General features: G+C 53.2%; 108 protein-coding genes and 1 other RNA gene (2 of these 109 running past the window's edge). 68 read left to right on the top strand and 41 right to left on the bottom strand.

From position 1 onward, the window contains the following. The 4 genes from phoA to MRY16398_RS22775 form a co-directional block, all read left to right on the top strand. On the top strand, positions 1-990 hold the 3' portion of the coding sequence (gene phoA, locus MRY16398_RS22790; RefSeq protein ID WP_125125233.1) for an alkaline phosphatase. Its footprint begins 429 nt before the window's first position; only the last 990 of its 1,419 coding nucleotides appear in the window; the start codon falls outside the window, past its left edge; the stop codon is at positions 988-990. 92 nt (positions 991-1,082) lie between these two features. Further along, positions 1,083-1,403, top strand: a complete 321-nt coding sequence (gene psiF, locus MRY16398_RS22785; protein WP_041852558.1) for a phosphate starvation-inducible protein PsiF — start codon at positions 1,083-1,085, stop codon at positions 1,401-1,403. Positions 1,404-1,493: 90 nt separating this feature from the next. Next, the gene (gene adrA / locus MRY16398_RS22780) at positions 1,494-2,606 is read left to right on the top strand and encodes a diguanylate cyclase AdrA (RefSeq protein ID WP_079497579.1); all 1,113 of its coding nucleotides are present in this window, start codon (positions 1,494-1,496) and stop codon (positions 2,604-2,606) included. 140 nt (positions 2,607-2,746) lie between these two features. Next, on the top strand, positions 2,747-4,270 hold the full coding sequence (locus MRY16398_RS22775) for an FAD-dependent oxidoreductase (protein WP_041852556.1): 1,524 nt from the start codon (positions 2,747-2,749) through the stop codon (positions 4,268-4,270). A gap of 43 nt (positions 4,271-4,313) precedes the next feature. Here the strand turns inward: MRY16398_RS22775 and proC are convergent, their stop codons facing one another. Continuing rightward, complete coding sequence (gene proC / locus MRY16398_RS22770; protein ID WP_071195854.1) at positions 4,314-5,120, bottom strand: pyrroline-5-carboxylate reductase; 807 nt, start codon at positions 5,118-5,120, stop codon at positions 4,314-4,316. A gap of 138 nt (positions 5,121-5,258) precedes the next feature. Between proC and MRY16398_RS22765 the strand changes: the two genes are divergently transcribed. From MRY16398_RS22765 to ppnP, 5 genes are all read left to right on the top strand, one after another. Then, positions 5,259-5,723, top strand: a complete 465-nt coding sequence (locus MRY16398_RS22765; protein WP_041852554.1) for a YaiI/YqxD family protein — start codon at positions 5,259-5,261, stop codon at positions 5,721-5,723. 269 nt (positions 5,724-5,992) lie between these two features. Next, on the top strand, positions 5,993-6,517 hold the full coding sequence (gene aroL / locus MRY16398_RS22760; RefSeq protein ID WP_041852553.1) for a shikimate kinase AroL: 525 nt from the start codon (positions 5,993-5,995) through the stop codon (positions 6,515-6,517). 50 nt (positions 6,518-6,567) lie between these two features. Next, positions 6,568-6,759: a protein YaiA gene (gene yaiA, locus MRY16398_RS22755; protein WP_041852552.1), complete on the top strand. Its 192-nt coding sequence runs from the start codon at positions 6,568-6,570 to the stop codon at positions 6,757-6,759. Positions 6,760-6,956: 197 nt separating this feature from the next. Continuing rightward, on the top strand, positions 6,957-7,634 hold the full coding sequence (locus tag MRY16398_RS22750; protein WP_041852551.1) for an AroM family protein: 678 nt from the start codon (positions 6,957-6,959) through the stop codon (positions 7,632-7,634). Positions 7,635-7,722: 88 nt separating this feature from the next. After that, positions 7,723-8,007: a pyrimidine/purine nucleoside phosphorylase gene (ppnP, locus tag MRY16398_RS22745; protein WP_041852550.1), complete on the top strand. Its 285-nt coding sequence runs from the start codon at positions 7,723-7,725 to the stop codon at positions 8,005-8,007. Between the two features lie 53 nt (positions 8,008-8,060). On the opposite strand, the gene rdgC is transcribed toward ppnP, so the two are convergent. Continuing rightward, positions 8,061-8,972, bottom strand: a complete 912-nt coding sequence (rdgC, locus tag MRY16398_RS22740) for a recombination-associated protein RdgC (RefSeq protein ID WP_079497577.1) — start codon at positions 8,970-8,972, stop codon at positions 8,061-8,063. A 99-nt stretch (positions 8,973-9,071) separates the two neighbouring features. Between rdgC and mak the strand changes: the two genes are divergently transcribed. Further along, positions 9,072-9,977, top strand: a complete 906-nt coding sequence (gene mak, locus MRY16398_RS22735; RefSeq protein ID WP_071195852.1) for a fructokinase — start codon at positions 9,072-9,074, stop codon at positions 9,975-9,977. Between the two features lie 123 nt (positions 9,978-10,100). Here mak and sbcC read toward each other — a convergent pair whose 3' ends face one another. Both sbcC and sbcD read right to left on the bottom strand, forming a co-directional pair. Next, the gene (gene sbcC / locus MRY16398_RS22730; protein WP_125125232.1) at positions 10,101-13,247 is read right to left on the bottom strand and encodes an exonuclease subunit SbcC; all 3,147 of its coding nucleotides are present in this window, start codon (positions 13,245-13,247) and stop codon (positions 10,101-10,103) included. Then, positions 13,244-14,446 carry an exonuclease subunit SbcD gene (gene sbcD, locus MRY16398_RS22725; protein ID WP_125125231.1) on the bottom strand — a complete coding sequence of 401 codons (1,203 nt, stop codon included), beginning with the start codon at positions 14,444-14,446 and terminating at the stop codon, positions 13,244-13,246. The genes sbcC and sbcD overlap by 4 nt, the downstream gene beginning before the upstream one ends. 195 nt (positions 14,447-14,641) lie before the next feature. On the opposite strand from sbcD, the gene phoB reads away from it, so the two are divergent. From phoB to proY, 4 genes are all read left to right on the top strand, one after another. Next, on the top strand, positions 14,642-15,331 hold the full coding sequence (gene phoB, locus MRY16398_RS22720) for a phosphate response regulator transcription factor PhoB (RefSeq protein ID WP_041852545.1): 690 nt from the start codon (positions 14,642-14,644) through the stop codon (positions 15,329-15,331). Positions 15,332-15,352: 21 nt separating this feature from the next. Then, positions 15,353-16,648 carry a phosphate regulon sensor histidine kinase PhoR gene (gene phoR, locus MRY16398_RS22715; protein ID WP_125125230.1) on the top strand — a complete coding sequence of 432 codons (1,296 nt, stop codon included), beginning with the start codon at positions 15,353-15,355 and terminating at the stop codon, positions 16,646-16,648. Positions 16,649-17,056: 408 nt separating this feature from the next. After that, positions 17,057-18,376, top strand: a complete 1,320-nt coding sequence (brnQ, locus tag MRY16398_RS22710) for a branched-chain amino acid transporter carrier protein BrnQ (RefSeq protein ID WP_125125229.1) — start codon at positions 17,057-17,059, stop codon at positions 18,374-18,376. A 79-nt stretch (positions 18,377-18,455) separates the two neighbouring features. After that, entirely contained in the window at positions 18,456-19,817 is a 1,362-nt protein-coding gene (proY, locus tag MRY16398_RS22705) for a proline-specific permease ProY (RefSeq protein WP_041852542.1), read from the top strand. Between the two features lie 44 nt (positions 19,818-19,861). Here proY and MRY16398_RS22700 read toward each other — a convergent pair whose 3' ends face one another. Both MRY16398_RS22700 and MRY16398_RS30700 read right to left on the bottom strand, forming a co-directional pair. After that, the gene (locus MRY16398_RS22700; RefSeq protein WP_125125228.1) at positions 19,862-22,102 is read right to left on the bottom strand and encodes a hypothetical protein; all 2,241 of its coding nucleotides are present in this window, start codon (positions 22,100-22,102) and stop codon (positions 19,862-19,864) included. A 97-nt stretch (positions 22,103-22,199) separates the two neighbouring features. After that, a complete protein-coding gene (locus MRY16398_RS30700) occupies positions 22,200-22,337 on the bottom strand; it encodes a hypothetical protein (protein WP_172600612.1) in 138 nt (45 codons plus the stop codon). 168 nt (positions 22,338-22,505) lie between these two features. On the opposite strand from MRY16398_RS30700, the gene malZ reads away from it, so the two are divergent. From malZ to MRY16398_RS22680, 3 genes are all read left to right on the top strand, one after another. Beyond that, on the top strand, positions 22,506-24,323 hold the full coding sequence (gene malZ, locus MRY16398_RS22690) for a maltodextrin glucosidase (protein WP_125125226.1): 1,818 nt from the start codon (positions 22,506-22,508) through the stop codon (positions 24,321-24,323). Positions 24,324-24,408: 85 nt separating this feature from the next. After that, entirely contained in the window at positions 24,409-27,114 is a 2,706-nt protein-coding gene (locus MRY16398_RS22685; protein WP_125125225.1) for a DUF2339 domain-containing protein, read from the top strand. Continuing rightward, entirely contained in the window at positions 27,111-28,487 is a 1,377-nt protein-coding gene (locus MRY16398_RS22680) for a DUF3999 family protein (protein ID WP_041852537.1), read from the top strand. The genes MRY16398_RS22685 and MRY16398_RS22680 overlap by 4 nt, the downstream gene beginning before the upstream one ends. On the opposite strand, the gene acpH is transcribed toward MRY16398_RS22680, so the two are convergent. Beyond that, positions 28,488-29,069, bottom strand: coding sequence for an ACP phosphodiesterase (acpH, locus tag MRY16398_RS22675; RefSeq protein WP_071195845.1), 582 nt, complete (start codon positions 29,067-29,069; stop codon positions 28,488-28,490). Between the two features lie 199 nt (positions 29,070-29,268). Between acpH and queA the strand changes: the two genes are divergently transcribed. The 7 genes from queA (at position 29,269) to MRY16398_RS22640 (ending at position 36,604) form a co-directional block, all read left to right on the top strand. Continuing rightward, positions 29,269-30,339 (top strand): tRNA preQ1(34) S-adenosylmethionine ribosyltransferase-isomerase QueA, encoded by a 1,071-nt coding sequence (gene queA / locus MRY16398_RS22670; RefSeq protein WP_041852535.1) that lies wholly within the window; start codon positions 29,269-29,271, stop codon positions 30,337-30,339. 123 nt (positions 30,340-30,462) lie between these two features. Further along, entirely contained in the window at positions 30,463-31,590 is a 1,128-nt protein-coding gene (gene tgt, locus MRY16398_RS22665) for a tRNA guanosine(34) transglycosylase Tgt (RefSeq protein ID WP_041852534.1), read from the top strand. A 22-nt stretch (positions 31,591-31,612) separates the two neighbouring features. After that, positions 31,613-31,963, top strand: coding sequence for a preprotein translocase subunit YajC (gene yajC / locus MRY16398_RS22660; RefSeq protein ID WP_125125224.1), 351 nt, complete (start codon positions 31,613-31,615; stop codon positions 31,961-31,963). Positions 31,964-31,990: 27 nt separating this feature from the next. Next, positions 31,991-33,838, top strand: a complete 1,848-nt coding sequence (secD, locus tag MRY16398_RS22655) for a protein translocase subunit SecD (RefSeq protein ID WP_072039800.1) — start codon at positions 31,991-31,993, stop codon at positions 33,836-33,838. A gap of 10 nt (positions 33,839-33,848) precedes the next feature. Continuing rightward, on the top strand, positions 33,849-34,820 hold the full coding sequence (gene secF / locus MRY16398_RS22650) for a protein translocase subunit SecF (RefSeq protein ID WP_041852531.1): 972 nt from the start codon (positions 33,849-33,851) through the stop codon (positions 34,818-34,820). Between the two features lie 171 nt (positions 34,821-34,991). Continuing rightward, a complete protein-coding gene (gene yajD / locus MRY16398_RS22645) occupies positions 34,992-35,339 on the top strand; it encodes an HNH nuclease YajD (protein ID WP_125125223.1) in 348 nt (115 codons plus the stop codon). 50 nt (positions 35,340-35,389) lie between these two features. After that, positions 35,390-36,604, top strand: coding sequence for a hypothetical protein (locus MRY16398_RS22640; RefSeq protein ID WP_125125222.1), 1,215 nt, complete (start codon positions 35,390-35,392; stop codon positions 36,602-36,604). 141 nt (positions 36,605-36,745) lie between these two features. Here the strand turns inward: MRY16398_RS22640 and MRY16398_RS22635 are convergent, their stop codons facing one another. Next, complete coding sequence (locus MRY16398_RS22635) at positions 36,746-37,624, bottom strand: nucleoside-specific channel-forming protein Tsx (RefSeq protein ID WP_041852528.1); 879 nt, start codon at positions 37,622-37,624, stop codon at positions 36,746-36,748. Positions 37,625-37,920: 296 nt separating this feature from the next. Beyond that, positions 37,921-38,463, bottom strand: a complete 543-nt coding sequence (locus tag MRY16398_RS22630) for a SadB/YajI family lipoprotein (protein WP_041852527.1) — start codon at positions 38,461-38,463, stop codon at positions 37,921-37,923. Positions 38,464-38,616: 153 nt separating this feature from the next. Here MRY16398_RS22630 and nrdR point away from each other — a divergent pair, with 153 nt between their 5' ends. The 6 genes from nrdR (at position 38,617) to pgpA (ending at position 42,716) form a co-directional block, all read left to right on the top strand. Continuing rightward, positions 38,617-39,066 carry a transcriptional regulator NrdR gene (gene nrdR / locus MRY16398_RS22625; protein WP_041852526.1) on the top strand — a complete coding sequence of 150 codons (450 nt, stop codon included), beginning with the start codon at positions 38,617-38,619 and terminating at the stop codon, positions 39,064-39,066. Between the two features lie 2 nt (positions 39,067-39,068). Next, positions 39,069-40,172 carry a bifunctional diaminohydroxyphosphoribosylaminopyrimidine deaminase/5-amino-6-(5-phosphoribosylamino)uracil reductase RibD gene (gene ribD / locus MRY16398_RS22620; RefSeq protein ID WP_125125221.1) on the top strand — a complete coding sequence of 368 codons (1,104 nt, stop codon included), beginning with the start codon at positions 39,069-39,071 and terminating at the stop codon, positions 40,170-40,172. Positions 40,173-40,261: 89 nt separating this feature from the next. After that, entirely contained in the window at positions 40,262-40,732 is a 471-nt protein-coding gene (ribH, locus tag MRY16398_RS22615; RefSeq protein ID WP_041852524.1) for a 6,7-dimethyl-8-ribityllumazine synthase, read from the top strand. A 19-nt stretch (positions 40,733-40,751) separates the two neighbouring features. Then, entirely contained in the window at positions 40,752-41,171 is a 420-nt protein-coding gene (nusB, locus tag MRY16398_RS22610) for a transcription antitermination factor NusB (protein ID WP_041852523.1), read from the top strand. 74 nt (positions 41,172-41,245) lie between these two features. Continuing rightward, the gene (thiL, locus tag MRY16398_RS22605; RefSeq protein WP_041852522.1) at positions 41,246-42,223 is read left to right on the top strand and encodes a thiamine-phosphate kinase; all 978 of its coding nucleotides are present in this window, start codon (positions 41,246-41,248) and stop codon (positions 42,221-42,223) included. Then, positions 42,201-42,716, top strand: coding sequence for a phosphatidylglycerophosphatase A (gene pgpA, locus MRY16398_RS22600; protein WP_041852521.1), 516 nt, complete (start codon positions 42,201-42,203; stop codon positions 42,714-42,716). Before thiL ends, pgpA begins: the two co-directional genes overlap by 23 nt. An 86-nt stretch (positions 42,717-42,802) precedes the next feature. Here pgpA and MRY16398_RS22595 read toward each other — a convergent pair whose 3' ends face one another. The 4 genes from MRY16398_RS22595 to xseB all read right to left on the bottom strand — a co-directional run bounded on the left by MRY16398_RS22595 (position 42,803) and on the right by xseB (position 47,049). After that, positions 42,803-43,777 carry an aldo/keto reductase gene (locus MRY16398_RS22595; protein ID WP_041852520.1) on the bottom strand — a complete coding sequence of 325 codons (975 nt, stop codon included), beginning with the start codon at positions 43,775-43,777 and terminating at the stop codon, positions 42,803-42,805. A 186-nt stretch (positions 43,778-43,963) separates the two neighbouring features. Beyond that, complete coding sequence (gene dxs, locus MRY16398_RS22590; protein WP_107223691.1) at positions 43,964-45,826, bottom strand: 1-deoxy-D-xylulose-5-phosphate synthase; 1,863 nt, start codon at positions 45,824-45,826, stop codon at positions 43,964-43,966. Positions 45,827-45,906: 80 nt separating this feature from the next. Next, positions 45,907-46,806, bottom strand: coding sequence for a (2E,6E)-farnesyl diphosphate synthase (gene ispA / locus MRY16398_RS22585; protein WP_041852519.1), 900 nt, complete (start codon positions 46,804-46,806; stop codon positions 45,907-45,909). Beyond that, entirely contained in the window at positions 46,807-47,049 is a 243-nt protein-coding gene (gene xseB, locus MRY16398_RS22580; RefSeq protein ID WP_041852518.1) for an exodeoxyribonuclease VII small subunit, read from the bottom strand. A 329-nt stretch (positions 47,050-47,378) separates the two neighbouring features. Between xseB and thiI the strand changes: the two genes are divergently transcribed. Both thiI and MRY16398_RS22570 read left to right on the top strand, forming a co-directional pair. Beyond that, positions 47,379-48,827, top strand: coding sequence for a tRNA uracil 4-sulfurtransferase ThiI (gene thiI, locus MRY16398_RS22575; protein ID WP_125125220.1), 1,449 nt, complete (start codon positions 47,379-47,381; stop codon positions 48,825-48,827). A gap of 29 nt (positions 48,828-48,856) precedes the next feature. Further along, on the top strand, positions 48,857-49,492 hold the full coding sequence (locus tag MRY16398_RS22570; protein ID WP_110295625.1) for a hypothetical protein: 636 nt from the start codon (positions 48,857-48,859) through the stop codon (positions 49,490-49,492). Between the two features lie 35 nt (positions 49,493-49,527). Here MRY16398_RS22570 and yajL read toward each other — a convergent pair whose 3' ends face one another. After that, positions 49,528-50,121 (bottom strand): protein deglycase YajL, encoded by a 594-nt coding sequence (gene yajL, locus MRY16398_RS22565; protein ID WP_041852515.1) that lies wholly within the window; start codon positions 50,119-50,121, stop codon positions 49,528-49,530. Then, positions 50,084-50,995 carry a 2-dehydropantoate 2-reductase gene (panE, locus tag MRY16398_RS22560; protein ID WP_041852514.1) on the bottom strand — a complete coding sequence of 304 codons (912 nt, stop codon included), beginning with the start codon at positions 50,993-50,995 and terminating at the stop codon, positions 50,084-50,086. Before panE ends, yajL begins: the two co-directional genes overlap by 38 nt. 140 nt (positions 50,996-51,135) lie before the next feature. Between panE and MRY16398_RS22555 the strand changes: the two genes are divergently transcribed. Continuing rightward, positions 51,136-51,627 carry a YajQ family cyclic di-GMP-binding protein gene (locus MRY16398_RS22555; protein WP_125125219.1) on the top strand — a complete coding sequence of 164 codons (492 nt, stop codon included), beginning with the start codon at positions 51,136-51,138 and terminating at the stop codon, positions 51,625-51,627. Positions 51,628-51,654: 27 nt separating this feature from the next. Here the strand turns inward: MRY16398_RS22555 and MRY16398_RS22550 are convergent, their stop codons facing one another. The 6 genes from MRY16398_RS22550 to cyoA form a co-directional block, all read right to left on the bottom strand. Beyond that, complete coding sequence (locus MRY16398_RS22550) at positions 51,655-53,019, bottom strand: MFS transporter (protein WP_071195947.1); 1,365 nt, start codon at positions 53,017-53,019, stop codon at positions 51,655-51,657. Between the two features lie 291 nt (positions 53,020-53,310). Next, entirely contained in the window at positions 53,311-54,198 is an 888-nt protein-coding gene (cyoE, locus tag MRY16398_RS22545) for a heme o synthase (RefSeq protein WP_041852512.1), read from the bottom strand. Between the two features lie 11 nt (positions 54,199-54,209). Next, positions 54,210-54,536 carry a cytochrome o ubiquinol oxidase subunit IV gene (locus tag MRY16398_RS22540; RefSeq protein ID WP_041852511.1) on the bottom strand — a complete coding sequence of 109 codons (327 nt, stop codon included), beginning with the start codon at positions 54,534-54,536 and terminating at the stop codon, positions 54,210-54,212. Beyond that, positions 54,536-55,150, bottom strand: a complete 615-nt coding sequence (locus tag MRY16398_RS22535; protein WP_041852510.1) for a cytochrome o ubiquinol oxidase subunit III — start codon at positions 55,148-55,150, stop codon at positions 54,536-54,538. Before MRY16398_RS22535 ends, MRY16398_RS22540 begins: the two co-directional genes overlap by 1 nt. Then, positions 55,140-57,131: a cytochrome o ubiquinol oxidase subunit I gene (gene cyoB, locus MRY16398_RS22530; protein WP_071195838.1), complete on the bottom strand. Its 1,992-nt coding sequence runs from the start codon at positions 57,129-57,131 to the stop codon at positions 55,140-55,142. Before cyoB ends, MRY16398_RS22535 begins: the two co-directional genes overlap by 11 nt. A gap of 20 nt (positions 57,132-57,151) precedes the next feature. After that, the gene (gene cyoA, locus MRY16398_RS22525; RefSeq protein WP_041852508.1) at positions 57,152-58,099 is read right to left on the bottom strand and encodes a cytochrome o ubiquinol oxidase subunit II; all 948 of its coding nucleotides are present in this window, start codon (positions 58,097-58,099) and stop codon (positions 57,152-57,154) included. 535 nt (positions 58,100-58,634) lie between these two features. Here cyoA and MRY16398_RS22520 point away from each other — a divergent pair. Beyond that, on the top strand, positions 58,635-60,341 hold the full coding sequence (locus MRY16398_RS22520; RefSeq protein WP_125125218.1) for a molecular chaperone HscC: 1,707 nt from the start codon (positions 58,635-58,637) through the stop codon (positions 60,339-60,341). 3 nt (positions 60,342-60,344) lie between these two features. After that, positions 60,345-61,673, top strand: a complete 1,329-nt coding sequence (locus MRY16398_RS22515; protein WP_125125217.1) for a J domain-containing protein — start codon at positions 60,345-60,347, stop codon at positions 61,671-61,673. Between the two features lie 32 nt (positions 61,674-61,705). Here the strand turns inward: MRY16398_RS22515 and ampG are convergent, their stop codons facing one another. After that, positions 61,706-63,181, bottom strand: coding sequence for a muropeptide MFS transporter AmpG (ampG, locus tag MRY16398_RS22510; protein WP_071195834.1), 1,476 nt, complete (start codon positions 63,179-63,181; stop codon positions 61,706-61,708). A gap of 41 nt (positions 63,182-63,222) precedes the next feature. Then, complete coding sequence (locus tag MRY16398_RS22505; RefSeq protein ID WP_041852504.1) at positions 63,223-63,801, bottom strand: lipoprotein; 579 nt, start codon at positions 63,799-63,801, stop codon at positions 63,223-63,225. A 303-nt stretch (positions 63,802-64,104) separates the two neighbouring features. On the opposite strand from MRY16398_RS22505, the gene bolA reads away from it, so the two are divergent. The 9 genes from bolA to MRY16398_RS22455 all read left to right on the top strand — a co-directional run bounded on the left by bolA (position 64,105) and on the right by MRY16398_RS22455 (position 74,510). Beyond that, positions 64,105-64,422 (top strand): transcriptional regulator BolA, encoded by a 318-nt coding sequence (gene bolA, locus MRY16398_RS22500; protein WP_041852503.1) that lies wholly within the window; start codon positions 64,105-64,107, stop codon positions 64,420-64,422. Positions 64,423-64,767: 345 nt separating this feature from the next. Beyond that, a complete protein-coding gene (gene tig / locus MRY16398_RS22490; protein WP_041852502.1) occupies positions 64,768-66,066 on the top strand; it encodes a trigger factor in 1,299 nt (432 codons plus the stop codon). Positions 66,067-66,352: 286 nt separating this feature from the next. Continuing rightward, a complete protein-coding gene (gene clpP, locus MRY16398_RS22485) occupies positions 66,353-66,976 on the top strand; it encodes an ATP-dependent Clp endopeptidase proteolytic subunit ClpP (protein ID WP_041852501.1) in 624 nt (207 codons plus the stop codon). 126 nt (positions 66,977-67,102) lie between these two features. Then, a complete protein-coding gene (clpX, locus tag MRY16398_RS22480; RefSeq protein WP_041852500.1) occupies positions 67,103-68,377 on the top strand; it encodes an ATP-dependent protease ATP-binding subunit ClpX in 1,275 nt (424 codons plus the stop codon). Between the two features lie 183 nt (positions 68,378-68,560). After that, positions 68,561-70,915: an endopeptidase La gene (gene lon, locus MRY16398_RS22475; protein ID WP_071195832.1), complete on the top strand. Its 2,355-nt coding sequence runs from the start codon at positions 68,561-68,563 to the stop codon at positions 70,913-70,915. A 210-nt stretch (positions 70,916-71,125) separates the two neighbouring features. Beyond that, a complete protein-coding gene (gene hupB, locus MRY16398_RS22470) occupies positions 71,126-71,398 on the top strand; it encodes a nucleoid-associated protein HU-beta (protein ID WP_041852498.1) in 273 nt (90 codons plus the stop codon). A 207-nt stretch (positions 71,399-71,605) separates the two neighbouring features. Further along, complete coding sequence (gene ppiD, locus MRY16398_RS22465; RefSeq protein WP_071195831.1) at positions 71,606-73,480, top strand: peptidylprolyl isomerase; 1,875 nt, start codon at positions 71,606-71,608, stop codon at positions 73,478-73,480. 144 nt (positions 73,481-73,624) lie between these two features. Next, positions 73,625-74,005, top strand: coding sequence for a helix-hairpin-helix domain-containing protein (locus MRY16398_RS22460; RefSeq protein WP_125125215.1), 381 nt, complete (start codon positions 73,625-73,627; stop codon positions 74,003-74,005). Between the two features lie 97 nt (positions 74,006-74,102). Next, on the top strand, positions 74,103-74,510 hold the full coding sequence (locus tag MRY16398_RS22455) for a YbgC/FadM family acyl-CoA thioesterase (protein ID WP_041852495.1): 408 nt from the start codon (positions 74,103-74,105) through the stop codon (positions 74,508-74,510). 570 nt (positions 74,511-75,080) lie between these two features. Here the strand turns inward: MRY16398_RS22455 and queC are convergent. Together queC and MRY16398_RS22445 are read right to left on the bottom strand one after the other, a co-directional pair. Then, positions 75,081-75,776 carry a 7-cyano-7-deazaguanine synthase QueC gene (queC, locus tag MRY16398_RS22450; protein ID WP_041852494.1) on the bottom strand — a complete coding sequence of 232 codons (696 nt, stop codon included), beginning with the start codon at positions 75,774-75,776 and terminating at the stop codon, positions 75,081-75,083. A 67-nt stretch (positions 75,777-75,843) separates the two neighbouring features. Continuing rightward, positions 75,844-77,544, bottom strand: a complete 1,701-nt coding sequence (locus tag MRY16398_RS22445) for an SgrR family transcriptional regulator (RefSeq protein WP_125125214.1) — start codon at positions 77,542-77,544, stop codon at positions 75,844-75,846. A gap of 98 nt (positions 77,545-77,642) precedes the next feature. Between MRY16398_RS22445 and cof the strand changes: the two genes are divergently transcribed. Beyond that, on the top strand, positions 77,643-78,461 hold the full coding sequence (gene cof, locus MRY16398_RS22440; protein WP_041852492.1) for an HMP-PP phosphatase: 819 nt from the start codon (positions 77,643-77,645) through the stop codon (positions 78,459-78,461). A 41-nt stretch (positions 78,462-78,502) separates the two neighbouring features. On the opposite strand, the gene MRY16398_RS22435 is transcribed toward cof, so the two are convergent. Next, complete coding sequence (locus MRY16398_RS22435) at positions 78,503-79,549, bottom strand: PLP-dependent cysteine synthase family protein (protein ID WP_041852491.1); 1,047 nt, start codon at positions 79,547-79,549, stop codon at positions 78,503-78,505. A 115-nt stretch (positions 79,550-79,664) separates the two neighbouring features. Between MRY16398_RS22435 and MRY16398_RS22430 the strand changes: the two genes are divergently transcribed. The 5 genes from MRY16398_RS22430 (at position 79,665) to amtB (ending at position 85,617) form a co-directional block, all read left to right on the top strand. Beyond that, positions 79,665-80,123 carry an Lrp/AsnC family transcriptional regulator gene (locus tag MRY16398_RS22430; RefSeq protein WP_041852490.1) on the top strand — a complete coding sequence of 153 codons (459 nt, stop codon included), beginning with the start codon at positions 79,665-79,667 and terminating at the stop codon, positions 80,121-80,123. A gap of 45 nt (positions 80,124-80,168) precedes the next feature. Further along, the gene (locus MRY16398_RS22425; RefSeq protein WP_041852489.1) at positions 80,169-81,932 is read left to right on the top strand and encodes a SmdA family multidrug ABC transporter permease/ATP-binding protein; all 1,764 of its coding nucleotides are present in this window, start codon (positions 80,169-80,171) and stop codon (positions 81,930-81,932) included. Continuing rightward, positions 81,925-83,703: a SmdB family multidrug efflux ABC transporter permease/ATP-binding protein gene (locus tag MRY16398_RS22420; RefSeq protein WP_125125213.1), complete on the top strand. Its 1,779-nt coding sequence runs from the start codon at positions 81,925-81,927 to the stop codon at positions 83,701-83,703. The genes MRY16398_RS22425 and MRY16398_RS22420 overlap by 8 nt, the downstream gene beginning before the upstream one ends. Before the next feature lie 255 nt (positions 83,704-83,958). After that, positions 83,959-84,297: a P-II family nitrogen regulator gene (glnK, locus tag MRY16398_RS22415; protein ID WP_002891893.1), complete on the top strand. Its 339-nt coding sequence runs from the start codon at positions 83,959-83,961 to the stop codon at positions 84,295-84,297. Between the two features lie 30 nt (positions 84,298-84,327). Continuing rightward, positions 84,328-85,617: an ammonium transporter AmtB gene (gene amtB / locus MRY16398_RS22410; RefSeq protein ID WP_041852487.1), complete on the top strand. Its 1,290-nt coding sequence runs from the start codon at positions 84,328-84,330 to the stop codon at positions 85,615-85,617. Positions 85,618-85,684: 67 nt separating this feature from the next. On the opposite strand, the gene tesB is transcribed toward amtB, so the two are convergent. After that, the gene (tesB, locus tag MRY16398_RS22405; RefSeq protein WP_041852486.1) at positions 85,685-86,554 is read right to left on the bottom strand and encodes an acyl-CoA thioesterase II; all 870 of its coding nucleotides are present in this window, start codon (positions 86,552-86,554) and stop codon (positions 85,685-85,687) included. A gap of 214 nt (positions 86,555-86,768) precedes the next feature. On the opposite strand from tesB, the gene MRY16398_RS22400 reads away from it, so the two are divergent. Next, on the top strand, positions 86,769-87,335 hold the full coding sequence (locus tag MRY16398_RS22400; RefSeq protein ID WP_071195825.1) for a YbaY family lipoprotein: 567 nt from the start codon (positions 86,769-86,771) through the stop codon (positions 87,333-87,335). Positions 87,336-87,369: 34 nt separating this feature from the next. Here the strand turns inward: MRY16398_RS22400 and MRY16398_RS22395 are convergent, their stop codons facing one another. Further along, the gene (locus MRY16398_RS22395) at positions 87,370-87,681 is read right to left on the bottom strand and encodes an MGMT family protein (protein WP_041852484.1); all 312 of its coding nucleotides are present in this window, start codon (positions 87,679-87,681) and stop codon (positions 87,370-87,372) included. Between the two features lie 165 nt (positions 87,682-87,846). Between MRY16398_RS22395 and ffs the strand changes: the two genes are divergently transcribed. From ffs to MRY16398_RS22370, 5 genes are all read left to right on the top strand, one after another. Further along, an RNA gene (gene ffs, locus MRY16398_RS22390) (signal recognition particle sRNA small type) lies at positions 87,847-87,943 on the top strand. A 108-nt stretch (positions 87,944-88,051) separates the two neighbouring features. Further along, positions 88,052-89,140 (top strand): site-specific integrase, encoded by a 1,089-nt coding sequence (locus MRY16398_RS22385; RefSeq protein WP_125125212.1) that lies wholly within the window; start codon positions 88,052-88,054, stop codon positions 89,138-89,140. Between the two features lie 183 nt (positions 89,141-89,323). Next, positions 89,324-90,277 (top strand): hypothetical protein, encoded by a 954-nt coding sequence (locus tag MRY16398_RS22380; RefSeq protein WP_003021675.1) that lies wholly within the window; start codon positions 89,324-89,326, stop codon positions 90,275-90,277. Positions 90,278-90,740: 463 nt separating this feature from the next. Beyond that, positions 90,741-91,412 carry a hypothetical protein gene (locus MRY16398_RS22375; protein ID WP_125125211.1) on the top strand — a complete coding sequence of 224 codons (672 nt, stop codon included), beginning with the start codon at positions 90,741-90,743 and terminating at the stop codon, positions 91,410-91,412. After that, on the top strand, positions 91,409-92,521 hold the full coding sequence (locus tag MRY16398_RS22370; RefSeq protein WP_125125210.1) for a helix-turn-helix domain-containing protein: 1,113 nt from the start codon (positions 91,409-91,411) through the stop codon (positions 92,519-92,521). Before MRY16398_RS22375 ends, MRY16398_RS22370 begins: the two co-directional genes overlap by 4 nt. A gap of 123 nt (positions 92,522-92,644) precedes the next feature. Here MRY16398_RS22370 and MRY16398_RS31050 read toward each other — a convergent pair whose 3' ends face one another. Continuing rightward, on the bottom strand, positions 92,645-92,854 hold the full coding sequence (locus MRY16398_RS31050; RefSeq protein WP_049086740.1) for a hypothetical protein: 210 nt from the start codon (positions 92,852-92,854) through the stop codon (positions 92,645-92,647). Between the two features lie 160 nt (positions 92,855-93,014). On the opposite strand from MRY16398_RS31050, the gene MRY16398_RS22360 reads away from it, so the two are divergent. The 7 genes from MRY16398_RS22360 (at position 93,015) to MRY16398_RS22325 (ending at position 100,884) form a co-directional block, all read left to right on the top strand. After that, complete coding sequence (locus MRY16398_RS22360; RefSeq protein ID WP_075808736.1) at positions 93,015-93,797, top strand: OB-fold protein; 783 nt, start codon at positions 93,015-93,017, stop codon at positions 93,795-93,797. Between the two features lie 691 nt (positions 93,798-94,488). Beyond that, entirely contained in the window at positions 94,489-95,040 is a 552-nt protein-coding gene (locus MRY16398_RS22350) for a GNAT family N-acetyltransferase (protein ID WP_108702368.1), read from the top strand. Positions 95,041-95,490: 450 nt separating this feature from the next. Further along, positions 95,491-95,742 (top strand): hypothetical protein, encoded by a 252-nt coding sequence (locus tag MRY16398_RS22345; RefSeq protein WP_041852482.1) that lies wholly within the window; start codon positions 95,491-95,493, stop codon positions 95,740-95,742. Beyond that, a complete protein-coding gene (locus MRY16398_RS22340; RefSeq protein ID WP_041852481.1) occupies positions 95,739-95,957 on the top strand; it encodes a hypothetical protein in 219 nt (72 codons plus the stop codon). The genes MRY16398_RS22345 and MRY16398_RS22340 overlap by 4 nt, the downstream gene beginning before the upstream one ends. A gap of 248 nt (positions 95,958-96,205) precedes the next feature. Beyond that, entirely contained in the window at positions 96,206-97,288 is a 1,083-nt protein-coding gene (locus tag MRY16398_RS22335) for a LacI family DNA-binding transcriptional regulator (RefSeq protein ID WP_125125209.1), read from the top strand. A 105-nt stretch (positions 97,289-97,393) separates the two neighbouring features. Then, positions 97,394-100,468: a beta-galactosidase gene (locus tag MRY16398_RS22330; RefSeq protein ID WP_125125208.1), complete on the top strand. Its 3,075-nt coding sequence runs from the start codon at positions 97,394-97,396 to the stop codon at positions 100,466-100,468. A 62-nt stretch (positions 100,469-100,530) separates the two neighbouring features. Further along, a complete protein-coding gene (locus MRY16398_RS22325; RefSeq protein WP_041852478.1) occupies positions 100,531-100,884 on the top strand; it encodes a DUF1428 domain-containing protein in 354 nt (117 codons plus the stop codon). A 235-nt stretch (positions 100,885-101,119) separates the two neighbouring features. Here MRY16398_RS22325 and MRY16398_RS22320 read toward each other — a convergent pair whose 3' ends face one another. Then, the gene (locus MRY16398_RS22320; RefSeq protein WP_071195823.1) at positions 101,120-102,679 is read right to left on the bottom strand and encodes an EAL domain-containing protein; all 1,560 of its coding nucleotides are present in this window, start codon (positions 102,677-102,679) and stop codon (positions 101,120-101,122) included. Positions 102,680-102,778: 99 nt separating this feature from the next. Here MRY16398_RS22320 and MRY16398_RS22315 point away from each other — a divergent pair, with 99 nt between their 5' ends. Beyond that, on the top strand, positions 102,779-103,495 hold the full coding sequence (locus tag MRY16398_RS22315) for a GntR family transcriptional regulator (protein ID WP_041852476.1): 717 nt from the start codon (positions 102,779-102,781) through the stop codon (positions 103,493-103,495). Position 103,496: 1 nt separating this feature from the next. Here MRY16398_RS22315 and MRY16398_RS22310 read toward each other — a convergent pair whose 3' ends face one another. Continuing rightward, positions 103,497-104,696 (bottom strand): enolase C-terminal domain-like protein, encoded by a 1,200-nt coding sequence (locus tag MRY16398_RS22310; protein ID WP_125125207.1) that lies wholly within the window; start codon positions 104,694-104,696, stop codon positions 103,497-103,499. A gap of 277 nt (positions 104,697-104,973) precedes the next feature. Between MRY16398_RS22310 and MRY16398_RS22305 the strand changes: the two genes are divergently transcribed. Further along, complete coding sequence (locus tag MRY16398_RS22305) at positions 104,974-106,341, top strand: PTS transporter subunit EIIC (RefSeq protein ID WP_125125206.1); 1,368 nt, start codon at positions 104,974-104,976, stop codon at positions 106,339-106,341. A gap of 1 nt (position 106,342) precedes the next feature. On the opposite strand, the gene MRY16398_RS22300 is transcribed toward MRY16398_RS22305, so the two are convergent. The 4 genes from MRY16398_RS22300 to MRY16398_RS22285 are packed head-to-tail and all read right to left on the bottom strand — an operon-like array spanning position 106,343 to position 109,647. After that, positions 106,343-107,002 (bottom strand): methionine ABC transporter permease, encoded by a 660-nt coding sequence (locus MRY16398_RS22300; protein ID WP_162303311.1) that lies wholly within the window; start codon positions 107,000-107,002, stop codon positions 106,343-106,345. Next, positions 106,999-107,790, bottom strand: coding sequence for a methionine ABC transporter ATP-binding protein (locus MRY16398_RS22295; RefSeq protein WP_125125205.1), 792 nt, complete (start codon positions 107,788-107,790; stop codon positions 106,999-107,001). The genes MRY16398_RS22300 and MRY16398_RS22295 overlap by 4 nt, the downstream gene beginning before the upstream one ends. Further along, entirely contained in the window at positions 107,787-108,593 is an 807-nt protein-coding gene (locus MRY16398_RS22290) for a MetQ/NlpA family ABC transporter substrate-binding protein (protein WP_041852472.1), read from the bottom strand. Before MRY16398_RS22290 ends, MRY16398_RS22295 begins: the two co-directional genes overlap by 4 nt. A 25-nt stretch (positions 108,594-108,618) precedes the next feature. After that, positions 108,619-109,647 (bottom strand): isopenicillin N synthase family dioxygenase, encoded by a 1,029-nt coding sequence (locus MRY16398_RS22285; protein ID WP_041852471.1) that lies wholly within the window; start codon positions 109,645-109,647, stop codon positions 108,619-108,621. A 265-nt stretch (positions 109,648-109,912) separates the two neighbouring features. On the opposite strand from MRY16398_RS22285, the gene MRY16398_RS22280 reads away from it, so the two are divergent. Both MRY16398_RS22280 and ykgO read left to right on the top strand, forming a co-directional pair. After that, complete coding sequence (locus MRY16398_RS22280) at positions 109,913-110,173, top strand: type B 50S ribosomal protein L31 (protein ID WP_041852470.1); 261 nt, start codon at positions 109,913-109,915, stop codon at positions 110,171-110,173. A gap of 3 nt (positions 110,174-110,176) precedes the next feature. Continuing rightward, positions 110,177-110,317 (top strand): type B 50S ribosomal protein L36, encoded by a 141-nt coding sequence (gene ykgO, locus MRY16398_RS22275; protein ID WP_006818844.1) that lies wholly within the window; start codon positions 110,177-110,179, stop codon positions 110,315-110,317. Here the strand turns inward: ykgO and MRY16398_RS22270 are convergent. Next, positions 110,314-111,015 (bottom strand): GNAT family N-acetyltransferase, encoded by a 702-nt coding sequence (locus MRY16398_RS22270; RefSeq protein WP_041852469.1) that lies wholly within the window; start codon positions 111,013-111,015, stop codon positions 110,314-110,316. The genes ykgO and MRY16398_RS22270 overlap by 4 nt on opposite strands. A 99-nt stretch (positions 111,016-111,114) precedes the next feature. Between MRY16398_RS22270 and pdxR the strand changes: the two genes are divergently transcribed. Further along, a complete protein-coding gene (gene pdxR / locus MRY16398_RS22265; protein WP_125125204.1) occupies positions 111,115-112,560 on the top strand; it encodes a MocR-like pyridoxine biosynthesis transcription factor PdxR in 1,446 nt (481 codons plus the stop codon). Here pdxR and MRY16398_RS22260 read toward each other — a convergent pair. From MRY16398_RS22260 to acrB, 5 genes are all read right to left on the bottom strand, one after another. Beyond that, complete coding sequence (locus MRY16398_RS22260; RefSeq protein WP_041852467.1) at positions 112,538-113,005, bottom strand: YlaC family protein; 468 nt, start codon at positions 113,003-113,005, stop codon at positions 112,538-112,540. The genes pdxR and MRY16398_RS22260 overlap by 23 nt on opposite strands. A 99-nt stretch (positions 113,006-113,104) precedes the next feature. After that, entirely contained in the window at positions 113,105-113,671 is a 567-nt protein-coding gene (gene maa, locus MRY16398_RS22255; protein WP_125125203.1) for a maltose O-acetyltransferase, read from the bottom strand. A 68-nt stretch (positions 113,672-113,739) separates the two neighbouring features. Further along, positions 113,740-113,958, bottom strand: a complete 219-nt coding sequence (locus MRY16398_RS22250) for an HHA domain-containing protein (RefSeq protein ID WP_041852465.1) — start codon at positions 113,956-113,958, stop codon at positions 113,740-113,742. Positions 113,959-113,984: 26 nt separating this feature from the next. Beyond that, positions 113,985-114,359: an Hha toxicity modulator TomB gene (tomB, locus tag MRY16398_RS22245; protein ID WP_041852464.1), complete on the bottom strand. Its 375-nt coding sequence runs from the start codon at positions 114,357-114,359 to the stop codon at positions 113,985-113,987. 520 nt (positions 114,360-114,879) lie between these two features. After that, positions 114,880-114,967 carry the 3' portion of a multidrug efflux RND transporter permease subunit AcrB gene (gene acrB / locus MRY16398_RS22240; protein WP_125125202.1) on the bottom strand. The gene runs 3,062 nt beyond the window's last position, so only the last 88 of its 3,150 coding nucleotides appear in the window; the start codon falls outside the window, past its right edge — the gene reads right to left on this strand; the stop codon is at positions 114,880-114,882.

The following is a 114,967-nucleotide window of genomic DNA, read 5'->3' as shown; positions in this document are numbered from 1 at the left end:
GGTGTCGATATCCACGAAAAAGATCATATGACGATCCTGGAGATGGCAAAGGCCGCGGGTCTTGCTACCGGTAACGTCTCTACCGCTGAATTGCAGGACGCTACGCCTGCCGCGCTTGTTTCCCACGTGACGTCGCGTAAATGCTACGGCCCGAGCGTTACTAGTGAAAAATGTGCCAGCAATGCGCTGGAAAAAGGCGGCAAAGGCTCCATCACCGAGCAGTTGTTGAATGCGCGTGCCGATGTCACCCTCGGCGGCGGTGCGAAGACCTTCAGTGAAACGGCAACCGCCGGTGAGTGGAAAGGCAAAACGTTGCGTGAGCAGGCACAGGCGCGTGGCTACCAGTTAGTGGGGGACGCCTCGACGCTGGCGGCTATCACCGAAGCGAATCAGGATAAACCGCTACTGGGACTGTTCTCCGATGGCAACATGCCGGTTCGTTGGGAAGGCCCGAAAGCCACATTGCACGGTAATCTCGATAAACCTGCGGTGACCTGTACGCCAAATGCTAAACGTACCGATAGCGTACCGACGCTGGCGCAGATGACCGAAAAAGCGATCGACCTGCTGAGCAAAAACGAGAAAGGTTTCTTCCTGCAGGTGGAAGGCGCATCGATCGATAAACAAGATCATGCTGCCAACCCGTGCGGCCAGATTGGTGAAACTGTCGACCTCGACGAAGCCGTGCAAAAAGCGCTAGCCTTCGCCAAAAAAGATGGCAATACGCTGGTCATCGTTACCGCTGATCATGCTCACGCCAGCCAGATTATCCCGCCTGACACCAAAGCGCCTGGCTTGAGCCAGTTGCTGAACACCAAAGACGGTGCGGTGATGGCGATAACCTATGGTAACTCTGAGGAAGAGTCGATGGAGCATACCGGTACACAGGTTCGTCTGGCAGCCTATGGTCCACATGCGGCTAACGTTGTGGGCCTGACCGATCAGACCGACCTGTTCTTCACCATGAAAAACGCGCTTGGGCTGAAATAAGTTGCTGCCCGGTGGGAAATCTCTCCTGCCGGGTGGTTTTTTCTCCATGACAGACCATCCTTAAGGGGCAAGGCTTACAGAAGGATGGTGCTATGAAAATAACATTACTTGTTACGCTCCTGTTCGGCCTGGTGTTTGTTACTGCACTGAGTGCCGCTGAGAAGACTCTTACCCCTCAACAACAACGTATGACCCTCTGCAATCAGCAGGCTACGGCGCAGACTCTTTCCGGTGATGCCCGCAAGCGGTATATGAGCGATTGCCTGAAAAACACCAAAACCGAGCCCGGACAAAAAAGTCTGAGTCCCCAACAGCAAAAAATGCGCGAATGCAACGCACAGGCGACGCAGCAGTCGCTTAAAGGCGAAGATCGCAGCAAATTTATGAGCGCCTGCCTGAAAAAAACAGGCTAATCCAAACGGGTGAGCTCGCCACGCGACTCACCCGAAATTTCATACTTTCCCCGCATGACCCCTCTCTATAATTTGGGAAAATGTTTCAGAATGTTCCCAATAATGATGAATGATAATAACTTTTATACAACAGAGAGTGGCAAGGAGAGACGTAGCGCTCTGCACGATGACGATCCCCATTCAATGGGGCTCCAGTTCGCGCAGCGGGAACGGCTGCCACGGGCGGTAGGGCTGGCCTGCCTGTTTATGCCGCTCGCTGGGGTACTGGTATTACAGCCGGTTGCGGGAGGCTGGTGGATTTTATTGGTTTTATGGACTTTCGTCTGGCCGCATCTCGCCTGGCAACTGGCGGCCCGCTCAAGCGATCCCTACGCCAGTGAAACCCATAATTTGAAGGCAGATGCCCTGCTCGCCGGAATGTGGATGGGGCTCATCGGTGTGAACCTGCTCCCCTCTATCGCCATGGCAATGGTGGTTTTTATCACCACGATGGGGGCAGGCGGGCCGCGACTGTGCCTTGCCGGGGTTATTTTGATGGTGGTTGCCTGCCTGGTTACCCTCCAGCTTACGGGGATTGCCATTACCCCCGACAGCCCGTCACTGATTATCTGCCTGACGGTGCCGGTACTTCTGCTGTATCCACTCCTCTTTTCCTGGATGACTTTCCGTAACGCCGCGAGGCTTGAGGAGCATAAACGCCGCCTGCAGGTGATGAGTATCCGTGACGGTATGACTGGCGTTTACAATCGTCGCCATTGGGAGAGTCTGTTGCGTGATGAATTTGACGATTGTCGCCGTCATCAACGGATCGCGACGCTGTTGCTGATCGATGTCGATCATTTCAAAACCATTAACGATACCTGGGGACATGACGTGGGGGATGAGGCGATCATTGCCATCACCCGTCACCTGCAACTCACTTTGCGCGGTAGCGATCTGATTGGGCGTTTCGGTGGTGATGAATTCGCCGTCATCATGTGCGGCACGCCGCCTGAAAACGCGATTGCAGCCATGGAGCGTGTTCATGACCGCCTTACCGCCTTCCGCCTGCCTTCTGCTCCGCAACTGGCGCTGCAAATCAGCGTCGGTGTTGCCCCTCTGACCGATGAAATGACCCACTACCGGGAGTGGCTAAAATCTGCCGACCTGGCGTTATACAAAGCGAAAAAAGCCGGGCGCAATCGCACCGAAGTGGCTGCCTGACTCCTCGCCTGGTTGCTATAGGCCTATTCTCTGCCAGGCTTAACAGGTCATCATTACAGATTGAGTGCTTTTTATTTCCTCGTGGTGTGCGCTGTCTGGCGTTACGTCCGTATCTCCAACACTGACACGAGAGCAATGTTATGAGCTACCAATACGTCTTAGATATCAATTCACTACCGGAGAGCAAGCCGGTAAAAGTCGAAGTGGCGGGTACCGCCATGATCCTCATTCGCACCTTAACGCAGGTGCGCGCATTCCAGAGCAAATGCCCCCATGCGGGAGCTCCCCTTGAGAAAGGGGCTGTCTGCGAAGGGCGGCTGGTTTGTCCGTGGCACAAAGCTGAATTCGACATTAAGAATGGACAGTGGCTTGAGCCGCTAGCGCTGACCAGCCTTAAACAATATCCGGTACTGCTGGAACAAAACCGCGTTCTGGTTAATCCACGTCCGATGTCCCCTGCCAGCAGGCCGCTGATCCGCGGTGAACAGGAACAGACCACGGTTATTTTGGGTACCGGGGCCGCGGGGAGTTCCGCCGCCATAACGCTGCGCGACTCGGGTTACTCCGGGCGTTTAGTGCTTATCGATAAAGAGAACGATGCTCCCTATGACCGTACGGCACTGAGCAAATTTGTCCCCGCAGGCAAAATGAAAATCAGTGAAGTGCCGCATGTGCTGGATGATGCGTTTTACCAGCAGCCGGGTGTTGAAAGCCTGCGAGAAGAGGTGACCGACCTCAACAGCCGCGAGCGCTTTCTTACCCTGGCCAGCGGGCAAAGGCTCCATTTTGACAAACTGTTGTTGGCGACCGGTGGGCAGCCGCTGTGTCCTGATATTGAAGGTAACCACCTGCAAGGCGTTCATGTCCTGCGGGAACTCCATCAGGCACAACAGTTGCTCAACGATGTGGAGCAGGAACATCAATTAGTGATCATCGGCAACAGCTTTATTGCCATGGAGCTGGCGGCAGCCTTACGCAACCAGGATATTGACGTGACGGTGGTGTCGCGCCACGAATTGCCTTTTGTTCCGCAGTTTGGTGAAGAGATGGGCCAACACTTTCTCAATATGCATAAGCAGAATGGCGTGAAATTTGTGACCGGTGAGCCGGCGGCACTGGAGGGGACCGGGCATGTGCAGGGGGTACGCCTGAAAAATGGCCTGACGCTGCCTGCACATGTGGTGGTGTTTGCCACCGGGGTTCGTCCGTTTACCGATCTGGCCCATGATCTTCACCATGAAGAAGACGGTAGCCTGACGGTGGATGAAACCTTATGCGCCGCGCCGGGAGTGTGGGCGGTGGGCGATATCGCCAGTTATCCGGCGCCGGAAGGCAGACGGCGAATTGAACACTGGCGCGTGGCGCAGCAGCAGGGGCGACTGGCGGCTAAAAATATGCTGGGTGAGCACCATGCGTTTGATCGGGTACCGTTTTTCTGGACCACCCATTTCGGTACACGCTTCGAATATCTGGGTTATGCGCGGGAATGGGACAGTGTGAAAATGCTTGGTTCGTTTGAGGATAAGCGTTTTGCGGTGCTTTATGGCGAAGAGGGGATGCTGAAAGCGGTGCTAAGCTGCGGTGAAAATACCGCAACGGCAGAACTGTTGGTGAAAATGCAGCAGCCGATGCCTCTGCGTCAGGCCAGTGAGATGCTGGCCTAGCACATGACTGCGCCGCAGGTGGCCCGGCGGCGCAGTCACGGTCTTATTTACTCATCTGTTCGGATTTCGCCATACAGGCCTGAATGGCGTCGATAACGGCCGCGCGGAAGCCTTTCTCTTCCAGTACCTTGACCGCTTCGATGGTCGTACCGCCAGGGGAGCAGACCATGTCTTTCAACTCGCCCGGGTGTTTGCCGGTTTCCAGCACCATTTTCGCCGATCCCATCACCGCCTGCGCGGCAAACTTGTAAGCCTGCGCGCGTGGCATTCCGCCCAGCACGGCGGCATCGGCCATGGCTTCGATAAACATAAACACATACGCCGGGGCGGAACCACTGACGCCCACCACCGGGTGAATCATCGGTTCGGCAATAACCTCAGCGGCACCAAAGCAGCGGAAGATGTTAAGTACGTCGGCGATATCTTCCGGTGTCACCAGGGCGTTCGGCGTGATGGAGGTCATACCGGCATTTACCAGCGACGGTGTGTTAGGCATGGTGCGGACGATTTTCCGATCGTGGCCCAACGCCCGCGCCAGTTGATCGAGGGTGACGCCTGCGGCAATCGACACGACCAGAGACTCTTTATTCAGGCTGGATGCGACGTCGCTAAGCACCTTGACCATAATATTCGGTTTTACGGCGCCAAAGACAATGTCGGCTATCTGGGCGACTTCCTGCGCGCTCTGTGCGGCGTTAATGCCGTACTGGTCATGCAGTGCGGCGACTTTTTCTGGCGATGGGGTATAGACCCAGACCTGTCCAGGTTGTACCTGGCCGCTGGCGATCAGACCGCCGAGAATGGCTTTGCCCATGTTGCCGCAGCCGATAAAACCGATTTTTTTCTCCATTACGTCTGTCTCTCTGCTGTTACGTGTTGTGAGGTATAGCTTAACGTGGAAAGGCTTACAGGGCGAAAGCTTAACGTCATGCTTTGCGAAGCGGGGCATTTAACGCGACAATGCCCGAAATGAGAGTGAGGAGCGATGATGGCGATTTGGGTTGATGCGGACGCCTGTCCGAATGTGATTAAAGAGATTCTATTTCGTGCAGCCGAGCGCACACAAACGCCAGTGACGCTGGTGGCGAACCAAAATATCCGTGTGCCCCCCTCGCGCTTTATCCGTTCCGTGCGCGTTGCCGCGGGGTTTGATGTCGCCGATAACGAAATTGTGCGTCTGTGTGAGGCGGGCGACCTGGTGATCACGGCAGACATCCCATTGGCGGCGGAAGTTTTAGCGAAAGGCGCGGCAGCCGTTAACCCGCGCGGTGAGCGCTACACCGAAGCGACGATTCGCGAACGTCTGACGATGCGAGATTTTATGGATACGCTGCGCGCCAGCGGGATTCAGACCGGTGGTCCGGATAGCCTGTCCCAGCGTGACCGCCAGCAATTTGCCGCCCAACTGGATAAATGGCTGCTCGAGCGCCAACGCCGCAAGGCTGACGAGTAGTATCATCAACGGTTATGTGAATATGTTACGCTAAACGAGCCTGTGGGCTTGTCAACAGACAATCTTTTAAAGTAAGGTTATCGCTACATAGGTTGCATTAAAATCTTTACACTCAAATGTGGCGTCGTCTCTGGGTTCTAATGAGCAAAGATGCAAGTTGTTTTTGAAGCGTAACGATTTGTTTACGATCACTCAACGCCCGGCAGGGTGATTTACCATTATCTTATTTTCTTTTTTTCACCTTGCGATATCAGAGGGAACACCCGTTCATGACGTTACCCATTTTTTTAGTTGGCGCACGTGGTTGCGGTAAGACTACCGTTGGTCATGCGTTATCACAGTTACACCTTTGTCAGTTTGTCGATACAGACCACTGGTTGCAGGAGCAGGCGCAGATGACCGTTGCCCAGCTCGTAAGCAAAGAAGGCTGGCATGGTTTTCGTGCGCGTGAAACCGAAGCTCTGGAAGCTGTTACCGCGCCTGCGCGTGTTGTTGCCACTGGCGGCGGTATCATTCTGAGCGAGTACAATCGCAAATTTATGCGCGAGCAGGGCGTGGTGATTTATCTCTCTGCGCCTGTCCCGGTACTGGTTGATCGTCTGGAGGCGTACCCGAAAGAGAGCCAGCGTCCGACCCTGACCGGTAAGCCTGTTCGCGAAGAGGTGGGCGAAATTCTTGCGGTCCGTGATGCCCTCTACCGCGAAGCTGCACATCATGTTGTGAATGCCGCGCAAGATCTTGATTTGGTGATCGCTGAAATTCAGACTGCTCTGCGTCTGGCGCGCGCCAGCTAGCGAAACGATTGTCTATACTTAAGGCCTGACCCCGTAACTGAGGTAACGTCATGCCTGGTAAACCACCTTATCCTCGTGAAGCCCGTGTTGTTGCTGTCGAAAAAGGCACAGCCGGGCAGACCGTCACCTGGTACGAATTACGTGCCGACCATCCTAAACCTGACTCTTTAATCAGTGAGCACCCCACTGAGCAAGAAGCCCTGGATGCTAAAAAGCGGTATGAGGATCCAGATAAAAACTGATTGCCTTGAAAAAGTTCTGAAACATGAAATAAGCGGGGCCTCATCACATTTTTCACTCTGGCAAGATGGATGAGGACCGTCAATAATCAGACATTACTGGCGTATTTGGGAATCTTTAAGAACCTGGAAGTTGCCTGTGCATTTAGGCTGCGTCAAAGCATTAACGAAAAAGCAGTGTTGCAAGGTGGATGAACAAGATGAGTTCAACGATGGCGATCCTCACCGTGGGGGTGGTGCCTGTTCAAACGATATTACCGTTGCTGACCGAGCATATTTCTGAACAGCAGATAACCCATTTCAGCCTGCTGGGTAAAATGGATCCCCAGGACGTCCTGACAGATTACAAAGTTGATCCGGGCGAAACGCCGCTGCCTACGCGTCTGTGCGATGGCAGTATTGCGATGGTCTCGCGAGAGAAAGTGGAGCGTGATCTGCAAAGCGTTATCGAAGTGATGGACAACCAGGGCTACGACGTTATTTTGCTGATGAGTACGGCAGATATCCGTGGGCTGAATGCGCGTAATGCCATTTTGATCGAACCACAGCGTATTATTCCGCCCCTTGTTGCCTCGATTGTTGATGGTCATCAGGTAGGGGTGATTGTGCCGATCCCTGAACTGATGGAACCGCAGCAGCGAAAATGGAGCGTGCTGGAAAAGACGCCATTTTATACGCTTGCACACCCGTACGAGGCGACTGAGTATCAACTGGTTTCGGCGGGAAAAGAGCTTATTGAGCAGGGTGCGGACGTATTAATGCTTGATTGCCTCGGTTTTCATCAATGGCACAGGGATTTACTTCAAAAATCATTGGATGTACCAGTATTACTTTCTAATGTTCTGGTGGCGCGGCTCGCCTCGGAACTGCTGGTATAAGCCGTGTTACCCTGCAATTTCGCGTGACAGAAGCGAAGTCTGGCCTCTATAGTGTTTTTCCAGACATTTTCTTTATAAGGGCCAGTTCATGCTTCAAAGTAACGAATACTTTTCCGGTAAAGTGAAATCCATTGGTTTTACCAGCAGCAGTACTGGCCGCGCCAGTGTGGGCGTGATGGTGGAAGGTGAGTACACCTTTGGTACCGCGCAGCCGGAAGAGATGACGGTCATTAGCGGTGCGCTTCATGTTCTGCTGCCTGGTGAAACCGAGTGGAAGACTTACTCTGCGGGTGAAGTGTTCAATGTTGCCGGCCAAAGTGAATTTCATCTGCAGGTAGCCGAGCCGACTTCTTACCTCTGCCGTTATCTGTAAAAAAACGCCCGGCTTAACCGGGCGTTCTGCTTTTTAGCGTCTGATTTTTTGTCTTAGCGCTGAGCTTCGCCGCCGAGCCCTTCTACCAGGCTGTGGATCAGCGTCGCCAGTTCACCGGTCATCAGAATAAAATCGGCATCAAAGCGCTGGGCGACATCATCGCGGTCAATATCTTCGTTCTGGTCGCGTAGCTCGTCACCAAATTTCAGGCGTTTAATCGAGCCATCATCACACACCACAAACTGAACGCGTTGCTGCCAGTCGAGCGCCAGTTTGGTTACCACTTTACCCGCTTCGATATGCACGGCGATTTCATCGCTGACCAGTTCCTGTTTTTTACAGCGAATTACGCCGCCATCTTCCAGAATAGCTTTCAGTTCGGCCTCGTCGAGAAGCTGGAAGCCTTGTGCCACCGTACCGGAACGTACCCATTCCGTCAGCGTCAGTTCAATAGGGGTTTCCAGCGTCAGCGGGACAACCGGCAGAGAACCCAGGCTTTTACGCAGCAGCGCCAGCGTGTCTTCCGCTTTTTTCGCGCTGGCGCAGTCCACCATAATGAGACCATTAACGGTATCAATCCACATCATGGTCTGGCTAAAACGACTGAAGGCGCGCGGCAGCAATGAGTGCAGCACTTCGTCTTTCAGAGAATCTTTTTCGGTTTTTTTCAGCTTGCGGCCCTGGTCGGCCTCAAGACGGGAAATTTTGGCTTCCAGCGCCTGTTTGATCACCGGCGCAGGCAGGATTTTCTCTTCTTTGCGCGCGCAGATAATAATCTGACCGTTCGCAGTGTGGGTCAGCGCATCACTGTGTGAACCCATCGGTGGAACCCAGCCGGTTTTCGCCATATCCTGACTACCGCACGGGGTAAACGATAGTGGGGCAAGCTGTTTTTCCATCTCTTCCGCCCGCAGCGCTACATCGCGGCTGAGACGGTATACCATTAAATTTTTGAACCACAGCATGATATTTTCCACGGTCTAGTCGTTAATTGCAGCGGGCATGATAACCAATTGTCGCCGCGCTTGCATGTGAATGCGTTGTCCAACTATGAGGAGCATTATGTGCGTATTGGTATCGATTTAGGCGGCACAAAGACGGAAATCATTGCGCTCAGCGATAGCGGCGACGAGCTGTTTCGCCATCGTCAGCCGACACCGCGTGATTACCATCAAACCCTTGATCTGCTGGTCTCTCTGGTGGCGTTGACTGAGAAAGAAACCGGGCAAACGGGCACCGTCGGTATGGGGATCCCCGGCTCTATTTCTCCCTATACGGGCGTGGTAAAAAATGCCAACTCAACCTGGCTCAACGGTAAGCCGTTCGATAAAGATTTAAGCCAACGTTTAAACCGGGAAGTTCGTCTGGCGAATGACGCTAACTGCCTGGCCGTTTCTGAGGCGGTGGATGGCGCAGCGGCCGGTGCGCAGACCGTGTTTGCGGTGATTATCGGTACAGGCTGCGGAGCGGGTCTGGCGTTTAATGGCCGCTCGCATATCGGCGGCAACGGGACGGCGGGTGAGTGGGGGCATAATCCGCTGCCGTGGATGGATGCAGATGAATTGCGTTATCGGGAAGAGGTGCCGTGCTATTGCGGCAAGCAAGGGTGCATCGAAACCTTTATCTCCGGCACGGGCTTTGGCACCGATTATCAGCGCTTAAGCGGGCACACGCTTAAAGGCAATGAAATCATCCGCCTGGTGGACGCGCAGGATCCGCTTGCCGAGCTGGCGTTAAGCCGTTATGAGCTGCGTCTGGCGAAGTCGCTGGCCCACGTGGTGAATATTCTCGATCCGGATGTGATTGTGCTTGGCGGCGGGATGAGCAATGTCGAACGGTTGTATAAAACCGTGCCAAATCTGGTGAAAAACTGGGTTTTCGGCGGTGAGTGTGAAACCCCGATCCGTAAAGCGCTGCACGGTGATTCCAGTGGTGTGCGTGGTGCGGCATGGCTGTGGCCACAGGCGTAAATTAACGACGCCCCGGCGGCGCTGTGCCAGCCGGGGCGACTAAATTGTGGTCTGGTTACTCTCAAAAACGAAACGTTCGCTAGCCCGGATAAGGTGCTTGCGCCGCATCCGGGTATTCACTGGTTACGTGTGTGGCACCGAAAATGCGCTATCCAGCTTGCTGTAACCCAGCCCGTTAATTTTCCTGACTTTAATCTGCACCGGAATACGCTCCTTCATCGCCTCAACGTGACTGATAACGCCTATGTTTTTTCCACTGGCGTTCAGTGCGTCTAGCGCATCCAGGGCAGTATCCAGTGTTTCGCTGTCGAGCGTACCGAAACCTTCATCGAGGAAGAGTGAGTCGATGCGGGTTTTATGGCTCACCAGGTCCGACAGCGCCAGTGCCAGCGCCAGGCTCACAAGAAAACTTTCGCCGCCGGAAAGGGTGCGGGTATCGCGTATCGCATCGGCCTGCCAGGTATCGACGACCTCCAGCTCCAGCGCTTCGCTGACTTTGCGTTTAAGCAGATAGCGCCCGTGCAGGCGGTTCAATTGATTGTTGGCCAGCCACACCAGGTTATCAAGAGTTAATCCCTGGGCGAATTTACGGAATTTATCCCCTTCTTTTGAGCCAATCAGCGCGTTGAGATGCCCCCAGTCGTCACAGCGCAGCGCCGCGCGTTCAATATCCAGCATCAGCGCCTGCTGGCGCTGGCGATTGTCTGCATCCTGTTTTAGTTGCTGTCGGCACTCCCCCTGGCGGGTGGTGTTTTCACGCAACTGGCGGGCCAGCAACTCCAGCGCTTCACGGGATTTTTCGGCGTCCGTATCGTCAGTCAGGGCGGCAGGAGGCTGCGCGCTATGCGCCGCGAGAGCCTGTTCAGCGTTGGCGACCAGTACCTGTGCCTGTTGTTCGTCACGGTCGAGACGCTGACGAAGCTGCTCCAGGCGCGCGCGCTCGTCATCGCTCAACAGCGCAGCAAGAAAGTCTTCCCGATCGGCAAACTCACTGTTTGCCAGCGCATCGGCAAACTGTTTCTCCAGTTCAGCCAGGCGCTCCGTCTCATGTCGCAGTTGCTGTTGTAGCGTTTGCCACTGACTGTGCAACGACACGCAATCGTTATGTACCTGCCGCCAGTTGTCCAGGGCAACGGTTTTTATCGCGTCCGGAACAGCTTCTTCCGGCAGCGTGTCGAGAAGCGGTGTTAGTTGTGCAATCTGCTCGTGCAATGCGCTAAATGCGCTCTGTTTTTCCTGCCAGAGTTCCGCTTCGGAGGTGCGTGCTGCCAGCCATTGTGCCTCTTCACCTTCTGGCGGCAGTGTTAGCCCCAGTGGTTCCAGCATCGCGGCCAGACTGGTCCGGCGCGCCTCTGCCGCCTGCTGGTATTGCTGAACCTGCAGGCGCAACTCGTTGATCTGGCTTTGTAATGTCAAACGCTGGCTCAACTGGTAGAGCTGATGTTCGTAGGCATCCTGCGCGCTTAACCAACTGGAGATGTCTTGCTGCGGCCGCAGGGTGACATTCAACGTCAGGCACAATTCCTGCCACTCGTTGGTAAGCGTTTGCTCCTGCTCGCGAAGTGATTTCGCTTCGCGGTCGTCTTTTTCAATGCGCTCACTTATCCCCTTCAGACGCTCGCTGAGTGCCACGCCATCCTCTTTTACCTGACGGACTTCGAGATCCAGCGCATCGCGGCGGGCATGATTCACGCCGGGGACGATGGCCTGATATTCAGCAATCGCAGGGTGCGATGTCGAACCACAAAGCGGGCAGGGATGACCCGGTTGCAGACGGGCACGTTCGCTTTCCAGGCTGTGGATGCGGTCTTCCAGCTCGCAAAGGGTGCGAACATCCGTCAGCAACTGGTTTTTTTCTTTATAAAGCTCACGCTTACGCGCCAGCTCGGCCGTCAGTTTTTCCTGCTCAGCTTTCAATTCGGTCAGGCTTTGCTGCCGCTGGGCGAGATGTTTTTGTAGCGGGGCAAAACGTGCATGCAGGGCGGTCAGGCGTTGACGCAGCGGGCGGTTCTGCGCACAGAGCGTCATCGCTGCGTTAACCTCATCGGTGGTCATCTCCAGCGAGACGGTCATCAGATTACGTAATTTGTACTCGTTTTGCTGAATGCGTTCCTGCAGGGCATGCCACGGCTTTTTGTCATCTTCCTGCTGGCTTAGCATCGCCCGCCAGCCGGTTAACTCGGTCTGCCAGCGCTGGAAGCGTTTGTTGTCTTCAAGCCAGAGCGACAGTGTTTTTTGCGACGCCATCAATTCCTGATGCTGGCGTGCGGCGCTGGCGCGGATCTGGGCCCGCAGCGCGAGGCTCGCCTGTAAGCGAGTATTTACTTCTTCATTCTGGCGACGACTGCTGTCCTGTGCTTTTCGCTGCTCCAGTAACCTCTCCCAGACGGGCCGCAGCAGCAGGGCCGGTTGAACCCGCGCAAGCCGCGCCAACTGAGGCTCGGCGGCAGTGCGTGCCTGTTGTGCCTGCTGCCGGGTTTTGTGTGCCTGGTCGCAGGCGGCTTGCAGTTCACCGCTGCGAATAAGCCAGTTCAGTTGTGCCTGCACACTCCGCTGCCCGTCTAACAGACGCTGTTCTTCGTCAGTGAGTGCCTGCACACTTGCATTCAGGGATTCCCGCTGCTCATCGGTAAGCAGAACCACGCCTTCGGCCTGCGCCTGCAGTTTCTCCAGCTCGATTTTGGCGACTTTATGTTTTTCAAACACGTCGGCAGAAATCTGCCCGTAGATTTCGGTGCCGGTCAGTTCTTCGAGCAGTTCTGCGCGCTCTTTCGGTTTGGCGTTGAGAAACGCGGCGAATTGCCCCTGGGAGAGCAACATGGAGCGGGTGAAACGGCCATAATCGAGCCCGGTTAAGGCGGCGGTTAGCTCCAGTTTGTCTTTTACTTTGTCGGCGAGGATCTTGCCGTCTGCACAGCGGGCCAGCTCTACACGCGGAACCTGCAAATTACCGTCCGGCTGATTACGCGCACGGCTCTGGCTCCAGAATGCGCGATAAGCGACCTCTTTAACTTCAAATTCGACCTCTGCCAGGCAGTCGGCGGTGTCACGGGTCATCAGATCATTCTGCGACTGTGAAACGGTATTCAGACGCGGTGTCTCGTGATAGAGCGCCAGGCAGATGGCATCCAGCAGGGTCGTTTTCCCGGCGCCGGTTGGCCCGGTGATGGCAAACAGGCCGTTACTGGCAAACGGCTCGGCGGTGAAATCAATCTTCCATTCGCCTTTTAATGAGTTAAGGTTTTTCAGGCGTAGGCTGAGGATTTTCATACGTCATGCTCCTGATTGAGCGAGTGGAGCGTTTCGGAAAAGAGCGACTGCAGGCGGGCAATCTGAATGTCATCGAGCTCCTCCTGCGCCAGGCGACGCGCGAAAACCTCTTCCACTTTTAACTCGCTTAAGGTTTCGCGGCGCTCACCTGCGAGGATGCGCTCCCGCTGTTCGCGGCTGCGGCGAACCAATAACACCTCGACCGGCAGATCGGCGGTGAGTGCCTGAATTTTTCGCTGCATGTTGCTCAGATAATCCTCGGTCGCGATCTCGATATCCAGCCACACGGGAGCGTCGGTTGGGCTGCCACGCCACTGCTCAAGTTGCTGACGAATCGACTCAAGATCACCCTTGATGACCGCCAGTTGCTGTGTAACAGGGACTTCCAGCGCTGTCACATCCGCCAGTTTTCCTGCTGAAAATGTCACCAGATTGACATACTTGCTGTTACCGGTTTCGTCAAAGCTCAGAGCGATAGGCGAGCCGCAGTAGCGGATATGCTCTTGCCCACCTGGCTTTTGCGGGCGGTGAATATGCCCAAGCGCGATGTAATCCGCAGGCGGAAAGTTTTGCGCGGGGAAGGCATCCAGCGTACCGATATAGATGTCACGTACGGCGTCACTCTTACTGGCACCGACGGTGGTCAGATGCCCGCTGGCGATTATCGGCAGCACGCTGTCGCCGCGTAATTCGCAGGCGGCCTGATACTGTTGCTGGTAGTAATCGGTGATGGCTTGCAGCAAATGTAGCTGTTTTTCTTGCCCGGAAAGTCCCGCCTGGCTGGTCATGATGTCGCGTGGACGCAAAAAAGGCACCGGGCAGAAAACCGCGCCGGGCGAGCCGTCACGCAACGGTAAATAAAAAGGCGCGCTGCCTGCGCTGGCAACAACGGTTGTCTTCAGCCACGCAAGAATATCTTTCGATTCATTAAGGGTGGCTACTGAATCATGATTACCTGCCAGCACAACCAGATGACAACCCGTCTGCTGTAATTTCACCACAAAACGGTTGTACAGCTCGCGCGCATAGCTGGGCGGGGAGCCGGTATCAAAGATGTCGCCCGCGACAATAATGGCGTCGACCAGGTGCTCTTCAGCGGTGGCCAGCAGCCAGGTGAGGAAAGCGTCGTGTTCGGCGGCGCGGCTTTTACTGTAGAAGTTCTGACCCAGGTGCCAGTCCGAAGTATGAAGGATGCGCATAGCGGTTCCGTGGCAAAAAAGCGTAAACGCGATTATAACATTCAGGGGCACACGAGCCGCCAGTGAAAGAATTTCCCACTGTCATAAAACAAAGGCTTGGGTCACCTGTTGGTCATTTGTTTCATAAATCTGTCACAAAAGTGACGCATAATGGCGCCGCACTTAGCTGATGACTTAATTTAAACAGGGCAAATTATGGCAAGACGCATTCTGGTCGTAGAAGACGAAGCGCCAATCCGTGAGATGGTGTGTTTCGTGCTCGAACAAAACGGCTTTCAACCTGTCGAAGCGGAAGACTATGACAGCGCGGTGAACCAACTTAATGAACCCTGGCCCGATCTGATTTTGCTCGACTGGATGCTGCCAGGTGGCTCAGGTATTCAGTTCATTAAACATCTCAAGCGTGAAGCGATGACCCGTGATATCCCGGTGATGATGTTGACCGCCCGTGGTGAAGAAGAAGACCGCGTGCGCGGACTTGAGACGGGCGCGGACGATTACATTACTAAGCCGTTTTCGCCCAAGGAACTGGTGGCACGTATTAAGGCTGTCATGCGTCGTATCTCGCCGATGGCGGTAGAAGAAGTCATTGAAATGCAGGGCCTGAGCCTTGATCCGAGCTCTCACCGTGTAATGACCGGTGAAAATCCTCTGGACATGGGGCCGACGGAGTTTAAGCTACTGCATTTCTTTATGACGCATCCTGAGCGTGTGTATAGCCGCGAACAACTGCTGAACCATGTCTGGGGAACGAATGTGTATGTTGAAGACCGCACGGTGGATGTTCATATTCGCCGGTTGCGTAAAGCGCTGGAACACAGCGGCCACGATCGTATGGTTCAAACCGTTCGCGGCACGGGTTATCGTTTCTCGACCCGTTTCTAAAATCTGAAAGGAGTGTGACGCGTGCTGGAACGGCTGTCATGGAAAAGGCTGGTACTCGAACTCATCCTTTGTTGTCTACCCGCTGCACTGCTCGGCGCTTTCTTTGGTTATCTGCCCTGGTTTTTACTGGTGGCAGTCACCGGGTTACTGGCCTGGCATTTCTGGAATTTAATGCGTCTTTCCTGGTGGTTGTGGGTCGATAAAAGTATGACGCCGCCGCCGGGCACGGGAAGCTGGGAACCCCTGCTTTATGGTCTGCACCAGATGCAGATGCGTAATAAAAAACGCCGTCGTGAGCTGGGTAATCTGATCAAACGTTTTCGTAGTGGCGCGGAGTCGCTACCTGATGCGTTAGTGATGATCACCGAAGAGGGGACGATGTTTTGGTGTAATGGCCTGGCACAGCAATTGCTGAATCTACGCTGGCCGGACGATAACGGACAAAACATCCTCAACCTGCTGCGTTATCCGGAATTTACCCGCTATCTTAAAACGAAAGATTTCACCCGCCCGCTTAATCTGGTGCTTAACAATGGTCGCCATCTGGAGATCCGCGTGATGCCCTACAGCGAGCAGCAGTTATTGATGGTGGCGCGTGACGTCACGCAAATGCATCAGCTTGAAGGGGCCCGGCGTAACTTTTTTGCCAACGTCAGCCATGAGCTACGCACACCGCTGACGGTATTGCAGGGCTATCTGGAAATGATGCAGGAGCAGACGCTGGAAGGGCCGCCGCGTGACAAGGCGCTGCACACCATGCGTGAGCAGACATCGCGAATGGAAGGTCTGGTTAAACAGTTACTGACATTATCCAAAATAGAAGCGGCGCCGACGTTACCGCCGAATGAAATTATAGATGTGCCGATGATGCTGCGTGTTGTGGAGCGCGAGGCGCAGACGTTAAGCCAAAAGAAGCATGAGCTTGAATTCGTGGTCGACAACGACCTGAAAGTGCTGGGGAATGAGGATCAGCTACGCAGCGCGATTTCCAATCTGGTTTATAACGCCGTGAACCATACGCCAGCGGGAACACACATTACCGTGCGCTGGCAGCGTGCGCTCTCTGGCGCACAGTTTATCGTTGAAGATAATGGGCCGGGGATTGGGCCTGAACATATTCCTCGCCTGACAGAGCGCTTTTACCGCGTTGATAAAGCCCGCTCCCGGCAAACCGGTGGTAGCGGTTTGGGGCTGGCTATCGTAAAACACGCGCTTAACCATCACGAAAGTAAGCTCGAAATCGACAGTACGCCGGGTAAAGGCACCCGTTTCAGTTTTACATTGCCCGCACGTCTCGTCGTGAAGAACGCAAGCTGACACCTGAGGTGTCAGTTTTTCTTTCCACTTCTGTCATAGACCCGCTTTTCACACTTCGTTTTTCCCGAATCTTCAAACAGATTATGTCTCTGACTATTTTTTGTTCGCATGATTAGCCATCCGTTTTTCTTATATACAGTATCTTCATCTGGCATTTATTGTAGAGTTGGTATAACCATCTGGTTTTGCGATCCCTTATTGCCTTTAAACGTTATAAGCGTTTAAATTGCGCCCCGTATGTCGTCAGACCGACTGTATTTGCGTGGTAAATCGAAAAACTATTCTCCGTCACGCAGCGCGGGAAGTGTTTCCCGCTACGTTTAAAGGTTATTTCCGCCGTAATGTTCCGCTGAAATAAGGCGAAAATTTCAACACTTACAACATCACATCCACAGGCAGTAAACGTTTATGACCCATCATTTAAAACCACGAGACATTGTTGCTCTGGGCTTTATGACTTTCGCGTTGTTCGTCGGCGCCGGAAATATCATCTTCCCTCCGATGGTTGGTTTGCAGGCGGGCGAGCACGTCTGGACTGCCTCAATTGGCTTTCTGATTACCGCTGTGGGCCTGCCGGTGCTGACGGTCGTCGCGCTGGCGAAAGTGGGTGGAGGGGTGGATAGCCTCAGCACGCCGATTGGTAAAGTAGCCGGCGTACTGCTGGCCACCGTCTGCTATCTTGCCGTGGGGCCGCTGTTTGCCACGCCGCGTACCGCGACGGTATCGTTTGAGGTGGGGATTGCGCCGCTGACCGGTGAAGGCTCACTGCCGCTGCTGATTTACAGCATTATCTACTTTGCGCTGGTCATTCTGGTGTCGCTCTATCCGGGCAAGTTGCTGGATACCGTCGGGAATTTTCTCGCGCCGCTGAAAATTATCGCGCTGATCGTTCTCTCTGTTGCCGCTATCATCTGGCCAGCCGGTCCGATTAGCCATGCGATGGATGCCTACCAGCATGCGGCGTTCTCGAACGGTTTTGTGAATGGCTATCTCACCATGGATACGCTGGGCGCGATGGTGTTCGGCATCGTTATCGTTAATGCGGCACGTTCACGTGGCGTAACAGAAGCCCGCTTGCTGACCCGCTATACCGTCTGGGCTGGCCTGATGGCCGGTGTCGGTCTGACGCTGCTCTATCTGGCGCTGTTCCGTCTGGGTTCTGATAGCTCGACGCTGGTGGATCAGTCTGCCAATGGTGCTGCGATTTTGCATGCATATGTTGCCCATACCTTTGGTGGCGCTGGCAGCCTCCTGTTGGCTGCGCTGATTTTTATCGCCTGCCTGGTTACGGCTGTGGGGCTGACCTGCGCCTGCGCGGAGTTCTTCTCGCAATATCTGCCGCTCTCTTATCGTGCGCTGGTGTTTATCCTGGGGATCTTCTCCATGGCGGTGTCGAATCTTGGTCTGAGTCATCTGATTCAAATCTCTATTCCGGTGCTGACAATGATTTATCCGCCGTGTATCGCACTTGTGGTGTTAAGCTTTACGCGCTCCTGGTGGCATAATTCGACCCGCGTAATTGCACCGGCGATGTTCATCAGTCTGGCGTTTGGCGTACTGGACGGTATCAAAGCATCTGCATTTAGCGATATGCTTCCGGACTGGACTCAGCGTCTACCGCTGGCAGAGCAGGGGCTGGCCTGGTTGATGCCAACAGTGGTGATGGTGGCTCTGGCTGTGTGCTGGGATCGTGCCGCCGGGCGTCAGGTGACATCCAGCGCCCATTAATTGCGCAATAAGGTTTACTAACCACGGGACGTAAAGTCCCGTGGTTTTTTGTTTTTTTTAGATCCTGGAACAGGAAACCATGGAAAGTACGAACAAACTAAAGCGAGGTCTTAGTACCCGGCACATTCGCTTTATGGCCCTGGGGTCGGCGATTGGCACCGGGCTGTTTTACGGTTCAGCCGATGCCATCAAAATGGCCGGGCCAAGCGTATTGCTGGCCTATATCATCGGTGGTGTGGCAGCGTATATCATCATGCGCGCGCTGGGCGAGATGTCAGTACACAACCCGTCCGCCAGTTCATTTTCCCGCTACGCGCAGGAAAACCTCGGGCCATTGGCCGGTTATATCACCGGCTGGACCTATTGTTTCGAAATCCTGATTGTGGCGATTGCCGATGTGACCGCCTTTGGCATTTATATGGGGGTCTGGTTTCCCGCCGTACCGCACTGGATCTGGGTGCTCAGCGTGGTGCTGATCATCTGCGCCATCAACCTGATGAGCGTGAAAGTCTTTGGTGAGCTGGAGTTTTGGTTCTCTTTCTTCAAAGTCGCTACCATCATCATTATGATTGTCGCCGGTTTTGGCATCATCATCTGGGGGATTGGCAACGGCGGCCAGCCTACCGGTATCAGTAACCTGTGGACTAACGGCGGTTTCTTTAGTAACGGCTGGTTGGGGATGGTGATGTCGCTGCAAATGGTGATGTTCGCCTACGGCGGTATTGAAATCATCGGCATCACCGCCGGGGAAGCGAAAGACCCTGAGAAATCTATTCCGCGTGCAATCAACTCCGTACCGATGCGTATTCTGGTGTTCTACGTGGGCACGCTGTTTGTCATCATGTCTATCTACCCGTGGAACCAGGTAGGGACCGACGGTAGCCCCTTCGTACTGACCTTCCAGCATATGGGGATCACTTTCGCGGCCAGCATTCTTAACTTCGTCGTACTGACAGCCTCATTGTCGGCGATTAACTCCGATGTGTTTGGCGTGGGGCGTATGCTGCACGGTATGGCGGAGCAGGGCAGTGCGCCCAAAGTGTTTGCCAAAACGTCCCGTCGCGGCATTCCGTGGGTCACGGTAATGGTGATGACCATCGCGCTGCTGTTTGCGGTTTACCTCAATTACATCATGCCGGAAAACGTCTTCCTGGTGATTGCTTCGCTGGCGACATTCGCCACCGTGTGGGTATGGATCATGATCCTGCTGTCGCAAATTGCCTTCCGTCGTCGTTTGTCGCCACAGGAAGTGAATGCCCTGAAATTCAAAGTGCCGGGCGGTGTTGCCACCACCGTGGCTGGCCTGGTTTTTCTGGTCTTTATTATCGCCCTGATTGGCTGGCACCCAGACACGCGCATTTCGCTGTATGTGGGTTTCGCGTGGATTGTTCTGCTACTGATTGGCTGGATGTTTAAGGCAAAACCCGTTCTCAATAAATAAAAAGACGCCCGGGTAAGCATTACCCGGGCGTCATAACATACTGCTTATTGCCCGGATGCGGCTAAATAGGCTTTAAGCTTTGTGATTTGTTTCTGAATATACTCTGCTTCAGGGTATTTTTTCTCGAGCTCGCCGTAATAGGCCAACGCTTTGTTACCGTCCTGCGAAACGCCAAAACCATAGCCGTATAGCGACGCAAGTATTTCTAACGCGCCGCTATCTTCTTGCTGTTCTGCCGCTTTATTTAGCCAGTACAGCGCTTTTTTCATGTCAGCGGTTGGATAGCGGTATTTGGCATCGCAACTGGACATCACTTTTTGGCAAACCTCAGGCGGCAGAAAATCTATCCCCGCCCGATACTGCGCCTGAGCAATGCCTGCTTCTGCCGCCTGCTCGTTGTACTGCAGATATTTCGGGATATCTTGTGCAATGACATCCTTTTGGCCCTTCAGGTAGAGCTGAGCGAGCCAGTCCAGCGCCTCGCCGTTTTTCTGCTTCGCGGCCTTTAGCATCCAGGTTTCAGCCTGTTTAAATTCAGAACAGCCGTCATAATACTGACCAAGCTGAACCTGTGCTTTGATGTCACCTTTTTTAGCCCGCGCCTTCACACCATCGGGATCTTCAAGAAGCGTTGTTATATTGCAGCCAGCAGCGATCAGCTTGCCACTTTTATATTTCTTAATGGACGGTTGGTTGTTAACAAATTTATTAACGTCAGATAAACCTTCACTCCATTTTTCCAGTATCAACTCACTGGTCTGTGGATCATATTCTTTACGCAGACCATGCTCGAAGCCCTCTTTGTAGCTTGTTTCGAGGATCAGTTTACCGGTGGTTTCGTCCCATTTTTTAGAGGGACCTGATTGTTGATAGTCGTCGTAGTGCGCCTGGGAGATAAGTTTGCCGGTTTTTATACTCCAGTGCTTTTTGACACTCTGGTTGCTTCCTTTTTTATAAATAACCTCGCTTACCGGGGCGCCAGTTTTTGTCCACTTTTTATCCAGTGACAGCTTGCCATGGTTATATTCTTCCTCGCTGATAAGTTGGCCGTTTTCAGTCCATTTCTGGTGCTTACCATTTTTTTTGCCATTCTCATCGTACTGTTTGAGGGATGCTTTTTGGCCGTTTTGATACCACCTCTCAGCAGAGATATGCTTATCCTGTTTGTAGATTTCTTTGGATATTAGGGTACCGTTTTCAAGATAAACTTCCTGGAGCCCCTCTTTGTTGCCCTGTTGGTCATATTGTCTCAGGATCCGAAGCTGACCATTGGCGTAGAACTCTTTGCTATCGCCGACTAATTTTCCCTCTTTATAGAAGTTTTCGAGCTTTATTTTACCGTCAGCAAAGTAATCAATGTATTTTCCATCATATTCGCCGTTGCGGTAGCTGTGTTCCCGCAGCAGCTCTCCCTTGCTGCCATAATGTTTGCATGGGCCGTCAGTATGATGGCCGTCTTTAAAAGTACTTTCACTTGCTAGCGTGCCGTTCTCATTCCTTTCGAGGAATTTGCCATCCGGCGCGCCGTTTTTATAGGTAAATTTCTGAGAGGGCTTGCCGTTTTCATGCCAGGAATTCATTTCCCCCTGTCGATAGCCGTTATCGTCATAGGTAAACTGTGCCGATTTTTGGCCTGAACGATGCCAGGCGGTAAAGGGGCCGATAAATTTTTGTGAGCTGAAATCAGGTGTATCCGTATAGCCTTCAAAGGCTTTTGTTTTACCTTCGCCAGAGGTATCAAGATTATCACCAAGATACCAGCCAGTGACTTTCCAGGTATTTTTATTTTTACCTTCGGTCAAGGGAAGCCGGATAAAGAAATTAGCATCATCAACGGCTTGATTGCGGTTGACGAGATAGAACTGTGAGAGATCGCCGCCAACCCACAGTATCGTGTCGTCAACCACGAATTTGCTGTCACATATATCTTTATTACAGACTTCAATATTACTGGCCATCTGCGAGCCTTCGCTATCACAAGATGATGCGGTAAAACGGAAATAATATTCATTGTCCGCTTTCTGCCAGATTTCGTTAAGTCGCTTTTTATAATCATCCTGCGACAGTTTTAATGAATCGGCAGTCATATAGATCGTATCTTTATGACAGGGCGAATCGCTACTGAGATAAATTCTTGCAGCACTTATAAGACCACCTTTTCTGTCTAATGCGCCGCTGGTCATTTTTATGTTGTCAATTTGCGAAACGAATTGAATATTATCCTCAGCGAAGACGGAACCGCTTAGAGCCGCCAGCAAGGTAAACGTGAAAATAGTTAACTTCATTGATCATCCTTTATCAAATATTAAAAAACAAACAGCAAAATCACCCTGATTCGCTGGGAATGGTAAACGGAATGCACTACGTCCGTTTACATCCCTCTCAATTTTTCAGATAAGGTAAAGCGCTTTTGCATGCGGTCAGAAGCTTGATGCCCGAAATACACCCCGGACCATTGCCATAATGCGAAAGGCCGCACAGCAGGCTGGTAACAAAAGCCAGCGAGAGCGCCATCATCATCGACGGTACCCGGCATGAAACCCGGCGGATCACATTTGGCTTTGCGAAAAATATGCGCAGCGAGTTTTCTGCGCCCTGGTTCTCAACCCCATAAAAACGCAGAAAAGATGAGCTGTCGAGACGAGATTTGTGCAAGAGTGAGGTCATTTTTGACATAGGGGAAAGTCGATGTTGCAAGCCTGGCATCTGCCTGTCGCGCCATTTGTAAAACAGAACAAAGACCAACTGGTGATGACACTCTGGCTAACCGGAAGTAAGCCTCCGTCTCGCGTCACGTTACGGGCCGAGATAGATAATGAAGAGACCTCGATACCGATGCGGCGGGTCCGCCTGGCGCCAAAATCTGGTGTGACGGCCTGGCGTGCAGCCATCTCACTGCAAAGTGGCCAGCCGCGGCGTCGTTACAGCTTTAAGCTACTGTGGGACGACCGCCAGCTCTGGTTTACCCCGCAGGGGTTCAGCCCGTTTCCCCCTGCACGGCTGGAGCAATTCGCCGTCGATTCCCCTGACAGTGGGCCGCAGTGGGTAGCAGAACAGGTGTTCTATCAGATCTTCCCCGATCGTTTTGCTCGTAGTGAACAGCATCCAGATCAACAGAACAACGTTTACTATCACCACGCCGCAGGCCAGGAGATTGTGCTGCGCGACTGGGATGAACCGTTGAGCGGCGAGGCCGGCGGCTCGACCTTTTATGGCGGCACGCTGGACGGTATCAGTGAAAAGCTGCCCTATCTGCATGAACTGGGCGTAACTGCGCTCTATCTGAACCCGGTCTTTGTCGCCCCCAGTGTGCATAAATACGATACGGAAGATTACCGTCACGTGGACGCACGTTTCGGCGGCGATCAGGCACTGCTTCGCCTGCGTCGGAGTACCCATCGTTTGGGGATCCGTCTGGTACTGGACGGGGTCTTTAATCACAGCGGTGATTCACATGCCTGGTTTGACCGACACAACCGCGGCACCACTGGTGCCTGTCATAACCCCGCTTCCGAATGGCGTGAATGGTACAGTTTTGATGAGGATGGCCGCGCGCGTGACTGGCTGGGCTATTCCAGCCTGCCAAAGCTGGACTACCATGCGCAAACTCTGGTGGACGAGATGTACCAGGGCGAAGACAGCGTGGTACGTCACTGGCTGAAAGCGCCCTGGAATATGGATGGCTGGCGGCTGGATGTGGTGCACATGCTGGGTGAGGGGGGCGGTGCGCGCAATAACCTGCAACATGTCGCCGGAATAACCAAAGCCGCCAAAGAGACACTGCCTGAGGCCTATATCGTCGGCGAGCATTTCGGCGATGCGCGCCAGTGGCTACAGGCGGACGTGGAAGACGCCGCCATGAACTACCGCGGTTTTACCTTTCCGGTATGGGCGTTTCTGGCGAATACCGATATTTCGATGGATCCCCAGCGTATTGATGCGCACACCTGCATGGTGTGGATGGATAACTACCGCGCCGGGCTTTCGCATCAGCAACAGTTACGCATGTTCAACCAACTGGATAGCCACGACACACCGCGTTTTAAAACGGTGTTGGGGAAAGATGTGGCCCGGTTGCCGCTGGCGGTGGTTTGGCTGTTTACCTGGCCCGGCGTGCCCTGCATTTATTATGGTGATGAGGTTGGGCTGGACGGTGCCAACGATCCCTTCTGCCGCAAACCCTTCCCGTGGGATAAAGCGAAACAGGACACGGAACTGCTGGCGCTCTATCAGCGGCTGGCCCGTCTGCGCAAACGTAGCCAGGCGCTCTGTTACGGCGGCTGTCAGGTTATCTACGCCGAAGGGAACGTGGTGATCTTTTTGCGTTTGTATCAGCAAGAAAGGGTGCTGGTGGCGATTAACCGTGGCGAGTCCTGCGAAGTTGTCCTGCCGGAATCGCCGCTACTGGATGTCAAAGTCTGGCACGGTAAAGAGGGCAAGGGCACATTGCAGGATGGGGTGCTGTCCTTACCGGCAATCTCTGCCTCTGTGTGGCAGGGGAACTAACACCTACCAGAAAGCGCAGCGGGAATAGCGCAATTCCGATACTTTGTGCCAAAGTATATGCACGCTCCGGAATGAAGGTGAAATCATGGATGGACTGGTACTGATAGCCTGTACTGTGTTGTTTCTATTGCTGGTGGTTATCCCGGTAATGTCGATTCTGGCTTACCGGCGTAGTAATGCGGCCAGAGATGAGCTGTCGCGCCTGCGCCAGCGCGTGGCTCTGCTTGAACAGCAGATGAGTGGTTATGCGCCGGGACATGCGCCTGCAGCGCAGGAGACCGCTTCTCCTGTTGACTCGCCTGAGGTTATCGTACCTGATGTTGTCGTACCTGAGGTTTCAGTTCCGGAACCGCAGCCAACGCCTGAACCCGAACCGGTTCCTATCGAACCGGCGCCGGTGAATGTCTGGGCGCGAGGGACACCAGCGGCAACCGTGTCGGCCAGAGGTTCCGTTACCCTACCGGAACGCGAGGAGCCCGCGTCTGGCAGCCAGGCTGGTGGTATGGTCACCGCGCTGTTGCGCTGGTTTATGCAAGGAAACCCGCTGGCAAAGCTGGGTATCATCCTGCTGTTTCTTGGGCTGGCCTTTCTCTTTCGTTATAGCGTTGAACGCTCGCTCTTCCCGTTGGAGCTGCGTCTGGCCGTTGCCGCGCTGGGTGCGATGGCGCTGTTATTCCTCGGCTGGCGTTTGCGACACAAGCAGCCTGTTTTTGCCTTAATTCTACAAGGTGGTGCAACAGGTGCGCTCTATTTAACGGTCTTTGGCGCGTTTCGACTGTGGCAGATGCTCCCCATGTCGCTGGCGTTTGCACTGTTATTGCTAATTTGCGCGGCCAGCGTCGGGCTGGCGGTGCTACAGCGCGCGTTGAGTCTGGCCATGCTGGCGAGTCTGGGCGGTTACGCCGCGCCGCTGCTGCTGTCTTCGGGCGGCGGCAGTCATGTCACGTTATTCTCTTTCTATTTATTACTGTCTGTCGGCATCCTGGCGATCAGCGTCTGGCAGCACTGGCGCGAACTCAACCTGTTGGGGATGTTCTTCACCTTCGGGGTGGGGGGAGTGTGGGGTATCGCCGACTACCGGCCTCAGTACTACCTGAGCTGCCAGCTCTTCCTGATTGCTAATCTGTTGATCTTCGGCGTATTGAGCGTGGCGCTGTCATTGCGTGCGCAAAAGAAAGGCAAGCGCATTATCGATGGCGTGCTGCTCTTTGCCCCGCCGCTGATAGGGTTTGGCATGCAATATGCCATCACACAGCACCTGACATATGGCCCGGCACTCAGTGCGCTGGGTTACGGCGCGTTTTATATGCTGCTGGCCTGGAGCGCCGTAAAACGCTTTTCTGCGGCGGGAAAACCGCTTGTTCTGGCGGCGCTGGCACTTGGCGGCGCATTCACCACGCTTGCTATTCCGCTGGCGCTTTCAGCCCGCTGGACTGCGATGGCCTGGGCGCTGGAAGGGTTGGGCGTACTGTGGCTTGGCGTGATGCAAGGGCAGCGTCGCATGAGCTATAGCGGTACGGGTTTGTTGGTACTGGCGCTCGGCAGCGCGCTATGGGCGATGACCGACGGCACAACGGCGTTCTCGGTGATGGTGATTTTTGCGGTATTGAGCGCGACCTGGCTGGTTGCCGCCAGATTGTGGCGTCGCCTGCCGGCACCAGGCAGCCTGGTGCTGTTGGCGGGCGGTATCGCCTTCTGGCTGGTGGCGCTCTGGGGCGCGTCTGACTGGATACTCAATAAAGGCATTCCGGCGGCGGTACTGGGACTGCTGGCGCTGTCGGTTTGGGGCTGGCGCTATATGGCACGGCGGCTTCACTGGCGGGCGTTGCACTATGCTGTATGGCTGCTTTGGCCCGTGATGCTGGTGGTTTTGCTCTGGCAGTTGACTATCGAGCGACAATTGTTGGGGGCGGGCTGGCAAAACCTCGCCTGGTGCGTGGCGCTGCCCTCGGCGTACTTACTGTTATTGCGGGAGCGCAGAGTTCCTGCCCGGTTGTCGCAAGGGCTTCATATTTCGCTGCTGTGGATGATTTTACTGGCGGCGGGAACCGAGCTTTTCTGGTTTGTTGATGCACTGCCCTGGGGAATGGATGCCTGGCGTATCGGCTTGCCGATGGCGGCTGGCGGCATTGTTATTCTGCTGCTTCACGGCGGCATTCGTCGCAATATTTGGCCGCTACGCGTCTGGCCTGCACTCTATGGTCAATTGGGGCCGCTGCCGCTTATCCCGCTGTTAGTTTTTCTGCTGGTGGCAGGCAATATGCATGACGGGCGCGTTATTCACTCCCTTTATCTGCCGCTGGTTAATCCGCTGGAAGAGGGGGCAGCCTTCGCGCTGCTCGGCGTGTGGTTCTGGTGTCGTTATGCGCGGCCGCGCCTGCCTGCGACCGTTACGCCATTGGTTGCACCTGCGCTGCTGGCGCTGGCTTTCTGGTGGATTAACGGACTATTGCTGCGCCTGCTTGCGCACTATGGCGGTGTGGACTGGGATAGCGAAAGCCTGTGGAATTCGCGTCTGATTCAGACCAGTTTCGCGCTGTTCTGGATGTTGGGTGCGCTGGTGGTGATGCTGCTGGCTACCCGGCGTGGGTCACGGCACCAGTGGCTCGGCGGCGCGGCGTTGCTAGGGGTTGTCATCGTGAAGTTAATGCTGGTAGACAGCGCGGGCGGTGGCGGCCTGGCGCGGGCTATCGCCTTTATTGGCGTGGCGGTGCTGGTGTTAATCGTGGGGTATTTCTCTCCCTTACCGCCTAAAGGGGCGAAGGCGTTCAGCGAGGAAGAAAAATCATGAAATGGAAGATAGCGATTTTTACCGGCGCGTTATGGTGCGCAGCGTTACCGGGGCTTGCCCAGGAAACCGCCCCGGAGTCGCCGCAGGATTATGCCTGGGGCAGGTCGCTTACGACAGCGGCCTCATCGCCCTGGTACCGGGTTGCGTTACCCGACGACGTTTACCAGCAAAGCGTCTGGCCCGATCTGCGCGATGTTCGGGTGTTTAACCATCAGGGTGAGCGTGTGCCCTTTACGCTCCAGGTGCAGCAGGAGGCGCAGCCCGCGCCGAAGGAGCAGGCTTTACGCCTTTTCCCTCTTGCAGCTTCACCTGTTGAAAAGCTGTCAGATTCCGGGGAACGGGTCTGGCTGCGCTCCCCGGAGGGTTATGAAATCAAGCTTGAAGGGGAACGCATTAACACGATGGGCGAGAGCTATCTGCTGGCGCTGCCGGATAACGTGCAAAGACAGAACGTCACACAGCTTCAGCTTAGCTGGGATAAACCGGCGGTGAACTGGCAGGGGAAAGCATCGCTCTACTACAGCAGTGATATGAAAGAGTGGGATTTAATGCAGGCGGATGCGCCGCTGATGGACGTCGCGAGCGGCAGCGATCGCCTGACGCTGAATACCATCAACATTACTCTTTCGATGGTTACCAATACCCCGCGCTATTTACTGCTGGTGTTTGATAAGCCGCAGTTGCCTGTCACGCTTACCCGCGCAGTGGTGATAGAAAACCCGCAATCGACGGAGATAACGAATGTGGCCCTGCCAGCCGCCGGGCGTGCGCTCTCGCAGGATAAGGCGCTTTACCATTGGGCCAGCCCGCAGCCTGTGACCTCCATTTCCCTGAGTCTGGAAGAGGAGGGTACGCTGCCGGTAGAGATCGCCTGGCGCTCCGGCGCCGATGAGGCGTGGCGACCGCTTACGAAAACAGTGCTGTGGAATTTAAATAACCAGATATCAGAGCCAATCCCCGTCACGGTGGGTAACGTGCAGGAGATTCAGGTGACAACGGTCAACGCTCACCTGCCGAAAGTCGTGCCGCAATTGACAGGGCTACGACCAGGCCAGACGCTTATCTTTAATGCCCAGGGGAGCGGCCCGTACATTCTGGCGTGGGGGAATAAAGCGGCGCAAAGCGTGGCAACGGATCTCGATGCGTTGATTCCTGCGGCTTTACGCCAGAAGCATGCGCCGGAAAGCCTGCCAGAGGCGTGGGTCGGCGACGAGGTAAAACTGGGCGGTGAAGCGCGTCTGAGCGCCATCTCACCGATTGAGCAGCGTAGCCAGTGGCTTACCGGCCTGGTCTGGGCCGCGCTGGTGCTGGGGGTACTGGCGCTGGCATGGATGGCGCTGCGCATCTGGCGCGAGGTGAAAGAGAAGGCGTAATTACAGCGTTCTGGCTTCTGCCTGCGCCATCATGCGTGGGTAGAATTGCCAGAACTTCTCTTCCAGCGCCTCGTAGTGGTTATCCAGGTCCTGCCACGAGTCACGCAGGGCATCGAGTCGCGGTCGGCGGCTGGCCATGCCGTTTAGCACCCGCTGGATAAAATCCATCTCCCGGTAGCGCTCCAGCCAGCGCTCCGACCATAAATAGTCATTTAAATTGACGAAACGTGGCGGCGCCTCCGGCAGGATCACACTGACTTGTGCATGCGCGTAGCCGACAAATTCGCTAAGCGGCATTGAGGGCGAGATCTGCTCCCAGTGGCGCGAGACGAAATGATCCCACATCACATCAAGCGTGATTGGCGCGACACGGCGTGTTTCAGGACGAAACCAGCCGCGCGCTTCTTTGACTTCCGGCAGATTGTCGGTCAGTACGTCGATACGGCGGTGCATATGGATGCCGGAAACCACGTCGGGCGCGTAGAGTTCATCCGGGTTGCCGCGAACAAAATCCGCCAGCAAATTACCGGAAAGCGAACTATTGGCGAGGTGAGCCAGGTGCAGGTGTGCGAGAAAATTCATCGTTATACTCGTTTTTGTTCAGGTCGCATATCGTAGCGGCGTGGGTCATTCACCAGCGATGATTGGGAATTTCCTGTGCTGCCGCCATTTGTAATGCGAATTATTTAGAGTATATGAACTCTCCGGAGGGGTAAAGGTTGCAGGGAGAACGCCCCGGCACTAGACTACCCGCCTCTTATTTACGTCTCGAGTTAGTGTCATGCGCGTTGCCGATTTTTCCTTTGAATTACCTGAATCCCTGATTGCCCATTATCCGCAGCCTGAGCGCAGCAGTTGCCGCTTGCTGTCGCTGGACGGGCCGACAGGCGCGCTTGCGCACGGTACGTTCACGGATTTACTCGACAAACTGAATCCTGGCGACCTGTTGGTCTTCAATAATACCCGCGTGATCCCGGCGCGCCTGTTCGGGCGCAAAGCCAGCGGCGGTAAGATTGAAGTGCTGGTTGAGCGTATGCTTGATGATAAGCGCATTCTGGCGCACATCCGTGCCTCTAAAGCACCGAAACCGGGTGCGGAACTGTTGCTGGGCGATGACGAGAGCATCCATGCCACTATGGTGGCCCGTCATGATGCGCTGTTCGAAGTGGAATTTAACGACGAACGTCCGGTGCTTGATATTCTTAACGCCATCGGCCATATGCCGCTGCCGCCTTATATTGACCGTCCTGACGAAGACGCTGACCGTGAGCTTTACCAGACGGTCTATAGCCAGAAGCCGGGTGCGGTTGCGGCGCCCACCGCCGGTCTGCATTTTGATGAACCGCTGCTGGCGCGTTTGCGCGAGAAGGGGATTGAGATGGCATTCGTCACGCTGCACGTCGGGGCGGGAACCTTCCAGCCGGTGCGCGTGGACAGCATCGAAGACCATATTATGCACTCTGAGTACGCCGAAGTGCCGCAGGAGGTTGTCGATGCGGTGCTGGCGGCCAAAGCGCGTGGCAATCGTGTTATCGCCGTGGGGACCACCTCCGTGCGTTCGCTGGAGAGCGCGGCGCAGGCGGCGAAAAATGCATTGATCGCGCCCTTCTTTGGCGATACGCAAATCTTTATTTTTCCGGGCTATCAATATCAGGTTATCGATGCGCTGGTGACCAATTTCCACCTGCCGGAATCGACCCTGATTATGCTCGTTTCGGCTTTCGCTGGTTATAAGCACACCATGCACGCCTACCAGGAAGCGGTTGCGCACAAATATCGCTTTTTTAGTTACGGTGATGCGATGTTTATCACGTACAATCCGCAGGCAATTAATGAACGTCCGGGTGAGTGATCTCCCCTGACCGTCGTAGCCCGGCTAAGCGATAGCGCCAGCCGGGGCACTATTAGCACCCTGGCGTGATGCCGGGGTGAATTGTTAACCATCAGACTGTCTCTCTGATGCAGGAGAAATGAAGTGAAATTTGAGCTGGATACCACCGATGGTCGCGCACGCCGTGGCCGTCTGGTGTTTGATCGTGGCGTAGTGGAAACGCCTGCTTTTATGCCTGTCGGCACCTACGGCACCGTTAAGGGGATGACGCCGGAAGAAGTGGAAGCCACTGGCGCGCAGATTATCCTCGGCAATACCTTCCACCTGTGGTTGCGTCCGGGTCAGGAAATTATGAAATTGCACGGCGACCTGCATGACTTTATGCAGTGGAAAGGGCCGATCCTGACCGATTCCGGCGGCTTCCAGGTTTTTAGCCTGGGTGACATTCGTAAGATCACCGAGAAAGGCGTGCACTTCCGTAACCCAATTAACGGTGATCCGATCTTCCTCGATCCTGAAAAATCCATGGAAATTCAGTACGATCTCGGCTCCGATATCGTCATGATTTTCGATGAATGTACGCCGTACCCGGCAGACTGGGACTACGCTAAACGTTCAATGGAGATGTCGCTGCGCTGGGCAAAACGCAGCCGTGACCGTTTCGACTCGCTGGAAAACCCGAATGCGCTGTTTGGCATCATTCAGGGGAGCGTTTACGAAGATTTACGCGATATCTCTGTGAAAGGTCTGGTAGAGATTGGCTTTGATGGCTACGCTGTCGGCGGTCTCGCTGTGGGTGAACCAAAAGCGGACATGCACCGTATTCTGGAACATGTTTGCCCGCAAATACCGGCGGATAAACCACGTTATCTGATGGGCGTGGGTAAACCAGAAGATTTGGTAGAAGGCGTTCGTCGCGGCATCGATATGTTTGACTGCGTTATGCCAACACGTAATGCCCGCAATGGTCATCTGTTTGTGACCAACGGCGTGGTGAAAATCCGTAACGCGAAATATAAGAGCGATACGGGTTCACTCGACCCTGAGTGTGATTGCTACACCTGTCGCAATTATTCCCTCGCTTACTTGCATCATCTCGATCGTTGCAACGAAATATTGGGCGCGCGACTCAATACCATTCATAACCTGCGTTACTACCAGCGCTTGATGGCGGGTTTACGTAAGGCTATTGAAGAGGGTAAATTAGAGAGCTTCGTGACCGATTTTTACCAACGTCAGGGGCGAGATGTTCCGCCTTTGAATGTTGCTTAATTTTAATAATGAGGGAATTTGAATGAGCTTTTTTATTTCTGATGCGGTAGCAGCAACAGGCGGCGCGGCAGGCGGCGCGGCAGGTGGCAGCCAGAGCCCGATGTCTCTGATCCTGATGTTGGCGGTGTTTGGTCTGATTTTTTACTTCATGATCCTTCGCCCACAGCAGAAACGCACCAAAGAACATAAAAATCTGATGAACTCCATCGCGAAAGGTGATGAAGTGCTGACCAACGGTGGTCTGGTTGGTCGCGTAACCAAAGTAGCGGAAACTGGCTACATTGCTATCGCGCTGAACGATACCACCGAAGTGGTTATCAAACGTGACTTCGTAGCTGCCGTTCTGCCGAAAGGCACCATGAAGGCGCTGTAATTTCTTGTTTTCCCAAAGGGAACTGCCGTGTTAAACCGTTATCCTTTGTGGAAGTACATTATGCTGGTCGTCGTCATTGCCGTCGGCCTGCTCTACGCACTTCCCAACCTGTATGGTGAGGATCCGGCTGTTCAGATCACTGGTGCGCGCGGTGTCGCCGCCAGTGAGCAAACGCTGATCCAGGTCCAGAAAACTCTACAAGAAGAAAAAATCGACGCGAAGTCTGTGGCACTGGAAAACGGCGCTATTCTCGCTCGCTTTGACAGCACTGACGTTCAGTTACGCGCGCGTGAAGCGCTGGTGTCTGAGCTGGGTGACCAGTTTGTCGTGGCGCTTAACCTTGCTCCGGCCACCCCGCGCTGGCTGAGCGCAGTCAATGCCGAACCCATGAAACTGGGTCTGGACCTGCGTGGCGGCGTGCACTTCCTGATGGAAGTGGATATGGACACCGCGCTTGGCAAACTCCAGGAACAGAATATCGACAGCCTGCGTAGCGATCTGCGCGATAAAGGCATTCCTTACACCACTGTGCGTAAGGAAGATAACTATGGCCTGAGCATTCTCTTCCGCGATGCCAGCGCACGTGACCAGGCGGTCACTTATCTGACTCAACGTCACCGTGATCTTGTTATCACCAGCCAGGGCGACAATGCGCTGCGTGCGGTGATGTCCGACGCGCGTCTGAGCGAAGCCCGCGAATACGCGGTGCAGCAAAACATTAATATCCTGCGTAACCGTGTGAACCAACTCGGCGTCGCTGAGCCGCTGGTACAGCGTCAGGGTTCAGACCGTATTGTGGTTGAGTTGCCGGGTATTCAGGATACGGCGCGTGCGAAAGAGATTCTGGGTGCAACGGCGACGCTGGAATTCCGTCTGGTAAACAGCAATGTTGATCAGGCCGCCGCTGCCGCGGGCCGCGTTCCGGGCGATTCCGAAGTGAAGCAGACCCGCGAAGGCAACCCGGTTGTGTTGTACAAACGGGTGATTCTGACCGGTGACCATATCACGGACTCCACGTCCAGCCAGGATGAGTACAACCAGCCACAGGTGAACATTTCCCTGGATAGCGCTGGCGGTAACATCATGTCTAACTTCACTAAGGATAACATCGGCAAACCGATGGCGACCCTGTTCGTGGAGTACAAAGACAGCGGTAAGAAAGACGCCAATGGCCGCGCTATTCTGGTGAAAGAGGAAGAGGTGATTAACATCGCCAATATCCAGTCTCGTCTGGGTAACAGCTTCCGTATCACTGGTATCAGTAACCCGACCGAAGCGCGTCAGCTCTCTCTGCTGCTGCGTGCCGGTGCGCTGATTGCGCCGATTCAGATTGTTGAAGAACGTACCATTGGTCCAACACTGGGGATGCAGAACATCACTCAGGGGCTGGAAGCCTGTCTGGCAGGTCTGGTGGTCTCCATCATCTTCATGATCTTCTTCTATAAGAAGTTTGGTCTGATCGCGACGAGCGCACTGATTGCCAACCTGGTACTGATTGTCGGCATTATGTCCTTGCTGCCAGGGGCGACGCTCACCATGCCGGGTATTGCGGGTATCGTGTTAACCCTTGCGGTCGCGGTCGATGCTAACGTACTGATAAACGAACGTATCAAAGAAGAGTTGAGTAATGGTCGTTCGGTGCAGCAAGCCATTGATGAAGGTTATAAAGGCGCGTTCAGTTCCATCTTCGATGCGAACGTCACCACGCTGATTAAAGTCCTGATCCTGTACGCAGTGGGTACGGGCGCCATCAAAGGCTTTGCCATTACAACCGGTATCGGTGTGGCAACGTCGATGTTTACTGCCATTGTCGGCACCCGTGCCATCGTGAACCTGCTGTACGGCGGCAAGCGCGTTAAAAAGCTGTCTATCTGAGGAGTGCGTTGTGGCACAGGAATACACTGTTGAACAATTGAACTACGGCCGTAAAGTCTGGGACTTTATGCGCTGGGATTACTGGGCGTTCGGCATCTCAGGTCTGCTGTTAATCATCTCTATCGCTATCATTGGCGTGCGCGGGTTTAACTGGGGTCTGGATTTTACCGGCGGTACGGTTATCGAAATCACGCTGGAAAAACCAGTGGATATGGACCAGATGCGTGAAGCACTGCAGAAGTCGGGTTTTGAAGAGCCGCTGCTGCAAAACTTCGGCAGTAGCCGCGACATCATGGTACGTATGCCGCCTGTACACGGGGAAACCGGTGGTCAGGAGCTGGGCAGCAAAGTCGTTAAAGTCATTAACGAAACCAGCAGCCAGAATGCAACGGTCAAACGTATTGAGTTTGTTGGCCCGAGCGTGGGGGCAGACCTTGCGCAAACTGGTGCTATGGCGCTGATGGTGGCGCTGATTTGTATCCTTGTTTACGTCGGGTTCCGCTTTGAGTGGCGTCTGGCGGCAGGGGTAGTTATCGCGCTGGCGCATGACGTCATCATTACCATGGGCGTGCTGTCGCTGTTCCATATCGAGGTTGACCTGACTATCGTGGCATCGCTGATGTCCGTTATCGGTTACTCGCTCAACGACAGTATCGTGGTGTCTGACCGTATTCGTGAAAACTTCCGCAAGATCCGTCGCGGAACCTCTTACGAAATCTTTAACGTGTCGCTGACCCAGACGCTGCATCGTACGTTGATCACCTCCGGGACAACCTTAGTCGTGATCCTGATGCTGTATCTGTTTGGTGGTCCGATTCTGGCGGGCTTCTCCCTGACCATGCTTATTGGTGTCACTATTGGTACGGCGTCCTCGATTTACGTGGCTTCTGCGCTGGCGCTGAAACTGGGCATGAAACGCGAGCATCTGATTCAGCAGAAAGTGGAAAAAGAAGGGGCGGATCAGCCGTCAATTCTGCCGTAATCCGGCTCTCCGCTTAAAAAAACCGCAGCCGCAAACTGCGGTTTTTTTATGGCTGATGCGGCTGTGTTACGTCGACGAGGACTTTCTCCGTCCAGATGCGGGAATATTGATAAAAACGCTGGTGCGCGCGAAACTGACGCTAATCCAATATTTATCCAGGTACTGACACATATGGCGATTATCCCTAAAAACTATACGCGGCTGGAAAGCGGCTACCGTGAAAAAGCATTAAAACTGTTTCCATGGGTGTGCGGGCGTTGTTCGCGGGAGTTTGTTTATTCGAACCTGCGTGAACTCACCGTTCACCATATCGATCACGATCATACCAATAACCCCGAAGACGGCAGTAACTGGGAATTGCTTTGCCTGTTCTGCCACGATCATGAGCATTCGAAATATACCGAAGCGGACCTGTACGGTTCGACGGTTGTTGCAGGGGAGGATGCGCAAAAGGATATTGGTGAGGCGACCTATAATCCGTTCGCCGACCTGAAAGCGATGCTCAACAAGAAAAAATAAAACAAAACTGAAAACCACGGATGGTTTTCTGACGAACAAGGATGTCTGCTATGAATAAACCTCACTATTTTACATTCCGCTTTCGCGGTTTTGCCGTGGGTAACGATCCCGAAAGCGGCTATCTGCGCCTCATTACCCGCCATCACACTTTTTATACCGATAAGCGCTTTTTCAAGGATGATTCAGGCTTTGACCAGCTTCAGCCAGACAGTCGAATCTACCTTGGAACCCACCGTTTAAAAGATGGCAGTTACTGGATTGACTGGATAACTGATGGCACGACGACGCTTGAGATTGCTCACGCACGTCCCGCATTATTTCTTCCGATTAGCCGCCTGCTAACAGGAATTCCGGCTTTTTTTATCTCTGGCTCAATGATGTTTAGCTGGGGATTTGCTTTTCTTATGCCGCTGCTGTTTCTGGCTGTCACGATGATGCTGCTAACCTGGGGACTGGCGGACCTTCATGCGGTCTGTTTGCGCTTTTCCCCACGGGTTCGTGATCTTCTGGCAAAGCTTGAGCAGACAAAGCGGCGTGATACCTCCTTTTGCGAAGATATTGGTCGGGCGCTGTTAAACCCGCCGTATCCCGATTCGATGCCGGAAGGCTTCTCTGACTTTGGCCCAACGTTGAGTGAAATAAAACAGACGGTCTCGGCTGTCAGAAGCGGGGAGTGGAAATCGTATGTTGCCGACAATTCCGGTGCGGCGCTGGTATATGTATGTCAGGGGCGAGGGTTATCGCTGTCATGGCGGATGGGAGATCCGGCGCTGCGCAGCCAGATCGATAAAATTTTGCCTTTTTTCTACCGGACCCACGCGCCTTTTATCAGTCAGGGCGATCATGTTCTGACCATTTTCAACCACCATTCAAATAAAGCGATTGGCGTCTATAACTTTACCGATGGCGGCTGCTACATCGCCAACGGCAACTGGTATCGTAGTGACCAAAGTATGGCGGCATTTTATCGGGGGATGTTGTTTATCTTTGCCCCATGCATGATGGCGCTGATGATGCTTTTTAGCGCGGGCTTTGCATTGAGCGCGGGCGACGTATGGCGCTGGCATGCAGTTTGCGGGGCACTGAAAAGTATGTTTTCCGTCCTCTGCATCCTCTGTGGCGCACTGCTTGGGGGAAGCGACCTGGCTATTCAACTGACACGCTTATGCTCATCTCGGGTCAGCGACTGGCTACGCCTGCGCAGGCGGCTTGAAAAATTGCGTCAGGAACAGCAGCACCCACCTTACATTCAGGAGATTTGGTAATGTTCGCTACCTTTCCCCGGCGCTGCCTGTGCGTGGCGCTTTTGTTGGCGCTCGGTTACTGGCTGAGCCCGTTTACTGTTTGAAAATAAAAAGGCACCGACGCAAATCGCGTTCGGTGCCTGATTTTAAGCCGAAAAGCGCTTAGAAGTTGTAACCCACAACCAGGTATCCACCCCAACCCGTAGAGCGTACGTTCTCTTTCATCCAGACCAGGTCGGCATCATTATTCCACTGACCACCATTGTGCCAGTAACGCGCAACAGCAGAGTAGTGCCAGTGATCGTAGCTCAGAGACAGAATGTGGCTGGACGCGATAGAGTTGTTGGTGCGCTGCTTGATGCCGTTTTCAGCATACGCGCTCTTATCGCCCAGATCTGAACCCCAGTCAAAGTTGGTGAAACCGATATAGCTCAGGTTGCCGCCCCACAGGGAGGTAATCGGTACAAAGTATTTCACTTTGAAACGGTAGCCGTCCCAGTCGTTCTGGTTTTCTGCACCGTAGTTCTGCCACTGGTATTTTGCGTACACGTTCAGAGACAGGCTCATCGGCAGACCGGTATCGATGTCAGTACCCAGACCCATGTACCAGGTGCTCTGGCGGCCGGATGCGTTGCGACCCATGTCGTAGATGTAGTTGTTCGCGAAGTACCACTCTTTGAACGGGCCAAAGCTCAGGTCGGTACCGGTCAGCTTATCAATCGAGAAGCGCGGTTCGATTTCCATGAACAACGGCGAGCCGTGGTTCCAGATACCTTTTGCGTCGGTGTTACCACCGAAGAAGACGGGGGCATCGGCATAGCCATAAAAATCGAACCAGTCTTTTTTAGCAAATGCTTCATATTCCAGATAGGTATCGTTACGAATCTGCGGTCCGAAGCGGGTGTGATAGCTGCCTACCACGTTAACGCTCTGGTGCCACCAGTCAGACACGTATTCCGGTTTGCTGTTATCCGCTGCATTCACGGAGAAAGAGGTCGTAAAAGCCAGTGCAGCGCCGGCTGCGAGTAATGTTTTCTTCATAATTATGCCACTGATAAGAGATCCCTTACGGGAATGAAAGAATGCACGCATTGCGTTTCTAAATATTTCATGTTTCTGCGGGCTTATTATAAGTATCCTTGCTCACAAAAATATGTGTTGTTTCACATTAATGAAACACACGTAATCGATTGCGTTCACGTTTGCGCGTATTAAGCAGCGGGGATTGTACTGATGATCATCATTGTTGCCAATAAATGACACCCACCAGATTCTCATCCGGCGGGTGTTCAGACGTAACAAAGTGTGAATAAGAGCGACGGCGTCGCCGGGAAAAATTATTGCGGAGTGGCGGGCTGAATATCGTGGATGCGAACGAAACCTAACTGATCCGGCGTGATGCCATTGAGTTGTAGCGCGACGTCAACATCACTTGGCGCGAGCGTGCTGGCCGGAGCACTAATGAGCTGGTTTTGCACGTTAACTTCCTGAAAGTTCTGCGTGGTGCCCTGAATTTGTCCCCACTCTACGGTGCCGCTGAATGCCGGGAGTGGATCGTTAGACTCCCCCTGAATTCGCAGCGTGGCCCGCGTGCCGTTCGCATTTGGCGTGATGTCTTTCAACGTCATACGCAGCATACCGATCTGGCTGTTCAGCCGGGCAGGGGTGTTGGAGCCGGGTAGCAGGTAGACACCATTGGTGGATTTAGCATTCAGCGCGTTTTGCTGGGTGATTTTCACCGTCTCTTTGTTCAATTTGGCCATTTCATTGTTCAGGGTGCTGACATCCTGATGCAATTGGCGGACCTCGCTTTGCTGTGCACAGGCGCTAAGGGCGAAAACGCTTCCCAGCAACAGGGATCTTAGGTAACGTCTTGTCATTCTGTCTGTTTCCTTGAAGATGAGGATATTCTTTATGGTAGATCGCAACAGCTACGTTGCCATCGATCCATTGTCTCAAAATCGGCTCGTCTTTGTTGTCATGCCAGTTCAGGGTAAAATAGATTTCAGTTAACTCACTCGCCAGGACGTCGTATGCATTGCCCATTCTGTTTCGCCGTGGATACCAAAGTAATTGATTCTCGCCTTGTCGGTGAAGGTTCCTCTGTTCGCCGCCGCCGCCAGTGTCTGGTATGTAATGAACGTTTCACCACGTTCGAAGTGGCTGAGCTTGTCATGCCGCGCGTTGTAAAAAGCAATGAAGTTCGCGAACCGTTCAACGAAGATAAGCTACGCAGCGGTATGTTAAAAGCGCTGGAAAAACGCCCGGTGAGCTCTGATGACGTTGAGATGGCGTTAAATCACATCAAGTCACAATTACGTGCTACCGGTGAGCGAGAAATTCCCAGCAAAATGATCGGCAATCTGGTCATGGAACAATTGAAAAAGCTCGATAAAGTTGCCTATATCCGTTTTGCGTCGGTATATCGCAGTTTCGAGGATATCAAAGAGTTCGGCGAAGAGATCGCCCGTTTACAGGACTGATCATGCACGACGAAATGTACATGGCGCGCGCGCTTAAGCTCGCGCAACGCGGGCGTTTCACCACTCATCCGAACCCGAATGTCGGCTGCGTGATTGTGAATAACGGCGAAATCGTCGGCGAAGGCTTCCACTATCGTGCGGGTGAACCGCACGCTGAGGTACATGCATTGCGTATGGCGGGTGAGCGCGCACGGGGTGCTACCGCGTATGTGACGCTTGAGCCGTGCAGCCATCATGGGCGTACACCGCCGTGCTGTGAAGCACTCATTGCCGCTGGTGTCGCTCGCGTTGTGGCGGCCATGCAGGATCCGAATCCGCAGGTTGCCGGGCGGGGGTTGTACCGCCTGCAGCAGGAGGGCATCGAGGTCAGTCATGGCCTGATGATGTCAGAAGCCGAAGCGCTGAATAAAGGTTTTTTAAAACGCATGCGTACCGGTTTCCCCTGGATCCAGCTTAAACTTGGCGCATCCCTTGATGGCCGTACCGCGATGGCCAGCGGCGAGAGCCAGTGGATCACGTCGCCGCAGGCGCGACGCGACGTACAGCGTTTACGCGCCCAGAGCCACGCGATTTTAACCAGTAGCGCGACGGTACTGGCGGATGACCCCAAACTGACCGTCCGCTGGGACGAGCTGAGCCCTGACATACAAAAGCTTTATCCGCAGGAAAACCTGCGCCAGCCGGTGCGTATTGTCGTGGACAGCCAGCATCGTGTGACGCCTGAGCATGCCATCGTTCAGCAGCCGGGAGAGACCTGGTTTGCGCGGACACGCCACGATAGCCGAGCCTGGCCTGAATCAGTACGTGAGATCCTCGTGCCGGAACACCGTGGTCATGCAGACCTGGTCACGCTGATGATGCTGCTGGGCAAACAGCAGATCAACAGCATTTGGGTAGAAGCAGGGGCTAACCTTGCGGGCGCGTTGCTGCAGGCAGGGCTGGTCGATGAACTGATTGTCTATCTTGCGCCGAAACTGTTGGGCGCGGATGCTCGGGGGCTGTGCGTGCTGCCAGGGCTGGAAGCGCTGGCCGATGCACCCTCTTTTAAATTCAATGAGATACGTCAGGTTGGGCCAGACGTCTGCCTGCATCTTACCCACGCGTAGCCTCTGCTGTAAAAGGGAGGCAGCGCGTGAAATATTATGATAAAATCCGCCCCCCTGCGGGGTCTGAACTGAACCTGTGAAGGAAGAGTATGAACATTATTGAAGCTAACGTTGCTACCCCGGACGCTCGCGTCGCCATCACCATTGCGCGTTTCAACAACTTTATCAATGACAGCCTGCTGGAAGGTGCGATTGACGCCCTGAAACGCATTGGTCAGGTAAAAGATGACAACATTACCGTTGTTTGGGTGCCAGGCGCGTATGAACTGCCACTGGCGGCTGACGCGCTGGCGAAAACCGGTAAATATGACGCGGTGATTGCGCTGGGTACCGTTATCCGTGGCGGCACCGCGCACTTTGAATATGTGGCTGGCGGTGCAAGCAATGGTCTGGCGCATGTCGCTCAGGACAGTGGGATCCCGGTAGCCTTCGGTGTTCTGACCACTGAAAGTATTGAACAAGCCATCGAACGTGCTGGCACCAAAGCCGGTAACAAAGGTGCAGAAGCTGCACTGACCGCGCTTGAAATGATTAACGTATTGAAAGCCATCAAGGCCTGAATTTTGTAAGGGGAATTCCGTGAAACCTGCTGCTCGTCGCCGCGCCCGTGAGTGTGCCGTCCAGGCGCTCTACTCCTGGCAGTTGTCCCAAAACGACATCGCTGATGTTGAATACCAGTTCCTGGCGGAACAGGACGTAAAAGATGTGGACGTTCTGTACTTCCGTGAACTGTTGACCGGGGTGGCGACTAACAGCGCGTATCTCGACGGCCTGATGAAGCCGTACCTGTCCCGTCTGCTCGAAGAGCTGGGCCAGGTTGAAAAAGCGGTGCTGCGCATTGCTCTGTTCGAATTGTCTAAACGTGATGATGTCCCGTACAAAGTTGCGATTAACGAAGCTATCGAACTGGCGAAAACCTTCGGCGCAGAAGACAGCCACAAATTTGTAAATGGCGTGCTCGACAAAGCAGCCCCCGCGATCCGTCCCCACAAAAAATGATCCGTAAGCCGGAGCCGGGCGTTGTTTTGACACGCCCGATCCGGCTTTTTCTTTTCTTTGCTGAGGCATAACGTATGGCATGCGGCGAATTTTCCCTGATTGCCCGTTATTTTGACCGTGTAACAAGCTCGCGCCGTGACGTCGATACCGGCATTGGCGACGACTGTGCACTGCTCAACGTACCCGAAAAGCAGACGCTGGCAATCAGCACTGACACGCTGGTGTCAGGCATCCATTTTCTTCCTGATATCGAACCGGCTGACCTGGCATATAAAGCCCTGGCGGTGAACATTAGCGATCTGGCGGCCATGGGGGCTGATCCGGCATGGCTAACGCTGGCGCTGACCCTGCCGAATGTCGACGAAGACTGGCTTAAAGCGTTTAGCGATAGCCTGTTCGAGCAACTCAATTACTACGATATGCAACTCATTGGCGGTGACACAACCCGTGGCCCGTTGTCGATGACGTTGGGTATTCATGGCTATGTTCCCGCCGGGCGCGCTTTAAAACGTAGCGGCGCTAAGCCTGGTGACTGGATTTATGTCACAGGCACACCGGGCGATAGCGCAGCCGGGCTGGCTATTTTGCAAAAGCAGTTGCAGGTTGCCGACGCACAAGATGCCAAATATCTGTTGCAGCGCCACCTGCGCCCTGTACCGCGTGTTTTACACGGGCAGGCGATGCGCAATCTGGCAAGCTCGGCTATCGATCTCTCCGATGGGCTTATCTCGGATCTTGGACATATTCTCAAGGCCAGCGGTTGCGGTGCGCGGGTCGATCTCAATGCGTTACCTTATTCGCAGGCGATGTTGCGTCATGTGGATGCGGAACAGGCTCTGCGCTGGGCGTTGTCAGGCGGAGAAGATTACGAGTTGTGCTTTACCGTACCGGAAATTAACCGGGGCGCGCTGGAGGTAGCCGTGGGCCATCTGGGTGTGCCAGTGACCTGTATTGGGCAGATGAGCGCAGATGTGGAAGGCCTGAATTTTACCCGTGAAGGTAAAACTGTGACGCTTGACTGGAAAGGATATGACCATTTTGCCGCGCTTTAAAGACATTGCCAAAAGCCGTTTGAAAATGAGTAACCCGTGGCATTTGCTGGCTACGGGTTTTGGCAGCGGATTAAGCCCTGTCGTGCCAGGCACAATGGGCTCTTTGGCCTCTATCCCGTTCTGGTATCTGATGACCTTTCTGCCGTGGCAGCTCTATTCATTGCTGGTGATGCTGGGGATTAGCGTGGGCGTTTATCTCTGCCATCGTACGGCGAAAGATATGGGCGTGCACGATCATGGCAGCATCGTCTGGGATGAATTTATCGGGATGTGGATCACCCTGATGGCACTCCCGACGAATGACTGGCAATGGGTCGCCGCCGGTTTTGTGATCTTCCGTATTTTCGACATGTGGAAACCGTGGCCGATTCGCTGGTTTGATCGGAATGTGCATGGGGGCATGGGGATCATGGTTGACGATATCGTGGCCGGGATTATCTCCGCAGGTATTTTGTATGCGGTGGGTCACTACTGGCCGATTGGTATTCTCTAACCGACGCTTTTATCAGAGGTAGCCCGGATGAGGCGTTTAACGCCGCATCCGGAACATTTCAGATCGTTCAAAAAACCACTAACGAATCACTTAAACCCGACCACCGGATGCTGTTTGTACGGTGTTTCCATTTCGGCGATCTGCTCTGGTTTTAGCGTTAAATCTACCGCCTGTAATAGCTCTTCGAGTTGCTCTTCGCGCGATGCGCCGATAATCGGGGCGGCAATACCGGGTTTGCTCAGCAGCCATGCCAGCGCGACCTGCGCGCGCGTAGCGCCCGTTTCTTCGGCAATGGAGCCCAGACGCTCAGCAATCTGCGCGTCGTTCTCATCGCTTTCGTTGTAGAGTTTTTTCCCCACTTCGTCTGATACGATTCGCGCGGTGGTTTCACCCCAGGGACGAGTCAGGCGACCGCGCGCCAGCGGACTCCACGGGATCACCGCCACCCCCTCTTTATAGCAGAGCGGCAGCATTTCACGCTCTTCTTCACGGTAGATGAGGTTGTAGTGATCCTGCATGGTGACAAAGGGCGCCCAGCCGTGCTGTTTTTGCAATTCCAGCGCCTGTGCGAACTGGTGAGCGTGCATGGAAGACGCGCCGATGTAACGCGCTTTCCCGGCTTTTACGACATCATTGAGCGCTTCCAGCGTCTCTTCAATCGGCGTGTTGTAGTCCCAGCGGTGGATTTGCAGTAAATCGACATAGTCCATCCCCAGGCGTTGCAGGCTGTCATCAATGGAGCGCAGAATTTGCGCACGTGAGAGGCCTTCTTTGAGCGTGCCGGATGCATGATAGACCTTGGTGGCTACCACCACGTCTTCACGGCGGGCGAAGTCACGTAGCGCACGGCCCACGATCTCTTCACTGCTGCCATCGGAATAGCTGTTTGCGGTATCGAAGAAGTTAATGCCGCCATTCAGGGCGTGCTGGATAATCAGACGACTGCTCTCTTCCGGCAGCGTCCAGGCGTGGTTGCCACGATCTGGCTCGCCAAAGGTCATGCAGCCAAGGCAAAGGCGGGAAACTTTAAGATCTGTTTTTCCTAACGTGTTGTATTGCATGGGTCCACTCCTGCTTATACTCGTTATATTTCGAGTGACAGGTGCGTTGCCTGCGTCAGCGCGCCCCAGTCACATAGGTGTCTATGCTCCCGGGGACTTACTGACTTGCCGCCTTCCTGCAACCCGAACTATTTAGAGTAGGATTACAAACATTACCGTTAAGCATAGCAGGAGCGACAGGGGAGGTTATGCGAGCCAGCTTGTGATACGTGCTTGAATACCCGCAGCATCCAGCCCCAGTTCGGCACGCGCTTCATCCTGGGTTCCCTGCGGAATGAAGAAGTCCGGCAGGCCGAGGTTCAGGACAGGAATCGGCTTACGCTGCGACATCAATAGCTCGTTCACCCCGCTGCCCGCACCACCGATGATGGCGTTTTCTTCCAGCGTAACCAACGCCTCATGCCGTGCCGCCATCTCCAGAATCAGCGCGTTATCAAGCGGTTTAACGAAACGCATATCGACCAGTGTGGCGTTGAGTGCTTCCGCGGCTTTTGCGGCTTCCGGCAATAAGGTGCCGAAGTTAAGGATGGCGATTTTCTCACCTTCGCGCTTCACAACGCCTTTACCTAACGGCAGTTTTTCCAGCGGTTCGAGCGTCACACCAACCGCGTTACCACGCGGGTAACGCACGGCGCTCGGGCCTGCGTTGTGGTGATATCCGGTAAACAGCATCTGGCGGCATTCGTTCTCGTCGCTTGGCGTCATGATAATCATGTCCGGGATACAGCGCAGATAGGAAATATCAAACGCCCCCTGGTGAGTCTGGCCATCAGCACCGACGATCCCTGCACGATCAATGGCGAACAGCACCGGCAGTTTCTGGATAGCGACGTCGTGGATAACCTGATCATAGGCGCGCTGCAAAAAAGTGGAGTAGATGGCGACCACTGGCTTATAACCGCCAATCGCCAGCCCGGCGGCAAAGGTCACCGCGTGCTGTTCAGCGATCGCAACATCGAAATAGCGATCCGGGAATTTACGGGAAAACTCCACCATGCCTGAACCTTCACGCATCGCGGGGGTAATCGCCATCAACTTGCTGTCTTTTGCCGCCATTTCGCACAGCCAGTCACCGAAAATCTTCGAATAGCTCGGCATGCCGCCACTGCTTTTCGGCAGGGTACCGCTGGTCGGGTCGAATTTCGGTACCGCATGGAAAGTGATTGGGTCTTTCTCGGCGGGCTCATAACCACGGCCTTTCTTGGTCATGATATGCAGGAACTGCGGGCCTTTCAGACCACGCATATTCTTAAGCGTATTGATAAGCCCCATAACATCATGGCCGTCAACCGGGCCAATGTAGTTAAAGCCCAACTCTTCAAACAGGGTGCCGGGCACTACCATGCCTTTGATGTGTTCTTCGGTACGCTTGATGAGCTCTTTGATTGGCGGCACGCCGGAAAGCACTTTTTTGCCGCCTTCGCGCAGCGTGGAATAGAGCTTACCGGAAAGTAACTGCGCCAGATGGTTATTCAGCGCGCCGACATTTTCAGAAATCGACATCTCATTGTCGTTCAGCACAACCAGCATATCCGGGCGGATATCGCCCGCATGGTTCATGGCTTCGAATGCCATCCCGGCGGTAATCGCGCCATCGCCAATCACGCAGACGGTACGGCGCTGTTTGCCCTCTTTCGCGGCGGCAACGGCAACACCAATGCCCGCGCTGATGGATGTGGAGGAGTGACCGACGCTTAACACATCGTATTCGCTCTCACCTCGCCACGGGAAAGGATGCAGGCCGTCTTTCTGCCGGATAGTACCGATGCGGTCGCGTCGGCCTGTAAGAATTTTGTGCGGATAAGCCTGGTGGCCAACGTCCCAGATTAACTGATCAAATGGCGTGTTATAGACATAATGAAGCGCCACGGTCAGTTCAACCGTGCCAAGCCCGGAGGCGAAGTGTCCGCTGGAGCGGCTCACGCTGTCGAGCAGGTAGCGACGCAGTTCATCGCACAGCTTCGGCAGGCTCTCTTTTGGCAGCGAACGCAATTCCGCAGTGGAATCGACAAGTGCCAGGGTCGGGTATTTGGCTATATCAAAACTCATCAGAGACTCATCGTGTTGCTCGTCATCCATTGGGCGATGTTTTTGCCTTTCGGCAACCCGGACGATTCGGAGCGTATTGTTTATTTATCACGCTGGATTATGTAATTCGCCAGTGCTTCCAGTGCCGTTGTATCCAGTGATTGCGCCGCCAGGAGATCCAGAGACTGGCGAGCGTCGGCAATCAGATCGCGGGCTTTAATCCGGGCTTGCTCAAGGCCCAGTAACGCAGGATAGGTGCTTTTGCCGAGCTGCTGATCGGCACCCTGGCGTTTACCAAGTGTCGCAGTATCGCCGACAACATCCAGGATGTCATCCTGAACCTGGAAGGCCAGACCGATGCTTTCGGCGTACTTATCCAGCACCGGCAGCCATTGATGTCCTGAATTACCCGCACTGAGTGCACCCATTCTTACCGCCGCGCGAATCAATGCGCCCGTTTTATGGCGATGAATGCGCTCCAGCGCGGCTAAATCGACCTGCTGACCTTCTGCGGCGAGATCCAGAGCCTGACCTCCGCACATGCCGGCAGCACCGCTGGCAATCGCCAGTTCGCGTACCATGGCAAGGCGGTCCTGCGTTGCCACTTCTGGCATGGGCGCATCACTGAGGATAGTAAACGCCAGCGTTTGCAGCGCGTCTCCGGCCAGTATCGCATTGGCTTCGCCGAATTTGATGTGGCAGGTGGGCAGGCCACGACGTAAATCATCGTCGTCCATGGCAGGCAAGTCATCGTGAATCAGCGAATAGGCGTGAATACACTCAACCGCTGCAGCAGGGGCATCCAGGGTTTCCCGGCTGACGCCGAACATACCGCCGGTCGCATAGACCAGGAACGGACGCAGGCGCTTACCGCCTAATAATGCGCCATACTGCATGGCCTCAACCAGAGGAGTGTTCTGAAAGGGAAGAGGGGCAATAAACCGCCGCAGTGCATCATTGGCATGTTCGACACAGGCCTGTAATTGTTGGCTAAAGTCCATTTACTCGTTATCCGGTGTGAACGGCGTGAGAGGTGCCTCTTCATTGTCGGACAGCAAAATCTGTACGCGCTGTTCCGCCTGCTGGAGTTTCACTTGCCCCTGACGGGCAAGCTGTACGCCGCGTTCGAATTCATTAAGGGCCTCTTCCAGCGGAAGATCGCCGCTTTCAAGACGGGTAACAATCTGTTCCAGCTCGCTCAACGCCGTTTCAAATGTGGCGGGTGCGTCGTTTTTCTTTGGCATAGTGAATGTCTGACTCTTATTGATACCGACTACGATATGGTAGCGAAGTCGTGAGGCTTAGCAAATAACGCGCAATGGTCATGCAAAATGCGCAGGAGCTTCGCGATGGTGGTATACTTCCGCGCCTGGATGGCAGCCGCGGTATACACTTCATCCTTCAAACTGCTTCTTTGTTGGCTGCCTTTGTTCACCCCAGTCACTTACATGAGTAAGCTTCTGGGTTCACTCAGTTGCCGCCGCGAAGCATTTTGAATGATTTTGTGTATAAGGGCTGCTGTACTATTTTCCATTTCTAGCCCCGTCGGGCTTACCAACGAACCATTGCCGCCATGAAGTTTATCATTAAATTGTTCCCGGAAATCACCATCAAAAGCCAATCTGTGCGTTTGCGCTTTATTAAAATTCTCACCGGGAACATTCGTAACGTTCTTAAGCAGTATGATGAGACCCTCGCCGTTGTCCGTCACTGGGATAATATCGAAGTGCGCGCCAAAGATGAAAACCAACGTCTGGTGATTCGTGACGCGCTGACCCGTATCCCGGGTATTCACCATATTCTGGAGGTGGAAGATGTCCCGTTCACCTCTTTGCACGATATTTTCGAAAAAGCGCTGGTGCAATACCGCGACCAGATCGAAGGCAAAACGTTCTGCGTGCGTGTAAAACGTCGCGGCAAGCACGAGTTTAGTTCTATTGAAGTGGAACGCTACGTCGGCGGCGGTTTGAATCAGCACGTAGAGTCCGCCCGCGTGAAGCTGACGCACCCGGATGTCACCGTGAATCTCGAGATCGAAGATGATCGCCTGCTGCTGGTAAAAGGCCGTTACGAAGGCATCGGTGGTTTCCCGATTGGTACGCAGGAAGATGTTCTGTCGCTGATTTCCGGCGGTTTCGACTCCGGCGTCTCCAGCTACATGCTGATGCGTCGTGGCTGTCGCGTACATTATTGCTTCTTTAACCTGGGCGGCGCGGCGCATGAGATTGGCGTGCGTCAGGTTGCGCATTACCTGTGGAACCGCTTTGGCAGCTCCCACCGGGTACGTTTTGTGGCGATCAATTTTGAACCAGTGGTTGGCGAGATCCTCGAAAAAGTCGATGACGGCCAGATGGGCGTAGTGCTCAAACGCATAATGGTGCGTGCGGCATCCAAAGTTGCCGAGCGCTATGGTGTGCAGGCGCTGGTAACGGGTGAAGCGCTCGGTCAGGTCTCCAGCCAGACGCTGACCAACCTGCGCCTGATTGATAATGTCTCCGATACCCTGATCCTGCGTCCGCTGATCTCTTACGATAAAGAGCACATCATCGATCTGGCGCGTGAAATCGGTACCGAAGATTTTGCCCGTACGATGCCGGAATATTGCGGTGTTATTTCGAAAAGCCCGACGGTGAAAGCCGTGAAGGCCAAAATCGAAGCGGAAGAAGCACATTTCGATTTCGAGATCCTGGATCGTGTGGTTGCGGAAGCCTCGAATATCGATATTCGTGATATCGCCGCGCAGACCAGCGAAACGGTTGTTGAGGTCGAAACGGTCAGCGGATTTGGCCCGAACGATGTGATTCTCGATATCCGTTCTATTGACGAGCAGGACGATAAACCGCTGGCGGTGGAAGGTATCGACGTGGTGTCGCTGCCGTTCTATAAGCTGAGCACCAAATTCGGCGACCTCGATCAGAGCAAAACCTGGTTACTGTGGTGTGAGCGTGGGGTGATGAGCCGCCTGCAGGCGCTCTATCTGCGTGAGCAGGGTTTTGAGAATGTGAAGGTGTACCGACCTTAAATTCAGTAAAACAAGGATGTTTACCCATAATGGATTATGAATCTGTATCCGCACGTCAGGATGACGTGCGCTTTTCAATTAACGTACCCGCGCAGTCTTTATCTTTTGAACATTATTTACGAGGCTTAGGTTTTTGCCGTGCGACATTACCTGAAACTCGTCGCCGCTTTGGCAGATTGCCCTTGTTTATCATTACGGCATTCTTTATGTGGCTGGTAATAGCCCTTGCGGTTTCACTGTTTAACGGCAATTTTCATTTCCGTTTTATGGGCTGGGTTGCAGACGATACAACAGATGATTATCTCTTTTATTTTCGCGATGGTGCGGCCCTGTCGCTATTGGTGCTGTGCTATATCGCAGGTGTATTGACCGTAAAGATAACGATGACCCGGCGTTACAGGCAATGGTCACGCAGATATTATGAAGTCAATGATGCCAACCGTTATGGCTACTCGCTTGAGCTGACAAATGAAGGGATACAGTGGACGCATGCTGATAATCACGCTTCTCACGCCTTTATGGCGTGGAGTAAAGTCACATCAGTAATGAGTGATGGTACGCTTGATTATATCGTCATGGGGCCGGCAGGGTTTTTATGGATCCCCATTCATTCACCGGATTACCCACAAGAAAAGGTAATCGCGTTTATTAAACAACATCTGTAATCCGTTTAGCGGCGGAAACTACTCCCGCCGCCTGTTCAGGCTTCGTAGTAATTATAAATCCCCGCCGCCATCACCAACTGCGATGCCACTTCATAGGCTTTTTCCCGCCCGACCAGCAGATCAATAATCTTTAAGCCAAAATCAATGCTCGTGCCTGGCCCCTGACTGGTGAGCAATTTTACGCGTGGATCCCAGACAACGCGTTTGTCCTGCCACTGCTCCGCCGGTATTTTCTCTTTCAGCGCCGGGAAGCCGGTCATATTGCCTAGTGGGAACAGGTTGTGAGGCACCAATACGGTAGCTGCCGCTGCGCATATGGCCGCGACGATACGTCCGGAGGCATGGAATTGCCGTACGGTCTCTACCAGCAGTGGGCTGTCACGGAAACATTCTGCCCCCTTAATTCCGCCCGGTAAGACGATAATGTCGTAATCACCGTCTGCCACAGAGACCAGCGGCGCATCTGCCAGCAGCTTGACCCCACGCGAGCAGGTGATCGCAAGATTACCGTCACTGGCAACGCTGGCGGTGGTCACGCTGATGCCGCCACGAACAAGCAGGTCGATAGTGGTGACCGCTTCGGTCTCTTCACTACCAGGGGCGAGACATACCAGAGCTGATGCGCTCATACTCACTCTCCTTACGTTTCACTAAGTCATACAGGCGGGCGTTTTCCGGCACCGCGATACCGTGGGCACGGGCGCGTTTGAGCAGGTAGCCTGTGATGTAATCGCACTCGGTATGACGCATGGCGCGAATGTCCTGCAACATTGAGGAAATATTATCCGCCGTGTTATCGATCACCTGGTATACGTAGCTGAGTAACTCATCAGCCGAGATATGGTGGCCTTCACGTTCGATAACGGCAGCGACCTCGTGGGTGATTTTCTTGATTTCATCGGGAAAGTTACGTAAATCGCCGTTTCGGCAATTTTCCAGCGCGCTCAGCGGATTCACCACGCAATTAACCGCCAGTTTGCGCCAGAGAGCCGGGCGAATGTTGTTGTGCCAGGCCACGTCCGGAAGCACCTCCTGCAGACTATCAGCCAGATAGCTAAAGTCGCCGTCCTGCTGCCTCGCCGGGCCAATATGCGTCGTGCCGCTGGCAACATGTACAATGACATTGCCGTCGCGGCGCGCCGCGTGCGTCGTGGTGCCAATCAGTAAGGGCTGCGACAGTGATTTCAGCTCTTCTACCGTGCCCATGCCGTTATGAATCAGCAAAATGGGTGTGGTGGCTGGCAACATCGCCGCTAAACCTCTTACCGCGTCAGAAACCTGCCAGGCTTTAAGCGTGACCAGCAATAAGTCGCTGCTCGCCAGAAATTCGGGATCGTTCGCGGTCAGGGATTCGTTAAAAATGGAGCCGTCTTCATCAACCAGGTTCACACTGCAAAAGGGTTGCGGTACGCGCAACCAACCCTGTACTTCGTGTCCATGCTTGCACAGAGCAGTTAACCACAATTGCCCTAAAGCACCGCATCCGAGTACGGTAATTTTCATTGTTCCTCCTCACCTGCAACTGCGCCAGGTGTCACTGCTTACAGTATAGCGCCGTCAGCACTGCATTCGGCTATTACAAGTTGAGTTATGCTTGGTTGCGGGTATTATGCATCGCAATAAACACTGAGGGAGAAGAAAAGATGCCATCTTTCGATATTGTTTCTGAGGTTGATCTTCAGGAAGTCCGCAACGCCATTGAAAATGCGACCCGTGAAGTCGAAACACGCTTCGATTTTCGTAACGTTGAAGCCACTTTTGAGCTGAATGAACAGAATAAGACGATCAAAGTTCTCAGTGAGTCCGATTTTCAGGTCAATCAATTGCTGGATATCCTGCGCGCGAAGCTGTTAAAACGCGGTATCGAAGGCACATCAATTGATGTTCCGGAAGAGTTTGTCCACAGCGGCAAAACCTGGTTCGTTGAAACCAAACTTAAGCAGGGCATTGAGAACGCCGTTGCCAAAAAAATCGTTAAGCTGATTAAAGACAGCAAACTGAAAGTGCAGACGCAAATTCAGGGCGAAGAGATTCGCGTCACCGGGAAATCCCGCGACGATCTGCAGTCGACAATGGCGCTGGTACGCGGCGGTAATCTGGGACAGCCTTTCCAGTTCAAAAACTTCCGCGATTAATAAAAAAGCGGGATTTCCCCGCTTTTTTTATGCCCCTTTGATGGCTTGCTCAACCTCGAAACGGTTGGTGACTTTGCTGTCTATTTTGACGTAGGCGCTGCGTTCCTCCGCGACGACCAGCACTTCGCTTACCCCGCTAGTTGCCAGCAGCCGCTCCTGCAGTGAGGCATCTGGCGTGACACCTTCCGGTATGGCAATGCGCAGGCTACTGACATAGGGCGGTTCCTGCATACTTCCGGCGACCAGCAGCCAGATCATGGACAGCAGCGCGCCCGCCAGAAAGACCGTCTGTGAGTCGAACAGGCCGTCGACCCAGCCACCGAGCGCGCCGCCAATCGCCACCCCAAGGAACTGGCTGGTGGAGTAAATCCCCATCGCCGTGCCTTTGTATCCGGCAGGGGCTTCTTTGCTAATAAGCGACGGTAGCAAGGCTTCCATCAGGTTAAAGGCGAGGAAGAAAATCTGAACCCCCAGCACCAGTTCCCAGAAATGGGGACCCGCCCCCCAGAGCACGATCTCCGCAATAAGCAGCAGCGCGACGCAAAATACAAACACGCGCTTCATGCGGCGCTTCACTTCCGCATAAATAATAAAAGGCACCACGGAAACAAACGACACCAGCATCGTAACAAGATAGATTTTCCAGTGATCGCGGGCGGCAAATCCGGCGGCTTCAAGCATGCCCGGCAGGGCGACGAAGGTGGACATTAGCAGGATATGCAGACACATGATGCCGAAGTTCAGTTTCAGCAGTTTCGGACTGGCGATGACCTGACTAAAGCAGCCTTTTACCATCCCGGAGTCCCGGTTAAGCACGTGGTTGTGGCTGTTTGGCACCACCCACAATGTTAACGCGATACCCAGGGTCGCCAGCGCGGCAATCAGCCAGAAGAGGGCGTGCAGGCCCAGTGTGTGGGTGATGATCGGGCCAAGCACCATCGCGATAGCAAAGGTCACGCCGAAACTGACGCCAATAAACGCCATGGCTTTAGTGCGATTTTGTTCACGGGTTAAATCAGAAAGCAGAGCCATCACCGCGGCGGCAATGGCGCCGGAGCCCTGGAGCGCGCGCCCAAGAATAATGCCCCAGATGGAATCTGAGAGGGCCGCAATAATGCTGCCGATCACAAAGATGGCGAGGCCACCGACGATAAGCGGTTTGCGACCAACGCGGTCTGAAAGCAGACCAAAGGGAATTTGAAACACCGCCTGTGCCAGGCCGTAAATGCCAATCGCCAGACCAATCAGCGCCTCGCTGGCACCCTGTAATGCCATGCCATACGTGGTCAGAACGGGCAGGACCATAAACATGCCAAGCATGCGCAGGGAAAAAACAGTCCCTAAACCCCAGGTTGCGCGCAACTCGCCTGGCGTCATTTTATAATCGTTCATTACCACCTCAATCGAAAAACAGGCCATAGTTTAGGCGGGGCGCCAGGCGCGGTAAATAGGTGATTGTTTAATAGATATTACGAGGCTGTGAACGGTATTTATTTCGCTGCCAGCACACATTAACTACCCAGCCGAAACGGACCGACTCTGGAAACGTGCCGCGAAAGAATTATAAAGGCCATATCGCGGTAAAGAGACGAGGGGAGGGGGCTATGGGGAGGTGGAACGCTGTAGCCAACTGACAGACATAAAAAAGCCGGGTTATCCCCGGCTTTTAAAAGGCGTTATCCGTTACCAGACAGCCGCGAGCAGACTGTGAGAGTCAGGGACCATAAAATCCACTGACATCATCACGCTTAACGCGGTAATCGCGATGATGGAAAAGCCGAACAGCTTACGCGCCCAGACTTTGTCATCTTCCACTTTGTAGCCACGCAGCGCCATACCCAGCCACCATACGCTTACGGCCGCGGCAACCACCAGATATTTATACCCGGCGTAACCGCCAAGGGAGAGCATCAGTGTTGCGACCGCAAAAGCGATGATATAGAGCGTGATATGGTTTTTGGCGACCGAAATGCCTTTCACCACCGGCAGTACCGGGATGTTTGCCGCCTGGTAATCTTTAAAGCGGAAAATGGCGATGGCGTACGAATGAGGCATCTGCCAGAGGCTGAAAATCGCCAGCAGAATAGCCGCACCGCTGTCAAACCCGCCGGTGACGGCACAGTAGCCAATCACCGGAGGCGCTGCGCCGGAAAGCGAGCCGATCAGCGTGCCGTAGACCGAGTGGCGTTTCATATACAGGCTATAGACGCCCACATACACCACAAAGCCCATCACCCCCAGCCAGCAGGCCAGAGGATTCGCGCCAAACCACAGCAGCATGAAGCCAGCAATACCCAACAAGGCAGCGTAAACCAGCGAGACTTTCGGCGAAATCAGGCCCCGGACCAGCACGCGGTTTTTCGTCCGCTCCATCTTCTTATCGATGTCACGGTCAATGTAGTTGTTAAATACACAACCGGAGGCGACAACCAGCGACACGCCAACCAGCGTGTAGACGAACAGCGGGTAATCAATATGGCCTTTAGAGGCCAGCAGGAACCCACCGATCACCGAGATCAGGTTGCCAAAAATAATGCCAGGTTTCGTTACTTGCAGGTATTGCTTCAACATACTCGCCGCTCTTAGTGAACCATCATGTTGTAGTTGAGGTTCCACATGATCCAGATGGAGCCGACTACCAGGATTGCGATGATAATCACGGTAAAGACGAAAGCTGTCATATTCCAGCCTTCATCGGACTTCGTGTTCATGTGCAGGAAGCAAACCAGATGCACCAGAATCTGCACAACCGCGGTAACCAGTACGGTGCCCAGAATCGCAGCATGAGATGCCGTGCCGCTCATCACCATCCAGAACGGAATAACCGTCAGGATGACCGACAGGATAAAACCTGTCATGTAGGTTTTTACGCTACCGTGGGAAGCGCCATGTTCCGTTGAATGACTCATTACATCGCCCCCATCAGATAGACTACAGAGAACACACAGATCCACACCACGTCCAGGAAGTGCCAGAACAGGCTCAGGCACATGATACGGGTACGGTTAGTGCTGGTCAGGCCGCGACGCGAAACCTGGAACATCAGCACTGCCATCCATACCAGACCCGAGGTTACGTGCAGACCGTGGGTGCCGACCAGCGCGAAGAACGCGGAGAGGAAGCCACTGCGGTCCGGACCCATACCTTCTGCGATCAGGTGATGGAATTCATAAATCTCCATTCCTACGAACCCGGCACCGAACAAGAAGGTCAGTGCCAGCCAGGAAATAACCTGGCTTTTGTTGTTTTTGTACATGGCGATCGCCGCCATGCCGTAGGTGATGGAGCTGAATAACAGCAGTGCGGTTTCTACCAGGACGAACGGCAGCTCGAAGATGTCCTTGCCAGTCGGGCCACCCGCCGTGCCGTTCACCAGAACGGCATAGGTAGCAAACAGGCATGAGAACAAAATGCAGTCGCTCATCAGGTAGATCCAGAACCCAAATACCTTAGTCGGGCCTGCATCGTGGTGCCCATGTTCGTGCGCGTGGGCATTCGCATGCGTTAAAGTATCAGTTGCCATTTTTCAGCCCTGCCTTAGAAATCTCATCGAAATGCTGTTTTTCCAGTTTTTCGATTTCTGCAACCGGTACGTAGTAATCCACGTCCTCGTCGAAGCTTTTCACAATCCAGGTAATGATCATGCCGGCGAAGCCAACAATCGCCATCCACCAGATGTGCCAGATCATCGCGAAACCAAACACCGTTGCGAAGGCGGCAATCACAACGCCCGCACCGCTGTTTTTCGGCATATGAATTTCTTCATAATGCGCCGGTTGCTTGTACGCTTCGCCTTTTTCTTTCATTTCCCAGAAGGAATCACGTTCGTGAATCTCAGGAACCACAGCGAAGTTATAGAACGGCGGCGGAGAAGAAGTCGCCCATTCCAGCGTACGGCCACCCCACGGGTCACCGGTCAGGTCACGGTTCTGGTCGCGGTCGCGAATAGACACGTAAATCTGAATCAGCAGGCAGAGGATACCAATAGCAATCAGTGCCGCACCGCAGGCTGCAATCACCAGCATAGAGTGGAACTGCGGATCAATCTGCTGGCTCAGGCGACGGGTCATACCCATAAAGCCCAGCACGTACAGCGGCATAAATGCCACGAAGAAGCCAATGATCCAGAACCAGAATGCGCGTTTGCCCCAGGTTTCATTCAGCGTGAAACCAAATGCCTTCGGCCACCAGTAGGTCAGGCCTGCGAAGCAACCGAACACCACACCGCCGATAATCACGTTATGGAAGTGGGCAATCAGGAACAGACTGTTGTGCAGGACGAAGTCCGCACCCGGCACCGCCAGCAGAACGCCGGTCATACCGCCCACCGAGAAGGTGACGATAAAGCCGATGGTCCACAGCATCGCAGAGTGGAACACGATGCGACCCTGGTACATGGTGAACAGCCAGTTGAAGATCTTCACCCCGGTCGGGATAGCGATGATCATCGTCGTAATACCAAAGAAGGCGTTTACGTTCGCGCCTGCACCCATCGTAAAGAAGTGGTGCAGCCAGACGATGAACGACAGGATGGTAATACAGATGGTCGCCCATACCAGCGAAGTGTAACCAAACAGACGTTTACGCGAGAAGGTCGCTGCGATTTCGGAGAATACCCCGAATACCGGCAGAACCAGGATGTACACTTCCGGATGGCCCCAGGCCCAAATCAGGTTGATGTACATCATCATGTTGCCGCCCATATCGTTGGTAAAGAAATGGGTACCGATATAACGGTCGAGGGTCAACAGCGCGATGGTCACGGTCAGAATGGGGAACGAGACGATAATCAGTACGTTGGCGCACAGAGATGCCCAGGTAAAGACTGGCATCTTGAACATACCCATGCCCGGCGCACGCATCTTCAGAATCGTTACGAAGAAGTTGATACCGGTCAGCGTCGTACCGATACCAGAGAGCTGGAGTGCCCAGATCCAGTAATCGACCCCGACACCAGGGCTGTATTCAATTCCCGACAGCGGCGGATAAGCCAGCCAACCCGTCTGCGCGAACTCACCGACGCCCAGAGAGATGTTAACCAGAATCACACCGACAACCGTGAACCAGAAGCTCAGGTTGTTCAGGAACGGGAACGCCACGTCACGCGCGCCGATCTGTAGCGGAACCACGAGGTTCATCAGACCGATAACGAATGGCATCGCCACGAAGAAGATCATGATCACACCGTGAGCGGTGAAAATCTGATCGTAGTGGTGAGGTGGCAGGAAACCTGCTTCCCCGGCAGAAGCCAGCGCCTGCTGACTACGCATCATCACGGCGTCTGCAAAGCCACGCAGCAGCATAACGACTGCAACCGCAACATACATAATGCCAAGACGTTTGTGGTCTACAGAGGTAAACCATTCATTCCACAGCCATGCCCACTTTTTGAAGTAAGTGAGCAGACCGACTACCGCCAGTCCCCCGACGATAATCGCAGCAACCGTGACCATAATAATGGGTTCATGGTACGGCACTGCATCCAGTGTAAGTTTTCCGAACATCGTATTCTTCCTCGACCCCTTTAGTGAGAGGCTTCCGCGTGGCTCATGTCCATGCCTTCCATACCTTCATGCGAGGCGTGCTCACCTTCTGGCTGGGTCATGTCCATGCTCTTGCCGTGGCCCATAAATTTGTTGATAACGTCTTTAAACAAATCGGGTTTCACGCTGGAGAAGTATTCAACCTTATTGTATTCGCTTGGTGCGGCAACTTTCTCGTAAGCATCCATGTCAGCCATGGTGTTCTGAGATTGTTTCACTTTAGCGACCCATTGGTCGAACGCTGCGCGGTCCGGCGTGGCGATAGCTTTGAACTTCATACCGGAGAAGCCTGGTCCGCTATAGCTGGCGGAGATACCGTCGTAGGTACCGGCTTCATTGGCGATAAGATGCAGTTTGGTCTGCATACCCGCCATCGCGTAGATCTGGCTGCCCAGACGCGGGATAAAGAACGAGTTCATCACGGAGTTGGAGGTCACCTTGAATTCCACCGGAGTGTTCGCCGGGAAGGCGATTTCATTCACGGTAGCAATGCCTTGTTCCGGGTAGATGAAGAACCATTTCCAGTCCATGGCGACAACTTCAATGGTGACAGGTGTTTCGTCATGCGCCAGCGGTTTGCTCGGTTCGAGCGAGTGGGTAGTTTTCCAGGTGAGTACAGCAAGGAACAGGATGATCAGAATCGGCACCGTCCAGACCACAGCTTCAACTTTGTTGGAGTGTGACCAGTTAGGGCTATACTTCGCATCTTTATTGCTCGCACGGTACTTCCAGGCGAAACCAACGGCCATCAAGATGGCGGGAATAACGACAATCAACATCAGGCCAAATGCCGTCAGTATCAGCGAACGTTGCTCCAGTCCAATCTGTCCTTTGGGGTCAAGTAGTGCAGAATCACAGCCACTGAGTAAAATCGTGCCTGCAAATAATGACAACCATCCCAAACTTTTATTGTATTTCCTGAGTCTCATTTACCGACCTCAATTCCACGGGGATCTGGTGGCGTTTAAAGTGTGCGGGCATTTTACGGGAAGGTTACATTACTGTAAACATGAATGGCGTAGTGTCAGTATGGTGTTACTGGGTTCTGCCGATTATGTCACACGAAATGCAACAACCTGTAAAATCGGGTGTTCGCACAGCCTGCCATTAAGGTTATAACGAAATCCCAGGAATACAATAAGGGGGCGGGTAAATTGGTATAACCAATCAAAATCATAAACAATTGCTTAACAATATTTCAGCATTTATTGAACATTACTGGAAACATATAATTAATAACCGTGCTGAATCGTTCAAGAGTAACCCTTAATTAATACCGCACAAAATAATTAAAGAAATTTTCTTACCCTCTCGATAAATATTCGTATGTTGAATATTTTATTCTTGCTCGTTTATTGAACGAAATAATAACTGAAAGGTAATATCTAAAGCGAATCCGCATAACTTGCTGATTATTATATTGCGATTCGTTTTTGCTTTTTTATCAGTGACTAAGGGATGGAAATGGCCATAACAGGAAACGACTCGCCAATTATTGGGATAGATCTGGGAACATCGAACAGTGCAGTCGCGTGGTTTGACGGTGAAAACCCACAGTTGCTCACGGGCGCGCTGGGCGAACGATTGACCCCCTCAGTGGTTGGACTGGACGATGACGGTAGTCTGCTGGTGGGTGAAGCGGCGAAAGCGCGACTGGTCAGTCATCCTCACCTGACCATTGCCAGTTTCAAACGCTACATGGGAACAGATAAGACGTGGAGTCTGGGGTCACGCCGGTTCCGGGCAGAAGAGCTGTCGGCATTGGTGCTACGTAAACTGAAGACTGACGCTGAAGTTGCGCTGGGTGGCACTGTTTCTCGCGCCGTCATCACCGTACCGGCTTATTTTAATGACGTTCAGCGTAAAGCGGTTAAAGCGGCTGGAAGACTGGCCGGGCTTGAGGTTGAGCGCTTGCTGAATGAACCCACCGCGGCATCGTTGGCATATGGGCTTGCGGATAATCGCGAGCAAAAATTCCTGATTTTCGATCTCGGCGGCGGCACCTTCGATGTCTCCATCGTCGATATGTTTGAAGGGGTGATTGAAGTTCGCGCCAGCAGCGGCGATGCCTGGCTTGGTGGCGATGATTTTACCCAGGCTATTCGTCAATGGATGCAGGAGCGTTACCCTGCGCTAGCTCATCCGAATACAGAGTGTGCGGCGGAGTTAACCCGGATTGCCGAAGCGTTCAAATGCGCACTGAGCCAGCAGGATGAGACCAGCGCGACGCTGAGTTATAACGGTGAAGAGTACTGTTGGACATTAACGGCTGAGACCTTTGCTGGTTGTGCCGCCTCACTTCTCACGCGGCTAAAAAAACCGGTTGTACAGGCTTTGCAGGATGCGCATTTCGACCCCGAACACCTCGACCATGTCATTCTGGTGGGGGGCGCCACCCGGATGCCGATTGTTCGTCAGATGGCGACCCGCATGTTCGGACGCTTCCCGCGTAGCGAATTAAACCCCGATGAAGTGGTGGCCCTTGGTGCTGGTGTTCAGGCCGGACTGATTGCCCAGGCATGCGCGCTGGATGATATTGTCCTGACCGATGTCATGCCCTATTCCCTGGGGATCGAGGTTTCACGCAGAACTGGCGACAAAATCGATACCGGCCATTTCCTGCCGATTATTGAACGCAACGCCTTTGTACCGGTGAGCGTGATGAAAACCGTGAGCACGCTGTTTGATAATCAACAGTATCTGGAGATAGAAGTTTACCAGGGGGAAGCCCGTCGGGTCAGCGACAATCTGTTGCTGGACAAAATGAAGATTAACGTCCCGCGTCGTAAAGCCGGTGACGTGAGCGCTGACATCCGCTTCACCTATACGCTGGACGGCATTCTTGAGGTTGAATGTAAAGTTCAGGGTGAAGAGACCGCATCAACCCTGGTCATTGAAAAAGTGCCCGGCCAGCTCAGCGAAGAGGAGATACGTGAACGTCTTCGTCAGCTTGATGGCCTGAAAATGCATCCCCGTGATGTGCCAGAAAATCGTCATTTACTGGCAGAGGCTTCTCGTTGTTACGAACGGCATCTTGGGGAGCGGCGACAAATTATCGATCACTATACCAGCCTGTTTGAACAGTCACTTGATCGCCAGGATGTACGTATGATTGCCGCCGCGCGGGATGAATTGCGTCAGGTGCTCAACCAATTTGATGATGGGATTTAAGTGATGTCGACAATGTGGGAAACACTGGGCATCGAACCAACAACCGATGAATCCACCATTCGCCGGGCATACGCGCGAGAGCTTAAGTTGCATCGTCCCGATCAGGATCCGCAAGGCTACCAGCTACTGCGTGAAGCGTTCGATGCGGCGAAAGCATTCGCAAAAGGCGAGATAATCTGGCTGGACGATGACAATGTGAAAGCGGTCATCAATCTGGACCGGGCGTTGTCTGAGTTACCGCAAGCTGAATCACAAGAGGCCGTGCAGCCAGCGCTCCCACCGCAGCCAGACTGGCAGCGAGAAACCCTTGAGGAGGATGCCAAGCGCTTTTCCGTCCAGTTACTTGCTGATGAAAGTGACGCGCTAAATGCGCTGCGATTCTATCTTGATCACCACCTGCCTGATGCCCTGGAAGCCCGACGGGTGTTTAGCCTTGAGCTGGCCCAGGCGTTGAGTCAACGACCGGGCATTTCCCGGAGTCTGGTGAACAATGTGTCGGACATTATGGGATGGGATCTGGGTGGGTATCGCGATTCCCAACTGCCTTATTGGATCGTTCACGCCCTGGAAACGCAAATTGAGGCGACTGCTGCGGACCATCATTGGGACTATTTACGCCGACAGGCTAGCCTGGATCGACAGAGCCGTCTGGCCTGGCGAATCCTCAGTGGCGAAATAGCGCATTTACCCTGGTGGGCGCGACTCATTCCAGATTTTGTTCAGGGGTTGTTGAATCAGGTGGCTGAGATCAAAAATGCTTATCCACAGTTGCTGGAACGAGTTAACCCGGCGCTGCTCCGGCTCCTTTCGACTCCCACGCCAGCCGTCTCCTGGGGGGCGCTGATCGCTATCTGGTTCTGGGGATTTGCTCTTTATATCCAGGTGCGGGCTGATGAACATTTGGTCTGGCAGGCGGTAACCATGGTGGGGATTGTGATCCTGTACTTATGGGGGGCGCCTGTGTTGCTGGCGTGCTACGAACGTAAGGCACTTCTCGCACGCATAAGCCATATTTTCTTCTGGCTACTTTCATGGGTCATTATGGCGGTCCCGTTGTTCCACATCTACGCGCTACTGTATCACTATCCGCCAGCGAGTGCGGGCGTTGCGCGGGTCTGTATGTTTACTGCGGTGATTGCTTACCCTGTCTGGTGGCTGGTGCGCAGTAATTTACATCAGTGGTACGCAATACCCTTTAATGGCGTCGTGAAACTGATCATGTTGCCTATCTTGTTTCTCAAGCAGTTGCCGCCGATGGTCAATGTCGTCGGGCTTATCATCCTGCCACCGTTATACAGTTACGTTATTAAGTGGCTCTATTTTTTCAATTAATCACTGTGCGAGCGCCAGCGATGCTGGCGCTTTCAGACAACACGTGTTTTGCGTAGCGCCAGAAAATCTAATAATCCGCCATAGACAATACCCACCAGCGCCAGTAATGCGCCGAATTCCAGCAACGTACTGCCAATGTCGATATGGACCCATCCGCTGGCGTTCACTATCAGGATGACCAGCCAGAAACCCAGTAACAGACAGCCAGTAGAAAGCAGGCGTAATGCCAGGCGGTAGGCTTTGGCAAACTCAGTGCGTGGCATAAAACGTTCTGTGCGCTGCGTGAATTCAAGCGTCTCTTTACAGAGCAGCAGCATCAACAGACCTGGCAGGGCAGCCGCGATAGAGAACAGGTAAAACATCGACCAGCCATGGGCTTCAACAAACCAGCCTGCCAGCGGCCCAACGTAAACCCGACCAACAGCAGATAACGCGGAAAGCAGGGCAAACTGGGTGGCAGAAAAGGACTTATTGCACAGTGTCATTAACAGCGCAACGAAGGCAGACGTGCCCATACCGCCGCAGAGATTTTCCAGAAAAACCGCTGACGCCATGCTGATCATATCTTTCGGCGTCACGGCAAGCAGCCAGTATCCCGCATTCGAAATGCCTTGCAGCAGACCGAAAATCAGCAACGCGCGAAACAGCGACAAGCGTTGCATTAATACACCGCCCCAGAGTGCGCCAATAATAGTGGCGATAAGCCCAAGGGTTTTGTTGACCACGCCCACTTCACCGGCATCAAACCCGACGCCGCGAATCAGAAAGGTGGTGGTCAGGCTCATCGCGAACGCGTCACCAAGCTTATAAAGGACAATCAATAGCAAGATAAGCCAGGCATTATTGCGACCGAAGAAATCACGCAGCGGTTCGACAACGGCTTGCTCCAGTGAACGCGGTGCCGGGATAGCGTCGGTCGGTTCAGGGGCCAGCAACGTTGCGATAATGCACGGGATCAACAGTCCGGCCATCAGCCAGTACATGCCTTGCCAGCCGAGCCAGCGGTCCGCCAGCCACAGCGCCAGACCGCCAGACACTAACATGCCTAAGCGATAACCCAGAACGCTGATTGCCGCTCCGGTTCCGCGCTCCTCTGCCGGTAGCACATCCGTTTTCCACGCATCGAAAACAATGTCCTGTGAAGCAGAACAAAAAGCGATAACGACGGCCAGACCTGCCATCCATCGCAAATGACTGCCTGGCTCAAGAAAGCCCATCGCAGCGACCGCGACAAGTAAACCCAGTTGTGTCAGGAGTAGCCAACCGCGGCGTCGGCCAAGGAAGGGCGGGGTATAGCGGTCCATCATTGGCGACCAGAGAAATTTAAAAACATAGGCCTGGCCGACAAGCGAGAAGAAACCGATGGTTTTCAGATCGACGTTAGCTACTGTCATCCACGCCTGGAGCGTACCGGATGTCAGCGCCAGTGGTAAACCTGAGGCGAAGCCCAGCATCAGCAGAATGGCTGATTTGGGTTGCTGAAATATACGAAGGTAATGACTGGACATGGTTGAGTACTGGCCCGGCGAACCGGGCCAGCGTGCGGAACTTAACGCGTGTTCTGCTTGATGAACTGATGAATTGTGGTGTCCTGAGACATATCCGCGATGGTGTCGGTCAACACGCTGTTAACGGCATTCGTGATCTTGTCGTTAGTCGCCTGGAGTGCGCCTTCAACGTTATAGCTGGCGCGGTAGTTTTTCGTCATTTTATTGCCGTTAGCTGCGGTTGCGATAATCGCAATATCCGCTTTCGTGGCAATGCTGTAACGCAGGTTGCCCTGAGAAACATCGGCATACAGCTGGTTAACAATGATTTGCAGGTTAGCCGCACCGCTTGGGCCGATCATATAACCGCGTGCAGTCATTTGTTTTTCCAACACTTCTTGTAGCAAGAAGCGCAGGTCGCGGGATGCCGTTAGGGTAACCAGTTGGTTATCGCGGGTGACTTTTGCCAGTGCCTGGTCAGGACGCTGGTCTGCGCCAGTGATGCTCACTGTAACGCCCATCAGGCTAGGATCCTGCTGTGGCAGCGTAATCTTCGGTGACACTTCAAGAGTGGTTGGCGGGGTGGCGCACCCGGCCAGCATAAATAAAGCGACCAATGGGAAGAGAAGTTTTTTTAACATGTTCAGGCTCTCAGTGGATCTTAAGCTTAGATAGGGAAAATTCTTGCCATCATAACATCGCCGTCAACAAGGGGAAGTCCTCAATGCATGTAAATTCATCGCCTTGTGCTTTTTTTAACCGCACGAACGATTTGCTCTGTCGAACATGACGTCATTTTTGACCTTTTCAGTAGAGTTCATACCTTTGACTGAGAAAATAGGACGAAAGCTAAATTTTTGTTGTTTTCTTGTTATGAACACGATAAAAGCGGCTAACATTTAAAGGGATGGGTCGCATCTCAGCGTTGTCGGAGGAGTCCTTTCATGATGATACGTGAGCAGATAGAAGATAAATTAAGGGCAGCGTTTGAACCCGTGTTCCTCGAAGTTGTTGATGAAAGCTATCGTCACAATGTACCGGCCGGTTCCGAAAGCCATTTCAAAGTTGTGCTGGTCAGTGACCGCTTTTCCGGGGAGCGTTTCCTCAACCGTCACCGTATGATCTACGGCACCCTTGCGGCGGAACTCTCGTCCACCGTTCATGCACTGGCTCTGCATACCTACACGATTAAGGAGTGGGAAGGTCTGCAGGACACCGTTTTCGCCTCGCCGCCATGCAGGGGAGCAGGCAGCATCGCGTAAAACGCATTTGCAACTGCCTGAGCTTTTCCAGTATGTTGCGTACAGTTTAAGTAAAAACGGCCTGCGGGCCGTTTTGTTTTGTCTGAGTTTTGAGCGAGAAGCGCAATTTTTAGGTCAAAATTACCTCGGAATTGTGAAAAATGGCGCAACAATGCGGCGTTCCCGTTCTCGACTCACTAAAGTGATGCCGCTATAATGCCGCGTCTTTATATATGAACGTCTTCGGGATGATTCTGGTGACAGGGAATGTATATCTGATTTGAGAGAGCATCCCGGTTCTGCGAAGCCCTATGACAGCTTCCAGAGTAGAGTTGACCGAGCACTGTGATTTTTTGAGGTAACAAGATGCAAGTTTCAGTTGAAACCACTCAGGGCCTTGGGCGCCGTGTAACGATTACTATCGCTGCTGACAGCATCGAGACCGCTGTGAAGAGCGAGCTGGTTAACGTAGCGAAGAAAGTACGTATTGACGGCTTCCGTAAAGGCAAAGTACCGATGAATGTCGTTGCTCAGCGTTATGGCGCCTCCGTACGTCAGGACGTACTGGGCGAACTGATGAGCCGCAACTTTATTGACGCGATCATTCAGGAAAAAATCAACCCGGCTGGCGCACCGAACTATGTTCCGGGCGAATACAAACTGGGCGAAGACTTTACCTACTCCGTAGAATTCGAAGTTTATCCGGAAGTTGAGCTGAAAGGCCTGGAAACTATCGAAGTTGAAAAACCGGTTGTAGAAGTGACCGACGCTGACGTCGACACTATGCTGGACACCCTGCGTAAACAACAAGCAACCTGGAAAGATAAAGATGGTGCTGTTGACGCGGAAGACCGTGTGACTGTTGATTTCACTGGCTCTGTAGACGGTGAAGAGTTCGAAGGCGGCAAAGCCACTGATTTCGTGCTGGCGATGGGCCAGGGTCGTATGATCCCAGGCTTTGAAGACGGCATTAAAGGCCACAAAGCGGGTGACGAGTTCACCATCGACGTGACCTTCCCGGAAGACTACCACGCTGAAAACCTGAAAGGTAAAGCGGCGAAATTCGTTATCAACCTGAAAAAAGTTGAAGAACGCGAGCTGCCGGAACTGACCGAAGAGTTCATCAAACGTTTCGGCGTTGAAGATGGTTCTGTTGCTGGTCTGCGTGCAGAAGTACGTAAGAACATGGACCGTGAGCTGAAAGGCGCAGTGCGTAACCGCATCAAGTCTCAGGCAATCGAAGGTCTGGTGAAAGCGAACGAGATCGAAATCCCGTCAGCCCTGATCGACAGCGAAATCGACGTTCTGCGTCGTCAGGCTGCTCAGCGCTTCGGTGGTAACGAGAAACAAGCGCTGGAACTGCCGCGTGAGCTGTTTGAAGAGCAGGCTAAACGCCGCGTGATCGTTGGTCTGCTGCTGGGCGAAGTGATTCGCACCAACGAGCTGAAAGCTGACGAAGAACGCGTGAAAGGTCTGATCGAAGAGATGGCTTCTGCTTACGAAGATCCGACCGAAGTTATCGAATTCTACAGCAAAAACAAAGAGCTGACCGATAACATGCGTAACGTCGCTCTGGAAGAACAGGCTGTTGAAGCTGTACTGGCAAAAGCAAAAGTGACTGAGAAAGCAACCAGCTTCCAGGAACTGATGAACCAGCAGGCTTAATTTACTCATCCGGTATAAAGAGTAAACAATAAGCCCGTCACCTTCTGGTGACGGGCTTTTTTTATCGCATTGATGTTATCAGAAGTGTGCTAAAAGGGCGTTTCAGTGTTAGCGTAACAGCAAAAGGTTGTTATGCTTGAAATAAGGTGTGGTCATCCCCATTAAGGGACTATCGACTGTGAACACTCTGGCTGATAATCCGTCCGTGAGGGGGCGTAGTCAGACCTGGCTCACTCAAGTACAATCAGTACAGCAGGTTATTTATTTTTAGATCCAGGAGACGGACATGTCATACAGCGGCGAACGAGATACCTTTGCACCCCATATGGCCCTGGTGCCAATGGTTATTGAACAGACCTCACGCGGTGAGCGCTCTTTTGATATCTACTCCCGTCTTCTTAAGGAACGTGTCATTTTCATGACGGGTCAGGTTGAAGACCACATGGCAAACCTGATCGTGGCGCAGATGTTGTTCCTGGAAGCGGAGAATCCGGAAAAAGATATTTACCTGTATATTAACTCTCCGGGTGGCGTTATCACCGCCGGAATGTCAATTTACGACACCATGCAATTTATTAAGCCTGACGTCAGCACCATTTGTATGGGCCAGGCCGCGTCCATGGGCGCATTCCTGCTGACGGCGGGAGCAAAAGGCAAGCGTTTCTGCCTGCCAAACTCACGCGTGATGATTCACCAGCCGCTGGGTGGTTACCAGGGGCAGGCGACGGATATTGAGATCCACGCCCGTGAAATCCTGAAAGTGAAAGGGCGTATGAACGAACTTATGGCGCACCATACGGGTCAATCTTTAGAGCAAATTGAACGAGATACAGAACGTGACCGTTTCCTCTCTGCGAACGAAGCCGTCGAATACGGTCTGGTTGATTCAATTTTGACCCATCGTAATTAATGCTCAGGCCGGAGTAGTGCCGCTATAATGAATATCGAGCGGCACTACGCTGGCAAGCGTTTTGCGCCTGGAATGGCATTTGCGTCGTCATGTGCGGCACAAAGAACAGAAAAGAGGTTTTGACTCATGACAGATAAACGCAAAGATGGTTCGGGCAAACTGTTGTACTGCTCTTTTTGCGGCAAAAGCCAGCATGAAGTGCGCAAGCTCATTGCCGGGCCGTCCGTGTATATCTGCGACGAATGTGTTGATCTGTGTAACGACATTATTCGCGAAGAGATTAAAGAAGTTGCGCCGCATCGCGAGCGCAGTGCACTGCCGACCCCGCACGAGATTCGCCATCACCTGGACGATTATGTTATCGGCCAGGAACAGGCGAAAAAAGTGTTGGCCGTCGCGGTATACAACCACTACAAACGTCTGCGCAACGGCGACACCAGCAATGGTGTTGAGCTGGGCAAAAGTAACATTCTGCTGATCGGGCCAACCGGTTCCGGTAAAACGCTGCTGGCTGAAACACTGGCGCGCCTGCTGGATGTTCCGTTTACCATGGCGGATGCCACCACACTGACCGAAGCGGGTTATGTGGGTGAAGACGTTGAAAACATCATCCAGAAACTGTTGCAGAAGTGCGATTACGACGTACAAAAAGCGCAGCGCGGCATCGTCTACATTGATGAGATCGATAAGATCTCGCGTAAGTCTGATAATCCGTCTATCACCCGTGATGTATCCGGTGAAGGTGTACAGCAGGCGTTGCTGAAACTGATCGAAGGTACCGTGGCAGCCGTGCCGCCGCAGGGTGGTCGTAAACACCCGCAACAGGAATTCTTACAGGTTGATACCTCCAAGATCCTGTTCATTTGTGGTGGCGCATTCGCCGGTCTGGATAAAGTGATTTCCCATCGTGTTGAAACCGGTTCTGGTATCGGCTTTGGCGCGACGGTAAAAGCGAAATCCGAAAAAGCGAATGAAGGCGAACTGCTGGCCCAGGTTGAGCCGGAAGATCTGATCAAATTTGGTCTGATCCCGGAATTTATTGGTCGTCTGCCGGTGGTGGCAACCCTCAACGAGCTGAGCGAAGAAGCGCTGATTCAGATCCTGAAAGAGCCGAAAAATGCCCTGACTAAACAGTATCAGGCGCTGTTCAATCTTGAAGGTGTGGATCTGGAGTTCCGTGACGAAGCCTTGACCGCTATCGCGAAGAAAGCGATGGTGCGTAAAACGGGTGCGCGTGGTCTGCGTTCCATCGTTGAAGCGGCGTTGCTGGACACCATGTATGATCTGCCGTCTCTGGAAGAGGTCGACAAAGTGGTTATTGATGAGTCCGTCATCGCCGGGCAAAGCAAACCGCTGTTGATCTACGGTAAGCACGAAGCGCAACAGGCATCTGGTGAATAATTCACCAATCCATACATACGGTTAATGAAAAAGGGGGGATTTTATCTCCCCTTTTATTTTTCCTGATTCTCGCCGTTGAATGTGTGGGAAACATCCCCATATACTGCTTTACATGTTAATGGTGCGTGTTGCACAGTCACGTCACCGGATTACCTGGCGGACATTAAACTAAGAGAGAGCTCTATGAATCCTGAGCGTTCTGAACGCATTGAAATCCCCGTATTGCCGTTGCGCGATGTGGTGGTTTATCCGCACATGGTCATACCCCTGTTTGTAGGGCGGGAAAAATCTATCCGTTGTCTTGAAGCGGCCATGGACCATGATAAAAAAATCATGTTGGTTGCACAGAAAGAAGCCTCAACGGATGAGCCGGGTGTAAACGATCTTTTCACCGTCGGGACCGTGGCCTCTATTCTGCAGATGCTGAAACTGCCTGACGGCACTGTCAAAGTGCTGGTGGAAGGTCTGCAGCGCGCGCGCATTACCACGCTGTCGGATAATGGCGAACATTTCACGGCTAAAGCGGAATATCTCGATTCCCCGGCCATTGATGAGCGCGAGCAGGAAGTGCTGGTACGCACTGCCATCAGCCAGTTTGAAGGCTATATCAAGCTCAACAAAAAAATCCCACCGGAAGTGCTGACTTCGCTGAACAGCATTGACGACCCTGCGCGTCTGGCCGATACCATTGCCGCGCATATGCCATTGAAACTGGCCGACAAACAGTCCGTTCTGGAGATGTCCGACGTTAATGAACGTCTGGAATATCTGATGGCGATGATGGAATCGGAAATTGACCTGCTGCAGGTCGAGAAACGTATCCGTAATCGCGTTAAAAAACAGATGGAGAAATCTCAGCGCGAGTACTACCTGAACGAGCAGATGAAGGCTATTCAGAAAGAACTCGGCGAGATGGATGACGCGCCGGATGAAAACGAAGCGCTGAAACGCAAAATCGACGCGGCCAAAATGCCAAAAGAGGCAAAAGAGAAGGCCGAAGCCGAACTGCAGAAACTAAAAATGATGTCCCCGATGTCTGCGGAAGCCACCGTGGTCCGCGGTTATATCGAGTGGATGATTCAGGTTCCGTGGTATGCGCGCAGCAAAGTGAAAAAAGACCTGCGTCAGGCGCAGGAAGTGCTCGATACCGACCACTATGGCCTTGAGCGTGTCAAAGACCGCATCCTTGAGTATCTCGCGGTACAAAGCCGTATGAACAAACTCAAAGGCCCAATCCTGTGTCTGGTTGGACCGCCGGGGGTGGGTAAAACCTCTCTGGGTCAGTCCATCGCCAAAGCGACAGGACGTAAGTACATCCGTATGGCGCTGGGCGGCGTGCGTGACGAAGCTGAAATTCGCGGTCACCGTCGTACCTACATTGGCTCCATGCCAGGCAAACTGATCCAGAAGATGGCCAAAGTGGGCGTGAAAAACCCGCTGTTTCTGCTCGATGAGATCGACAAAATGTCTTCGGACATGCGTGGCGATCCAGCATCTGCTCTGCTGGAAGTGCTTGATCCGGAACAGAACGTTGCATTTAGCGATCACTATCTGGAAGTGGATTACGATCTCAGCGATGTCATGTTTGTCGCGACGTCTAACTCCATGAACATTCCGGCACCGCTGCTCGATCGTATGGAAGTCATCCGTCTTTCCGGTTACACGGAAGATGAGAAGCTGAATATTGCTAAACAGCATCTGCTGACGAAACAGATCGAACGTAATGCGCTCAAACCGACGGAACTGACCGTGGATGACAGCGCCATTGTCGGCATCATCCGTTATTACACCCGTGAAGCGGGCGTGCGTAGCCTTGAGCGTGAAATCTCGAAATTGTGCCGTAAAGCGGTGAAACAGCTACTGATGGATCCGACACTGAAACACATCGAGATTAACGGGGACAATCTGCACGATTACCTGGGCGTTCAGCGCTTTGACTATGGCCGCGCGGATGACGAAAACCGTGTGGGTCAGGTAACCGGGCTGGCGTGGACCGAAGTCGGCGGCGACCTGCTGACCATCGAAACCGCGTGCGTACCGGGCAAAGGCAAGCTGACTTATACCGGTTCGCTTGGTGAAGTTATGCAGGAATCTATCCAGGCCGCGCTGACCGTGGTGCGTGCACGGGCGGAAAAACTCGGTATTAACGGGGATTTCTACGAAAAACGCGATATTCACGTTCACGTACCGGAAGGGGCTACGCCGAAAGACGGCCCGAGCGCCGGTATCGCGATGTGTACCGCGCTGGTTTCTTGCCTGACAGGCAACCCGGTACGTGCTGATGTGGCGATGACGGGTGAAATTACCCTGCGTGGTCAGGTTCTGCCGATTGGTGGCCTGAAAGAAAAACTGCTGGCGGCGCACCGTGGCGGGATCAAAACCGTACTAATTCCTTACGAGAACAAACGCGATCTTGAGGAAATTCCGGAAAACGTCATTGCCGACCTGGACATCCATCCGGTTAAGCGCATTGACGAGGTTCTGGCCCTGGCATTGCAAAACGAACCGTTTGGTATGCAGGTCGCGACCGTAAAATAGTGACCGCGCGCAAAGAGCGTTGATAAAAACAAGGCTGGTAAGGCATTTCGGACTTGCCAGCCTTTTTTTGTATAGCTAATTTAGATTGCTGGTTGGGTGTGTCATCATCAACTGGTGTTGTAAGGGCATGACAGGCCTGATATAACTGCTGCGCGGTCGCGCTGTGAAGGACTCAGGCGCGATATAAATTATAAAGAGAGGAAGAGAAGAGTGAATAAATCTCAACTGATAGACAAGATTGCCGCGGGGGCTGACATCTCTAAAGCGGCTGCTGGACGTGCGTTAGATGCTTTAATTGCTTCTGTTACTGAATCTCTGAAAGAAGGGGACGATGTAGCGCTGGTAGGTTTTGGTACTTTTGCTGTTAAAGAGCGTGCTGCGCGTACAGGTCGCAACCCTCAGACCGGCAAAGAAATCACTATCGCCGCAGCTAAGGTTCCGGGCTTCCGCGCTGGCAAGGCACTGAAAGACGCGGTTAACTGATCGCTTCCCTGTGGGAGGTGAAAAGTACAAGGGCGCATCGAGAGATGTGCCTTTTTTATTTATTCAGTCACTCTTATCTGAGTTTCTGCGAGTTGTGGGCTGACAATTGCCCCCTTTTCTTGTCAAAATACGACCCTATACGCAGCGTCGGGAAACTGAGTGACTGCGAGAGGTCTACAGTCACCTACAGCGGAGTGTTGTTACACCATGATGGACAATTTACGCACGGCAGCAAACAGCATCGTGCTCAAGATCATTTTCGGCGTCATTATCGTGTCGTTCATTTTGACCGGCGTCAGTAGCTACCTTATTGGCGGTAACAATAATTATGCCGCAAAGGTAAATGACCAGGAGATTGGTCGCGCACAATTCGAAAATGCGGTTGCCAGTGAACGTAATCGTATGCAGCAGCAACTGGGTGACCAGTTCTCAGAGCTGGCCGCGAATGAAAACTATATCAAATCCATGCGTCAGCAGGTGCTGAACCGCCTTATCGACGAAGCACTGCTGGACCAGTACGCGCATAACCTGCACCTGGGCATCAGCGATGAGCAGGTTAAGAAAGCGATTTTCTCCACCCAGGCTTTCCAGACCAACGGTAAATTCGATAACGACCGTTTCAACGGCATCGTCAACCAGATGGGTATGAATGCAGATCAGTATGCACAGGCGCTGCGCAACCAACTGACCTCTCAGCAACTGATCAACGCGATTGCGGGTACGGACTTCATGCTCAAAGGTGAGACGGATGAACTGGCGGCGCTGGTTTCCCAGCAGCGCGTTGTGCGTCAGGCGCTGATCGACGTGAATGCGCTGGCGGCAAAACAGACCGTAAGCGATCAGGAGATCGCCGGCTTCTATGAGCAGAATAAAACCCGCTTTGTCTCTCCGGAGCAGTTCCGTGTCAGCTATATCAAGTTGGATGCGGCCAATATGCAGCAGGACGTCAGCGATGCGGATATTCAGTCTTACTATGATCAGCACATGGATCAGTTCACGCAGCCGCAGCGTAATCGCTATAGCGTTATTCAGACCAAAACAGAAGATGACGCGAAAGCCGTGCTGGACGCACTGAGCAAAGGGGCAGATTTTGCCGCACTGGCGAAAGAAAAATCCACCGACATTATCTCTGCCCGTAACGGCGGTGATATGGGGTGGCTGGAGCCGGCCACCACACCTGATGAACTGAAAAATTCAGGTCTGAAAGACAAAGGCCAACTGTCAGGCGTGATCAAATCCTCCGTTGGCTTCCTGGTTGTTCGTCTTGATGACATTCAGCCTGCAAAAGCTAAACCGCTGAGCGACGTTCATGACGAGATCGCCGCGAAAGTGAAGCAGGATAAGGCACTGGATGCCTGGTATGCCCTGCAACAGAAGGTGAGCGAAGCCGCAAGTAACGATAATGAATCTCTGGCGGGTGCTGAGCAAGTCGCCGGGACAAAAGCCGTTGAAACGGGCTGGTTTAGCCGTGACAGCCTGCCGCAAGAACTTAATTTTAAACCGGTTGCCAATGCTATTTTTGACGGTGGTCTGGTGGGTGTGAACGGTGCGCCGGGCAGTAACTCTGACATTATTACTGTCGATGGCGACCGCGCCTTCGTGTTGCGTGTGAGTGAGCATAAAGCAGAGGCGGTTAAGCCACTGGAAGAGGTTAAAGCTCAGGTCAGTGAGATCGTTAAACACAACAAAGCGGAGCAGCAGGCCAAACTGGATGCTGACAAGCTGATCGCTGAACTGAAAGCGGGTAAAGGCGATGATGCGCTGAAAGCCGCAGGGTTAAGCTTTGGCGCGGCGAAAACCTTGACTCGTACCGGTCAGGATCCGATTAGCCAGGCGGCATTCAGCCTGCCGTTGCCGGAGAAAGACAAACCGGGTTATGGCGTAGCGAACGATGCCCAGGGCAATGTCGCGATTCTGGCGTTAGATGAAGTGAAAGCTGGCACCATGCCGGACGACCAGAAGAAAGCGATGGTTCAGGGTATTACCCAGAACAATGCACAGATCGCTTTCGAGGCGCTGATGACCAACCTGCGTAAAGAGGCCAAAATCAAACTTGGCGCGATTATGGAACAGCAGGAATAGCGAGACGCTTCCCACAAATATTGCAACGCTTTGCAATTCAAAAGGCCGCTTTCGCGGCCTTTTCCACATTTGCGCTTCGCCATTTGTCCCGTTTTTCCCGGTTGTTTATCGTAGCCTCGTTGTTAAACACCAAGGAGAAACAGCATGAAACATGGAATCAAAGTACTTTTACTGACCCTTTCTTTTGCCTGTGCTGGTATCAGCCATAGTACGCTGGCAGCCCCCAATGGCGGTGGTGCGAAAGCGCCAGTGGTACAAACCAAAGCCGATAATGTCGCGACGCCGGGTGCTAAAACTCCCGACACGGCAAAAAGCACTGATGATGACGGTACAAGGGTTAGCATTAATACCGCCAGCGCTGAGGATCTGGCGCGGGTGATGAATGGCGTGGGCATGAAAAAAGCGCAGGCGATTGTGAGCTACCGGCAAGAGTACGGTCCCTTTAAGACTCTGGACGATCTGAAACAGGTGCCTGGTATGGGGAGCGCGCTTGTTGAACGCAACCTCGGAAATCTGACCCTATAAAAGATGATGCTTGCGTAGTGGCGAAATTTTGCCAGACTAAAGAGGTCATACCAGTTATGACCTCTGTTCCTATAACAAAAGTAAAGGTTAAAGCGCTATGCAGACTCAGATCAAAGTTCGTGGTTATCACCTCGATGTCTATCAGCATGTGAACAATGCCCGTTATCTGGAATTCCTGGAAGAAGCGCGTTGGGATGGGCTGGAAAACAATGAAAACTTTAAGTGGATGACGACGAATAACATCGCATTCGTGGTCGTCAACATCAATATCAATTACCGTCGTCCTGCCGTGCTGGGCGACCGCCTGACGGTGACCAGCCACGTTAAACAGATTAACGGACGAAGCGGCGTGCTCAGCCAGGTCGTGACGCTGGAACCGGGAGGTGAAGTGGTGGCCGATGCGTTAGTGACCTTTGTGTGTATTGATCTTAAAACGCAAAAGGCGCTGGCGCTGGAAGGGGAGTTACGTGAAAGGCTGGAAGAGATGATCCGCGAAGAGGCGTGACAGTCGCAAAAATCTCCCGGATGCGGCATAAATGCCTTATCCGGGCTACCACCGGTTTTCTCCCTCTCCCCCTGGGAGAGGGTTGGGGTGAGGGGAATATGCGGCCCGGGAGGTGGGTTCCGTTCACCTTATGTTCATGGCGAAATGTCACCTCCGGACACGTGAACGGGTAAAGGGGAACACCGCGTTCCCCTTTACAATCCCCGCGGCCCCGCAAAAAATCGGTGCTTCGCACTGCGTTCGCCTCCCGCCCCGCTGCCTGCGGTCGGTTTGACTCGACGTCCTGTCTCGACAAACCTCAGTCCGCCATCCCTGGCGGCCTGACCTTGCCATCGGGTCTTCGTCTCACCGATTTCAGCGGGGACTCAACCCCCTCGCTGCACGCCCTGCGCCAGGGGGGCACAAAGATGTCGCTGTGGTTGTCATGCGGGAAAACGAGTCAGCCATGGTTAACAAGGTTGAAGACGTTCACAGTATCTACACGATTATCGCAGTGGATACAAATTGTAGCCCGGGGAAGCCATGTTCCCGGTTCATACCGCAGCGCACCCGGGAACCCAGAAGGGTACGTTACTTCAACCCGGTTTTCTTTTTCATGGCAGCCATCACCGCGGTCTTATCGGCCAGGTAATGGCTCAGGCCATTCGCCCGCAGGTTACAGGCGGCGCACTGTCCGCAGCCATCGCCTTTGATGCCGTTATAGCAGGTCAACGTCTCATTGCGCACCAGTTCCAGCTTGCCCCAGTAATCTGCCAGCGCCCAGGTTTCGGCTTTGTCTATCCACATCAATGGCGTTTCAAAGCGAATGTCTTTCGCCATGCCCAGAGTAACCGCATGGTTCAGGGCTTTGACAAACTCATCGCGGCAGTCCGGATAACCGGAAAAATCGGTTTCGCAAACGCCGGTGATCACTGCTTCGGCCTGCACCTGATATGCGTAAATGGCCGCCAGGGTCAAAAACAGAATATTGCGCCCGGGTACGAACGTATTCGGGATACCACTGGCATCAGGCTGATAATCCGGTACCGGGATGCTGTCGCGCGTCAGGCTGCTGACGGCCAGTTCATTCAGTAACGTTACGTCCAGCACTTTGTGCGCACGTGCGCCTAACTGTAATGCCAGTTCACGCGCCACATCGATTTCCGCACGATGACGCTGACCATAATCGAAGGTGACACAATGCACTTCATCGTATTGTTGCAACGCCTGAACCAGACAGGTTGTGGAATCCTGCCCGCCACTAAACACGACTACGGCACGTTTCATAATTATTCCCGGTATTCATTCATAAAGGCGATATGGTAGCGCGTGCGGATTGCCCCGACCAGCTTCTTCACCGCGCCGGTGCGGGTAGCCAGGCCTGGGTAAAATCAAACCAGCCACGGGTGTTCAGGCGAATGCCTTCTACGCCTGGTGGCGCGCTAATCCGATACTGATAATTAAACAGCGGTGTCAGTATGGCCTCATCCATCAGGTGGCTGAATACCGCCTGCAACGCCTCGCTACGCGCAGTTTCGTACGCCACGCTTTGCACGGCATCGAGCGTAGCCTGCAAATGGGAGAATTGCGCACGGCTGAGTACATTGGGCCAGACCGGGTCGCAGCGCAACCACTGTTCCAGCGCATATTCCGGGGCTTCGCCAATCAGCCTGTCGCCCATCAGTAAGTCTGCCTGCGCCAGCGCACTGCACCCATCCCAGGTTTTCGCATCATGAAAAATCAGCGTGACATCGCAACCCAGTTCCGCCAGATAACGTTTGAACTGTTGCGCCATGGTGTGTAATTCCACCGGCAGATGGTAAAGCAGGGTTAGCGTGGGCGGTAACTCAACGCTCTCTTCCGGTGGCCACTGCGGAATCGTCCAGCCAGGGAGAAGTTCTTTACTGGGGGTAATGAGGTTTTCATCCAGCGGCAGTGTCTCCAGCAGCGACGTCTGATGGATGATTTGCACAAGGCGTCGTGACTGTGCCGGGGTGAGATTCGCGCCAATACGCTGTGTCAGATAACAAAACCCAAGGCTGACACTGTTACTCACTTGCTGCAAATGCACGAGTTCATCAGGCTCGCCAATCGCAATCTGCACCGGGTGGCGACAACTGGTCCCGAGATTCTGCTCAAAAAGCTGCGGTGTAATCCAGAACTCCACCGCTTTCAATAATGGATGAGTGAGGTGGTACTGCTCATGACTTTCCAGTCTGACCAGTTCCTTACTGAATGAGGCCAGACGGAACGGCCCGGTACCGATTAGTGGCATTTGCGGATGCGCCAGCGTGGTGGCATAGCTGGCAAGCCGGTGCGCCAGCCAGAAATCCGGATGGTGCAACGTAAATGTCAGACAGTGGGAATGGGTAGCCTCCACGCTTTTGACGCTGGCGAACAGCGTCCGTAAGGCGGGCAGTTCAAGGAGTAGCATGAAACGTGTTTGCAACTGGCGAACATTCACGACATCGCCGTTATGCCAGTGCAACGTCGTGCGGATATGAAACCGCCAGGTCAGCTTGTCCTCGCTAATATCCCAGTGATGCGCTAAATCCCCCTGCGGTAAAAAGCTATCGTCAACGAAACGCGTCAGGCCAGAGAAGATTTGCCCGGCAAGATGCTGTTCCGCCCGACCGGGTAAAAAACCCTGCCGTAGCGGCTCCAGAGGGCGGTAGTAAGGAATGCGTAACGTCGGGGTATCGTTTTGCCAGAGCCCGCCAAGGAAGGGGTTCAGTAAAATGCGCAAATCTTCCGGCGCGAGCTGCGCCAGCGCCAGCGCGTTTTGCTGCTGGCCCTCATTCAGCGCCTGCTCCATCATCTCCTGGCGCAGGGATTCCGGCGTCCGCAAAAACTGCAACGCTGCACGCTTACCCCGCCCGGAGCGGGAATCCCAGTTCAGCCAGCCGGCTTCCTGCATCTGGCGTAATAGCGTACGCATATGGCGTTCGCTGCAAAAACAGCGTGCGGCAAGTTCGGCCACGCTGACCTGTTGCGCTTCTCCTGATGAGACCTGCCAGAGGCGCTGGTATTGATTGAGTCTGTTAAGGAGTCGCATAAACCCGGAACAATTCTCTCTATCTGCTCACTATTACTTCCGTATATATCAGGCAATACTTCTGCGCAATACACGGCGATCACATCTGGAGATGAAATATGGCCCGGCTGGCTGCTTTTGATATGGACGGTACTTTGTTGATGCCCGATCACCGCCTTGGTGAGCAAACTGTAGCAACGCTGCGCCGTCTGCGTGAACGCGACATTACCCTCACTTTTGCGACCGGCAGGCATGCGCTGGAGATGCGCAAGCTCATCGACATCCTCGCGCTGGACGCTTTTTTGATAACCGGTAACGGTACGCGCGTCCACTCTCTGGAGGGGGAGCTTTTACATCGCCAGGACCTTGATCCCGAAGTGGCTGAACTCGTACTGCACAGCAAATGGGATACGCAGGCCAGCATCCATGCGTTTAACGATGACGGCTGGATGACGGATAAACCTGTCCCGGAGGCGTTGGACGAACATATCTACAGTGGATTCACTTACCAGTTGGTGGATCTCAAGCGACTGCCTGCCCATGACGTGACCAAAATCTGTTTTGTGGGTGAACATGACGACCTGTGCCGTCTGCGGATCCAGATGAATGAAGTGTTAGGCGGACGCGCCAATTTATGCTTTTCCGCCTCTTACTGTCTGGAGGTATTACCGCTCGGCTGCAACAAAGGTTCGGCATTGACCATGCTCAGCTCGCTGCTGGGCGTGCCGATGCAGGATTGCATGGCGTTCGGCGACGCCATGAATGACAGAGAGATGCTGGCAAGCGTAGGGCGCGGCATGATCATGGGAAATGCCATGCCACAGTTGCGCGCCGCGCTTCCACACTTACCGGTTATCGGACACTGCCGCGATCAGGCCGTGTCGCACTTCTTAACGCATTGGCTGGATACACCTAATCTTCCTTATTCCCCCGAATGATGAGATCTTTTCCAGCGGCCAGGTGTGAATGCCTGGCTTTTTTATTTTATCAGCGAGTTAATTTCTTCCCGCCACGGGCGAATATCGCCGATATTGGCTTCGACCCACTGCGGGTTGTAGTAGGTATCAAGATAACGTTCACCGCTGTCGCACAACAGGGTCACGATAGAACCGCTTCGCCCCTCGTCGCGCATACGCGCCGCCAGTTGTAAGGCTCCCCACATATTGGTGCCGGTCGATGCGCCAACCCGACGCCCTAATTGTGTCTCCAGCCATTGCGCCGTTGCCACACTGGCGGCATCCGGCACTCGCAACATCTCGTCCACCACGTCAGGAATAAATGACGGTTCGACGCGTGGTCGGCCAATGCCTTCAATTTTGCTTCCCACCGAGGAACGCAGCCTGGCGTCTCGGGTCTGCCAGAAATCGAGAAACACCGAGTTTTCCGGATCCACGACCATCAGTTCGGTGCTGTAGCCCTGACAGCGAATGTAACGCCCGATAGTGGCCGATGTGCCACCCGTACCTGCGCTCATGACGATATAGTCCGGCACCGGATGCGGCTCGTTTTTCATCTGGCGAAAAATGCTATCCGCAATGTTGTTATTACCGCGCCAGTCGGTGGCGCGCTCGGCATAGGTAAACTGATCCATATAGTGGCCGTTCAGTTCACGCGCCAGGGTTTCTGAGGCCGCATAAATCTCGCAGGCGCTCTCCACGAAGTGACAGCGACCACCGTAAAATTCAATCTGCTCGACTTTTCGTTTTGCCGTGCAATAAGGCATAACGGCAATAAACGGTAATCCCAGCAGACGGGCAAAATACGCTTCTGATACCGCCGTTGAACCGGATGACGCTTCAATGATGGTGGTGCCTTCTTTAATCCAGCCATTACACAGGCCATAGAGAAAGAGTGAACGCGCCAGACGATGTTTGAGGCTTCCGGTTGGATGCGTACTTTCATCTTTCAGATAGAGTCTGATGCCGGGGAAAGCAGGCAGCGCGAGACGGATCAGGTGCGTGTCCGCAGAGCGCTGATAATCGGCATTGATTTCGTTAATGGCGTGCTTAACCCAGTCACTGTTCATACATCGTTTCCATTTATCATTTTGTGCCCAGATTAGCGGAAAACGCAGGAAAAATTGTTGCCATTTAAACTTTGAAATAGACTGTTAAGAGAAAAACTTTCTCCGGAAAGGCGTAATGCTAGATAAAATAGATCGTAAGTTGCTTTCTTTGCTCCAGCAGGACTGCACACTCTCTTTGCAGGCGCTGGCGGATGCCGTTAATCTGACCAGCACGCCATGCTGGAAACGACTAAAGCGGCTTGAGGAGGAGGGTATCCTGCTCGGACGGGTAGCCGTGCTGGATGCGGAGAAACTTGGCCTGAGCCTGACCGCATTTGTGCTGATCAAAACCCAGCATCACAGCAGCGACTGGTACTGTCGCTTCACCGCCGTGGTCTCGGAAATGCCGGAAGTGCTTGGATTCTGGCGTATGGCGGGGGAGTATGATTACCTGTTACGCGTTCAGGTTGCGGACATGAAACGTTATGACGACTTCTACAAAAAACTGGTCAATAGTGTACCTGGCTTGTCCGATGTGACATCCAGTTTTGCGATGGAACAGATAAAATACACCACGGCTTTGCCCATTGAATAACCCTCCCGGCGGTAGCCGGAAAACTCACGTTCAGGATGTAACCGCGTGCGATTATTTGCTCAGTTAAGCTGGTACTTTCGCCGGGAGTGGCGACGCTATCTCGGTGCTGTAGGCCTGCTTATCATTATTGCGATTCTACAACTCGTCCCGCCTAAGGTGGTGGGGATCATTGTCGATGGCGTTACCCGCCAGCACTTTACCGCATCGCAGATCATGATGTGGGTCGGGACACTGGTGCTGATTGCTATCGTCATCTACCTGCTGCGCTATGTCTGGCGCGTCTGGCTGTTTGGCGCGTCCTATCAGCTCGCCGTCGAGCTACGCGAAGATTTTTACCGCCAGCTCAGCCGCCAGCATCCGGAATTTTATCTGCGCCACCGTACCGGCGACTTGATGGCGCGCGCTACGAATGACGTTGACCGGGTGGTGTTCGCCGCCGGGGAAGGCGTGCTCACGCTGGTGGATTCACTGGTGATGGGCTGCGTGGTGCTGGTGGTGATGTCCACGCAGATTAGCTGGCAACTGACGCTGTTGTCGCTGTTGCCAATGCCGATTATGGCCATTTTTATTAAACGTTACGGCGACCAGTTGCACCAGCGCTTCAAGCTGGCGCAGGCGGCGTTCTCCTCGCTGAACGATCGTACTCAGGAGAGCATGACCAGCATTCGCATGATCAAGGCGTTTGGTCTGGAAGACAGGCAGTCGGCGCTGTTTGCCGCGGAGGCCGCCGATACCGGGGCGAAAAACATGCGTGTCGCCCGCGTCGATGCCCGTTTTGATCCGACCATTTATATTGCTATCGGCATGGCAAACCTGCTGGCGATTGGCGGCGGGAGCTGGATGGTGATTCAGGGCTCGCTCACGCTGGGGCAGCTTACCAGCTTCACCATGTATCTTGGCTTAATGATTTGGCCGATGCTGGCGCTGGCCTGGATGTTTAACATCGTTGAGCGCGGCAGCGCCGCCTATAGCCGTATTCGCGACATGCTGGCGGAAGCGCCGGTGGTGACCGACGGTACCGAACCGGTTCCGGAAGGGCGCGGTAGCCTGCAGATTACGATTCGCGAATTTACGTATCCGCAAACGGCACAGCCGATTTTGAATAATGTGAATGTCTCCCTGTTACCTGGCCAGATGTTAGGGATTTGCGGGCCAACGGGGGCGGGTAAATCCACCTTGCTCTCTCTGATTCAGCGCCATTTCGATGTTGAGCAGGGGGACATTCGTTTTCATGGGGTGCCGCTGACGCAACTAAAACTGGATGACTGGCGCAGCCGCCTGGCGGTGGTGAATCAGACACCGTTCCTGTTCTCCGACACTGTCGCCAATAATATCGCGCTGGGTAAACCGGGGGCGACGCAGGACGAGATTGAACATGTGGCGCGGCTTGCCAGCGTGCATGAGGATATCCTGCGCCTGCCGCAGGGCTATGATACCGAAGTCGGCGAGCGCGGCGTAATGCTCTCCGGCGGGCAAAAGCAGCGTATCTCAATTGCCCGCGCGCTGCTGCTGAACGCAGAGATTCTGCTGCTGGACGACGCGCTCTCTGCCGTAGATGGCCGCACCGAGCACCAGATTCTACATAACCTGCGTCAGTGGGGAGAAGGGCGTACAGTAATTATCAGCGCCCATCGCCTGTCGGCGCTGACGGAAGCCAGTGAGATATTAGTGATGCAGCATGGACATATCGGGCAACGCGGGCAACATGAACAGCTTGCGCGCCAGCCCGGCTGGTACCGCGATATGTATCGCTATCAGCAACTGGAAGCGGCGCTGGATGACACACCAGAGGAGGCGGTTGATGCGTAAGTTAGTGCAACAGTGGCCTACTCTGAAACGTTTGCTTGTCTACGGTTCTCCCTGGCGCAAACCGCTGACCAAAGCCGTCGTGATGCTATGGATCGCGGCGGCGGCGGAAGTGTCCGGACCGGCGCTGATCAGCTATTTTATCGACAATATGGTGGCGAAAAGTTACCTGCCCGTTGGGCTGGTGGCGGGGATGGTCGTTGTCTATGTCGGCCTGCAGGTGCTGGCGGCCGGGCTGCATTATGCCCAGGCGCTACTGTTTAACCAGGCCGCCGTCGGCGTGGTGCAGCGGTTGCGTACCGATGTGATGGATGCTGCCCTGCGACAGCCGCTGAGCGCCTTCGATACCCAGCCGGTCGGGCAGATCATTTCGCGCGTGACCAACGATACCGAAGTGATCCGCGATCTCTATGTGACGGTGGTGGCGACAGTATTGCGCAGTGCGGCGCTGATTGGCGCGATGCTGGTGGCGATGTTCAGCCTCGACTGGCGTATGGCGCTTGTCGCTATCTGTATCTTCCCGGCGGTTATCATCGTGATGTTGATATATCAGCGTTACAGCACGCCAATTGTGCGCCGTATGCGGGCTTACCTGGCGGATATCAACGATGGCTTCAACGAAGTCATCAATGGGATGAGCGTGATCCAGCAGTTTCGCCAGCAGGCGCGCTTTGGTGAGCGCATGGGATCGGCAAGCCGCTCCCATTACCTGGCGCGAATGCAGACGTTACGTCTTGATGGCTTCCTGCTGCGTCCTTTACTGAGCCTCTTTTCCGCGCTGGTGCTGTGCGGCCTGTTAATGCTGTTTGGCTTTAGCTCGGCTGGCACGATGGAGGTTGGGGTGCTGTATGCCTTTATCAGTTATCTTGGTCGCCTGAATGAACCGTTGATTGAGCTGACGACCCAGCAGTCGATGCTCCAGCAGGCGGTAGTGGCCGGGGAGCGTGTCTTTGAGCTGATGGACTGTCCACGCCAGACCTATGGCTACGACGATGAGCCGCTAAAAAGCGGGTCTATTGATATCAACGATGTCTCGTTTGCCTATCGTGATGACCGTCTGGTGCTGCAGGACATTAGCCTGAATGTACCTGCCCGCAGTTTTGTGGCCCTGGTGGGGCATACCGGTAGCGGTAAAAGTACGCTGGCAAGCCTGCTCATGGGCTACTACCCGCTGACCAAAGGAGAAATCCGCCTGGATGGCCGGCCACTTTCCGCGCTGAGCCACAGCACATTGCGTAAAGGAGTAGCGATGGTGCAACAAGACCCGGTGGTGATGGCGGATACCTTCTTTGCCAACGTCACGCTGGGGCGTGATATTTCCGAGGAGCAGGTCTGGCATGCGCTGGAGGTGGTGCAATTGGCCGGGCTGGCGCGCGAAATGCCGGAGGGGATTTATACCCGCCTTGGCGAGCAGGGGAATAATCTCTCCGTCGGGCAGAAGCAACTGCTGGCGCTGGCGCGTGTACTGGTTGATACGCCGCAAATTCTGATTCTGGACGAAGCAACGGCGAATATCGATTCAGGCACCGAAAAGGCCATTCAGCAGGCGCTGGTGGCGGTCCGGCAGCACACGACACTGGTCGTGATTGCACACCGGCTGTCGACGATTGTCGAGGCGGAAACCATTCTTGTCCTCAATCGCGGTCAGGCCGTTGAACGTGGTACGCATCAGCAACTGCTTGAGGCAAAAGGGCGCTACTGGCAGATGTATCAACTGCAACTGGCAGGGGAGGAGCTTGCCGCCAGTGTTCGAGAAGAATCGCTAATCGCCTGATGCACCAAAATTAAGCATGCTACTAACAGGCTCCGCTGTTGGTGCAAAAAAGTAACGCACCACGCACTGTCGTGGTGCGTTTTTCTTTTCCAGGAACAATCTGAACCATTCCCATTTTCATCGCTGCGCTATGACATCCTTCTTAGACGGCTTAACAGCCTGAAATTTTCCCGTTTTTCATTTTTGGCACACCGCTTGCAATATCTCATGCGTATTAGCTGCGGCCATTATCGATTTTCGACTGGAGGGGGATCTATGAAGCTGGTTACCGTTGTAATTAAGCCATTCAAACTGGAAGACGTTCGTGAAGCGCTGTCTTCAATTGGTATTCAAGGGTTAACCGTGACCGAAGTGAAAGGTTTCGGACGTCAGAAAGGACACGCTGAGTTGTACCGTGGTGCGGAGTACAGCGTTAACTTCCTGCCAAAAGTGAAGATTGATGTGGCAATTGCTGACGATCAGCTCGATGAAGTCATTGATGTCATTAGCAAAGCCGCCTACACCGGAAAAATTGGCGACGGCAAAATTTTCGTTGCCGAGCTGCAACGCGTCATTCGTATTCGTACCGGCGAAGCCGACGAAGCGGCACTGTAATACCTGGCACACAGTGAGGGGATGGGTAAAATGAAGAAAGCACTATTAAAAGCGGGTCTGGCCTCGCTGGCATTACTGCCGTGTCTGGCTATGGCAGCCGATCCGGTTGTCGTCGATAAAGCCGACAATGCCTTTATGATGATTTGCACCGCGCTGGTGCTGTTTATGTCAATTCCGGGCATCGCCCTGTTCTATGGTGGTTTAATCCGCGGTAAAAACGTCCTTTCTATGCTGACACAGGTTGCGGTTACGTTCGCACTGGTGTGCGTGCTGTGGGTGGTTTACGGCTACTCTCTGGCCTTTGGCACTGGCGGCAGCTTCTTTGGTAGCTTCGACTGGGTGATGCTGAAAAATATTGAGCTGAAAGCGCTGATGGGCACCATCTATCAGTACATTCACGTTGCGTTCCAGGGCTCGTTTGCCTGTATTACCGTCGGCCTGATTGTCGGTGCGCTGGCAGAACGTATCCGTTTCTCCGCAGTACTGATTTTCGTCGTGGTATGGCTGACGCTGTCCTACGTGCCGATCGCACACATGGTTTGGGGTGGCGGTCTGCTGGCAACCCATGGCGCCATGGATTTTGCGGGCGGTACAGTCGTTCACATCAACGCAGCCGTTGCAGGCCTGGTGGGTGCTTACCTGATTGGCAAACGCGTCGGTTTCGGTAAAGAAGCGTTTAAACCGCACAACCTGCCGATGGTGTTTACCGGTACGGCAATCCTCTATTTTGGCTGGTTCGGCTTCAACGCCGGTTCTGCAAGCGCTGCGAACGAAATTGCGGGTCTGGCTTTCGTTAACACCGTCGTGGCAACAGCGGGTGCGATCCTCTCCTGGGTCTTCGGTGAGTGGGCGCTGCGCGGCAAACCGTCTCTGTTGGGTGCCTGTTCTGGTGCGATTGCTGGCCTCGTGGGTATCACCCCGGCGTGTGGTTACGTTGGTGTAGGTGGCGCGCTGATCGTGGGCATCGTTGCAGGTCTGGCGGGGCTGTGGGGCGTTACCGCGCTGAAACGCTGGCTGCGTGTTGACGACCCGTGTGATGTCTTCGGTGTTCACGGCGTGTGCGGTATCGTAGGTTGTATCATGACAGGTATCTTCGCAGCCACTTCACTGGGCGGCGTGGGTTATGCCGAAGGCGTGACCATGGGCCATCAGGTTCTGGTACAACTGGAAAGTATCGCCATTACTATCGTATGGTCTGGTATTGTCGCCTTTATCGGTTACAAACTGGCTGATATGACAGTGGGTCTGCGTGTTCCGGAAGATCAGGAACGCGAAGGGCTGGACGTCAACAGCCACGGCGAGAACGCCTACAACGCCTGATCGAACTGAGTTATCTCCTGAGCAACATAAGCCTCCCCATTGGGAGGCTTTTGTTATTGTACTGCGGTCAGACCGCCGCATCGCGGTTACGCATTACCCCTTCCTGGACGGTAGAGGCGACCAGGACGCCATCCCGGTTGTAAAACTCTCCGCGGACAAAACCGCGTGCGCTCGATGCCGAGGTACTTTCCACACTGTAAAGCAGCCAGTCGTTTAAATCGAAAGGGCGATGGAACCACATGGAGTGGTCGATGGTTGCCACCTGCATGCCTTTTTCGAGAAAACCTACGCCATGGGGCTGGAGCGCAACCAGCAGGAAGTGAAAGTCAGACGCATAGCCGAGCAGGTATTGCTGGACGCGTAAATCCTGCGGCAACGTGCCATTGGCGCGCATCCAGACCTGGCGGGTTGGCTCGGCGACGTGTCCTTTTAGCGGGTTGTGAAATTCCACGGGGCGAATTTCAATCGGTTTGTCGCCGAGAAATTTCTCTTTTACCAGCGGCGGTAAAAACGCAGACAGCTCGCGGGCAATTTCCGTTTCGGATTTCAACGACTCCGGTGCTGGCGCATAAGGCATCGCCTTTTGATGCTCATAGCCCGGTTCCGGTGCCTGGAATGACGCCGTCATATAAAAAATCGGTTTCCCGTTTTGAATGGCCGCCACGCGACGAGCGCTAAAACTATTACCGTCACGTAACACTTCGACGTCATAAATAATGGGTTTCTGGCTATCGCCCGGACGCAGAAAATAGCTGTGAAACGAGTGCACCAGCCTGTCTGCCGGTACGGTTTCTTTCGCCGCGTATAGCGCTTGCCCAACCACCTGACCACCGAACACCTGGCGCAGACCTAAGTCTTCGCTCTGCCCTCGAAACAGACCTTCCTCTATTTTTTCCAGATTCAACAATGACAGCAGATTTGTAAGCGCCTGACTCATAGGTGTCCTCAATAAAAATAAAACCGACGCAGCGGATTCCTTGATCAGTATAACCTGGAAATAAAAGTGGTCCGATGGGTGCAATAATCTGAATAGATGGGGGTTTGCAGGCAAAAATCAGTGACATGTGCCACACTTGAACACGTTACGATGGTCCAACCACACATTCTGGCAGAAAACATTCTTGCTGGTGCATAGAAGATAAGGAGAACTCATGAAACTCGTGCACATGTTAAGTGGTTTAGCAGTCGCTGTAGCGCTGACTGCCTGCGCAAAAAAAGCCGCAGACATTCCAACGCCTGCACCAAACCCGCAGGCACCTGCGGCGAGTACGGCGGCGATAACCCAACCTAACGTCTCTGGTACGGTATGGATCCGCCAGAAAGTGGCGTTACCGCCTAATGCGGTCCTGACCGTCACTGTCTCTGACGCCTCCATGGCCGATGCGCCGTCTAAAGTGATTGCCCAAAAAGCGGTTCGCACCGAAGGTAAACAGGCGCCGTTTAGCTTTGTCTTGCCGTTTAACCCGGCAGACATCCAGCCTAACGCGCGTCTGCTGCTGAGTGCGGCTATTACCATTGATGACAAAATGGTCTTTGTAACCGATACGGTTAAACCGATCATTAACCAGGGCGGTACGAAAGCTGACCTGACACTGGTTCCGGTCCAGCAGACCGCTATTCCATTGCAGTCAGGCGGTGGCGCGACAACTACCGTGCCTTCAACATCCCCAACCCAGGTAAGCCCTTCTACGGCAACGCCTGCACCAACGCAGATGTAATGTGCGTGCCTCCTCTCCTGCGGGAGAGGAGGTTTCAGTAAATCCAGCGATAGCGCTGCATATCAATTTGTCCATTGCCGGATACCGCTACACCTTCTTCCATTAATGCCTGTCGCTGACGTTGTAAATCCGGTCCGCTTAATGAAATTGAGCCGTGGCGATTAACCACCCGATGCCAGGGTAAAGTACTGCCCTCCGGTAAACGCTTTAGCACGCCACCGACCTGTCTGGCTGCACGTGGCGACCCCGCAAGCCTGGCGACATCACCATAGGTTGTGACATAGCCCTCTGGAATCGAGGCGACGATTTGCCATACCCGCTGTGGAAAAGAATCGTGATTATCCATACTGCCTTCCTGACTGACGAAAGGTCAGCATAAACAGCCTGGTCGTGACTGTGAAGGGGAGATTGCGCAAGAAATCGGCATCCGTCAGGGTGCGGCTTGCAATTGCGGCATGGGACATGGATAATGCGCCAGCGCGTTGGTTAACAACGCTCTCAATGGGGGCTCTGTTGGTTCTCCCGCAACGCTACTTTGTTTACCAGGTCAGGTCCGGAAGGAAGCAGCCAAGGCAAAGGACGTGTGTGCCGGGATGTAGCTGGCAGGGCCCCCACCCATTTCTGGTAAGTGCATGATATCCATCATGTAACCCTCTGTTTTCGTGCATTGAAACGGCGGTGATACAACTTTCGTGTATCACTTAGGACGCTAATCAATGTCGCATCTGATGCTTTCCCGTCACGGGATCTGGTACTACCGCAGGGTCTACCTGACACCTCGGAAACGCCGTGAAATTCGTATTTCTCTTCGCACACGTTCCAAGCGTGAAGCTTTGCTCCGTGTGGAGAAATATCTCACCTCACAACCTTTCCACTGCGTTCCGCAGTCCATCCCGGCACACACTGCAACCCCGTCTGCTTCCTTCCAACAACCACAACAGAAAAAGCCTTTCAAGAGCCTGAAGAGCGAGCTTGATAAGTACACCAAGGCTAAAACAGGAGAGGTTGGTGAACGGGAAATACTGACGATCAATAGGTGCGTAAATGCATATCTGAATTCTACAAAAGAGCCTTTCAGCAAACGAAGCGCGGCGGCGTTTGTTGATGGCCTTGAAGGTTCAGCATCCACCAGAAACCGTTACATCAAAAAGAACTCGGCGTTTTTCAAATGGCTTGCAATTCGCACGGATGATGAGATTCGAAACCCATTTGAGGGGATGGGTGTTAAGGAAATAACCGCACCAATGGATCGCCGTCCAGCATACACGCTCAACGATCTGAAACGATTGCACATTGCTTTACATGGCGTGAAGGATTGGAAACGGTGGATCATTCTGATTGGTCGCTATTCGGGGATGAGGCAGAATGAGATCTGCCAGCTTTACCACAATGACGTGATGAAAGTTGACGGAGTTTGGTGCTTCCGTGTTGATAACTTGAATCCGAATCAGACGCTTAAAACGGACAGTTCGCGCCGATTCGTTCCGATCAATTCGCAACTGCTGACACTTGGTCTACTTGATTTTATCAAAGAAAGAAAAGGCCATCTGTTCCCGGAGCTAACATTGCATCTTGGGAGCTATGGTCACTATTTCAGCAGTTGGTTTACGAGGTTCAGAGGCAAGCATAGCCTGCCTGAATATCATTCACTGCGCCACTATGCCGCCACAACATTTAAACAGAATGGCTTCCCTGAACAGTTCGCTTCGCAGGTGCTCGGACACTCGAACGCAACGATCACGTACAACCGATACGGGAAGGGGATTGCTGTCAGGACGCTCGTCGAGTTAATTGAGGTACTCTAAAGTTATCTGGATAAGCAAATTCACGCTGGTTCCAAAGGGGATAAATACGCTTCGAAAATCTTGAGTGCCAATCATAACCCCTTTAAATATAGAGGTTTTGTGATCCGTGTTGTTTTAGCGAGGTTTCCAAAAGTGATAGTCTGGAAATCATGCTAATGCACTATTGATGGGGGTAGGATAATTATGCCAACTCGTAGAATCGCTTATGCATATTACGATCCTGATTGGATTAAAGGCGAGCATACGCTTCTCGCCCTCAAAAGGAATACTGTCGAGCCGCTTGCTTATTCACTGTCTATGAAAGGATATATTTTTTGTCCTTCTTGCTATGAACATATAACTCGAGTGCCTGCCGATCCTGACAAGGGCATGACTACGAATGAAGTTCCGGCCTATTACAAACACCTTAAAGATGATAATGCGCCTTTCTGTAGTTTGAGATGTGGCCCCATTCAGTACAAAAAATACGCATCTCAAGAGGATGCAAAAAAAGCCGTTGAAGATGAAGAGCTTATAGTCATAAGCGGTTTTCTCGAGTCTCGTCCTGATAACAATCCAAGGATCGATTCTGAGGGCAGTGAGGTACCTGTCGATTCTCATTTTGAGAGAAAAAATGGCAAAGAGGTTTCATTGCCTATTTCCCGCCATCATGGTGAGTCTTTCAAGGTTCCGAGCCAAGTAACTAGTGTCCAGTCTTTATGCGTTAATTTCGATCATAATTATTACCGTGAGATTTACCTTGTTGGCGCAGATGGTAAAGCAAAGCGCTACAGATTTTGTGACTCACTAAAAGAAATCAATGACATAACTGAGGGTTCTCCTGATCCAGCATTCTTTTTTGGTACGTTTTGGAAAATTGAGACGTTTACAGGCCATAGTAATGTCTGGTTAAAGATCAACCAAGGAACATCATTTAGGGATTTCAGAGTACGTATCACTAATGATACCGCTGAAGGGAGAGGATTTTTTAATGATAAAAATCGTGGGAGGATAACCGTTTTTTATAGTCGAGTAGATGAGGTCGGCATGGGTTATATGACACCCCAGTTAGGGTGGGGGGAGGTGGCACTTTTGCCTGCAAAATATGATGATTTTTTAATCAGTGATTATGCGTCATCTCGTAAGGACAATCATTAATTTTCGATTGGTGTGAGGAATCGACAAGATTATAAGCCCTGCTGAAGCAGGGTTTTTTTATGTGTAAAGCTGACCGATAAGGCGGCTTCGTTCGACCATACGTCAGGTATCTACAGCGCCAGGATTGTCTTGTGTCGCAGACTGTATCTCACTTTGTGTAGCAGATAAAGTCAGTTAAGAAGCAAAAAACTTGCAGGGGCGAAACCAGCTAATCTGCTGAAAATTGAAACAAATATTTATTTTGAAAGGTCGAAATTTGAGGGTGTAGATAAAAATCAGCTATACGCGAGAAGCGGAGTTTCAGTACCGGTTGGCTTAACAAACATCGCAGCATGTCAATGAGCTGGGAGAAAGCCAGTAAGAAAATAAATATGAAGCTGTAATGACTTTTCGATAATCACTTCTTGATTTTGTCATAATATTTATGTTGAAATCATGAAGTGAAACTACCGGAGAGACTTTCATGGCCATGCCTTACTGTATCCTGCATACCGAAGCTGATTCAGATGTTGTACTTAATGGACTGGGCTTTTCAGAAAACGATATTCATGCTGCTCTGACATCTGCTTTGTACGAGCGCCGCAAATCCAGCAAGCTACACCCCGCTGTCGATGCAGGGTTCCGTTTCTGGAGTGAAATGGTTGCCGCGACACGCCGTGTACTAATTGGTAAGGGTAACGGCTGGTCCCCTGAAGTGGTAAAGCGAATGGAAATGGTCGCTAACTCAGCGAGAGGGGTTAATCTGATTATCACCTCGGGTGACAGACACACCGGGCGTCCTGATGGATTGCCGAAAACCAAAAATGCCAAAGGTGAGGCAACGCGCTCGATTGTTCACAACAATCCTGGCACAGTTGATATGTTCCAGACGGATGCATTGTATTCAGGCAAATCTGAAATCACTCCGATAGATAGCACTCGCACTTATATCGTCCTGTACTATTATGATGCGGCTAACAAAGAGGTTCGCTGCGAGGTGTCTTATCCGGTAGGAATGGTGAATCAGGACGGATTTGCCCGCGTAAGCGCATGGAGTGAGCGTATTATTTTGAGTCCTCTGCCATTTGAAGGTGCGGATATTTTCCCTGATGAGGATTTCAATGATGACATATCAATTACTGTTGAAAGCAAATGAGTAACCCTGTTGATGACGGTAAACGTCTTTTTAATCCATCCCGGCTCAAGCTGGCACGGATCAGACGCAAACTGACCCTAAAAGAACTGGCAGAAAAGATGGGACTTTCCAGCCGTATCGTAATTGAGTACGAAAAAGCCTATTGCCTATATGAACCCACGCCAGAGACGGTCCAGGCGTACGCTAGGGCTCTGAAATACCCAGAGTCCTTTTTCTTCGGGGATGACGTTGAAGCAATCGATCCACTGACGGTTTCATTCCGTTCTTTGCGCACGACAAAAGCCGCCGACCAGCATGCGGCAATCGGGGCTGGTGCGCTGGGAGTTATGCTGAGCGAGTATTTCAGCACCCGTTTCACTCTGCCGCAGCCTGAATTGCCGAATCTTCGTGGAAGTGAGCCTGAGATCGCTGCTCAGGCGGTGCGCGAAGCTTGGGGTATTGGCAAGAAGAGCATCACCAACGTTGTTCATCTTCTGGAGAAGCACGGCGTTAAGGTGTTCTGGCTCTCGGAGGAAACGGCGAGTATCGATGCATTTTCGTTCTGGAAAGATGATGTCCCTTACATCTTCCTGAACACTCGTAAATCAGGTGAACGCAGTCGTTTCGATGCGGCACATGAACTTGCTCACCTGGTGCTCCACCGTCATGGTGACGTCAAGGGGCAAGATGCAGAGCGTGAAGCGGATGCTTTTGCGTCGGCATTTCTGATGCCCTTGGAAAACGTGATGGCTGTTAAGATGACGTTGCCGACGTTCGACAAAATCGTGCAATTGAAATCGCTCTGGAAAGTCTCGGCGATGGCTCTGATTGTCAGAATGCGAAATCTGAACATGCTTACAGAATGGCAGTACAACAGTCTGATGCGCGATGCGACGGCAAAGGGGTATCGAACCGGTGAGCCGGGAGGAATCGAGCGTGAAAGATCGCTCATTATTGAAAAAATGATGACCGCTCTGGCTGGTAACGGCATTAATCTGACTCAATTGAGTGATGAGCTTAACGTGCCTCTTGATGAACTGAGTAGCCTGCTTTACGGTGTGGCGGCAATTAGAGGTGGTAATTGCGGAACATCAAGCTCACTGTCAAAGGCCTCTCTCCGTCTGGTGTGAAAAGCTATAAGCCGTTAGAGACCGTCTTTAGCGGCTTATTATTGATCGCCAGTGGGCTCACCGCAGTCATCCTTCTGAGCAATAACCTTCATTTTCGATGTTCGACACATTCTTATACATAATTTACTCACTTTCGACCGTGTTGAAACTTTTGCTATATGGGCAATGTTTCGACTTCGTGACGTAGGTAAAGGTGTAAATACTGTTGGAATAGACACACAAGGTTTGCCCGTTCGCCGTGGTTGACTGCTCCGGGTTGCTCATAGTTATACGCCCGGCATTGGCACTGAACGCAGCAAGAATAAATCCCATCAACAACACTCTTCTTACCATCTCTTAACCTCCATTGCAGTTGATTTCTGCCGCCTTCCTGCAAGCGGTGTATGTAGGATGCATCTCGATCATTGATCTGTAAAAAACGATCAATAATATAATTTCGATCGATAAAATCTATTGTTAATGGTAACGATCAAGTCTGCATACAGGAAGAAGCATGAAAAAAATTATTGGGTTGTCTCTGGCGTTCTGCGCTTTCTCGTCCGTAGCTGGTGATGCTGCCTCAGGCGAAATCCAGCCATATCCTGAATACCTGTCTGCCTATGTCAAAACGCTTGTTACAGCCAGTTGCGACCAGGTACTTTCAGATGATGGAAAGAACTCCATTGATAGAGTCATCAAATCCATCAGCACCAGCGCCACCAAAGGAATGACTACCGACACGGAAAGCTACTACGCTGTTTACAATTCAATCGTCTTTGGTGCTGAGATGGGGGATAAGCTAAAAAATGCTAAGAAACAGAAAATGATTCTGGCAACGAAAGACAAAATTGGAATAGATAGTTGCGGTGGTGTTGGTGCTTATGCATTGATACAGAAGGATTTTAGAAAGATGACCCTTACGGGGCTAATGCCTTTAGCCACGCAAGCTGGTGTCGTAAAACCGAATGCGACAACTTCTGACGAAAGCGTGTATCGGACTACGGCGAAAGAGCTGGTTAAATTGTATAAAGCTAACGAGGTAGCCGCCGATGACAAAATTGGTGGTCGTAAGGTCGAAATGACCGGAATTGTTCAGGATATAACAAAAAATATCGCGAATGATGTCGTTCTTAAACTTGAAAGTGGTAACCGCTTCATGCCTGTCAGCCTGAGTATGGCTGATTCAGAGATGGCGCAGGCGTCGAAGCTGAAGAAAGGGCAGAAGATCACCGTGACTTGCGAAAAGATGCAGCTATTCATCGGTGCGCCGTCTGGCGGCAACTGTACGTTTAATTAGTTGTATTAACCTGACACAGCTATGACACAGGTCTAAACCTAATCTGACAGGCAGCTTAGTGCCAATAGCGGACGTTGCTAATACCACGGCATATAAATTAAAAGAGAGCGATCACTCCGCTGTTGGTTGGATACTTTGAACCTACCTAGTTGTAGTGGCACACTAAATTGTGAACTCTTGCCGGAGCGTGATCAAAAACTATGATCCGCCAGTGTTCAAGTACACAGGGGAAAATATGGTCGCTTTATCTTCTTGTACGGAGGTATCTTTAAGGACTGCGGTTAGTCGTCCGTATTATGGTTATGTTAAAAAAGCCGTAAAAGATGAACAGCCAGAAGACCTATTTACAGTCAAAGGCAGCAATACGAATCTCCAACCACTGATTGAAGAGGTTGGGCGATCCTACATGGTAGTGGAAAATGTAGCTTAGATGGAGTTTGGTCAAAAGCCATACAAAGCCGGGTCAGCCCCGGTTTTTTTGTGTCTGTCGCATGAGAAAACGGCTTGCCAGTGTATACTTTTGGTGATACAAAATCATTGTCCCACCGCTTTTTAGTGCATTGAAATACATAGGTTTTATTAGAAAAAGCTTAGCTGGCAGGGCTCCCACCCATTTCTGGTACCTTCTTTTATCTTGCCCTCTGTGCGCTTTCTGTTTTATGGTCAATTTACCGCCGTTTATGCAGAAAGGATGCCTGTGACCACACCGCAACTCGCCACCGAACGATTACTCCTTCAGCCGCTGGTTTCCGCCGATGCGGAACAAATTCAACGTGTCTTCCCTCGTTGGGAGATTGTGCGTTATCTGATTGGCACGATCCCCTGGCCTTATCCGGACGATGGCGCTGCCCAGTATGTTAATCATGTCGCTTTGCCAGCGGCAGAAGCGGGAAAGGGCTGGTACTGGACGATTCGGCGTAAAGCCGAGCCAATGCAACTTATTGGCGTTATATGTCTGATGGACCTGCCCGATAATAATCGCGGATTCTGGCTGGTGCCAGAGTGGCAGGGGCAGGGCCTGATGTCAGAAGCCAGTGATGCGGTGACGCGCTACTGGTTTGAGGAATTAGATAAAGAGGTGCTACGTGCGCCAAAGGCTGCCGTGAACACACGCTCAGTTAATTTTTCGCAGCGTAGCGGTATGCGTCTGGTCCGTCGCGAAAAAGCACACTATGTGGCGGGTGAACTGGATTCCGAACTTTGGGAAATCACCCGCGAGGCGTGGCGGGATTTACAACGCTAACTCAGCGGTTGCCTCCGGTAACGGTGCTGCGCGATTTTTGAATTTCCATGGTGTTGCCTGCGGAGGAAACCAACGCCGTTTTATTAGGGTAGAGATCCATATCCTGCATCTCTTTTTGCTAAGTGATAATTAGCGGTTAAGGTTCTTCTTATTCGCATTATGCTAGTGCTGGCGAAGGGCAAGTAAAGCAATTTGCTGACTCGTTACACCAACGCTACCTCGAAAAAACACGCCACCGTCACCCCTTTCCGTAGCTGCCGTTATCCATTGCCAACCATTAATAATGCATTGTCATATATTTGAAATATTACTTTCACTTAAATGTCATAAAACAAGGTTAAAATATTTGTGGATATTTTTAATTTGTCATAAGCTTTTAATATAACTCTGGATCAGTATGTTAACTTCGTGTATTAATACTTTGCTAACTTCACACGGGAAGGGATAATCATGACCAGTGCGGTATTGAACGTCAAAATTGATCAGACGTTAAAAGAAAAGCTCCGTCATTACGCAGAAGAAAATAATGAGAACCTCAGTACGGCGACTGAAAAACTGCTGCTGTTGGCGTTTCAGTCAGTTGAACAGGGCGGAGTATCGGAAGAGGATATCGATAACCAACACCTTGAAGAAGAAAGTACTGCTCCATTAAATCCAAAAGAGATCAAGGCATTACGTAAACTTCTGAAGAAGAAAAAATGAACCAACAACTGCTCTCAACGGCCAGCAATTATTGCGAGGCTTGTGACCTGTTACGATCAGGTTTTGTTAAACATGTCCGTCTGAACTGGAATATTGGTAGCGATGAGTTCTTTCGCATCGCTACCGACTGGTGTGATGCTGGCGCAAAAATAAAAAAAGAAGGCGATAGTTTCGTTATTTCTATTAAAGGGTTTCCTATTCCGCGTCAGCAGTAATTGTATTGTCATGAAACTGTCATTTAAATTGCGCTCAGTTTTGTGATGATGATACAAAATATAATTCAGTTGTAACCATCTCATCATCACGGACGATGTTTACGACGGGCCAGTCTGGCTCGTCGACATTTCTTATCCCCGCTTTGTTTCCCTGACGCGTATAGCTTTGCTGGCATTTCTTACACCTGCATAACAGTTGCTGACGTAATCGGGTACACTGACGCGAAATCCGTCGCCAGATGAGTGCCATGAAAACCATTACGCTCTATGATGTCGCCCGCCTTGCCGGGGTCTCTTACCAAACCGTTTCGCGCGTTATCAATCAGGGCGAACATGTGTCTGCCCGGACGCGGGAGAAAGTGCTGGCGGCGATGGCGGAACTGCACTACATCCCCAATCGCGGGGCGCAGCAACTGGCGGGGAAACGGACCAAAACGCTGGGTCTACTGACTTCCGACCTGGCTCTGCATGCTCCCTCTCAAATTGCCTCGGCGGTAAAATCCCGCGCCACACAATCCGGCGTGAATGTGATCATTTCCATGCCGGAAGTGCAGGACACCCGGGGATGTACTGCTGCGTTGCAGGATCTACTGGCCCAACGGGTCGATGGGCTGCTGGTTAACGTTCCGCTGGATGATGAACAGGCAGAGGCCTTATCGGCACTGGCAGGCCCGGTGCCGGTCCTCTTCCTTGATGTCAGTGAAACGGCGGCCGTCAACAGTCTGATTTTTGATGCAGACCAGGGGGCACGGCTTGGCGCTGCGCACTTGCTGGAGCAGGGGCATCAGCGTATTGCGTTGCTGGGGGGGCCGCAGTCATCGGTCTCTGCAAGGGCAAGAATGTCAGGATGGCTGGCGGCACTGGCGGAGTCGGGGCTATCGCCCTGTGGCTGTGAATACGGCGACTGGAGCGCGGCATCCGGCTATGAAAAAGGGCATCTGCTTCTGGCGGCAGATACGCCGCCGCAGGCTATCCTGGTCGCCAACGATCAGATGGCCCTTGGCGTGATACGTGTCTGCGCGGAGCGGGGCTTAACCGTACCGGGCCAGATTTCAGTGGTCGGTTATGATGATACCGCCGACAGCGCCTGGTACTCACCGCCGCTCACGACCATCCGCCAGGCGTTCAAAATCGCGGGCGAGCGTAGCGTAGAATGGCTCCTTGCACGCCTCGCCGGTGACGATATCGGGATTGGCCAGACGCGGCTGCCGGTAACGCTGGTGGAGCGCGCCTCGACCTCACCGGTAACATCGATTAACGTCAGTGGCGAAACGCTGGCCAGACGACTGAATGAGCTGGCACAACTCGCAGCGCAGCTCGATCGGCGTTAACGCTTTTGTGATCCTTTTCGCTTTGCTGCTCGTAAACCCTTTACGTTAGCGCTGATTCGGTGCATTGTGCATAAAATTGTGAGCGCTTCGCAAAATGAGGTCAATATGTCTGTTTCCGCGTTAAGTTCGTTATTCGCTCGTCGGGACTGGGAAAACCCGGTCATCACGCACTGGCACCGTTTACCGGCGCACGCGCCAATGTCAAGCTGGCGGGATGTGGGCGAAGCGCTTCGTGATGAGGTCCCGTCAACCCGTCGTTTACTTAACGGCGACTGGCAGTTTAACTTCTTTTCATCACCCGAATCTGTACCGGAAAGCTGGATCACGGCCGATCTCACCGATGCGGTGCGAATGCCGGTGCCGTCGAACTGGCAGATGCAGGGCTTTGATACCCCCATTTACACCAACGTGACCTATCCCATCGCGGTGAATCCACCGTTTGTACCGCAGGACAATCCGACCGGTTGTTACTCGCTCACATTTGATGTCGAAGAACAGTGGCTGACGAACGGGCAAACGCATGTTGTTTTTGATGGGGTTAACTCCGCGTTTTATCTCTGGTGTAATGGCCAGTGGGTCGGCTATTCCCAGGATAGCCGCCTGCCTGCGGAATTTGATCTGAGCAACGTGCTGGTGGCCGGGGAAAATCGTCTGGCGGTTATGGTGCTGCGCTGGTGCGATGGCAGTTACCTTGAAGACCAGGATATGTGGCGCATGAGCGGCATTTTCCGTGATGTCTCCCTGCAACATAAACCCCATACCCGCATTGCCAATTATCACTACACCACCCAACTGAATGCGGAATTTACCCACGCGCAATTGCAAACGGAGATAACGCTCGCCGGGGAATTTGCTGGCTGCCAGGTGGTCGTCGCCTTGTGGCGAGGGGATGAGAAAATCGCTGAGGCCAGCCAGAGACCGGGTAGCGCAGTGGTGGATGAGCGCGGAGCCTGGGCCGAGCGCGTAAGCGTGACGATGCCCGTTGAGCGACCGCTACTGTGGAGCGCGGAAACGCCTGAGTTGTATCGTTTGACGATGGCGCTGTATGACGGTGAAAACCATCTGCTGGAAGTGGAAGCGTGCGATGTGGGCTTCCGCCATGTTGAGATCAGCGAAGGGTTGCTGAAACTGAACGGTCAGCCGCTGCTGATCCGTGGCGTCAACCGCCATGAACACCATCCGGAAAACGGTCAGGCGATCGATGAAGCCACGATGCGCCGCGATATCGAACTGATGAAGCAGCACAATTTCAATGCCGTACGCTGTTCACATTACCCCAACCACCCGCTGTGGTATCGCCTGTGCGATCAGTACGGGCTCTATGTGGTGGATGAAGCAAACATTGAAACGCACGGCATGGTACCGATGAGCCGTCTGGCGGATGATCCGCAATGGCTACCGGCGATGAGCGAGCGTGTTACCCGCATGGTGCAGCGCGATCGTAACCATCCGTCGATCATTATCTGGTCGCTGGGAAATGAATCTGGTCATGGCGCGTCGCATGACGCGCTCTATCGTTGGGTGAAAACCACCGATCCAACACGTCCGGTACAGTACGAAGGCGGTGGCGCCAATACTGCGGCAACAGATATCGTCTGCCCGATGTATGCCCGCGTCGATCAGGATCAACCGTTCCCGGCGGTGCCGAAATGGTCGATAAAAAAATGGGTCGGAATGCCGGATGAAACCCGTCCGCTGATCCTTTGTGAATATGCGCATGCCATGGGCAACAGCTTCGGCGGGTTTGCCAAATACTGGCAGGCTTTCCGCGCTTACCCCCGTCTGCAGGGCGGGTTTGTCTGGGACTGGGTTGACCAGGCGCTGACCAAACTCGATGAAAACGGTGAGCCATTCTGGGCCTATGGCGGTGATTTCGGCGATACGCCAAATGACCGACAGTTCTGCATGAACGGGCTGGTCTTCCCGGACAGAACCCCGCACCCGGCGCTCTATGAAGCGCAACGCGCCCAGCAGTTTTTCCAGTTCCAACGGGTCAGTACCTCACCGCTGGCAATCGAGGTAACGAGCGAGTATTTATTCCGTTCGACGGATAACGAAGTTCTGCGATGGTCTGTTACCCGTGATGGCGAGGTGCTGACGCAAGGGGAGGTGGTGCTGGCGATTGCCCCGCAGGGAACCCAGCGTATTGAACTTAACTGCCCGCCTTTGGCCGCGCAATCGGGGGACGTCTGGCTGAATGTGGATATCTATCAGCGTGATGCGACAAGCTGGTCACCCGCCCAGCACCGCTGCGCCTGGGATCAGTGGCAACTGCCGACAGCGCTCGCATTACCAGGAGAAAAAGCCGCACAACCGCGGCCCGCGTTACAGACTGACTCTGCACATTTCGTGATTGAACAGGGCGGGCATCGCTGGCAGTTCAGCCGGACGAGCGGCCATCTGACGCAGTGGTGGCGTGATGGTCAACCGACGCTCCTTGCGCCGGTACTTGATAACTTTACCCGCGCTCCGCTGGACAATGATATCGGCGTCAGCGAGGCCACGCGCATCGATCCCAATGCGTGGGTGGAGCGCTGGAAAGCGGCGGGAATGTATGACCTGACGCCAGTGTTGTTGCAGTGCGAGGCGCTGGAAAACGCCACCGATGTGGTCATCGCCACGCGCCATGCCTGGCAGTACAACGGGCAGACGCTGTTTATCAGTAAAAAAACCTGGCGAGTGGCTGGCGATGGCGTTCTGCATGGCGATGTTCAGGTGCAACGCAATCTGGATGTGCCGCCGCCTGCGCGTATCGGCTTGCAGTGTCAGCTTGCTGAGGTTGCAGAGCAGGTCAGTTGGCGGGGACTTGGGCCGCATGAAAACTACCCGGATCGCAAACTGGCCGCGCGGCAGGGTCGTTGGACATTACCGCTCGCGCAACTGCATACGGACTATATTTTCCCGACCGAAAATGGCCTGCGTTGCGACACGCGCGAGGTGAATTATGGTGCGCATCGTCTGAACGGGCAGTTCCACTTTTCCCTGAGTCGCTACAGCCAGCAGCAATTAAGGGAAACCTCTCACCGCCATTTGCTGCGCGAAGAGGCCGGATGCTGGCTGCAACTGGATGCCTTTCACATGGGGCTCGGTGGCGACGACTCCTGGAGTCCGAGTGTGTCCCCGGAATTTATCCTCAGCGACGATGTCGTGCGCTACACCTTCTGCTGGTCTCAGGGCTAAACTTAGTCAGCCAGACGCAGCGGGAATCGTCCCGCTGCGCGGTTCACTTCGGAGGCTCACTCATGAAGTATGTCGATGGGTTCGTGGTGGCGGTTCCGGCAGATAAGAAAGACGCTTATTTGCAACTCGCGGCCAGGGCCGCCCCGCTGTTTAAAGCGTTTGGCGCAACGCGGATTGTGGAGTGTTGGGCCGACGACGTTCCGGCTGGAAATTTCACCGACTTTCGTCGGGCGGTAAAAGCAGAAGATCATGAAGAGGTGGTTTTTAGCTGGATTGAATATCCCTCTAAAGAGGTGCGCGATGCCGCCAATCAAAAAATGATGGCCGATCCCCGCATGCGTGAGCTGGGAGACCAAATGCCTTTCGATAGCAAGCGTATGATTTATGGCGGCTTTGTCCCATTGCTGGACGAATGAGCCTCAGGACACTTCTCTAACCATCCCCTCTGGCGTAATGCAGGGCTTGCGGTATGTTGGCTGAGGGCCGTCTGCGACCCTGTACTTTGCCAGCCCAGTGTCATGATGCTCTTTTCACGCTGCGGATGCGCACCACCGGACTGTATTTCAGCCAGTGGCGCACATCATGCAGCGGCGAGCATGGCTTTTTCATTGCGCTATCTCCACGAGTAAACCCGTTTCACAGGTCACAAACTCAGGAGATATTCCGGTTGCTTTCTGCCCAGCACAGAAACGCGTCTTTCGGCAGCGCTTTGCTGTATAGCCAGCCCTGGCCGTACTGCACGCCATGTTCGCTAAGCCATTTGAGCTGGCCTTCGGTCTCGATACCTTCGGCCACCATCGCCAGCTTTAGCGCTTTGGCCATTTCGATGATATGGGTGGTCATGTTTTTGTATTCCAGCGCATCCACAAAGGATTTGTCGATTTTGATAATGTCGACATCCAGGTTTTGCAGATAACTGAGGCTGGAGTAACCCGTACCAAAATCGTCAATATAGATGGCATGTCCGGCCGCACGTAATGCTGTGATAGTGGGCATGCAGGTTGTGGGATCGGCAAAACCATGTTCGGTCACTTCCAGCGCGATTTGTGACGGCGAAATTTGCCAGTCATTAACCCGTTGCTGTAACTGTGCCGGAAGCGTCAGGGTTAAGAGATCGGAGGGCTCAAGGTTAATGGAGACATGCAGATCCGGGTTCTTCTGTAGCCAGGGTCCCATGTCCTCAAACACTTTTTCGATAATCACTTTTGTCAGTTGCGGCATCAGCCCCGTTTGCTCAGCCAGCGGAATAAAGGTGTCCGGCGCAAGGTAACTGCCATCCGACTGTCGCCAGCGGGCCAGCGCTTCCGCACCGACAATCTTCCCGTCTGCCAGCGTCACAATTGGCTGGTAGAACATCTCAATTTCCCGTGCGCGAATGGCATCCTGCATACGGTGTTGCGGTGATTGCAGGCGACGCAGCATGCGCAATAAAAAGAAGGCCAGCACCAGGCTAAGCAGCAGGCCAACAGGCACCCAAATTACCAATAACCGATGCCAGCTCTCCTTAAGCGGCGTCAGCGATGCCCAGGTGATGATGGTCACCCCCAGTTCGGGCACCTGTAACGTATTCCACGCTTCGCCGCCGATAAGCCTTTGAGTAGGGGTAGTGAGGTCAATCTGCTTTAGCATCTCCGGATCCAGCGTACGGTTGCTGGCAATCACCCGTCCGCTGTTCGTCCCGACCAGCGCAATATTGATAGGCCACGGGCCATACGAGAGCACATCAATAAAAGAGAGTGGATCGGTAATAACAATATAGCGACGAGTGCCAAGGCCGACCATTGCACGTGTCAGGCCCAAATCGTTATGGCTGGTCAGCCAGGCGCGAAAACCATCTTTAGTTACCCTTTGCGGCGCAGGAAAGGGAGCGCTGCTGCTGTTTCTCTCCAGTGAAGAACAAAGCGGGATCGTTCCTTCGAGGTAAATGACCTCCTGGACATAACGGAATGTATAAGAGATACGTCGCATGGCCAGCAGGTGATCCTGACTACACGAAATACCATCGTAAGTTTCCAGTTGACGCAAGGCCGTTTTTCCCTGGCTCACCACGCGGTCAGCACGCATTTTTACTAATGCGGAGAAAGTATTGAGTTCGTTCATAAACGACTCTTCAGCCTGGCGATGCGCCAGCCAGACGCTTAAAGCCACCGGCAAGAGAACGGCGAACAGCAGTACGCCTGTAATAAGGCTAACTAATCGTCGGTTTGTCATGACCAAAAATCCCTGTTTGATACTGAGAAACAAGCGTATTTGAGACCAGCAAGTGTTATAACACGCGTCAATGAGTGATTTCTTTCAGGAATTGCAGGGATGAAGAAAAAAGAATTTGTGACGCAGGATCTCTTAAGTAAAATTTATCAAAATAACGACGCCGGCCCACGCAAACTCCCCCCTGAAAGGCAGCTAGCCGAAGAGTATGGCGTCTCCCGTTTTACCATCCGCCAGGCGGTCGAAAAGCTGGCAAGTATTGGCGTCGTGCGGATCGTACAAGGTTCCGGGATCTGGATTAACGAGCAGGCGCGCAACAACCCGCTGGTCTATAACTCCATCACTGAAAAGCGTTTCGATCAGATCCGTTTTCGGCTGATTAGCCTGCACAAGAAACGTCCCGATCGCGATGAACAGCAGATCTTTGGGCTGACGGATGACAGCTTTATCTGGCAATTTTGTCGGCTGCGCTTTGTGGATGAAGAGGCCGTACAAATTGAAATCTCCCGTATGCCTGCCGCTGATTTTGCCGATCTGAATCAACAGATCATTGAGAGCTCACTGCAACAGTATGTCTTAGGCAAGGGGTATCAAATCTCACATATGCTGACGACCTACCGGGCGGTTAATGTGAGTCGTGAACAGGCGGCGCTGCTGGGTTGCAAGAAAGGCAGCCCGGCGATGCATATCAGTAATCGCGGGATCCTGGACGGCGGCAGGGTGTATGAAATTAGCGATATTATCGACATCAACTACACCTGCACCTATGTGATCCCGCATAACCGGGCGAACCTTGCCTTCCGTAAAGGCGACACCTGATTTAGGGGGTGTGGATTGCGCCATCCGGCAGGCGACTTTGCGTCCATTCATGCGGGCGGTACACCACCGGGTAACGCAGACCTTCCTCTTCATTAAAGGTCACGCCAATACCCGGCGTTTGCGGCGCATAGACAAAACCGTCTTTCACCACCGGAGCGCCGGAGAAGACGTTGTCGGTTTGTACGGAGCGTGGAATGTACTCCTGTATGGCCGCGTTATGCAGATGAATATTGAGGTGCGTATTCACCGCGACGCCAATGGGTGACATATCGCCCGGACCATGCCAGGCGAGGCGTACGCCAAAGGCCTGACACAGTATGGCCAGTTTTAACGCCGGGGTGATGCCGCCGATTTGCGAAATATGGCAGCGAATAAAATCTATACGCCGGTTCACTATCACATCGTGCCACTCGGCCGGATTATTAAAGAGCTCCCCCATCGCCAGCGGCACACAGCTATGCTGGCGTACCTGTTCAAGCCAGGCGCTCTGCTGCGGCGGTAAAATATCTTCAATGAAATAGGGCTGATACGGCTCAAGCTGCTTTGCCAGTTGTATCGCCTGCTGGGGGAAAAGACGTTCGTGCACATCATGCAGAATGTGCAGGCTATAACCGTATTTTTCCCGCAGCGCCCTGAACATGGCGACGGTGTTGTCCATGTATTCTTGCTGATCGAACCAGGCGCCGGGCGTTGGATTTTCCGGCGTATGTAACTGCGCTGGCGTGCCGCCGTAGAAACCCAACTGGCAGCGAATATGGCGATAACCCTGTTCGCGCAGGCGGTCTACGCTGGCAAAGAGTTCCTCCAGTGTTTCACCGCTGGCATGGCTGTAAGCGGCGATGGCATCCCGGGATTGCCCGCCAAGCAGTTGATAAAGCGGCATACCGGCTAGCTGGCCTTTGATATCCCATAGCGCCATATCGACGCCGGAAATCGCGTTATTCATCACCGGACCGTTTCGCCAGTAGGCATTGACGTTCATCATTTGCCAGAGGTCTTCAATGTGGTTGGCGTCACGGCCGATCAGAAGAGGCTTTAGATACTCATCGACCATGGTTTTGACCGCCAGCGGACGTTGCTGAAAGGTGGCGCAGCCGTGGCCTGTGATGCCTTTATCGGTCATTACCCGCACGGTAATCAGATTATGTCTGTCGGGGCGAGTGATAAAACATTCGATATTGTTAATTACGGTTGGCGTCACTGGGAAACTCCTTTACAACGACGTGATATGCCGGAATGGGTATTATCATCTCCTTAATTTTGCGCTGAGGTAAACCGTTTTTTTGATAAATTTTTTGGTCAGTTATTCCTTTTAAATTTAATTAAAAACCGTACCAATTTTGATTTTTATGTCTTTTTAAGTGTTGAGTAGTGGTAACTTGTGATGCTCATCATGTTTTATTGGTTTGTTTAGTTTTCTCTCTTTCTCTACCCTTGGATACAGATATTAAAACGACAATATTCCTGCAGGAGCATTTATGGGGACGCAAGAAGCCATCAACAATATTATTCGTCTGGTCGGTGGACAGGATAATATCAACAATGTCTGGCACTGCATGACACGCTTACGCTTTGATCTGGTTGATGATAATAAAGTTGATCAAGGCGCCATCAAGGCATTGCCGGGGGTTCTGGGCGCACAACTGCAAAGCGACCAGTTCCAGATTGTTATCGGGCCGAAGGTCAATAGCTGGTATGAGCAAATGCTGACGGTGCTGGGAAAAGCCCCGCAAGGCGAGACGCATATCAAAGGGCGTAAAAGCCTGGTCTCGATGTTTATGGATACGGTATCCGGCGTTTTTGGCCCTATCGTGCCTGCGATTGCCGGTGCGGGGATGATTAAAGGCCTGCTGGCCGGGCTGATAGCCCTGAAAGTGGTGTCGGCGAAAAGCGACACCGTGGTGGTGATTGATTTGATCGCCAGCGGTGTCTTTTATTTCCTGCCGTTTTTCCTGGCGGTCTCGGCGGCAAAAATTTTCAAGACCAATGAGTACCTGGCAGCGGCAGTCGCAGCCTGTCTGATGTATCCGTCGCTGATCGATGCCGCAAAAGCCCTGGCGGCGCATCAGGAAGGGGCGGTGAGTGCCTTCTGGCTACTCAACGCGCTACCGGTTTCAGTGTTTAACTACGCCTCAAGCGTCATTCCGGTCATTTTCTCTATTCTGGCACTGAGCTATATCCACCGCTGGGTGGACAGGATAATGCCGGACGTATTAAAAACGGTCTTCACGCCTACGCTGACTTTGTTCCTGGGGGCGCTGGCGGCGCTGGTGATTATCGGGCCGATTGGGATCTGGTTGGGGAAAGCGCTGGCTTTCTTTATTCAGGGACTTTTCGGTATTTCAGCCAGTTTTGCCGGGCTGGTCGTGGGGGCCATTCGCCCGGTAGCCATTCTCACCGGCATGCATCACGCCATGACGCCCATCGCCTTGCAAAATTTTAGTGAGCATGGCTATGACATGCTGATGCCGATGATGTTTATGGCGAATATGGCGATTGCCGGTTCGACGTTCGCCATCTGGCGGATAAGTAAAAACCGTCAGGAGAGAACGGTGACCCTGTCGGCGGCGATCTCCGCGCTGTTGGGGATTACGGAACCCGCACTCTTTGGTGTCCTGACGCGTTACAAAAAGGCGTTTATTGCCGCCACGGTGGCCAGTTCCCTGGCCTCTGCGTTTATCGCCTTCTTTGGCGTGCGGTTGTATGGCTATATTTTATCGAGCATTTTTAGCCTGCCGGCGTATATCGGCCCATACTTCGTCTTTGCGCTCTCCGGGGTGACGATGGCGCTGGTGCTCTCCTTCCTGCTGACCACTGTACTGGTCGGCAAAGACGCGGTGGAATAACTTACCGTCGGTGCGCCAGACGGCGCACCAGGCGATCGCCTGCCATCTGCACCCCCTGTACCATTGCCAGTAAAATCACCACGGTACCCACCATCACCTGATCGTTAAAGCGCTGATAGCCATAACGAATAGCGAGATCGCCCAGCCCACCGCCGCCAATAACGCCCGCCATAGATGAGAAGCCAATCAGCATCACAACGGTGAGCGTAATGCCCGCGAGCAGCGTTGGCAGCGCTTCAGGCAACAGGGCTTTCGCAATCACATGCCAGACGTTACCCCCCATCGACAAAATGGCTTCGATGCGTCCGTAATCCACCTCATCCAGCGCGCTTTCCGTCAGCCGTGCAAAGAAGGGAAACGCGCCAATGGTGATAGGCACTATCGCGGCGGTGCTGCCAAGAGTGGTACCGATCAGCAGGCGCGTGAAGGGGATAAGCGCTATCAACAACACGATAAATGGCAGCGAACGCCCGAAATTGACGACGGCCCCCAGCAGCGCATTGACACGTGGTAAGGGGAACAGGCCATCACGGCGCGAAAGAAACAGAATAACGCCCAGCGGCAGGCCGATCAGCACGGTAAACAGCGACGCCAAAGCAACCATGTATAACGTCTCCAGCGTGCCGTTGAGCAGCAGCGGCCAGAGGTCTTCCCAACTCATGCTACCCCGCATAAAGGCCTCCCGTTAAAACCGTGGCGGGCAAGGAAATCCTGCTCAGCCTGTGGATCGTGCAATAGCGCATGGCGCAGTTTGGACCAGGGCGCAACCAGCAGATCGGCGATTTTGCCGCTCTCCCGTACTTCGCCGTTTTCCAGCAATGCCGCGTGATCGCACAGAGTTTTTACGACATCCAGTTCGTGGGTGATCAGCACGATGGTCAAATTCAGCTTCTGGTTGATGTCTGCCAGCAGCGCCAGGACAGACGCGGTGGTTTCCGGATCCAGCGCGCTGGTGGCTTCATCGCACAACAGCACATCCGGCCTTGCCGCCAGCGCCCGGGCGATACCGACACGCTGCTTTTGCCCACCGGAAAGTTGCGAAGGAAAAGCATCGGCTTTATCGCTCAGGCCCACCAGATGCAGTAGCTCCTCCACACGTGCATGGCGCAGCGGTTTCGGCACGCCGGCGATTTCCAGCGGAACGGCGACGTTATCCGCCACCGTACGTGCGTGCAGCAAATTGAAATGCTGGAAAATCATCCCGGTGTGCAGACGATGCTCGCGCAAACCGGCTTTATCCAACTGCGTAATGTCGCTGCCGTTGATGATGATGCGGCCCGAAGTGGGCCGCTCCAGCAGATTCAGGCAACGGATTAAGGTGCTTTTCCCCGCGCCGCTGCGGCCCAGGATGCCATAAATAGCCCCTTTGGGGACATGCAGCGACACGTTGTTCAGCGCCGGTCGGCCTGTTCCGGCATAGGTTTTACTCAGCCCTTCAATATCAATCATGACTGCGGGGCAACCGGGATCACTGAGCCGTTGTAGGTTTTACGAATGAACTCTGCCACTTGAGGGGAGGTGAGATCTTTGGCCAGTTCTTTGATGCGTGGGTCGTTTGCCAGAGACGGGTTGGTTACCAGAATATTGGCATACGGGTTATGCTCCGCACTCTCCAGTCCCAGCGCATCTTTGGCGGGCGATAAACCTGCTTCCAGCGCGTAGTTGCCGTTGATCACCGCCAGGGCGACATCATCCAGCGAGCGCGGGATCTGTGGGGATTCCACTTCGAGGATCTTTAAGTGTTTCGGGTTCTCAACGATATCTTTTGGTGTGGCCAGCGTGCTTGCCGGATCGGTAAATTTCGCATCCAGTTTGATTAACCCCTGGCTTTGCAGCAGGAACAGTGCACGGCTCAGGTTAGTGACATTGTTCGGGACCGCGACGGTGGCGCCATCCGGTACCGATTTAAAATCTTTGTATTTGTGCGAATAGATGCCCAGTGGTTCGATATGTACCGTGGCGGCGACGGCAAAGGTTTTACCCAGCGCTTTTTCCTGGCTTTTCAGGTAAGGCACATGCTGGAAATAGTTGGCATCCACATCACCACTCGCCAGCAATTCATTGGCATTTGCGCCACTGGTCAGCTCAACGATTTTGATATCCAGTTTCGGATCCAGTTTTTTGACATAGTTCAGGATCTCCGCGTGTGGAACCGGGTCCGCTGCGATACGCAGTGCTTCTGCCTGTGCAGTACCCCATGCCAGAGAAAGAGACAACGCTACCCCTGCCAGTTTAAAAGCGGCATATTTCATGGTGTTTTTCCTGTGTTGTTATGGTTTATACGATCAATTGTTCACTGCGCTCACGCAGTACATCGCGGTAATAACGTTCGGCGACATCCGGGTGCGAACGTAAACGCCCTTTCAGGTAGTTCCAGCCGACATCGCGTAAAAGCGGGTTTTGTGGATCGCTTTCCGGCCCTTGCGCCTCACGCGCCAGCGCTTCCGGCAGGGCGTAAACGGGAACCACGGCGTCCAGTTGTGCGCCAAGGAAAAAGGCAATCGACAGGCGATCTTGTCCGGCGGGCGGCGATACCACACGGTGGACCGTGGCGCGTAAATAGCCATTGGTCGCCAGCTCCAGCAGCTCACCGATATTGACCACAAAACTACCCGGCAGCGGTACGGCATCGATCCAGTGATCGGGGGAGACTTCTACCTGCAATCCTTTTTGCTCGTCCTGGAGCAGGAAACTCAGAAACCCGGAATCTTTGTGTGCGCCGACACCCTGATTACTCTGGGTGTTATCCTGACCGGGATAGCGAATCAGCTTGATATGTTCATTGGGCTTGTCGCCATACAGTGCGTCGAAGGCATTAGCAGGCAGGCGCAGCGCTTCGGCAAAGGCACGCAGTAACACGATGGCCATCTCGGTCATCGACTTTTGCCAGTCGAGCAGCGTGGTTTTCAGCTCTGGTTGCTCCGCTGGCCACAGGTTCGGCCCCTGCAAGCGCCGCCAGCGCGGGTCGCTGTCGCTCAACAGCAGTTCCGGGCGTTCCGCGCCGATATCGAACTGTTCTCGCCAGTCTGGTTTACCACGGGTGATTTCCGATGCCGCGCGGTTGTAGCCGCGAAAATGGGGGGAGTGAATCATCGCCACCTGCTGTTTTTGCTCATCGCTGAGGGCAAAAAAGCGGCGGGCTTCGTGTTGAACGGCGCGCTGCAGCTCGTCATTCACACCGTGATTAATAAGATAAAAAAAGCCGATGTCGCGTGCGCTGGTGCGCAGCTGATCGAGAAAGGCTTCACGTTCAGCGGGGTTGAAGTAGCGGGCCAGATCGAGGATGGGTAATGTTGTCGCGTTCATTGTGTTCTCCGAATAGTCGTTCGCAGGTGATCATTTTTAGAGTCCGGGGTTGGGCACAACAGCAGCGCATCATGATGCTTTCCTCACAAGTGATTTAGGTTCAGCTTGCCTTAAGGCAAAAAAATCAACCAATAACATTCTTTTCTAATTTATGACCGTGCAGGGTTCGTTGCTTTTGCGAAAAATGCATTTAGCGCAGGAGTTGCTTAGGGAAAAGAATTTCGCTAGACTTTTGTTATGTTATAACAATACATGCGAGAGCAAAATGAAACCTGATATCCATCCGCACTACCGCACGGTGGTGTTTCATGACACCAGCGCGAACGAATATTTTAAAGTCGGTTCGACGATCAAAACCGATCGCGAGATTGAACTGGAAGGGGTGACATACCCTTACGTGACTATTGACGTCTCTTCTGTTTCCCATCCGTATTACACCGGTAAACAGAAAGTGGTGGGCAATGAGGGAAGCGCGGCGCGTTTCCAGCAGCGCTATGGGCGTTTTATTGGCACAAAAAGAGGCTAACGCATGCAGGTACTGAACTCGTTACGCAGTGCGAAACAACGCCACCCTGACTGCCAGATAGTCAAGCGCAAGGGGCGTTTGTATGTGATTTGCAAATCCAATCCGCGTTTTAAAGCTGTGCAGGGAAGAAAGAAAAAGCGTTAATCGCGCAGGCTCTCAAGGGATTGCAACTGTTTGCCGTCGGCAGTGAAATTTCCGGCGGCAAGCCACTGTCGAAACGCCTTATCCAGGCGTGGCCATTCGCTATCAATAACAGAAAACCAGTCGGTATCCCGATTGTGTCCTTTCTGAACCAGCGCCTGGCGAAATCGCCCTTCATACTGAAAGCCCAACCGAAGTGCGGCACGACGGGACGGTTCGTTCAGGCTATTACATTTCCATTCGTAGCGGCGATACCCCAGCGTCTCCAGGGCATATCGCATCAGTAGCCACTGCGCTTCCGTAGAGGCGCGGGTGCGCATAAGCAGAGGAGAGAAATGCACACTGCCCACCTCAATAACGCCATTGGCGGCGTCAATACGCATGAGCGAAAGTGTACCGACAGGCGACTGCGTGCGGTTATCGATAACCGTGAAATGAATAGGGTCCTTTAATTCACAGACGCTTGTTACCCATGCGGTGAAGGCGTCGGGATCGGTTTCCGGTTCACGCAGCAGCCAGGTCCAGCTTCGGTCATCTCCGGCCAGACGATGGGCGGCAAACAGTGCCGGCGCGTGTTCGACCCTCAGCGGCTCCAGGCGGCAATACTGGCCTTCAAGCGTCACGCGTTCAGGAAAAGGGCGGGGCTGCCAGTCGGGAAGGGCATCGCCCACGGGTTGTCCGTATTGATTCAGTTGGCTCATAGTGGCTCCTCTTTGCGATTCACCTAGCGTAGAATTTCACTGGTTCCATAAGAAGTGCCATCAAACTATATTTTCATGGGTCCACTAAGGAGCGGCGCGATGAATATTCCCGATGACGCTTTACAGGCACTGCTGCGCCCGGCGCTGGCTGAACGTGCCGGATTAACGCGGCAGCGGGCGCTATATATGGCACTGCGGGATGCTATCCGTGGTGGAACGTTAAAAGCACATTCGCTGCTACCGGGCTCACGCGTGCTGGCAAAAACACTCGCCGTTTCCCGAAATACGGTCAACGCCGCGCTCGAACAACTCGCTATTGAGGGCTTCGTTCAGCGTGAACGGCAGGGAACACGGGTATTGATGTTGGCCAGTGCGCCTGTTGTACGTAACACGCCTGTGATATCCCTCGCACAACGGGTCCGGACCCTGCCGCAAGGGGTGAGGCGAAATTCCCCCGCACTTGCTTTCACCCCCGGTCTACCGGCGGTGAACTATTTCCCCACGGCAATCTGGCGAAGGCTGAGTGAGCGCGTCTGGCGTGACGAGGGCAGTGCGCTGCTGGGTTATGGCGAGTCTGGCGGAGAGCGGCGATTGCGCGCGGCTATCGCCCGACATCTCGCGCTGGCCAGAGGCATTCATTGTGACGTCGAGCAGATTGTAATTACCGAAGGCGCCCAGGATGCGCTGATGTTATGTGTTCATCTTCTCTGCGATACGGGAAACAGTGCCTGGGTAGAAGAGCCGGGCTATAACGGTGCAAAAAGCGCTTTTCTGGCAGCCGGGTTGCAAGTGAAAGGGATCCCGGTGGATGAAGAAGGAATGACGCTGGCGGAGACGATAACGCCGCCGCGCATTATCTATACTTCGCCGTCACATCAATATCCGCTGGGCTATGTGATGAGTGCTGCCCGTCGTTTGCAGTTGCTGGAGGCGGCCGCGCGGACCGGAAGTTGGATCATCGAAGATGACTATGACAGTGAGTTTCGCTATCACGGCGATCCGGTACCTGCCATGCTGGGAATGATCCCCAATCCACCGGTGGTCTACCTGGGAACATTCAGCAAGACGCTGTTTCCGTCGTTACGTATTGGTTTTATGGTGATGCCGCCTGCGTTGGCGAATGCGGCGGCACCGGTTATCAATAGTCTGTTGCGCGGTGGGCATCGTAGCGAGCAACTGGCTCTGGCGCATTTTATTGAGGATGGTCACTACGCGCGCCATCTGGCGGCGATGCGCCGATTGTACCGTAAACGACAGGCACAACTGCGTGAGGCGTTACAGAACGGTTTTGACCTGGAGCATCGGGTATTGGGAGGCGAGGGCGGGCTGCATTTGACGCTTTCAGTACCGGGAATGAATGACCTGAATGTTGTGCGTGAGGCGCGCGGGTTTGGTCTTGCGCCTCATGCATTAAGCCGTTTTTATTTACAGCCATCACCGGCATCAAGTGGGCTGGTTCTCGGCTACGGTAATACCTCTGCCAGCCTGTTTCCCGGCGGTGTTCGTACGCTGGCGCGGCTGATTACGCAGTCTCGGGGCGGGTAAGGGTAAATACGTCGTAGAAAGAGAGTTCCCCCTTGCGGGATAACATCTGCTGGAGCTGTGTTTTACGCGTAGTATCGACCGCAGGCGAAGTAAGGATGGCGCTGATAAGCTCTTGCGGCACATAACGCGTGTTGTACCATTCGCCGTTATAACAGACGCGAAAATCGAGCACATCGATATCTTCGTAGCGATAGCGCGGATAGACATCAAAGAAAAAGAAGCCATTCAATAAGACGAATAGCACCACCAGCAGCCACACGGAGTCCACCAGTGTTTCTGATTGCAACATAACGGCAAGCGTGGCCAGCCAGGCTATATACATGCCGACAAACAGGCCCGGATGTTTGCGAATAAAGCTAATGCTAAAGCGCGGACGGTTGTCCCGCTTTTCGCGCTGGTTAATGTCGTCGATTGTTTCGCTGAGCAGCCGCTGGATCTCTGTCATCTCACGCCTTCGTCTTTGGGGATATACCGATTAGAGCGTATTTTAGGTTGCCATTTTGTGTGAAAAAAGTAACAGTTTATCGACAAAAAAAGATAACAGTTAAATTGCTTCACCCGGAATGGCTTTAATAACTCGGGCGGGGTTGCCACCGACCACCACATTCGGCGGAACGTCTTTTACCACCACCGCACCGGAGGCGATAACCGCATTATCGCCAATGGTCACGCCTGGATTGATTACCGCACGTCCACCAATCCAGACGTTATTGCCAATGCGAACCGGTTTGCCGTATTCGAGACCGCTGTTGCGCGAATTGGCCTCCAGCGGATGTGTTGCCGTATAGATATGTACACCTGGCGCTAACATACAATTGTCGCCAATATGGATGGGGCAGACATCCAACATGACACAATCAAAATTGGCGTAAAAATCCTTACCCAGGAAAATATTGTAGCCATAATCACAGCGAAAGTTTGGTTCGATATAAACACCTGAACTTTGGCCGAGTAATGCAGCAAGAATCGCACTGCGTTCCGCTTTTTCGTCAGGGGCCGAATGGTTATAACGATGAAGCAGCGCTCTGGCATGCATGCGGTCAGCTCGCAGCGTATCGTCCGCAGGTCGATACGGTAAGCCGGAAATCATTTTAACTTTTTCTTCGCTCATGAAGATAACGTGCGCCTGCTAATGCCGCTGGATAAAAAATTAAAACCGTAAATAAACGTCGGGAAGACTTAGCGTACGAATTTCCACACAGAAGGAGGGATTTTGTCATACAGTTTATTCATGGTTAGCTCAGCCAGACGATGATCGGCTGCTGAATAAAACACCGTCAGTTCATGGTCAGGCAGTTCGTATTTATTTTTTTCAATAACGCGTTCGAGCGTGTCAATTGTCTGACAACGTCGTAATCGCATCAAATAATCAATTTTGGTTAATGGCTTATCAGACATAATTTTACCTTTACTGGTTGAAATATTTAACAGGAGTGACTAACAGGGTTAGCCTTGCTCACATTGACGAAACAGCGGAACAATCGGTTTCCCGATTTACGCCATTTCTGCAAGTCTTGTGTGTTGATACCGTAGCTACTGAACAGCATAAACGTATCATCAAGGTATTCGTCTATCTGCTCAATCAGTTTATTATCTTCATTATACTTAATTTTATAATTAAGTGCGAAGGTTGCTATATGTTCAATCAACTCATTTAACTGCAAATTGATTGCCGAAGTAGGATCGTTAACCCATCCATGATGGCTTTCTTCAAGATTCAGGAGACAATCATGGTACAACGTTTCGCAGAGAAATTTAAGCTGCGCGATATCATGCCTTTTTGGCGAGTATTCGTCCATAACACATCCCCTTCTGAGTCGCTTTTTTTACTCACTGAACACTGCTCCGGGGTGGAAACGTCTGATCTGACCAGCAGCATATGCTGCTTTTCCTCATTGATTTAACTATAAGCCAGTCTTAAAAAGATTTCATTGCGCTATTACGAAAAATTACAATTATCGCGTTTTGCTCTCCGAAAATGGAGGGATCGCGCAGTTTATTATCATGTTTTATGTGAGAATTTCCGACATCGAAATCAAAACTTTCCTTATTCTTCATTAGGTTAGTCAATGGTGCTGGATATTTAAGGTTATTTAAATATTCCAGAATCACTAATTACCAGGAATATTCTTACTTAAACTGATTGTACCAGATAATTAAGAATTTTACCTAAGGATATAAGGTGTTCTCCTAATGGAGTATTAATTCTGTACGCTATTACGACTGCACAAAATAAACGAAGAGACAATACGTACTTTTAATGATCAGAACAGCGAATAAGAAAAAGGCCGCTTTCGCGGCCTTTTTCATTCATGACTATCAGTGTTGCTCAACCTTATGGCTGTGCTCAACATCGTCACTTCTGCGGCTAAAGCGGCGGCGCACCACCACAAAGAACACAGGAACG

The sequence above is a fragment of the Phytobacter sp. MRY16-398 genome (assembly GCF_003925915.1).
GTDB classification, from domain to species: domain Bacteria; phylum Pseudomonadota; class Gammaproteobacteria; order Enterobacterales; family Enterobacteriaceae; genus Phytobacter; species Phytobacter diazotrophicus.
Note: the sequence above shows the minus strand (reverse complement) of the source record. Positions and strands in the feature narration are given on the sequence as shown.

Excerpts from the sequence above, each read along its gene's own strand:
- psiF (WP_041852558.1), top strand. The coding sequence starts at position 1,083 with ATGAAAATAACATTACTTGTTACGCTCCTGTTCGGCCTGGTGTTTGTT.
- adrA (WP_079497579.1), top strand. The coding sequence starts at position 1,494 with ATGTTCCCAATAATGATGAATGATAATAACTTTTATACAACAGAGAGT.
- MRY16398_RS22775 (WP_041852556.1), top strand. The coding sequence starts at position 2,747 with ATGAGCTACCAATACGTCTTAGATATCAATTCACTACCGGAGAGCAAG.
- proC (WP_071195854.1), bottom strand. The coding sequence starts at position 5,120 with ATGGAGAAAAAAATCGGTTTTATCGGCTGCGGCAACATGGGCAAAGCC.
- MRY16398_RS22765 (WP_041852554.1), top strand. The coding sequence starts at position 5,259 with ATGGCGATTTGGGTTGATGCGGACGCCTGTCCGAATGTGATTAAAGAG.
- aroL (WP_041852553.1), top strand. The coding sequence starts at position 5,993 with ATGACGTTACCCATTTTTTTAGTTGGCGCACGTGGTTGCGGTAAGACT.
- yaiA (WP_041852552.1), top strand. The coding sequence starts at position 6,568 with ATGCCTGGTAAACCACCTTATCCTCGTGAAGCCCGTGTTGTTGCTGTC.
- MRY16398_RS22750 (WP_041852551.1), top strand. The coding sequence starts at position 6,957 with ATGAGTTCAACGATGGCGATCCTCACCGTGGGGGTGGTGCCTGTTCAA.
- ppnP (WP_041852550.1), top strand. The coding sequence starts at position 7,723 with ATGCTTCAAAGTAACGAATACTTTTCCGGTAAAGTGAAATCCATTGGT.
- rdgC (WP_079497577.1), bottom strand. The coding sequence starts at position 8,972 with ATGCTGTGGTTCAAAAATTTAATGGTATACCGTCTCAGCCGCGATGTA.
- sbcC (WP_125125232.1), bottom strand. The coding sequence starts at position 13,247 with ATGAAAATCCTCAGCCTACGCCTGAAAAACCTTAACTCATTAAAAGGC.
- sbcD (WP_125125231.1), bottom strand. The coding sequence starts at position 14,446 with ATGCGCATCCTTCATACTTCGGACTGGCACCTGGGTCAGAACTTCTAC.
- phoB (WP_041852545.1), top strand. The coding sequence starts at position 14,642 with ATGGCAAGACGCATTCTGGTCGTAGAAGACGAAGCGCCAATCCGTGAG.
- brnQ (WP_125125229.1), top strand. The coding sequence starts at position 17,057 with ATGACCCATCATTTAAAACCACGAGACATTGTTGCTCTGGGCTTTATG.
- proY (WP_041852542.1), top strand. The coding sequence starts at position 18,456 with ATGGAAAGTACGAACAAACTAAAGCGAGGTCTTAGTACCCGGCACATT.
- MRY16398_RS22700 (WP_125125228.1), bottom strand. The coding sequence starts at position 22,102 with ATGAAGTTAACTATTTTCACGTTTACCTTGCTGGCGGCTCTAAGCGGT.
- MRY16398_RS30700 (WP_172600612.1), bottom strand. The coding sequence starts at position 22,337 with ATGATGATGGCGCTCTCGCTGGCTTTTGTTACCAGCCTGCTGTGCGGC.
- malZ (WP_125125226.1), top strand. The coding sequence starts at position 22,506 with ATGTTGCAAGCCTGGCATCTGCCTGTCGCGCCATTTGTAAAACAGAAC.
- MRY16398_RS22685 (WP_125125225.1), top strand. The coding sequence starts at position 24,409 with ATGGATGGACTGGTACTGATAGCCTGTACTGTGTTGTTTCTATTGCTG.
- MRY16398_RS22680 (WP_041852537.1), top strand. The coding sequence starts at position 27,111 with ATGAAATGGAAGATAGCGATTTTTACCGGCGCGTTATGGTGCGCAGCG.
- acpH (WP_071195845.1), bottom strand. The coding sequence starts at position 29,069 with ATGAATTTTCTCGCACACCTGCACCTGGCTCACCTCGCCAATAGTTCG.
- queA (WP_041852535.1), top strand. The coding sequence starts at position 29,269 with ATGCGCGTTGCCGATTTTTCCTTTGAATTACCTGAATCCCTGATTGCC.
- yajC (WP_125125224.1), top strand. The coding sequence starts at position 31,613 with ATGAGCTTTTTTATTTCTGATGCGGTAGCAGCAACAGGCGGCGCGGCA.
- yajD (WP_125125223.1), top strand. The coding sequence starts at position 34,992 with ATGGCGATTATCCCTAAAAACTATACGCGGCTGGAAAGCGGCTACCGT.
- MRY16398_RS22640 (WP_125125222.1), top strand. The coding sequence starts at position 35,390 with ATGAATAAACCTCACTATTTTACATTCCGCTTTCGCGGTTTTGCCGTG.
- MRY16398_RS22635 (WP_041852528.1), bottom strand. The coding sequence starts at position 37,624 with ATGAAGAAAACATTACTCGCAGCCGGCGCTGCACTGGCTTTTACGACC.
- MRY16398_RS22630 (WP_041852527.1), bottom strand. The coding sequence starts at position 38,463 with ATGACAAGACGTTACCTAAGATCCCTGTTGCTGGGAAGCGTTTTCGCC.
- nrdR (WP_041852526.1), top strand. The coding sequence starts at position 38,617 with ATGCATTGCCCATTCTGTTTCGCCGTGGATACCAAAGTAATTGATTCT.
- ribD (WP_125125221.1), top strand. The coding sequence starts at position 39,069 with ATGCACGACGAAATGTACATGGCGCGCGCGCTTAAGCTCGCGCAACGC.
- ribH (WP_041852524.1), top strand. The coding sequence starts at position 40,262 with ATGAACATTATTGAAGCTAACGTTGCTACCCCGGACGCTCGCGTCGCC.
- thiL (WP_041852522.1), top strand. The coding sequence starts at position 41,246 with ATGGCATGCGGCGAATTTTCCCTGATTGCCCGTTATTTTGACCGTGTA.
- pgpA (WP_041852521.1), top strand. The coding sequence starts at position 42,201 with ATGACCATTTTGCCGCGCTTTAAAGACATTGCCAAAAGCCGTTTGAAA.
- MRY16398_RS22595 (WP_041852520.1), bottom strand. The coding sequence starts at position 43,777 with ATGCAATACAACACGTTAGGAAAAACAGATCTTAAAGTTTCCCGCCTT.
- dxs (WP_107223691.1), bottom strand. The coding sequence starts at position 45,826 with ATGAGTTTTGATATAGCCAAATACCCGACCCTGGCACTTGTCGATTCC.
- ispA (WP_041852519.1), bottom strand. The coding sequence starts at position 46,806 with ATGGACTTTAGCCAACAATTACAGGCCTGTGTCGAACATGCCAATGAT.
- xseB (WP_041852518.1), bottom strand. The coding sequence starts at position 47,049 with ATGCCAAAGAAAAACGACGCACCCGCCACATTTGAAACGGCGTTGAGC.
- thiI (WP_125125220.1), top strand. The coding sequence starts at position 47,379 with ATGAAGTTTATCATTAAATTGTTCCCGGAAATCACCATCAAAAGCCAA.
- MRY16398_RS22570 (WP_110295625.1), top strand. The coding sequence starts at position 48,857 with ATGGATTATGAATCTGTATCCGCACGTCAGGATGACGTGCGCTTTTCA.
- yajL (WP_041852515.1), bottom strand. The coding sequence starts at position 50,121 with ATGAGCGCATCAGCTCTGGTATGTCTCGCCCCTGGTAGTGAAGAGACC.
- panE (WP_041852514.1), bottom strand. The coding sequence starts at position 50,995 with ATGAAAATTACCGTACTCGGATGCGGTGCTTTAGGGCAATTGTGGTTA.
- MRY16398_RS22555 (WP_125125219.1), top strand. The coding sequence starts at position 51,136 with ATGCCATCTTTCGATATTGTTTCTGAGGTTGATCTTCAGGAAGTCCGC.
- MRY16398_RS22550 (WP_071195947.1), bottom strand. The coding sequence starts at position 53,019 with ATGAACGATTATAAAATGACGCCAGGCGAGTTGCGCGCAACCTGGGGT.
- cyoE (WP_041852512.1), bottom strand. The coding sequence starts at position 54,198 with ATGTTGAAGCAATACCTGCAAGTAACGAAACCTGGCATTATTTTTGGC.
- MRY16398_RS22540 (WP_041852511.1), bottom strand. The coding sequence starts at position 54,536 with ATGAGTCATTCAACGGAACATGGCGCTTCCCACGGTAGCGTAAAAACC.
- MRY16398_RS22535 (WP_041852510.1), bottom strand. The coding sequence starts at position 55,150 with ATGGCAACTGATACTTTAACGCATGCGAATGCCCACGCGCACGAACAT.
- cyoB (WP_071195838.1), bottom strand. The coding sequence starts at position 57,131 with ATGTTCGGAAAACTTACACTGGATGCAGTGCCGTACCATGAACCCATT.
- cyoA (WP_041852508.1), bottom strand. The coding sequence starts at position 58,099 with ATGAGACTCAGGAAATACAATAAAAGTTTGGGATGGTTGTCATTATTT.
- MRY16398_RS22520 (WP_125125218.1), top strand. The coding sequence starts at position 58,635 with ATGGCCATAACAGGAAACGACTCGCCAATTATTGGGATAGATCTGGGA.
- MRY16398_RS22515 (WP_125125217.1), top strand. The coding sequence starts at position 60,345 with ATGTCGACAATGTGGGAAACACTGGGCATCGAACCAACAACCGATGAA.
- ampG (WP_071195834.1), bottom strand. The coding sequence starts at position 63,181 with ATGTCCAGTCATTACCTTCGTATATTTCAGCAACCCAAATCAGCCATT.
- MRY16398_RS22505 (WP_041852504.1), bottom strand. The coding sequence starts at position 63,801 with ATGTTAAAAAAACTTCTCTTCCCATTGGTCGCTTTATTTATGCTGGCC.
- bolA (WP_041852503.1), top strand. The coding sequence starts at position 64,105 with ATGATGATACGTGAGCAGATAGAAGATAAATTAAGGGCAGCGTTTGAA.
- tig (WP_041852502.1), top strand. The coding sequence starts at position 64,768 with ATGCAAGTTTCAGTTGAAACCACTCAGGGCCTTGGGCGCCGTGTAACG.
- clpP (WP_041852501.1), top strand. The coding sequence starts at position 66,353 with ATGTCATACAGCGGCGAACGAGATACCTTTGCACCCCATATGGCCCTG.
- clpX (WP_041852500.1), top strand. The coding sequence starts at position 67,103 with ATGACAGATAAACGCAAAGATGGTTCGGGCAAACTGTTGTACTGCTCT.
- lon (WP_071195832.1), top strand. The coding sequence starts at position 68,561 with ATGAATCCTGAGCGTTCTGAACGCATTGAAATCCCCGTATTGCCGTTG.
- ppiD (WP_071195831.1), top strand. The coding sequence starts at position 71,606 with ATGATGGACAATTTACGCACGGCAGCAAACAGCATCGTGCTCAAGATC.
- MRY16398_RS22460 (WP_125125215.1), top strand. The coding sequence starts at position 73,625 with ATGAAACATGGAATCAAAGTACTTTTACTGACCCTTTCTTTTGCCTGT.
- MRY16398_RS22455 (WP_041852495.1), top strand. The coding sequence starts at position 74,103 with ATGCAGACTCAGATCAAAGTTCGTGGTTATCACCTCGATGTCTATCAG.
- queC (WP_041852494.1), bottom strand. The coding sequence starts at position 75,776 with ATGAAACGTGCCGTAGTCGTGTTTAGTGGCGGGCAGGATTCCACAACC.
- MRY16398_RS22445 (WP_125125214.1), bottom strand. The coding sequence starts at position 77,544 with ATGCGACTCCTTAACAGACTCAATCAATACCAGCGCCTCTGGCAGGTC.
- cof (WP_041852492.1), top strand. The coding sequence starts at position 77,643 with ATGGCCCGGCTGGCTGCTTTTGATATGGACGGTACTTTGTTGATGCCC.
- MRY16398_RS22435 (WP_041852491.1), bottom strand. The coding sequence starts at position 79,549 with ATGAACAGTGACTGGGTTAAGCACGCCATTAACGAAATCAATGCCGAT.
- MRY16398_RS22430 (WP_041852490.1), top strand. The coding sequence starts at position 79,665 with ATGCTAGATAAAATAGATCGTAAGTTGCTTTCTTTGCTCCAGCAGGAC.
- MRY16398_RS22420 (WP_125125213.1), top strand. The coding sequence starts at position 81,925 with ATGCGTAAGTTAGTGCAACAGTGGCCTACTCTGAAACGTTTGCTTGTC.
- glnK (WP_002891893.1), top strand. The coding sequence starts at position 83,959 with ATGAAGCTGGTTACCGTTGTAATTAAGCCATTCAAACTGGAAGACGTT.
- amtB (WP_041852487.1), top strand. The coding sequence starts at position 84,328 with ATGAAGAAAGCACTATTAAAAGCGGGTCTGGCCTCGCTGGCATTACTG.
- tesB (WP_041852486.1), bottom strand. The coding sequence starts at position 86,554 with ATGAGTCAGGCGCTTACAAATCTGCTGTCATTGTTGAATCTGGAAAAA.
- MRY16398_RS22400 (WP_071195825.1), top strand. The coding sequence starts at position 86,769 with ATGAAACTCGTGCACATGTTAAGTGGTTTAGCAGTCGCTGTAGCGCTG.
- MRY16398_RS22395 (WP_041852484.1), bottom strand. The coding sequence starts at position 87,681 with ATGGATAATCACGATTCTTTTCCACAGCGGGTATGGCAAATCGTCGCC.
- MRY16398_RS22385 (WP_125125212.1), top strand. The coding sequence starts at position 88,052 with ATGTCGCATCTGATGCTTTCCCGTCACGGGATCTGGTACTACCGCAGG.
- MRY16398_RS22380 (WP_003021675.1), top strand. The coding sequence starts at position 89,324 with ATGCCAACTCGTAGAATCGCTTATGCATATTACGATCCTGATTGGATT.
- MRY16398_RS22375 (WP_125125211.1), top strand. The coding sequence starts at position 90,741 with ATGGCCATGCCTTACTGTATCCTGCATACCGAAGCTGATTCAGATGTT.
- MRY16398_RS22370 (WP_125125210.1), top strand. The coding sequence starts at position 91,409 with ATGAGTAACCCTGTTGATGACGGTAAACGTCTTTTTAATCCATCCCGG.
- MRY16398_RS31050 (WP_049086740.1), bottom strand. The coding sequence starts at position 92,854 with ATGGTAAGAAGAGTGTTGTTGATGGGATTTATTCTTGCTGCGTTCAGT.
- MRY16398_RS22360 (WP_075808736.1), top strand. The coding sequence starts at position 93,015 with ATGAAAAAAATTATTGGGTTGTCTCTGGCGTTCTGCGCTTTCTCGTCC.
- MRY16398_RS22350 (WP_108702368.1), top strand. The coding sequence starts at position 94,489 with ATGCCTGTGACCACACCGCAACTCGCCACCGAACGATTACTCCTTCAG.
- MRY16398_RS22345 (WP_041852482.1), top strand. The coding sequence starts at position 95,491 with ATGACCAGTGCGGTATTGAACGTCAAAATTGATCAGACGTTAAAAGAA.
- MRY16398_RS22340 (WP_041852481.1), top strand. The coding sequence starts at position 95,739 with ATGAACCAACAACTGCTCTCAACGGCCAGCAATTATTGCGAGGCTTGT.
- MRY16398_RS22335 (WP_125125209.1), top strand. The coding sequence starts at position 96,206 with ATGAAAACCATTACGCTCTATGATGTCGCCCGCCTTGCCGGGGTCTCT.
- MRY16398_RS22330 (WP_125125208.1), top strand. The coding sequence starts at position 97,394 with ATGTCTGTTTCCGCGTTAAGTTCGTTATTCGCTCGTCGGGACTGGGAA.
- MRY16398_RS22325 (WP_041852478.1), top strand. The coding sequence starts at position 100,531 with ATGAAGTATGTCGATGGGTTCGTGGTGGCGGTTCCGGCAGATAAGAAA.
- MRY16398_RS22320 (WP_071195823.1), bottom strand. The coding sequence starts at position 102,679 with ATGACAAACCGACGATTAGTTAGCCTTATTACAGGCGTACTGCTGTTC.
- MRY16398_RS22315 (WP_041852476.1), top strand. The coding sequence starts at position 102,779 with ATGAAGAAAAAAGAATTTGTGACGCAGGATCTCTTAAGTAAAATTTAT.
- MRY16398_RS22305 (WP_125125206.1), top strand. The coding sequence starts at position 104,974 with ATGGGGACGCAAGAAGCCATCAACAATATTATTCGTCTGGTCGGTGGA.
- MRY16398_RS22300 (WP_162303311.1), bottom strand. The coding sequence starts at position 107,002 with ATGAGTTGGGAAGACCTCTGGCCGCTGCTGCTCAACGGCACGCTGGAG.
- MRY16398_RS22295 (WP_125125205.1), bottom strand. The coding sequence starts at position 107,790 with ATGATTGATATTGAAGGGCTGAGTAAAACCTATGCCGGAACAGGCCGA.
- MRY16398_RS22290 (WP_041852472.1), bottom strand. The coding sequence starts at position 108,593 with ATGAAATATGCCGCTTTTAAACTGGCAGGGGTAGCGTTGTCTCTTTCT.
- MRY16398_RS22285 (WP_041852471.1), bottom strand. The coding sequence starts at position 109,647 with ATGAACGCGACAACATTACCCATCCTCGATCTGGCCCGCTACTTCAAC.
- MRY16398_RS22280 (WP_041852470.1), top strand. The coding sequence starts at position 109,913 with ATGAAACCTGATATCCATCCGCACTACCGCACGGTGGTGTTTCATGAC.
- ykgO (WP_006818844.1), top strand. The coding sequence starts at position 110,177 with ATGCAGGTACTGAACTCGTTACGCAGTGCGAAACAACGCCACCCTGAC.
- MRY16398_RS22270 (WP_041852469.1), bottom strand. The coding sequence starts at position 111,015 with ATGAGCCAACTGAATCAATACGGACAACCCGTGGGCGATGCCCTTCCC.
- pdxR (WP_125125204.1), top strand. The coding sequence starts at position 111,115 with ATGAATATTCCCGATGACGCTTTACAGGCACTGCTGCGCCCGGCGCTG.
- MRY16398_RS22260 (WP_041852467.1), bottom strand. The coding sequence starts at position 113,005 with ATGACAGAGATCCAGCGGCTGCTCAGCGAAACAATCGACGACATTAAC.
- maa (WP_125125203.1), bottom strand. The coding sequence starts at position 113,671 with ATGAGCGAAGAAAAAGTTAAAATGATTTCCGGCTTACCGTATCGACCT.
- MRY16398_RS22250 (WP_041852465.1), bottom strand. The coding sequence starts at position 113,958 with ATGTCTGATAAGCCATTAACCAAAATTGATTATTTGATGCGATTACGA.
- tomB (WP_041852464.1), bottom strand. The coding sequence starts at position 114,359 with ATGGACGAATACTCGCCAAAAAGGCATGATATCGCGCAGCTTAAATTT.